Raw genomic sequence first — 115,343 nt, 5'->3', positions numbered from 1 at the left:
GTGCAGAAGCATTAGTCCGATACATAGATGATGATGGTGTAGTCCAGTCCCCGGATAAATTTATTACTATTCTGGAACGTTCCTACCAAATAAGTAAAATAGACTTTTATGTCTTTGAAATGGTTTGTGCCCAGCTAAAGGAGTGGCAAAAACAGGAAAAAGCAATTTTTCCAATCTCCAGCAATTTTTCCCGCAGTACGTTTATGGATGATGCCTTCTTAAAAAGACTGGAATCCATTGTCAGTAACTATGGTATTGCCAAGGAATATCTGGAAATTGAAATTACGGAAAGCACTTGTTCTACCGATTTTAGAAGTTTAAGAAACAAAATCAGCCAGATTCGAAATGCAGGATTCCGGATATCCGTTGATGATTTTGGCGCCGAAAGTTCCAACCTGGCACTTTTGGCAACGGCGAAATTTGATATACTCAAAATTGACCGGGGTTTTGTAAAAGATATTATATCCAACGAAAACACACAGACGATAGTAGAAGCTATCGTAAGCGTTTGTAAAAAACTGAATATCCAATTAGTCGCAGAAGGGGTTGAAAACGAATCCCAGCTGGAAGTACTTGAAAATTGCGGTGTGAAAACGGTGCAGGGCTTTTTGTTCAGCAAGCCAATGCCGATGACGGAATATGAATGGAAGAATTCCTATAAATAATCTTTTATCACCGTGAATTTATAACAGAAAACTAATTGAAAGACTGTTTCATAAAGAGACCGGGGATACTGAAAAAGCAGATGAAAGTCAAGTAATTTACTTTCATCTGCTTTTTTATGAACTTTTCTATATATCTGATCTAATTATTAATTTCTTTATTCTGTATTTCTCTTCTTTTCCTAAAATCAATCATAGATATCCCATTTACTCTTTTAACAGATCTCAGCTCCGGAAGGCATTTTCTTTTCCGGGATCATCAGAGCCAGTTCACCGTTTTCATCCTCTGCACACAGAATCATTCCTTCAGACATAACACCTGCAAGTTTTGCCGGCTTTAAGTTTACAAGCACCATAACTTTTTTGCCAACCATTTCTTCTGCGCTGTAATTGGCTTTGATTCCGGAAACAATCTGTTTTACCTGGCTTCCGATACGAACCTGTGAGCAAAGCAGCTTTCTGGATTTCTTAACCTCTTCACAAGCGATAATTTCACCGACCTGGAACTGCATTTTCATAAAGTCATCATAAGAGATTTCTTCTTTTGCTTCTATATCAATCACCGGCTCTGCGGGCACCTCTGCTTCTTTCTCTGAAGCATGAAGCTCTTCTACCTTTGCCAATACTTCTTTCATGTCCAGACGTGCAAATAAGATTTCCGGCTTCTCTGTTACTTTGCTGCCGGATTTATAGATGCCGTACTGCTCCATTTCAGCCAGACTTCTTTTCTCAGCATTTAACTGTGTCAGAATTTTCCCGGAGGTTTCAGGCATAAAGGAATCCAATAAGGAAGCGCCGATGCTGATACTTTCTACCAGATTGTAAAGTACGGTTGCCAGACGGTCCTGTTTTGTCTCATCCTTTGCAAGCGCCCATGGCATCGTTTCATCTATATATTTATTGCAGCGTTTAAACAGAGTAAATATTTCTGAAATAGCGTCAGCAACACGAAGTTCTTCCATTTTTTCTGCTGCTTTTTTCGGAACTTCCAGTGCAATAGCTTTTAATTCTTCGTCTACCGGCTCTGCTGCCCCTTTATCTGCCACAACACCGTCAAAATATTTATTTGACATGGAAATGGTTCTGTTTACCAGATTTCCAAGGGTATTTGCCAGATCAGAGTTCATTCTTTCCACCATCAGCTCCCAGGAAATAACGCCATCGTTTTCAAATGGCATTTCGTGTAATACAAAATATCGTACTGCATCCACGCCAAAGAAATCAACCAGTTCATCTGCATAGAGAACATTTCCTTTGGACTTACTCATTTTTCCATCTCCCTGCAACAGCCACGGATGTCCGAATATCTGCTTAGGAAGGGGAAGATCCAGTGCCATAAGGAATATGGGCCAGTAAATTGTATGGAAACGGATAATGTCTTTCCCAATTAAATGCAGGTCTGCCGGCCAGTCCTTTTTAAACTGATCCGTACTTTCTCCATCACAGTTATAACCAATACCGGTGATATAGTTTGTCAGGGCATCCAGCCAAACATAAACAACATGTTTTGGATCAAAATCAACCGGGATTCCCCATTTAAAAGAAGTTCTGGATACACAGAGATCCTGAAGTCCCGGAAGCAGGAAATTGTTCATCATTTCATTCTTTCTGGATACCGGCTGTATGAATTCCGGATGGGTATTGATGTGTTCAATCAAACGATCTGCATATTTACTCATTTTGAAGAAATATGCCTCTTCCTTTGCAGGCTGCACTTCTCTTCCGCAATCGGGACATTTTCCATCTGCCAACTGGGATTCCGTAAAAAATGACTCACAGGGAGTACAGTACATTCCTTCATAATGTCCTTTATAAATGTCACCTTTATCGTACAGTTTCTTAAATATTTTCTGTACTTGTTTTTCATGGTCTTCATCTGTAGTACGGATAAACTTGTCATATGAAGTATTCATCATATCCCAGATCTGCCTGATTTCTCCGGCAGTCTGATCTACAAATTCTTTGCAGGTGATACCTGCTTCTTCCGCTTTTAACTCAATTTTCTGTCCATGCTCATCTGTTCCCGTCTGAAAGAACACATCATATCCCTGTGCTCTTTTAAACCTTGCAATACTGTCTGCCAGTACTACCTCGTAGGTGTTGCCAATATGCGGTTTACCAGAAGTATAGGCAATCGCCGTAGTCATATAATATTTTTCTTTTCCCATGATAAATCCCTTTCTTATTCTTTCCGAATGCCTGAAGTGTGTCCGAAATTACTGTCTTGCCCGAAATGCAATATCTGCATTGGCCGGCAAAATGCGCAAAAAACCCGCCTTCCCATTTGAGAAGACGGGTGTTATCATCCCGTGTTACCACTTCACTTCATTCATTTCTCGCGAAACAAATCTCTGCAAGTGCACATCCCTGGAGCTGATATTAAAATACCATTTTCCAATCGTACACTACACCGCTGTAACAGGCGGTTCCCGTTGCAACCTTGCACAAAACCGGCAGATTGGGCCATGTCCACAGCCACTTGCCTTTTCCATGTTCGGTGCACCACTCAGAAGCCATCTTCCATCTATACTCACACTTCCCTCTCAGCATCCGGGAATTCTCTGTAATGCCTGCATCCGATGTACTCTCTTCGTCATTGCGTTTGTCTATATGTAGTTAGGCTATCACAATGAATGTTGGATGTCAAGTATGAAAGGAAAATATTCTGGGCAGGTATATGAAGTATTTTTCCCCTTCTAATATACTTCCAGCTTCAAAGTAACTCTATACGGGTCTGCATTTGCTTCAAATACCGGTTTGGGCCAGTTCTGGGTTTTCCAGGCATCGTAGATTCTGCCCATGCCGCTTCCTGCCCGGTCTCCTACTCCAATCATGTTGAAAAGCTTGAATATTGTTGGATTCCTGGGGTCGCTGATTCCGCCTGCAAGTATTTCTTCTTTTGGAATCAGAAGCCTGCCCGGATTTGATATGGTAAGGAGATTTTCTTTTTTTCTGATAACAATGCCTTGCCGCCCATAATAATCAGCATGAATCACGGCATTGCTTACCGCTTCTTTCAATGCACTTACCACCAGATCTTTTCCAACCTCATTTTTCATTTTGTTTACTGCAAATTCATGATCTCCATGAGCAACCAGTCTGCCCATTACGTTATTGTAATATTCGAAAATATTTCCATTAAAAGATCCGTCATCCGAGGTCATACGATAATTCCAGCCCAGCTTTACACCTTGCAGCTCCTCTCTGTAATCCAGAAAGTAATTTGGAAACTCTTCCCTTATGCAGGATTCTTTCCCAAACATCAGAAGACCGGCTATAGTGGGAACAAGCTTATCTTTTCTTCCTCTTTTTAAAACAGACAGCTTAATCAGAAATTCCGGCATCAAAAGCTTCAGGACAGGCGCCTCCGGCGTTTTCCCCTTCATAAAGCTTCGATATCTTTCAATTGTTTCCATACAAAGCGCTGAAATATCCATTTTTTCCATTACTACATCATCATATGGCATTTTTCTACCTTCCATCATTTCATACCCATCCTTTATTTTTCTTTATTCCAATTTCCGGATAAATAATCAGACTTTTATTACCAACCGTGGTAAAATTTTTCTGGGCATGGAATTTTCTTTCTTCGGGCCCAAAAGTAGTCTAAAATGCAATTACCGCTAAATTTACTATCTATGTATATTTCAGAATGAACTGGATAAAAAAGTCTACATTATTCGCCAAATTTATGATTGTACCGAGTTAATCCACTTAAAGAACGTGTTATGTGAGACTGCAAGCTGACGTGCCGCTTCCCTGCCACTGATCTCTCCTACTTCCCATCTGGACCGGATGAGATGAAACTCCGGGGGAATATCCTTACAGGGACGCCCAAACTGTACACCGCGGATTTTTGCAGCCTCAATTCCCTCTGCCTGTCTCTGCCTGATATTTTCCCGCTCTGTCTGGGCGACGTATGATAAAAGCTGCAGCACCATATCTGCGATAAAGGTTCCCATCAGATCTTTGCCTTTCCGCGTATCCAGCAGAGGCATGTCCAGAACGAGCACATCTGCCCCTTTATTTTTTGTAATCACACGCCACTGGTCAATAATCTCCTGATAATTCCTTCCCAGCCGGTCTATGGACTTAATTACAATCAGATCTCCCGGCTTAATCCTTTTTAATAATTTTCTGTACTGGGGGCGGTTGAAGTCCTTGCCGCTCAGCTTATCCATATAGATATCAGCATCCCGGACTCCCCATCTGGACAGCGCAATCATCTGTCTGTCCTCATTTTGTTCTTTTGTAGATACTCTTACGTAACCATATTTTTTCATAAATACCTCCTTATTGCGTACGAACAGTCTTTCTTCGGCTTACCCAGTTATATACGTATATCCTTTATCATCTCCTTCTTTTTTCGTGTCCCTAATGGTAATTTTTGCATGTCTTCCTGCATATCTTTACACTAAAGACCCTATTGTCAGGTGAACCCTATGCGTAAAATCAACCCCGCGTCTCTTCTTCGCTTCCTGCTGATTCCGGCTTCCCTGTTACTGCTGATTTCTATCGGCATTTACATCAACAGCTCTTTCCATCATCAGGAAAACCGCAAATTCACAGATTTTACCCACAACATGTTTGTGGATGAAGTCACCTCCAACACGTTGAATCTTCATTATACCCTGTCGGACCCAAAGTCTTTCGGGATTGATGATTACATGGTAACACTTGGAGCCGCTGATGAAGAATCTCTCGCTGCATCTACCGCTGTCCTGGAAAATTATCAGGAAGCACTGAATCAGATTTCTTATAAGAAACTGTCTAAAAATAATCAGCTTACTTATGACATTCTTGCATACTACCTGAAGAACCAAAATAATGGAAAGGATTTTTCTCTGTATGCAGAGCCTCTGGGACCCACAATCGGCACTCAGGCACAGCTTCCGGTTCTGCTTGCGGAATACACTTTTAACAAAAAAGCAGACGTTGATGAATATTTGTCTCTGCTTTCACAGCTGGATACATACTATGCATCCCTTCTGGAATTTGAAAAAGCCAAATCCTCCGCAGGTTTGTTTATGAGTGATGCAAATACAGATGCAATTATAGCTCAATGCCAATCCTTTATTGCTGACCCGGATAATAACTTTTTAATTGAAATATTTAATGATAAGGTGGATTCCTTTCCAGAGCTCACCCCTGAAGAATGTGCCAACTTCAAAGTCCGTCATAAGGACATTATTTTAAAGAAAGTAATTCCGGCATATGAAAACCTGATTACAGGACTGACCGCATTAAAAGGAACCGGAAAAAACAATGCCGGTTTATGTAATTTCCCTGATGGAAAGAAATATTATGAGTACCTGGTAAAAGATACAACCGGTTCCAATGCTTCCATTGATCAGATTCAGAAACGTCTGATGGACCAGGTGCAGACTGACTTTACTGAGCTACAGACTTTGCTGGCGAAAAACCCCACACTCCTGTCTTCTGTATCCGGCATGGCTGCTTCCTCACCGGAATCAATCTTAAATGATCTTCAGAAGAAAATGGCAGATGATTTTCCCACCTCTCCACAGGTGAACGTAAATGTGAAATACGTCCACAGCTCCCTGGAAAAATACTTAAGTCCTGCTTTTTACCTGTCACCGCCTATAGATAATCTCATTGACAATGTGATCTATATCAACCAGGCATCTGACTACTCGGGGCTTGAGCTCTATACCACACTGGCGCATGAGGGATATCCGGGACATTTATACCAGACTATTTATTCCGGCAGTACCAACGCTGATCCGGTCAGAAGCCTGTTAAACTTTGGGGGTTACAGTGAAGGCTGGGCAACTTATGTAGAATTCCAGTCATACCAATACGCAGATGTAGATCAAGACGTGGCTGCCCTTTACCGCCTGAACCGTTCCATAATGCTTGGTATATCTTCTCTGCTGGATATCGCCATCAACTACCATGGCTACGACCGAAACGCAACTGCTGCCTACTTAAATCAGATTGGATTTTCAGACCCGGAGATCGCCAACAACATGTATGACATTATCATTGAAGCACCTGCCAACTATCTGAAATATTATGTGGGCTGCCTTAGCTTTATGGATATTCGGGATAAATTCAAAAAAGAATTGGGTGATAAATTCAACCTCAAAGAATTCCATGAACAGATTCTGACAATTGGGCCTGCCCCATTTCCAGTCCTGGAAAAATACCTGGAAAATTATTATCAGCTTGGATAAAGATCACAAACACCCAAAACCCGCTATCTTTCCTATGTTTTCGACGGGTTTACTCCCGAAAAGATAAATTTTTCATAAAAAACGAAAATTTCTTATATTTGCTACGGGTTTCGACTGACTTCGACAATCGGACTGTGTTATACTGTGTCTAACAGAGTCACTAACACACTAATAGAGCGAATAAAGGAGAAAACATATGAGAAGAATGTTATGTAATATTCAAAAGAACTGGTACAAATGTGCATTAGCTGCAGAAGGGAAAAAATTAGACCGATTGGTTGAAGAAGGAAAACCGTTAACAGGAAAAGAGTTGCTGGCGGTCAGCAGAAAAATTGATGGACATATGATAAGTCTTGTGAAAACAACAGAGTATTTAAAAAGAACAACATCCTGATTAAATTTTAATAAATTGAAAACGTAAAAAGACTGTGTACAGCGCTATGAAGTTGAATGTATTCAACTCCATAAACACTGTACACAGTCTTTATGTTTATCCGTAACATTATACCTGTGATTCTATCAAGAATCCATAATTTTAAGTTTCATTTTCATAATCAGTATCCTCTGGCAAAACATATGGAGCCATGGGTTCTTTCTCGTCTCCATCACTATTTACTTCCAATGCCTTATTGATACCATTTACCGGCGGATTCTTAATTTACATTGACTTTTTAATTATTTTTACTTTACTGCTGAGTTTTGCTTTTGACAGCATCTTTTTATAGGATAAATATTTTTTCTTCGGAACATAGATCTTTGCTTTTGTTGAAATATTCTTGAACGCATACTTTCCAATACTTGTAATTGATTTAGATTTCAGCGTAACAGATTTCAGTTTCTTACATCCTGCAAAGCTCTCTTTTCCAATTTTCGTCACATTGCTTCCAATTGTAATCTTCGACAGTCTTGTGTTTTTCCGGAATGCATTGTCGTCAATTCTGGTTACCTTGTAGGTATATCCTTTAATTTTTACAGTGGACGGAATCGTTATGGATCTGTATGTTTTCTTCGCAGGTTTTACCAGCATTACTGTCTTTGTTCTGCTCGTAGAAGCCGTTACTTTGTAACGCAGTCCCCTTGTCTGATAGGTGCTTCCTTTTTTCGGAAGTGCAGGAATTTTTGAAAGCCCGCTCTTTGCCTTGTTCAGAGCATTGTACGCCTGGTCTGTCATTTCTTTTGTTGCATTTGGATTATTGATAACAGCTGCTGCATTTTTCATAGCTGCTTCTAATACCGACCAGGTGGATGCCGTGTAATCCGCTTTTTTAAGGGATGCACATGATTGATACAGATTCTTCAATGCCGTCTTGTCAACGGGCACCGGTTTTGCCTGGGCGGGCTTTAATCCTCTTATTGCAGACTCCAGTGCAGATATTGCCTTTGATACATCCGCCTGAACCGCATTGTCATTTGCGTTTACGCCTTTTGCTGCATTTAGCGCCTGGATAAATACTTTCCAGCTCTCCGGCGTATATAATTTTTCATTATACTTGCCATTAACACTATTTATGAGTGCTGACAGCTTTGATTTATCCACAGGTTCTTTCTCAATGCGGGATGCTTTGAAGTCTGATATCGCCTTTGTTAATTTTACAATTGCATTATCTATATCTTCCGATACGGATTTGTCAATTGTCCCGGTCTGGGTCATGACAGAATTTCCATTATCTTGCGAATCTGTTCTATTTACCGTTCCGGTCTGAGTCATAACGGCATTTCCATTTATTCTTATTTCTGCTTTTCTTGCTGTCCCGGTCTGGGTCATAACCGTATTATCTGTTTCTGCCTGTTCTTCACCATTATTGGCTTCTGATTCTGATTCAAGCCCTGACTGCATCTTGGGTTCCTGAACATCCTCAGAGATACTTCCGGTCTGCGGCTGTTCCTCTCCAGGATTCAATACCATAAATGCATCTGCATTATTATAAACTCCGGGGGTACCAGCCGTAATGGTAATGCTGTGGTTTCCAGGCTCCAGTCCTGTCACTCCATATACTTTATACTGGTTAAAGTCCCATCCTCCGCCTTGAGCTGCACGGATTTCCACGGATTCTGCGCTGCCGTCATCTATTTTTACGGCTGCACTGCGCAGTGTCTGATCATAACCGGACAGCCAGACGATGCCGGTACCATTAAACTGAAGTTTCACTTCTCCATCTTTAAAATAAGTAATCGTATTGTTATATGGTTTATTTCCTGCTAAATATGATGCGTCTGCAGTATCTTGAATGCTTCCTTCCGGATACTGTACTGATTCATCCGTATCATCAATCATCAGCGCTTTTGCCAATATGGCATTGGCACTTCTAACCGGTGTACTGGCATCAGCACTCCACACATCACAGCGCAGCAGTTTCCCTGCATCCGTGTCTGACGGCATATAATTCTGACTAACAGCTCCTTCAATTGCTACATAAGTTTCTTTATCGTATCCCTGTGCACTATATGCATCTGCTGCATACCACTGATACTCTAAATCTTCTGGAGCCCCGTTTGTGATGGTACAACCCGCCGTGAGGCTTCCATCTTCATTTTCATTTACTGCCACATCACTGATTCTGACATTTTCACTTACATCATTGATGATAATAAATGCGTCCAGGCTGACATTTGCGCCTAAGGATAACGGATTCTTTCTTCCTGTGCGGTTGATTGTAATCTCGTGTTCTCCCGGTTCATCCCATACCTGCTCAAAAAGCACTTCATTTACCTGATTGCCCGTGCTGGAGTTCGCATCAAACAAGTCAATTTCTACGGGACTTCCTCCGTCTACCGTTACCTCTGCTATACCCTGATTGTTTTCTTTTGCGCCTACCCAGCGGATTCCGCTTCCCGCAAACTTGAAGGAAACACCTGCTTCATTTTTTGTATCCATAAGGTAGGTGACAGATTTACCATAAGCATTTGCAGTCCAGGACTTATCTTTATCAGTCTTATAATCTGTACCTTTGGTTCCTGAAAATACAAATTCATCCGAGTCATCTAATATATCATAGTAGCGATAAGAATCCTGTCCTATTTCAATTCCATTACTCTTTACGGTCTGTCTCTCTTTTCCGTCAATCAACAGCGTAGCCTTACAGTAAACCTTGTTTGCTTCCAGTCCCTTTATGTTCAGTATGTCATTTTCAGCACCTTCAATTACCTGTGCCTTACTGTCCGGATCGCCTGCTGCTACCCGGTACCATTGCAGTTTCACTTCTGTAGCTTCACTTTCATTCTGTACATGATAGGAAACCTTCAATTCTTCTTCATTTACTGCTGATATCTTTAAATTAACCAGTGATGTAATCGTCTCTTCCGTCAGATTATTTTCATTTGTCAGACGGATTGTTCCTGATCCTGTAGAACCATTTGCCAGTTTTCCCTGAATACCGGTGTAGTTGCCCCATCCCAGGTTTGGATAATACCATTGGTTATTAATGATGAGCTGTGCTTTTTCAGTAGCGCTGCTTCCTTCCGGCTTCAAAACTTCGAAAGCATCTACTACGATGCAATTAGCTTTTCCGCCTGCCGTTTCCAGTTTAATGGTATGTTCACCATTCTCCAGTCCCTCTATGCTGTAAATCACCGTCTGCTTCAGATCATTTCCCAGATTACTGTAGGTATCAATTTCTTCTTTGAATTCACCATCTACATACACTTTTACAAGGCCCGTATTCTTTTGCTTCGATCCGATATAGCGTATGCCGGTTCCTGTAAATTTAAATTCGCAGGAATCACCTAATTTTGAACTAAATGTTTCTGTTCCCGCATAATCAGAATTTGAATCATAGGTCGCCCATCCGCCCGTATACTTAATGGCTGCGTCCCTGTCATCCACATAGCCCAGATCAAAGGTAATTGCAACGCGGGCTGCCACGTTGGCATCCGGAGCTTCTACACTGATGCGGGGTGCGTCTGCTTCCAGTCCATAGTTTACATCATAGGACCACACATGCTCACGCATGGTTTTGAAGTCATTGGTTACCAGTCCATTATTGGGGTCATCCGTAGAATATACGAAGTAATTCTTCATATCATCTTTCCAGGACCACTGCGGTTCCACCCCATACTGATCCGGTGTCACATCCGATCCTTCTCTTACCTTGAGAGCCACTCCTTTATTACGTCCGATGTGGTCTTCCGGATAAGCTGTGTATAAACCATCTCTTAACCAGCTTACACTGTCTGTATCTTTGTCGATATCATAACTGATACCCACCTCTTTTAGTCCGCTCGTCACTTTCGGTGCAGTTGTCAGCGTATAGTCTGTGGTTATTATGCCATTTCCTGATATCTTTATATCAAAACGCACACCCTGGCCATTTGCATAAGAACCATTTACGGTTACTACAGCATACTGCTCCTGTGTCTCAGCTGTAATACCATCTATTTCCGCCAGGTTCCACTCTCCAAGGCTCATTCCTGTTACATGAAGGTATGGACCGCCTGTCACAAGAACCTGATCCTGAAACTGACCGCTTAAGATCATACCGCTTTCCTTGCTGAAAGAAACTGAAAAGTCTTTGCCTTTTACAACAATATCCTGTTCATTTTCTTCAATAGCCGGTGCCTGATCCCCAGCCGGTGTGAAGTTGTACTGTTTCGATGAAATCGCAACATTATACTCATCCACCATAATTCCATCCGGTGTATAAAATTTCAGATTTACAGCTTGTGCATCTTGGGATACCCCGTTTATGGTAATCACGCCATCACTGTGAGGTGCAATACTTTCCCCAACCATAATTTCATTCTGCTCACCGTCAACGGTATATTCAAGCTTCAATTCATTTGTATCTGTATGGTCGAACCAGTTCTTCACCGGAATATACATCGTACCGTCAGATATGTAACATGCCTCTTCCTCCACACGTACAGGCGAATAGGCTTTCTTAGTAAGATATGCCTCCGGCTTCTCTCTCAGGTAGGCATCCAATACGCTTCCCCATTCTCCATATCCGGCTGTCTGGCCATCTGAATGTGACTGCCAGCGCTCTGTGGTACCTTCCGGAATGTAGAATACATCATCGATTCCGCCCCATAAAGCTCCGCCAAGGGCTCCGTCACTGGTGAAAATATTTTCCCAACCTTTTTTTACACTTTCGCCCCAGAAATTACGTACATTTACATCCCGCTGAAGTTCATCCAGGTTATAGCAGGAAATATGTGCATATTCATCATGTATAACGGGTTTGTCAGCTCTCCCCATGCCGCCTGTTACATTTGCATAGTGGGCACTGTAGATATCGGCAAAGCCTGCAGGTTCTCCGGTATCCGGGAAGCTGAATACGCATGGACGGGTTGTGTCCACATCTCTTAAGTATTCTCTTTCATCCTGGAATGCATTTCCTCCGGACTGTGACGCTACTTTACTGTAATTTGATTCATTTCCCAGAGACCAGATGAGAATGGACGGCCTGTTGCGGTCACGTTCAATCATCTCCGTAAACTGAGGAAGAAAATCTTCGTACTTACTGCTGACATCTGCCCATGGCCCCTGGAAGCAGACAGCTGTCTCCTGTTCCACATAAATTCCCATTTCATCACAGGCATCCAGCAGATCTTCAGAAGCCGGATAATGTGATGTACGTATATGGTTTATATTTGCATTCTTGTACGCTGCAATCTCGGCGTAACTTTCTTCTCTGGTCATGGAACGTCCCAGATCATCGGATACATCATGTCGGCAGGTACCGCGCAGTTTTACTTCTTTTCCATTCACATAAACTTTATTGGTATCTGTGCCGTCTGCGCCTCCGTAATGTATTTCACGGAATCCTACATTCTCCTCATTTATCTGTACCGCTTCCCCGTTCACCAGTAATGTGGTACGCAGCGTATACAGATTTGGGTGTTCGGCATCCCACTGCTTCGGCTCTGTAACCGGCAGGGTAAGTTTCTTTGCAGCTGAGAGTTCTCCCGTTCCCGCCAGGACTTTTAAAGCATTGTCCCTTTCTTTGCGCATATTTTCAAATGCTGCTTTGGAGTACTGTCCTGTTTTACCGGAATTTCCTTCATAGAGATTCGTTTCATTTTCTTTTAATAAAGTACTTGCTTCCTCAACAAGTTCCGGTAAATTCTTTAAAGCCTCTGTATCCCGATCAAAATCTATTGTACCGGAGGTAACTACTGATTCCCCGTCAAGCAATTCCACAAGCAGTGCGCCTTCGCCTGAAACCATGTTCAGCTGGGCAGTTACTTCCAGATCTGCATTCGTAAATGTCTCATCAAAGTCGGTATTTACATAGGTCCGTGCAATACTGTCATATGGAACTGCAACAAGGCTTACATCCCTGTTAATCCCGCCCATGTTGTGATGGGCATACTCTGTAGCATTTGCCGGATTGTTGACTGATTTTCCTTCCGGGTTCCAGATTCCCTTTGTGGTACTGTATATTTCTGCAACTCCCACTGTCATGGTGACTGTCTCACCCGGTGCTGCAAATTCTGTGATATCACAATCCCAGGTGGTAAATCCACCTACATGAGTGCGGATATATTTTCCATTAATCCACACACGGGAATTGCTGTACACACCGTCAAACCTTACCAATACCCTGTTTCCCGCAAAGTCTTCCGGTACCGTAATCTCACGCTGGTAATAATACTCGTTGTTTGTCAGGATGTCGAAGCCCTGCATAAGCGGCTCTCCAGGCACTTTTATGTTTTTCCAGTCTCTTTCTTCCCATTTACTGAAATCAAAATCCTGGTTCTCTTCATTGGGTGCCGCAATTCCCCCTGCCTGTGTATAATCAGGAATATCAAACAGATATCTCCAAGTTCCGTCTCCCGTCTTCTCATTCAGGCTGACCTCGGTCTGTTCTATCCCTTTTATATACCTGGCTGCATCCGGAATCACCGGTGTATCCCAAACATCACTGCCTATCTCTGTTTCTGCCACTTCCTGCACATCAGCCGTCTGAACGTCTGAAGATGCAGCTTCCGCAAAAACGAGGATTCCATTCATCTGAAATATCATGACCCCCGCCAAAGCCATACTTATCCATCTTTTTCTATTTTTCATTATATAATCTCCCTTCCCCGGAGCGTATTTGAAAGGTTGGAGTTTTTCATCCCCGCCGCCAGCTTAATTCCCGCCTTTTTTTCTATAAGTTCTGCACGCCTCCACATAAGCCAGAATATTTTCCAGTGGAACCTCTGGTTCCAGCATATGGGTCGGTGCCACAAAGAGTCCGCCTTTTTCCCCTGCAATATCCAGATTGTTCCAGACTGCTTCCTTCACTTCCCGAGGGGTGCCGGAAGGCATAACAGTCTGTGTGCCGATTGTACCGTGAAATGAAATCTGCTGACCATACTTTTTATGGATTTCTTCAAAATCCATGCATTCACTCTGAATAGGGTTCAGAACTTCTACCCCTGCTTCTATTAAATGGGGTATCAGGGGCTCGATAAATCCACATGAGTGATAAAAAATTACGATTTCAGGGTTAATTTCTTTTACTGTACGAATCAGTGCCGCCAGTCTTGGCTTAATCCATCTGCAGTAAAGCTCTTCACTCATCATAAGCGTATACTGCATACCGATATCATCACCAATAAACAATACATCCACCCCGGCTTTTGCATAGGCAGCAGCCCTTATTGTGGACTGCTCTGCCGCCTTATCAAATAGAAATTCAGCTATTTCATTTTCCTCCATCATATCACAGAACAGCTCTTCCATACTTCTCATATACCAGGCGCATTCCCATATTGTCATCTGCATGTCACCTATCGCAATGAGATCTCTTGCTTTTATTTTTTCAACCTGCTCCGCCTGGTGGGATCCATCTGCCTTCGCAAAATCCGGATATGGATAATTCTCTATCTCCTCCAGGGTTTCCATGTTTTCCAGTGGATTACGCATATAGGTCATATGCATACTGTTTGGCGATTTCTCATGCCCAACACCCCAGATGTCGATATCCGCACCCTCTGCAAGCGGTGTCTGATAATATACACGATATTTTTCTGTGTCATGGTTGCGCAGGCGCAGATCTTCTACCCTGCGCCATGGAAATTTGAAATATTCCTCATAATCATCTGCACCAAGCTGTTCTTTGCAAACCTGCTGCTGATGCGGAGAAAGTACAAATTCTACCGGAATCCATTCATATCCCTGCCGCCTTATCAGCGACAGGAAGTTCTCTCTGTTTGTCATCTTCTGCCTGCTCCTTCATCTTGCCCTTTATTTGGCTGCTTCGCCCATTACCTCTTCATAAGTATCTGCAGTCACTACTACAGCATCTACTGCTGTTTCCTGCGGAACTTCTTTTCCTTCGATCAATCCCAGGAGAACATCTACGGAACCTGCACCTACAGAATCTGCTGAAAAATATGCGGAAGCAACTACACAGGAACCGCCTTCTTTCTTAAACTCGTCTTTTGCCATATAAGCACCCAGACCTACTGCACAGGCATCCTTGTCCAGTCCTGCACTCTCTAATGCTCTTGCTGCACCGATAACGCCCTCTTCATTTGCTCCTGTTACCAGCCATTTCTTAATTTCAGGATGTGCTGTAATTACCGCTGCTGCCGCTGTATTTCCTTTATCTGTTGTTCCGTCATAATCCGCACGGTAGATCTTAGCTGTATCAAATTCCGGAACCAGTTCTGTAAATTTGTCATATTCACCTTCTGCACGAGGCACACAGCTGGATACGGTATCCATTGTCATCAGCAGCATTCCCACTTCTTCATCTGCCGCAAGGTTATTTTCTTTTACGTAATTAGCCATCCACTCACCATTAGCTTCACCTATAACATATGCGTTGATGCCTACCCATGGTGCCAGCTTTTCGCCGTTTGCATCCTGCAGTGCGTCATCAGCCGCTACAACCGGAATATTTGCTTCTGTACATTTATCAATAACTGCCTGTGACATCGTCTGATCGGGAATACAGGTCACGATACCGTCTGCCTGGTTTGCAATCGCATTATCAATTGCCTTTAAATATTCTTCCGGGTTCATTTTCGCATCAACGTATACAAATTCACCACCGGCAGCCTCAACCGCTTTTTTCGCTGCTTCGCCTTCATCAATAAACCAAGTCTGATCGCCTGCTTTATAGATACCATAAACTAATAAATCTTTATCCTGCCCTTCTCCCGCAGTATTCTCTGCGCTTTTAGTTTCTTCCAGTGACGTTTCCTTTGTTGTCTCCCCCGCTTCTTTTGTTGTTTCTTTTGTCGTTTCTTTTGTTGTCTCTTTCGTTGTTTCTTTTGCTGTCTCCGCTGTTTCACTGCTGCATCCTGTTAATGCTGCTGCCCCCAATACGACTGTCATTAATAATGCTGATAATTTTTTTGCTTTCATGATTATCCTCCTTTTTGATATGAAAAGCTCCCGAACCACTCCATGGAATTAATGCACCCGGTCCTTAAAACTTTTTACATATGTATCCAAAACACACTTTTGTGTGATTTGTTCCCGTTATTCTGCATTTCTCATACTTGCTGCAAGAAGTTCTTTGTTTCTCTTTTCTTTCCTGATATAATCGGATGCAAGTGCAAACAGAAGCAATGATCCGCGGGCAACATACTGCCAGAATGTAGGCACATTGACCATTATAAGACCTGTGTTAAAAGCCTGGATTAAAATAACACCCAGTACGGTACCGCCCATGCTTCCCACTCCGCCGGTGAATGATACCCCGCCTAATACAACTGCGGTAATTGCGTCAAACTCCAGGTTTACATTTGCGGAAGGCTGTCCGGCATTCATTCTTGCCGAGAACAGGATACCTCCCATAGCACAGAGCACGCCCATCATGATAAAGCAGCATGTAACAATTTTTTCAGGATTCAGTCCCGCAAGTCTTGCAGCTTCTTTATTTCCGCCTATTGCATAGATACTTCGTCCAAACTTTGTCTTCTGAAGAATAAAGCCAAATACAATAATACAGATAATCATCACCCAAACTGCCAGCGGGATATCTAAGAAACGAATTTTTCCCAGCTTTAAAAATCCTACATCTGCAATACCTACCGGTTTTCCATTACAGATAATAAATGCAAATCCACGTACAATGGACTGTGTTACTAAAGTAGCGATAAATGCTTCCAGTTTAATTTTATTTACCATCCATGCATTGAACAATCCAACAACTACCGATGCTCCCAGGGTCAGAAGAATTGCAAGTACTATGGGTGTTCCATTTGCCACTAAAAGTGCAACCATAACACCGGAAAATGCTGCCAGGGATCCCGGGGATAAATCGTTTTGTCCCGCAATAATTAAGTAGGTGTGTCCCACAGCTACCATCCCAACCAGTGATGCTGCCACCAAAAGGTTAATCATGTTCTGAATTGAAAGAAAATTTTTATTAATTGAAGTAAACAATGCAAATACCACAATAATTGCTCCAATCAATACCAGCTTGTCGCCTCCTATATATCCTGCTATTGCTTTAACTTTACTGCTGCTATTCTGATTCATTCCCTTATTCTCTGTATTTTTCATTCTGTTTCCTCTCCTATCATACCCAAGCTTAAGAGCCTGTCCTCTGTCGCTTCTTCTCTCATAATCTCACCTGATATATGCAGCCCACGCATTACAATAATGCGGTCTGAAAGTCCGATAACCTCCGGAAGTTCAGATGAAATCAGGATAACTCCCAGCCCCTGCTTTGCAAATTCACAGATCATCTGATAAAATTCTGACTTTGCCCCTACGTCAATTCCTTTTGTAGGCTCGTCCAGAATAAGAACCTTGGGGTTCGTGGTAATCCATCTTGCTACAATACATTTTTGCTGATTTCCGCCGGACAGTTCAACGATCTTTTTGTCTGGGGAAGGTGTTTTAATTTTAAAGGACTCGATACCTTTTTTAGCCTCTGCCTCTTCTTTCCGCTTGTCGATAATTCCAAATTTATTAGAATTTTTATCCATAAGGGATACGTTGATATTACCCGACACGCTCAGATTTGACAGAATTCCCTGCATCTTTCTGTCTTCCGGCACCAGCACAATTCCGTTTTTCATAGCCTCTTTCGGAGACCGGTTCGTAATTTTCTTTCCCTCCAGGATCACTTCTCCACTCTGGAGCTTGTCGGCTCCGATAATGGCACGCATCACCTCAGTCCGCCCGGCTCCTACCAGACCCGAGAATCCCAGCACTTCTCCTTCTCTAAGTACAAAAGATACCGGCTTCACATAATCCGAAGAAACATTCTTCACTTCCAGAAGTACCTTACCAATCTTTTTATTGCGGTCAAGGCTTTCATAAATATTTCCCAAATCCCTGCCTACCATCATCCGTATCATCTCTTTTTCTGATACTTTTCCGGTTACAACCGTATCAACATACCGCCCGTCCTTAAAAATAGCTACTTTGTCGGTAATTTGCTGTATTTCATTCATTCTGTGTGATACATAGATTACTATTTTCTGTTCCTTTTTCAGCTTTTCAATAATACTGAATAAGCTGTCGATTTCTGAATCACTCAAACTGGCAGTTGGTTCATCAAAGCAGATTACTTTTAGATTTTTTCGGCTGTAAGCCTTCATAATCTCAACCATTTGCTGATAAGCAATACTTAAATCCTTCACCTTTTCATTTGCCCTGATCGGAAGCCCGAATTCATTAATGATTTTCTGTGCCATCTCATTTGCCTGCTTCACATTGATAACGCCCAATTTATTTACCGGCATTCTTCCCAGATAGATGTTTTCTGCCACAGAGAGCTCCATTAATATCTGCCGTTCCTGATAGATAACACTGATCCCTTCTTCAATTGCCTCGTGAGGGGATCGAAAGTGCTTTTCCTCTCCATCCAGAAGGTACTTCCCCGCATTCGGCTGGTAATCACCGTTGAGAACCTTCAATAATGTAGATTTACCGGCACCATTTTCTCCCAGGAAGGCCAGCACCTCACCCCCATATGCCCGAAAGCAAATATCATCCAGAGCTTTTACACCCGGAAAATATTTGGATATGTGTGCAAATTCCAATTCACTTCCCATAATTCTTCCTCCTTCTATGCTTCTATAGTGCAAAGCTCTTCCGCTTTACTTCCCTGCCATAAATTCCGGTACTCTAACGGCGACATCTCCATATATTGCTGAAATACCCGGCAAAAATACTGTGCACTGTTAAAACCCGCTTTCAATGCAATCTCTGTCACCGTATTGGATGTAAACCACAAAAGCTCCTTTGCCTTTTCAACCCGCAGAGTATTAATATAGTGCTGACAGCTGATTCCCGTCTCCTCTGCAAAACACTTGCGGATATACCGGGAACTGATTCCAAACTGCTCCGCAAGCTTTTCTTTGTTAATATCCATCTCATAATTTTCATTAATATAACGGATGATATCTGCCATCTTTCCAGCCTTACTATGACTTTCCTGCTGCTGTATTTTCTCTGTAATTTTATCGGATAACTCTATGAACAGCTGAAAAATAGACAACTTCAGCTGAATATTTTTTTGTTCTTCCTCTTTCTTCGCCCGGTAAATCTTACACAAGCTCTCCAGAAGGCAGCATGCCATTTCACAATTGGACAGTTTGTGGTATCTGGGTTCCTGGCATAAAAAGCTCAATATCCCTTCCAAAGTCTTCGGCGCCTGTACACAAAACTCCAATTGAGCAATACTGCACTTTTCCCTAGTATCTACAATAAAGCAATGAGGCACCCCCGGATAAACCACCATGCAGTCACCTTCTTTCAGCGGAAAATACTGTCCCTCCACTCCCATGATGCAATGGCCCGATTTAATACAATTAATTTCAATTTCTTTATGATTATGGTCCTTAAATCGGTACGCCGACGGGAAACGAAAAATTCCTGAATTTCGAATCTGTATCTGACAGGATCCCTTTGCCAAAATCTCCATTATACTTTGTTCCAAATTGTCCATGTTCCCTCTCTTTCTACCATTCATTCCACAATAAGGAACTTTCACCTGTAAGTATGGTTTTTTGTATTTGCAATTCTTCCCATTTTATTTTGTATATAATGTGTTCTTTTATATCGTTTTCGCCTCTTATGAAGTATATTTTAACCATATTTACCTCCTATGTCTTTTACTTATCGGTATGTTGTACATATTTCATTGTACATTTCGGAATTATTATTCTGTTTTTCCTTTTTTTCACAATTACAGGTGTTTAATGTCTGCTTTTTATTTTTTTACAAAATTACCTGATAATATTTTCACACAAAAAAAGGACAAGGAAAAATATCCTGCCTATTCTTCCTTGCCCTTTTCCAATCACATCATAGAACTAATACCACTCTTCCTGCATGTGATCCCCGGTAAACATATACAGCTTTCCTAAATTATTATGTTCATCCTGAGCTGTGGTTACAAATAATAAATTCTTATTCCCACCTCCTATTATGCAGCAGGATACATTTTGATCCGGCACCTGCACTTCTTTGATTTTGGCCCCTGTACCGGGGTCATAACATTGAACCTTTCCTCCGCCCCACATTGCAACCCATAGTTGACCGCGGCCATCCATGCACATTCCATCGGGAGCCCCTTCCTTTTCATCAATGGAAACTGCTGTTTTTTTATTGCTTAAGACACCTTCTTCCACCACATCATATACGTCAATCTTTTGGGTTGGGGTATCGATGTGATAGAATTTATCTCCTGATGGATTCCAGACTAATCCATTAGAAATAGTGAATCCATCGTATTTAGAAATAACCCTGCCTTCCTTTATACAATACAAGGATCCCGCCCCTTGCGCTTTTGGATGGTTCTGATCAATAGCCATAGTCCCGACCCACAGATTTCCATATGGATCCAGTTTTCCATCATTAAAGCGAATATGTGCAGGCAGGCTGATCTGCATAACAGGCTCTTGCATCCCGGTGCTCAGATTCAATCGTATGATTTTGTTCCTAACCGCTGCAATCAAATCGCCTTGATCATTTAACGCAATACAGCCAACATAATCTCCCATATTAAATGCTTCCAGGGTTTTGTCATGCAAGGAATAAGAGTAAATAGTAAACCCTTCGATATCCACAAAATGTACCTTATTTCGTGCCTGATCCCATATACACCCTTCCCCTAATTGGAGACCGGTGGCGATGACATCTCTTCTATGTTTCATTCGCAGTTCCTCCTCTCCACATTTCTCTGTTTTCCGAAGTCATGAATCTGCATATTTTTCATGATTCTCTGCATACGACACCCCATTTACTTCCATTGTGCAATACATCCCAAATGCAGCAGTGCAATGTTCGGTATCATAATATCATATCTGCCCGGGCATGGAAATCCCGGTTATTTACATAATCCCATATTTGTCAAATGATTCTTTCGCTCCCATTCCGCCTTTTATTGCTTCCGCCACCATCTTTTCTCCCATAGCTTTTTCATATGCCCTCCGGATGACTTCCGCTTCTACTGCTTTGGGAATTACCAGAACCCCCTCTAAATCGCCGAAAATAATATCTCCTGGATTAATACGCACTCCCTCGATCTCAACAGGCACTCTAAAGTCAATAACTTTTCCCCTGGGAGCCTGGTCCTGTGCGTATCTGCCATAGGAGAAACAGGGGAATTTTAATTCCTCTATTCCATTTGTATCTCTGTGAAAACCATTGGCCACCGCCCCTGCCGCGCCTAATATCTGCATTCTGGTACACATCAGTTCTCCTACCAGAGCGTAGGAAGGAGAAGCACCGGTACAAATATATACCTCATTCTTTTTCAGATCATCCAAAGCTTCCAGCATCAATCCAAAGGGTTTCTTCATAATCGGGTTCTGCCCATTGGAAAGTTCTTCGAACGCATCTGCCTCTAACACCGTCATTGCACGTCCCGCCACTACCATTTTGGAATTGACCGGCTGTATTTTCTGGGGCAGAAACTGATGAAAATACCCCATTTTATCTAAAATATCACCGATTACGGCTGAATACATTTCACTCCTCATTAATTCAAATAATTCATCATCATTTTTCCATTCAATCATACGATTCTCCTATTCCACCACTGCGCCTTGTGCCGCTGACTGGCTGATTTTTTTGTAAGTATTCAGATATCCGTCTAAAACTTCTTTTTCCGGACGGATCCAATGTTTTTTTCTTTCGTTTAATACGGTATCTTCTATTAATAAGGAAAGCTCTCTTTTATCCACATCAATCCGGATCATATCCCCGTCCTCCACCAGTGCAAGAATTCCTCCTTCGTAGGCTTCCGGTGAAATATGTCCAACAAAACATCCCCGGTTGGATCCGGAAAATCTTCCGTCTGTAATCAATGCACAGCTGTCTGATAAATTCATGCCTTCCAGGCATTTCATAGGACGATACATTTCCGGCATACCGGGCCCGCCTTTGGGTCCTTCATAGCGAAGAATGATAATGGTATTTTCCTCCACCATCCCATTTAATATAGCTTGGCAGGCCTCCTGTTCACTCTGGAATACCTGACTCTTCCCCTCTATTCTCATTAAGTGAGCCGGAATGGCTGCCGGTTTTACAACGGCTCCAAGGGGTGCTAAATTTCCTCTCAGGACTGCTACCCCGCCTGTTAAGTGAAACGGTTCTTTGATGGATTTGATTACCTCCCTGCGTCCGCTAAAGCCAAACTGTTTTAATGACTCCTCCATGGTACTTCCGGAAACATTGAGGCATTCCATATGGAGCAGAGACTCCAGCTCTTTCATGACCGCAGGTACTCCTCCGGCCTCATAAAAATCCACCATATCGTAAGGAGATGCCGGATAGACAGATGCTATTTGAGGTATTTTTCTGCTTAATTCATCAAATAGTGTAAGAGGCAATTCCCCTAATCCGGCTTCTTTGTGTATCGCCTGCAAATGCATAATAGCATTGGTTGATCCGCCGATTCCCATTAAAACGGCCATTGCATTATAAATGGAATCTTTTGTAATGATCTGACGGGCTGTTAATTTTTTTGCAACCAGATCAACAATTACCTCTCCCGTGGAGTATGCAATCTGCATGCGTTTGGAATAAATTGCAGGGACCGTTCCACTCCCCGGTAAACTCATCCCCATCGCTTCCGCCAGACAACCCATAGTATTTGCAGTACCTAACATGGCACAGGAACCAACACAAGGCTCCGCAAGATTTTCGATTTCCCGGAATTCTTCCTGTGAGATTTCTCCCCGCTGTTTCCAGCCGACTGCCTCTGTTACAATATTTCCATCATAATGTTTATTCTTATACATGGCAGGCATCATGGGGCCGCTATTGCAGAAAACGGATGGGATATCCAGCCTTGCAGCCGCCATCAAAAGGCCCGGCACAATTTTGTCGCAGGAACCCAGCAATACCAGTCCATCAAATTTATGAGCCCTGACCATACATTCAACTGAAGAGGTTATCAAATCCCGGGAAGGTAGTATGTACCTCATTCCATCATGCCCTTCCGCTATGCCGTCACATGGTGCAATGCTGCCAAATACCATGGCTGTACCGCCTCTGGATTCGATACCTTTTTTCACCTGCTCACACATTTCATTTATGTTATAATGACCCGGTGTTGCATTGGTATATGTATTGACTATGGCAATCAATGGTTTTTCCAGCGCGGAATCTGTAAATCCCATGGACTTATACAACGCCCTTTTCAGAGCACCTCCATCACCTTTTAAAAGCTGATTATAGTATTGATACTCTTCCATTCTACTTTACCTCCACAAAATCATTGGCGGCTACCACAGGAAGACTTGCGCCTCCTTCTATCAGCAACGAGGTCCCTGTAATATATGCCGCTTTATCCGATGCCAGATAGACAACTGCCTGGGCAATCTCCCTGGTAGTTGCAAATCGTTTGAAAGGAAGCCGTTCTGCCGCCTCCAGCCGGATATCACCAGAATCCCACCCTACATCCGTATAGCCCGGAGCCACGGCAACCATGCGGATTCCCTTTAATGCCAACTCCATAGCCGCATTTTTGGTAAACTTTGTAACCGCCGCTTTAGTCGGTCCATATATAGTTGCTCTTGGCCAGCACCCTTCCACCTGATTAGATGAAATATTAATGATTACTCCGCTCACACCCTTTACCACCATTCTTTTAGCGGCAATCTGGCTGCTGAAGAACAGGCCTTTCCAGTCAATTGCAGTCATATCATCAAACATTTTTTCTGTTGCATCAAGAAAATACACTTCAGGGCTGATACCTGCATTGTTCACAACTATATCTATGACATCAAATTTCTCAAAGGCAATTTGATACATTTTCTCAATATCTCTGACACTTCCCATATCCGCATAGACAGCCAGACTATCTACACCAATCTCTTTTGCTTTTTCACATATCTCACAGGCTGCTTCCTTATCACTGCGGTAATTCACTACAATATTGTATCCTTCTTCAGCTAAATCCAAAGAAATCTGTTTCCCAATCCCTCTTGCTCCACCTGTAATCAGCGCTGTCTTTCGATGCATTCCTAATCCTCCTCTTCATTAATATAAATCTATGGTACTTTTCATAATCAACTGTACTTTGTTCCAAATTGTCCATATTCCCTCTCTTTCTACCATTCATTCCACAATAAGGAACTTTTTTCTGTAATCATAACTTTTTTTATTTTCTATTTTTTTCATTTGCCTTTGTCTATAATGTGCTCTTTTATATTGTTTTTTTCTCTTATAAAGTATATTTTAGCCATATCTATCACCTATGTCTTTTAATTATTGGTATATTGTACACATTTTTTTGTATATTTCGGAATTATAATTATATTTTTCCTTTTTTCACAATCGTATGAGTTTCCATTAGCTGATCAATCCCAAAGAAAATGCGCCGTGTCAGCAAACTAATTACCAGCATAATCAGACCTGCCCCATAAAACGGAACATAGGTGACGCTCCCTATATGTTCAAAAACAATACCATACATAAACTGACCGAGAGGATTTGTGCACATACATATGCACAGCACGCATGACAGTACTTTTCCTGTTAACTCTATGGGTGTTAAAATCTGCAGACAAGTCAGTACCTGGATGGAAAATAAGGTGGTCATTGCTAATAGCAGACTGCAGCCGGTTATCAGGACAATATAGACTGCCATAGATTCTGTGAACAATTGCAGTGCGAACCCTCCCAGAAGAATACACATCGCGCATCCCGCTAAGATAAATGGACTTGACTTTAACTTTAATTTCTTTGAAAATACTCCCGCCAGCAGACTTCCTAATATACTGCCTGCGGCGATGGCTCCCTGGGCGTATCCGTATAGGCGGTTTGCCGTATCCGCTGCAAACCCCAAATGCAGCGTAATAATGACTGGTATTCCCACCATTATTAAAGAAGTTAATAACAAATTAATCGAAGCAAATGCTAAAGATACCTTCCATAACACAGGCTGCTTCTTAAACATAAATCCAAAACTATCTTTCAGATCATGAAATCCCATAGCAATGATATTTCCGGTGGTTTTCTTTTTTTCAAATGGAATATGAATAAACATCTCCATTACAGCCGATGCCAGAAAGCAGCCAAAGCTTACATACAGAATAGGGGTTAAGCCAAAAACAGAAAACAAAATGCCTCCGATTACCGGCCCGGTCATATTTGCCAGGGAACTGATTAAATCTATTACTGAATTTCCCTGCATGATATGTTCCGTATCTACCAGAGAAGGCACACTTGCCTGAACCGCCGGTTGGTAAGCTCCCTGTATGCCATATAAAATCATCATAGTAACAGTCATAAGCGGCACAATGTCCATTTGCCCTGACAGCAGATAAAACAGGAAAATTAAAATAGCTGTACTAAGATCCAGAATGACCATAATATTTCTTTTATTAACCCGGTCCGCCAAAATCCCTCCTATTGGGAAAAGTAAGAGCGTTGGGATAAAAGAACAGGCTAATATTGTCCCGAACAAAGCAGACGAGCCCGTTTGATTTAATAAGTAAAGCGGCAGTGCATACCGTAATATCTGATTTCCAAATAAAGAAATAATCTGACCGGCAGCAACAAGCATAAAATCCTTTTTAAATATAGTTTCATTACGCATCGTAATTGGTTCTCCTTTTTGATCATTGTATATAGTTCCATAGTTTAATTGTGTTTTCCAAAGCGTGACAGCTATAACATAAGCTTCCGGATTGCCCGCTAAAACTGTATCGTTTTTTCTTCCTAGGAAACAATTTTATACTACCATGATATTGTTTCCTTGTCAACAAAACAGAAATTAAAAAAAGCAGCCCGATCCAGTTAGAATGGGACTGCTTCCGTTACCTATTCATTTTTCAAAGTTTATCATAGTCTTCCGACTTCATGTCTACACCCAGTTTCTTTATTTCGGCATCTAAATGCGCACCATACTTTTCTGCAAATCGAAGCATGATATCAAATTCTTCCTCTGTTACCTGCTCAAAGACTGCTCTATCCCGTTCCTGAAACTCTTTGTGTAATTCTTCATGAACCCGGTAAACCGCTTCCCCCTGGGCAGTAAGCTTAAAATAAATTTCCTTCTTGTTATCCGGCTTTTGGTAACTTTCAATAAGGCCTTTTTGTATAAGCTTTTTCGATAATTTACTAATGGCACCGCTGGTCATGTAAAAGGACTCTGCAAGTTTTGTCACGTTGGAATCCGCATTGCTGCCAATATATTCGATACAATGAACCTCCGAAGGTTTATAATCCTTAAGACTGCTTTTCATACGATACTTATCAAGCCACATCATCTTGTTTAATACGTCCCAGAATGCACCTACAACCTGTCCTCCCTTATTCATGACCTGTCCTCCTGTCCAATTTATTCCGGAGCGTGTTTAGAAATACATTCCACCAATTTCCAACCACGCTCTGGAAAACTATATACAATAATTATACTAAATTATTGTTTCTATTTCAACAATAATAAAAAACGTACGCGCTCATCCTTTGACGGAACCAATCATAACACCCTTTACAAAATATTTCTGTATAAAAGGATAGATACATAATACAGGTACCGTAGAAACTATAATCGCACTATACTTTAATGTCTGGGAAAGCTGCATTTTTGCTTCTGCTGCAGCTGCATCCAGACCCTGCAGATTTGTGAGACTCATCTTATTCGTCATTAATAAATCACGCAGGAAGGACTGTAAAGGCATTAGATTTTTATCATTAATGTAGATTAATGCGGAGAAGAAATCATTCCAGTGACCAACCGCATAATACAGTCCAATAACAGCCAGAATAGGCTTGGACAGCGGAAGTACTATTTTTATCAGGAACTGGTATGTATTGGCACCATCCAACTCTGCTGCCTCCTGCAAACTGGATGGTATACTATTTATAAAATAGGTTCTTGTGATAATAACATTATAGATGGAAATTGCACCTGGAATCATCATTGCCCATGGTGTATTGGTCAAATGCAGTTTATTCACAATCAGATAGGTAGGAACCAGACCACCACTAAAATACATAGTCAGCATGAAAAGAAACATAAGTACATTTCTTGGCACAAAATCTTTTCTTGCCAATGGATAAGCCGCACATACGGTCAAAACCAGATTAATCAGAGTGCCCGCCACCGTATAAAAAATAGAATTAACATACCCGGTCCAAATGGCCTTATATTCGATGACTGCTTCATATGCAGCCATTGTAAACCCCTTTGGCAGAAGAACCACATTGCCATTCCATACCTCTGAGGGATTGCTGAAGGACGCTATTACCACAAACCATAGCGGCCATATAAATATTATTAAGAGGACTGCCATAAGTATGATATTTACAATGTCAAATACTTTATCTGCATGAGAATGCTTTATTCTTCCTGTTTTCGCTATTTTGCTCATCTTTCTACCCTACTCCTTTCCAAACACGCTCTAGAACAGACTCTCATCTGCAAACTTTTTACAAATCTGATTAGCCACTACGATTAAAGTCAGATTAATCACGGAATTAAACAGTCCGATTGCCGTAGAATACCCATAGTCACTATTAATCAAACCAACCTCATATACATACGTAGAAATAACAGACGCCGCTCCTTTATTCAAGGTATTCTGCAGCAAAAATACTTTTTCAAAGCCTACGCTCATCAGTGATCCCATCTGAAGAATCAGCAGCATGACAATGGTGGGTTTAATAGATGGCAGATCCACATGGAAAATGCGCTGCAGTTTTGTAGCTCCATCCACAATTGCTGCTTCATGAAGCTGATAATCTACGCCGGATAATGCCGATATATAGATAATAGAGCTCCATCCCAGTCCCTGCCATACCCCGGTCCATACATAAATAGATTTAAACAGTTCCGGTTTTCCCAGGAAATCAATAGATTCCAGTCCGAGCCCCCCTCTGATAGTATTAAAAATACCTGTATCCGGATTTAGAAAAATGACAATCATACCACACATAACTACCGTGGATATAAAATAAGGGGCATAAGATGCCATTTGAATTGTTTTCTTGAGATGTTTGTTTTTTAAATAATTTAACAATAAAGCAAACATAATCGGAATAGGAAATCCCACTAAAATACTGTAAAGACTGATTCCAATCGTGTTCTTTAATAATAATTCAAAATTGTAGCTGCTGAAAAACCTGGTAAAATGCTCAAATCCAACCCAGGGACTTCCCCATATTCCATCTTTGATGATGTAGTCCTTAAACGCTAACTGTATGCCGTAGAGCGGGCCATATGCAAATACAACATAATAGATAACGACCGGCAGGATCATTACATAAAGTATCCAGTTCTTCTTCATGTCCTTTCCTAATCTGCTATGGAGTTTCTCTTTTGTTGTAAATGCCACAGCTGTGTTTTTCTGTATTGATGCATTCCTTTTTGTTAATTTTTTTATCACCGGAAATCCTCCTTTTCCTTTTTTCTATGGTCTAAGAAAGAGAGTACCGCTGTATGCCATACAGCGGCTTCTCTTTTTAAATCATATTCAGCAGCTTATTTAGCCATGGCCTCTGTATATGCTCTCTGATAAATTTCACTCAACTGGGCTCCACCCATATTGTTTATCGTAGTAACATATTCTTCCCAACTGCTTTCCAGATCAAGTTCTCCGGTTGCAACCTGTGCCAAATACTGATCAATATAAGCATCCAGGTCAGCCTTTAAGGTGGATATTTCCTTTGCATCATCGTCGCTGTATCTCATTACCGGAAGGGGTATCGCACCTTTTTCTGTTACCTTGGCACGTTCTTTATTTAAGTAAACCTCATCCGGGTCAACTTCTTCTGACATACCGCTAAACCAATACTCCGGCTGAATAGACGGATGATACGCTGCACCCTGAATCGTACCATTGCTGCGTACCGCTGCAATGTCATCTCCATATCCATTTCCAATGATCCACTCCCAATTGCCTTCAGCATCTTTTTTCCACGTCTCACCTTCTACACCCAGCCATGCCAGTATTCCGCCCTCTTCTGTGTAAAATTGATCTGCCCAGGCTATAATAACTTCCGGATTTTCACAGGTATCTGTTATGGCTAAAGTTCCTGCGGTGATACCGGAAGAAATCGGATAGATTCCATCTTCAAACGGCGTCAGGATAGCATAATCATCATCATTATCACGTCCAACCGTCAGGAATGCACCTGCATCAAAGAAAGAACCAAAAACATCTCCGGACTGTCCAATTGCTCCCTGCTGCTCATGTTTCTGCGTAAATACGTTTTTATCCATCAGCCCTTCCTGATATAGCTTTGTTATATATGCAACAAACTCTTTGTATACATCGGAGGTTGGAATATAGGTTAATTTTCCATCTAAAACAGCAGCCTTTGTTACCGCATCATAAGGAACTCCAAAGTAAGGCAGCAGCAGCTCCGGCTTTACAACATCCGTACCCGTGATTGGAATCTCATCGTTTACGTCCCCATTTCCATTTGCATCTTTTTCCTTGAATTCCTTTAATACTGTATACAACTCATCCAGATTAGCCGGCTCTTTCAGCCCCAGATTCTCCAGCCACCTATGATTCAGCCAATAAGGGGATAATAGCGGCGTTTCTTTATCAATTTCCGGCAGTGAATAGATATGCCCGTCCGAAGCAGTAATATAATCCCATCCGTCAACCTTATCTAAAAGTGCGCATAAATTAGGTGCATACTGCCTGATCATATCCTCTAATGGAATGAGAATCTTTTGTTTTCCATATTTATCTAATTCTGTTGCTGTAAAACTTGCTTTGTAGAAAATATCCGGATACTCGCCGGAAGCTAATACCAGGTTTTTCTTTTCTGACAAATCCGCGCCCATAACAGACTGGTAGTTAAAGGAGATATTTGCATCACTTAAAGCCTTCTGCATTGCAACATTATCCTTTAGATCATATTCCCCATCCAGAATTGCAAATACGCTGTATTCCTTTGTATCTTTCAGCGGAAACGTAATCTCTCCCCCGTCGGCCTCTGCCCCGGTTTCCGTTTTATCCGCAGGTTCCACATTTGCAGTATCTTTGCTGCCACCACATCCCGTTACAGATACCAACATAACTGCTGCACACAACAGCGACATAAATCTTCTAAACTTCATAAATAAATACCTCCTGTTTTTGATATTCGTTCTCTTTGAGGCGCCTCTCTCGATAAACTCTGTATTCATTATAGGTGCTCTCTTTCCAGTGAACAAGAGACAAGATTTTTGATATAACGCTTAATTATTGCATCCACTAATTGGCAGATTACAGAATAATATTCTTTTATTCTAATAAAAAAAGCACAATATTCAACCAATAATGATTGAATATTGTGCCCTGACTGCGTCTGTAGAATGAAGAAACGAACCAAACCAATGTCCTGGTCCGTCCCCTTCTCTTTCCGTACACTACCTTCATCTACAAAGCGTCATTATTCAGCTAAACCCAAATTTAAGATGAAATTGTTCGCTCTAGAGCGTGTTTGACTGTGACGCACAACTGCCAGAAAGCAATTTTAAAAAACGCTCTAGAGTTCTCTTGCAGCAATTACATCTCTATACCAGTGAGCACTATCCTTTAAAATGCGCTTCTGTGTAGCAAAATCAGTATGCACCAAACCAAACCGGTAGGTGTAGCCTGCGCTCCATTCCCAGTTATCCAGCAGACTCCATGCATAATAACCTCTTACATCAGCACCTTCTTCAATTGCTTTATGAATCCACTTCAGGAATCCTTCGATATAGCGGATACGCTGTGTATCATGAATTCTTCCATCCGGCTGTATCTCCTCCCCGCAGTTAAAAGTTCCATTTTCTGTGATATAAATCGGTATTCCTATTTTATAATCATCCTCTAAAATATGTATTGCATCATAGACCGCCTTGGGATAGTACTCACTTCCATTGTCCATATAGTTGCCGCCCTTGTTTTTCTCTTTCCTGTCATCCTGAAGCAATGTGGGATCTGCGCAATCCAGTACCCGGTTATAACAGTTCAGTCCAAAATAATCCAGGGGTTGTTGGATCAGCATCATATCTTCATCCTTCATATTCGGAGTGCTGTTGGTTTCCTTCATATATTGAAGCAGTTCCCTGGTATAGCACCCCCGAAAGATGGGGTTCAAATAGGAACGATATGATTTTTCATTTTCTAATTCCGCGATTTTACAATCCTCAGGATTCTCCCTGCGAAACGGATGATGGTTCCACATATCTATTACAATGCCTATTTTGCTGTCTTTTGCCTGCTCTGAACGGAACCGTTTTACCCCCTCCCCATGTGCCATAAGAACATGATGGTTAGCCTGGCGCCCCAAATCTTCACCCTGATGGCCTGGCGCAAAGCCCCCCAAACCGTATCCCACATAAGTGGCTATCGGCTCATTGATTGTTGCCCACATAGGTATCACATCCCTAAATTCACGAAACAGCAAGGATGCATACTCACCAAACCAGTTTACAATATCCCTGTTTAACCAGCCTCCCTCTTTTTCCAGCTCATAGGGCAAATCCCAATGGTATAGTGTGGCATTGGGCATCAATCCATTTTTGAACATTTCATCTACCATACGTTTGTAAAAATCAAGTCCTTTTTGATTTACGCTTCCCTTCCCCTCCGGGAAAATCCGGGACCAGGAAAAAGAAAACCGGTAAGACTGCATGTTTAGTTCTTTCGCAAGCTTAAGATCTTCTTTGTACGAATTATACATGTTACAAGCTGTCTCAGGACTGGACCCATCCACAATTTTACCGGGGATTCCGGCAAATACATCCCAGATTGACTTCCCCCTTCCATCTTTTAACGCAGCTCCTTCCACCTGTGCCGCACTGGTGGCTGTTCCAAATATAAAGTCTTTTGAAAATTTCATTATAATCTCCTTATTTTCTTTGTAAGTTTCGCTGTGTGAGAACTGTTTGAAGATCTCTTTATCAATCTAAGCTAAACCTCTTGATCAGTGAAAGTTTCAAACATGCTCTGATTTATTATAGATAGCTCTCTTATCAAATAACAAGAAACAAGATTTTTAGCAAACTGCTTAAATATTGTACTTATCAGCGCTGTCTCCATACAAAAGCGCGCCAACCGCCGGAGAGTCACCAATACACCTATTAAGTGCACCCTTTTTTAGTTAAAACATATCAAAATCTTTTTGAAAAATCGCTTGACATATCACCAGAATACTTAAACAGGTATTTGTTTCTATGCTTCATTTATACTTTTTTTTGACTTTAAATACCATACTATTTTCAAACTGGAATCTCTCGAAAACGAACTACTTTTTTATTATCTCCCTGCAGCAGCTTCCTGCATTTTTCCAGGGATTCCCCGCTCAGCAGGAATCATATCCCCCCTGTGCCTGGGATCCAAGGAAGCACTTCCCAAAATCAAAACAAGGGGTTTCTGCGCCCTAAAATAAATAGGTCCCAAAAAAGAGATAACCCTGTAGCGGTTCAAGGCTTTGAAAAAGCCTGAATTCTACAAAGTTATCTCTTTCTTATAAATCAGAGGCTAAAAATTGGTATTAACCGACAGCCCCTTACTTTTGATGGCATGGTGTGTGCATCTGGCAGGAATGAATTTTCAAACACTTTTCGTCTATATATTCCATGTATACGCACTATATATCATGCCGGAAATGACAAAAAAGTAGACTTTTTTTGACAGTCTGTAAACTGGTAATTTCGTGCCTTTTTCCTATATTTTGATTATATATCATACGTAAAAAAAAGTCTACTTTTATTGAAATGTGCGGTTGCGTAAATTTACCTTCGGAAATAATGGTGTAGAGTTCACCCATGATGCGCTGATAACGTATCAGGCAATGGCTTATGTATTTAATATACCTCTTTTGGGTATGCAAAGCAAGCCCAGTTTTCTGAGCTGTTTCCGGTTTATCCCTCTTTCTCTTTTTTTGTTCCCTTTTTACAATCCCCAGATATGCTCATTGAAATACATGATTTTTTTACTCTGCAATGACAGACTATGGCTTATGCTTTCTGTGTATTTTCCCAGTTCTCCATGTCTGCTTCTTTCTGACTGTAATATCTGTGTACTGCTCAATACTTCATACTCCTCCCCCACTGCCTTTGGCACATCCTTTTTTTGGTATCTTACCAATTCCAGCATTTCTCCTCTGTTTTCACTATAGGCTCTTAACTGTGCCATTTTTGCTGCTCCTGTCATACTCCATCCCATCGGCCTTGAACTCATTCTGCTGGATAATACATGGCTCACATGGCCTTCTGTACTGCTTCCTTTTACTCCGTCTTTATGTTTTAACCGCAGCCTCGCTGCTGTCCAGTTCGACAGGATATAGGCTTTTGCTTCCGACATTCGCTTTGTTTCTCTTTCGTTTTCCAGATAGCCTTCCAGTCTTTCTACGGTTCTTTCAAACTCTTTTTTCGTCTTACTCCTGATTGCAGTCCGCAGTTCATCTGCCGCATCCTCCCGGCTGTCTTTCATGTGGCTCGTCAGCCTGGTCAGATACTTTTCCAGATGAAATTCATCCAGCACATACGTTATTCCTGCCATCCGCTTCATTCCTGATTTAATCCAGCCCCCTCCATCTGCATTCAGATAGATTTTCTTAACCTTATCGAGATCGTAATGATTATTCATATATTCATAGATTTCGTCCCAAAATTGATTGTTTTCTTCTCCATGGCTGACACCGCAGAAGTAGTACGGGTTTATCAGTTTATGACGTTTACTCTTTGGTGCCTCTTTCTCGATTCCCTCATGAACATAAACCAGTTTGGTGATCAGACAGTTATTCTTCTGGTGATTCTCATTTTCTCTAAGATCCCCTTTCTTCTCCCGAAACTGGAGAGAAGCATGGTCTTCATCTGCTTCAATATACAGATAATCAACTTCTTTTTTCTTCTTTGGTTTTTCTTCATTTTTGGGGAATTTCAATCCATGAATTTTATTTTTTACAGTCTGTTTCTTCACGTTCCCTGTCAGGCTGCTTTCTTCTCCTCCCCGTCTATAGGATGTCTGCACAGCTTCCTTTAGCATTCTTGCCAATGCGTCCTCCGTAATACGCTCGTTTCTTTCCAGTCCAAGAATACGGTCCAGCAGATATTCACTTTTGCCGGTCTCTTTATTCGTGAACAGGGTCTTTTTAAATGTAACTGTCCCCAGCGATGTGAGCAATTGTTTAGTCTCATGGGATTCTACTGACCAGTGCTGCAGCCTTTTCTGGCTCTTTCTCAGCATTTCATTCATACTTTCCAATGATTCCTGGATCATTCTTAAGCCCAGATTGTGCAGCTCATCTGTCAGACTATGGACATACTCAGCCAGCTTTAATGGCTCTTTCATAAATTCATTTTCCAGTTTTTCAAATTTGTTGATGCATTTTTCTTCAAAATACTTTATACTGTTAATCATAGAGGTCACCTTTCTTTGTATGTATTTTGGTCGTGCTTAATACTTTATCACAAAATGGTGGCCTCTTTCTATTTATTTTTCATTATCCGAGTAAAATTTTACGCTAGCTGAAATGTGCTAATCAATCCTAAAAAAGGCGAAGATAAGCTATTTAGATACCTGGCTCAAAAGTCCCACATTATAGTACCATAAGTTTTTGCCCCGGTATCGTGGATATATTAACTTTATTCGTAACGGATACTTGTCCTAAGGAGTCTATATGAAATATCTTAAAAAACTTACATCGGGCAGAAAAAACACTACCCTGATTAAATATTTTTTATCTTACTTTATCATTTTAAGTCTTTTATTCTTTGGCTTTTTCTTTGCTGTTCGCTCTCAGCTGAAAAATATTTATTCAAAAGACTTAAGTGAACAGACAGTTAAACGCCTTGCCCATGTTCAGGAACAATTTGAAAATGGACTGTCTGATATCAATCAAATACAGTCTATGCTTACGAAAGACATCAATCTAATTCTTTCCCGTTACAAAAATGAGAACTGGTATCGCTATCAGGCTGCCAAACAACTAAATAACTATGTAATCAGCAACAGCTTTATCAATACGATCGTATATACGGATCTGCAAAGTGATTCCATCCTCTCCTCCGGCAAATATGTTCGCAAGCAGGATGGAAAATACCAGATTTATACCGGTTCCCGTTATCTTTCATTTGATTTGAATGCCTATCTGGATGCAGTAACGGGACAGTTGATATACCTTTTTGATGATACCTCTGAGCTGCTGATTTATCTTCCCGCCAACCATGGGTCTGAGAAATATGCAATCTTTTATATCATCAACGGCCGCGAGCTGGAAAATATCATGACAACTGATATTTCCACCGGAATTACCTCCATCTGTCTGACCACTCCTGAACATCAGATTGTCTCCGGAAGCAACACAAGTGCGATGATTCCCTATTTATCAGATCCTGAAAAGCTGTCCAATGGTTCTCACTTAAACCGGGAGGAATCCCTTTATATATCAAAAAAGCTAAACAGCAACTTTTCGTTTCTGGCACTTTTTTCTAATGCAGCAATTCTTAATCAGGTAAATATTGCATTTCGCAATACTTATATAGTGCTTCTGCTGCTTGCTTTACTGGGAATGATATTAATTCTATGGGCAATGCGTGTTACTTATTGGCCTCTTCATAAACTTACTACGAAGATGGTACATACGCTTGTGCCAAATCAAAGTTATGTAGAGCAGCTAGACAGTGCTTTTACTACCGCCCTTTCTGAAAATGAAGAATTGCAAAACCGAATTGATAAATACCGCCTTTCCATGCAGAAATCCATTCTGGATTCCATTGTTACAAATATTGACCACCCTAATTTGGATCATTTTCCTGATATTGATCAATTTTTCAGCATGGAGCCGGATAACCACATTTTTGTAATCAAAGTATCCAGCCCCATTCCCAGAAAATCAATTTTGTGGAATGAATATCTGGCATTTCTGGATGATGCACTGCCGGGGCACAATTCCTGTGCTATGCTTGAGGCCGATAAGGACTATGCGGCATTTATGGTAAATTACACCGGGATAGAAAAAAACAAGGACGAGGTTCTCCTGCTGCTTCTGTCCGATCTTTATGATGAAACGGGATGTATGGCTGCCCTCAGCAACAGCACCACATCGCCGCTTGAAATTCCCTCCTTATATGAAAATGCTGTTCGTGCAAGCAGCTACTGGTCCCAGGCCCCCATTATTTCATATCCGGAAATCGAGTCCACACTCCCTCCGGGTACCAGCTTTTCCTACCCTTATAAACAGCTGGACAATCTGAGCGGATATCTAAAAATTCAGGATTTCCCCAATGCACGAACGCAGATAACCGAACTCTTATCTCTGATTGACAAGGCTGCAAAACACGGAAATGCTTTTCCAGACTTCTTCGTCCGATGTGTTTTGATTGATATTCTCACGATCATCATCAATAGCATGAACCGTATGAGCATCAAGTTCAGGACATTTAGTGACCTGTATTTTGAAACCCTATATTTGTGCCGCAGCTGTCCTTATCAGGAAAAAAGCCTGGAGATTGCCGAAAGCATAGAAAAACTACTGAAAACCTTTGAAACAGAGCACGAAAATGCTGCGATACATACTACGCAGATCAGGCAAATCATCCATGATAATTATGCTTCACCCGACTTCTCCATTTCCACCCTGGCTGATACTTTTCATGTAAGTATTGCATATATAAGTTATCTGTTCAAAAAAAAGTTCGATCAAAACTTTTCTGATTATTTATGGACGATCCGCCTGGAAAAAGCAAAAGAACTTCTGATGAATTCTGATCTGTCCATTGACCAAATCAGTATATCGGTAGGATATGTAAACACTTCCAGCTTTCGTCGTAAATTCAAACAGGAAACAGGATTTACACCTTCCAGTTTTCGTAAACAGGTGATTCATTAGGCAAATCACTAATCTTCTGATAAGGTTACTATTTCTCTGCTAAACTGTATAGCTATAAAAATGGCAGCATCAGCAGTTGTTTATACGCTGTATGCTGCCATCCTGTAATTCTATAGTTGTCTAGCTTTGTATGACTGGTTTCTTTAAAATCCCTTGCTCATAAAGCACATATTCGTCCTGCCACTCTTTTCCTTCTGTCAGGAAATTAGCTGGTCCGTAAGCATATGCCACTTTAGGAATCTGATGGAATGGTCCAAAGGTGTTTCGTCTGGTCAGCACAACCTGAATAGCGCGCAAATTTTCAATTACTGCCCTATGAGGCTGGAAGGCGAGAATCACTTCTTCTTTTCCAATTAACTTGACCAGTGCCCCTCCGAATTCTTCCACACTTACACATACCTTTTTATCTTCACACCCATCCACATGATAAATCACACTGCCCGAATAAAAAGGGAGTCCCTGGTTTGATATATCTCCAATAGATAGTTTCTCTGGTAACCTTGCCAGCACCGGTTTTCCGTCATGGAAGTCCACTCCAAAGCCGCCTGTTAAGTAAACAGACTCCAGTCCGCAGGTCTTATAATAGTCCATAACCAGGGTCACTGTATTATGCCCTTCCTTCCAGACATCATCCGGAATAGAAATTCTGTCAAAACAGATATCAATCCACTTTCCGGCACTGACTGCCGGCACTTCCCTTCCATTTATGATTACCCCGCAAATATGCGCTAAATCCTCTGCCACAAGATGAACGCCTGACGGAAGTACAGAAATCTCTACGCTATACTCTGCAGTAAGCTGCGTCAGCAGTTCTTTATCTCCACCGCCGAATTTGACCTCATACCATGGCTGGAGCATTTCACCTCCACGGTAGGGAATCTTATAGAAATCACGCAATGCACGATCTGCCTTTAATACCTCTTGCCTTGGTAATTTCAAACCGGTTTTATTCTGTACGGTTACCATATCCAGCACACAGATATTTTCCTCACTCAGAGCGTAGGAGAAGGTTTCCGGAAGTGTGACCTCCTTTGTACCTTCCCAAATCTCCCCGGCAGGTAAGTCCCGCACTGTATCGGAAATCATATAGAGCCGTTCTCCCCCAGCCTCCAGATTAATCGTGATTTCTATACGGTCGTCCTGTATGTTATATAACGGTTTTGTAATTTTACCATCACGGGCATTCCACAACTCCGGGTATGTTCCTTTTCCAAGGTTAACTTTTACATTGTCATATCCATTCTTTCTGTCTGTATTTAAAAGCATAACGACTCTTCCACCCTCAACCACCATACTTTTGGCATAAATCATATGACTTCCTTCGGATGTAACTTCTATCTCTTGTCCATTTCTGCAGGCACCCGCAATCGCACCCTCTTCATACGGAACGATAACAGCTTCTTTTGCCAGCAGTTTTATTTCCTCTGATGCCTCTGCATCCATATAGGCAGGAATATCGCCCGCAAAAATGACCCTGCCCCCTTGTCTTACCAGCTTCTGCAAAAGTTCTACCGTACTGCCCCGCAGAGTATCTGCACCGGCTACCAAAACTTTGGTATAGGCACAGGCTCCCACATACAGGGTTCCATTTTCCACACGGCCATGACGTGCCATGATATCTTCTTCACCGTAATCAAAGTCAATCCGGTTGTCCGTTAAGGCATGAAATACTTCCGCATACTGTCTTTCTAACCGTTCTATCTGTGTATCTGCTGCACTTAGTCCATTAAAAGCTCCGCTGTATGCGCGCGCCCAGACACTTTCGATCGGGTTGATTACCAGCAGCCCGCATTCCGCCTTACCATCATGCAAAATCGCATGAATTCTGGAATAATAATCTTCCACATAATGATAATCGGTATACCAGGATGATTGATGTAAAATACTTGCCGGATAATCCCGCTTTGCTTCTCCCTTCATGGTATACCAGGAAAGATGCGGACATCTTAAATTGATTCCGAAAAGTGCCTGCCAGTCACCAATATTCTTATAGGACTCAAAATTAGTCTGCCACCCTGTACATCCGTACAACTCAGACAGTACCCACTCCTTTTTAAGCTGCCGTGCAACCGAATCAATCTGTTTTGCAGCCCAATAACACTGTGTATGTTCTGCCAGTAGATCAATTCCCGGATATTCCATATATTCATAAAAGCGCATCAGGGACCCCTGCATAACCGATTGGGCACAAAGAGAATCCTCATGCAAAACATGACCCGTGAAAATTAATTTATGTTCCTTACACCAATTGTAGATCGGTATTGCAAAATTTTCTAAAAAAAGCTGCTGGCACAATTCAAAATAATCCCGCTTTACCTTAGATATCTCTCCTGCTTTTTTTCGTAAAAATAGTTCTGGCAGATTTTCAAGCAGACTATACCCGAATCGCTTTTCAAACTCCGCAAACATACCCGGTGTATATGGCGCCGCATTGACTTCCCCCTCTGCAAAGTCGGTAAAACAGCCTCCCCGATGGGGTTCATCTGTAAAGATACCCTGGATTTCCACCCCGAATTTATCACCGCTATTTTCTTTATATTTTTCGTGTGTTACTTCAATATAGCGCTGTACCGCTTCTTTGTTCATCGTATCCAGATAGCAGTAACCATTGTAATTATCGTTACACTGAGAATGGCGCAGACGGAATACCACAGCCTTTTCGCCGCCAGGCAGACAATCTCCCTCTTTTAACAAACGCTTACTACTAAAAATACCATCTCTTACCCTGCATGCAAACACAGCCGCAATGTTTTCGTTCCATTGGAGTTCTGCCAGTTCCTCCTCATTTTTATAGATCATCTCCACATACATCGCACGGTATTTCTCTTCTTTTGTGACCATGCCCCCGGCACTGCCTGATGGCCACCTGTCCTCATCATACAACCAGGACTCCATTCCTTCCTTTTCGCCATACTCCGCACATTTATTGATCAGTTCAAACCACTCTTCACCCAGATACTCTGTCTCCAGTCCTGTACGGGAATGCATAAAATAACCACCAAACCCCATTTCCTTAATAATATCAATCTGGCGCAAAAGCTCTTGCTCCTCCAGTTTTCCATTCCATGACCAAAATGGCTTGCCCCGGTATTTCCTTGTTGGATGCTGAAACAACTCCTGACGTTTTTCTAAATTCATTATGTCCTTTCCTCCTGTTTCTCTGATTGATTAATAATCCCCACACCTTTGTGCCGTTACTAAGTGTCTTTATTAAGAATCTTTACTCATTTCCTTTGCTCAATTCCTTTACTCAGTTCCTTTACTCAGTTCCTTTACTCAGTTCCTTTACTCAGTTCCTTTGCTGCTATTGCCTTGGGGATAGTAACTGCTGAATCGTAATGTTTTATTTTATAATAACATAGTAAGTTTTTGCGGAATATACGGTATCTTCATGCAAAAGTGTGCTTATTCTACTTTATTGCGGAATTTCACGTTCTTGCCAGATCCAGTTGACAATTTACTGTTTGTTTATATAATGATTATAAAGGTATCAAATAAACGTGACTATTGCCTCCCGGCGTAAATACGTCGATATATAGTGCCTGATATCTGTGTCAGGTGTGCGTCTGTGAATCGACGGCGTAGCGGGCTACGACTAGATTCACAGACGTGCAGCTGGCGCGGATAGCGGGTGCTATATAGTGGCGTATTTACGCCGGGAGGCACTAGCCAGCCATACAGAAAGGATTTTCCATGGATATTCCAAATCTAACCCCGGACCATATATTTCCCAAAAAAGAACTTTCTTTTTATATAGAAAAATATTACCATACCGAATTCTCAGATTTGAAGGTACATACCCACGATTTTATAGAAATTGCTTACGTATGCGACGGAAAGGGCTTTCATTTGTATAACGATATTACCTATCCGGTAAGCAAGGGTGAACTCTATATTATAAATTCCCAGACTGCACACTGCTTCTATCCTACTGACAGGACAAATTCTGAGCATTTAGTTGTATATAACCTGGCATTTCTGCCCCAGTTTATTTCGGATATAAATATAAGCCTTCCGCTTCTGACAGAACTGACGGACATCATGCTCTACAAATCGCTCTATGCAGAAGAAATCATTTATACCCCTGATCTCCGTCTCCAGGGCTCCATGCGCACGGATATTGAACAGCTTTATGAAAAATTATATTTGGAATTTACTACAGAGGGTATCAATTACATCCAGATACTGAAGCTTACTCTCTGCGAGCTTTTATTGAAAATCCATCGCTTCTATAAAATGAAAACTACTCCGGCAAGCACTCAGGATAACCGTTATCTCCACCAGTTAATCCCAGACTGCATCGAATACTTAAAGAATAATTATTCTCAAAAAATTACCATTGGAGAACTTTCCGGTAATTTCTTCTTAAGTAAAAGTTACTTGTCGAGCTTGTTTAAGCAGGCAACCGGATCCGGCATTGTAGAATATCTGCAGCACATCCGAATAGAGAAGGCATGTGAGCTGCTTTTAGATCCCAGCCTTTCCATTACGGAAATCAGCAATCAGGTAGGGTATTCCGACTATCGGTTTTTTAACAAATCCTTTAAAAAAATTACCGGGAAAACTGCCAACGAATATCGAAAGAGTTTACCATGATTTATTATTTAGACTGTGACATAACCAGATTATAATAAAGTCCCTTCCGGCACATGAGTTCATCATGGCTTCCACTCTCAGCAATTCCCTTATCGGAAATATAGAGGATTCTGGTACAGTTCTTAATGGTGGACAGTCTGTGTGCTACAACAAAAGATGTTCTTCCCTCCATAAGTTTCTGAAGCCCCTCCTGCAGGAGCCTTTCTGTCTTCGTATCCACGGATGAGGTAGCCTCATCCAAAATCAGTATTTTAGGATTACGCAGCAGTGTCCTTGCAAATGCAAGCAGCTGCTTTTGTCCCTGTGAAAGTGTTCCTCCGTTCTCTCCCACATTTGTCTGAAAACCATGCTCCATCTCCCTGATAAATTCTGCCGCGCATACTGTTTCACACGCTTTTTCGATTTCCTCATCACTGGCTTCCAGTCTGCCATAGCGCACATTATCTGACACCGTCCCCGAAAATATAAAGCTGTCCTGCTGCATGACTCCCATCTGTTCCCGCAGAGAATGAAGCGTTACCTCTGAGATGTCATGCCCATCCACAAGAATCCTTCCGGCATTAACATCATAAAACCTGGATAAAAGATTTACAACTGTAGACTTTCCTGCACCTGTAGGCCCAACCAACGCAATATGCTCTCCCGGCTTTATATGCAGGTCCATATGCTCCAGTATATTCTGGGCCCCCTCATAAGCAAAAGTTACATCCTCAAAATCAACCTGTCCCGTGATGGGCGGAAGCTTGACTGCTTCTGGTTTGTCTTCAATGTCCACCGGCTCATCCATAATTTCAAAAATACGTTCCAGGTAAGACATTGTATTTAACAGGTTATTGTAAAGATTGGCAATGTTAATGATAGGCTGCCACATTCTCCATGCATAATCCCCCATCACAAGGATAACACCAAAGCTTACCACAGGCTTTAGCCATGCCACACCTGCCAGATACATGGCCCCCACCGCAGCCACTGCCACCATATCGACAATAGGAGAAATCAGATATGCCAGTCTGAGGGCTCGCATGCATGCATTGTAATTCTCAGTATTTAACTCTTTAAAAATCGCTTCATTCTCCTGCTGACGCACAAAATTCTGTGTAATGGTAACCCCATTAATACTCTCCTGAAAATATGCATTCATATTGGATCCTTTATTATTGACCGACTGCCATGCTTTACGCTGCTTTGGCTTCAGATACAGAAGACCTGCAACCAAAACCGGAATTCCTGCCAAAACAATGAGTGTCAGCTTAACACTGGTCGTCAGCATAAAAAATAAAATAAATATAATATTGAATGTTTCCAGAATAAAGTTAATAATACCATTGGACAGCATATCTGAAACGTTGTTTACATAATTGATTACCCTGACCAGAATTTTTCCATGAGGACGTTCGTCATAATATTTAAACGGCAGCTTTTGCAGCTTTTCGAACAAATCATTTCGAATGTCAAAAATAATATCCTGACCTACATATGCCATGATTTTAGCCCGCACCACGGCAAGCGCCACGCTGATCCCAATTAATACTACCATAGCTGCCGTAAGCGTAATAAGCTGCTGCATATCTTTTTTCGGAATAGTATTATCCACTGCATAACCGATAATTTTTGCCGGAATCAGGGAGCAGATAACGGATGCTGCCGACAGCAGAAGTGAGATAATCATCTTCTTACGATGGCGGTTCACGTATACAATTGATCTTTTCATATGAGAAAAGTCAAATTCTTTTTCAAGGCTTTCGTCTTGATCAAATCTGTTTTTAGCCATCCTGCTCCCCTCCTTTCTCAAGCTCCAAATCTATTTCATCCATAGTGGACAGCCCCTTTTGGAGCATATAAATATCAGCATAATATCCTTTTGCTTTCAAAAGCTCTTTGTGGGTTCCGCATTCCACGATTTTCCCCTTTTCCAAAATAATAATCTTATCGGATTTTCGTGCAGTAAAAAACCTCTGTGCAATAATAAGTTTTGTGCATTGAGCATCCAGATGCTCCAGATTTTCCTGGATAGAGGTTTCCGTTTCCATATCAACTGCAGAAGTGGTATCATCCAGAATCAAAATAGGTGGTTTCACTGCCAACGCTCTTGCAAGCGCCAGTCTCTGCTTTTGCCCGCCAGAAAGACCGGTTCCACGCTCTCCGACTATCGTTTCAAATCCCTGTCCCATGTTCCAGATAAAATCGGCCTTTGCAAGTTTTGCCGACCGCTCTATTTCATGGCGGTGCAAATTCGTATTTCCAAAAGCAATATTTTGATCAACCGTATCTGAAAACAGAAAAACGTCCTGATTCGCTACTCCAATGTTTCTTCTAAGTGTATCAAGATCATAATCCCTTACGTCAATACCATCCAGGAGGACACGGCCTCCTGTCACATCAATAAACCGGGAGATACAGTTAATAATGGTAGTCTTTCCAGAACCGGTTGCGCCCATAATGGTTACCGTCTCACCCGGATTGATTTTAAGATTTACGTGCTCTAATATGTCACTATGCTCTAATTGAACACTTACATCCTGGAATTCAATGGCTCCCTTTAGACGGTCCACCTTTAACTGACTGCCGTCTTCTTTATTTTTAATAGACGGCTCTGCTTCATAGAGGTCGATGACCTTATCCATGCTCGCAAAGAATCTTTGGGTATCATTAATCAGCATACCCAGGGTACGCATTGGCGCCGCTAACGTCCAGCAGAGACTGTTGAAAGCAAGGAAAGTACCTCCGCTAATCCTTCCTGTCATCAGGAAATATCCTCCCAGTATCAATACCACTACAGGCAGTGCCTGGGAAAATCCTTCAATGGCAGGATAATAGCGCAGCCATACCAACGATGCTTTCAGATTTGCGTTCCTGAACTCCCAGTTTTTATTCTTGAATTTTTCCTTTTCATATTTCTCACGGGTAAATGCCTTTACAATGCGGTTTCCCTCGATATTCTCCTGCGCATTGCTGTTTAAAACAGATAACTTCTCACGCAGTGCAACATAGTATGGATGAGCCGTGACTGCAAACCGATATGTAACAATAAAAATAAGAGGCGTAAATACCATCAGGGAAAACGTGAGTACCACATCCTTTGTAAACATATAAATCGCACTTGCCCCATAAAGAACGGCACACTCCAAAAATCCTCTCAGAAGATGAACCAGACCATGCTTACCCATTTCCACATCACCGGTCACTCTGGTCATCAGATCTCCAGTCTTATGGCATTTATAAAAAGCCCGATCCTGGCGCTGCAGCTTACCATAAATCTTATCCTTTACTGAAACCAGAAACAACTGCCCGCAATCCTCTATACCGACTATGGAAATATAGCGAATCAGTGTCCGTATACCAGTAAACACAATCATTAAAATAATTAGCATAATTAAGTGTCTGATAAGGGGATCCATATTTCCCTGAAAGTCCGCAATCTGATAAAGAACCTCATCCACAATACGCTGTGTAATCATTGGGTTTATCAACATCATAACCTGGGGAATCATAGAAAGCATCAGATAAATTATATATATTCTCTGAAACCCTTTTATCTGCCCCCATACCCATTTTGTCTGCCGCATTACTATTCTCCTCTTCATTTCAGTTTTCTAAAAGCTTTATGGACTAGTGCCGGGCGGCACTAGATACACTGCTATTAATCTACCTCTTTTTTTCAACCGTTCCTATGCACTTTCGTCTAATAGTTGTGGGCAATGCTACTATTATTTGTACAAAAAGAAGCCGAAAACTAATTTTATAGTTTTCGGCTTCTCCTGCATTTGATCTTTTTAAAACTAGTGCATCCCGGCGTAAATACGTCGGTATATAGTGGCATATTTATGCCTGGATGCACTAGTAGTTCCGAAAGAACTCTTTTAAATTGGACAGCGCCTGTCCCAAAACTTTCATCTCATCCCTGGAAAGTCCCTTTATGGTCGCTTTAACCATCTGTTCATGGAATTGTTTGTGATGGCTAAATGCCCGCTTTCCTTTTTCAGAAAGAGAAATCAGCACAACACGCCTGTCCTTTTCACTGCGGATTCTATCCACATATCCTTTTTTTACAAGACTGTTAATGGCAATCGTCAGTGTACCCATTGTTACTGAAAGGGATTTTGCAACAGTAGACATATTTTTTGCGTCGTTTTCACCGATTGCCTCGATAATGTGCATATCGTTGTTGGATATATCTTTAAATTCACCTGTAATAATCGCTTTTTCTTCTATTGCCATAATGTCATTAAACAAATTAACCAACACATCATTTATCGTATCATGCGTATTCACATTATCACCTCTTTCTTTGGATCCTCACCTGGCTGTTAGCCATTAATTTACTTTGATATACAAAGTATTATACACTACTTCCGTGGGTTATACAATATTTTCTTACAGGAATTGTTCCCCATATCCATAATGTTCAACCACATAATCAATATCCTTATCGCCTCTTCCACTCAGGCATACCAGGATAGATCCCTGTTTCATTTCCTGTGCTTTCTTCATGGCATAAGCTACTGCATGTGAACTTTCAATTGCAGGAATAATTCCCTCATAGCGTGAAAGCTTAAAGAATGCTTCCATAGCATCTTCGTCACTGGCAGTTGTATACTGTACTCTTTCCAAATCTCTTAAAAATGCATGTTCCGGACCTACAGACGGATAATCCAGCCCGCTGGCAATGGAGTAAACCGGTGCCGGTTCTCCTTTGTCATCCTTCAGCATAATACTCTCGAAACCGTGCATAACCCCTTTTTCTCCATAAGTCATGGATGCCGCATGATCCCCAAGTCCTGATCCACGCCCCAGGGGTTCGATTCCCACAATATCCACTGCCTCTTCCAGGAATGGTATAAACATACCGATGGAATTACTTCCTCCGCCTACACATGCACAGACAACATCCGGAAGCAGTCCTGTCATTTCCTTAAACTGGTCTTTCGCTTCATATCCCACAACCGATTGAAAATCTCTTACCATCAAAGGGAATGGATGTGGTCCAAGTGCTGATCCGATACAATAGATAGAATCTTTATAATTTTTGGCATAGGATTCAAATGCAGAATCTACCGCTTCTTTTAAAGTTTTAAGACCATGGGAAACGGGAACTACCTTTGCACCCAGGATCTTCATTCTTGTCACATTTGGAGCCTGCTTCGCAATATCAACTTCTCCCATATGAATTTCACACTCTAAACCAAAAAATGCAGCTGCCGTAGCCAGTGCCACTCCATGCTGTCCTGCCCCTGTTTCTGCAATCAGACGCTTCTTGCCCATGAATTTTGCAAGTAACCCCTCACCCATGCAATGGTTCAGCTTATGTGCTCCTGTATGATTTAAGTCTTCTCTTTTTAAATAAATCTGGCAGTTTCCTAAAAGTCCTGATAAACGCTCGCAATGATAAACCGGTGTCGGCCTTCCCTGAAATTCCTTGCGGATTCTTCGTAATTCATTGATAAACTGGGATGAATGACAGATTGTCTGATATGCATCTGCAATTTCTTCAAAGGCCGGTTTTAATTCCTCGGTCAGATAAGCACCCCCATAAGGTCCGAATCGACCATCTTTATCAGGATAATTTCTCAAATATGTTCTATAGTCCATGATACCCCTCCGTAAAATTTAATATTATGTTTATCTTAGCATGAAAGTACCATATTTTCAACTAAATTGAAGTGCACAGATACTTGTTGATTCCTATTAGGAAAAAGGCGGGTTCTCAGAACATGCGCAGCCATTGCTTACACTACCAAAAGCAAATAGACAAAAAACTCCTCCTGATCCACCTGATATTTAATGGTGAATCATACATACACTTAATAAATGAGGCTGACACTATTGACATCTATTTGGGTAGCGATGCTGACGAAAAAGTCTATTCTGTTTCTTACACAATTAAGAATAATACTCCTTTAGATAATATAAAATTAAGAAAAGAAATCTTGGAAACGCTGAAAACTATATTAGAGAGCCTAAAAGAATATTATAAAGAACAAGTCTTAATAGATTATATAAATAGTGCTAAAATAGGAACTGTCACTCCAAACTTAGAATACTCTGATCAGTTAATAATATATTGCGCTCAAGAGAAAGATTACTTCAGTATAGAAATTAAAGCAAATTCTTAGAAGTGTAAGCAAGATCGTATTTAAAACTATCTATATGCCCCACTTTACGTCATATTTTCCCCAAATTTATTTCCTATTGTGAGCTATTGATAAATCGTTTGCTGAGGTACTAATTCTACATAATCGGCTATACTTCAAAAAATTAAGCATATTACAGAATATTTTTAATTATAAATATAATCTTCTAGATAGACATAATAAAACCTATAAAAACGGGGCACGATTACTGAAAAAGTAAACGTGCCCCGCTTCATTATACAAAGTATTTATTTAATCAATATATTAGCCAGCAACACAATAATCGGCAAACTTATAATTGTTCTTTCCAAAAAGATAATAATCAACTCTTTTAATCCCATAGGAACCTTACTTTTAATAATTACCGCCCCTACTTCCGTAAGGTATATAATCTGGACAAGAGACAGTACCCCGATGATAAATTTTGTTTTCACAGAGGTGATGGAACTGATTAACAATGCCGGGATAAACATGTCTACAAACCCGACCAGGGTTGCCGGTGCTGCCTGGAATGCATGTTCCACACCCAGTAACTGCAGGTACCACCCCATTGGATAAGAGATCCATTGAAAAATAGGTGTATATTCTACCAATATGAGGCTGACCGTTCCCCAGGTTATTACAATTGGGATCAGGTCAAAAAACATTCCGGTCAGCACTTTCATCCCAGAGCTTATTACCGTATGTACACCAAATTCTCCGGCACGTTTGCAGCTCTGTTCCATTGCCCAGCCCAGGGTGGAAATGTGCGATGGTACTTCTTCCTGAATGCGTTTTCCGGTCTTCGGATTATACTCATCCGGTATTTTTGAAAGCGGACGAATTCTTGTGAGTACGAAAGCCAGGAAGATTCCTACAATACAGATTACAAAGTAAAAGCTTGGAAATACCTGGGTGATCTCCAGGGTCTCTGCAACTAACAGACAGAACGGAACGGAAACAAGGGAGAAATTTGTCATGATGACAGATGCTTCCCTTCCGGTATAATATCCTCCGTTGTACTGCTCACGGGTTAGAATTACAGCAGCATTAGATGCCCCGAACCAGGATGCAATTAAATCCACAGATGCTCTTCCCGGAACACGAAATAGCGGCCTTACCACTGGTTTTGCTATGACTCCCAAAAATTCCATAATTCCGCAATCGGTCAGAAAAGGCATAATAAAACTAAATGCCAGTACAATGCATACGAGGGAACCCGCCAGACTCACCATATTTGCCCCGGTATCCGCAGAAATAATTAACTCCGGCCCCACCTTGAATATAACCATAGCCGTAATAACCAGACTTAAAATTTTTGTTATGAGATAAAATGGCGACACCTTAAATATTCTTGTTAATGCCTTATGATCCCTGATCCACTTTGGTTTCCAGATAAAGTCAACTGCAGATACAATTGTTGTTACCAGCATCAGGATCAATACAAAATATGGAAGAATCGCTGACATCCAGGATTTAACAGCACTTTGCAGTTCAGAAATTCCTGTAGTAAAGGAATTATCCTTTGGTATGGGAATCAAAAACATTCCAATGCCAAAAACAGAGAACAGGACAAATTTTATTATATTTTTTACATTTACATCTGATGTGTTCATTAATTTTTCTTTCCTCCTATAGCGTGTTTCAAAATTACTTTTATCAGAATTTTCAAGCACGCTCTAATATGCATACCATAGGCTTTCACATATTCTCTATACTCAATTTCTCTACTTGCTGCATCCCCTCAAATATCATATCTTCTGACACGTGATAAGGCATATGCTTAAGATCCGGTCCCTGTACAATTTCCTTTAAAACTTCAGCCATTCCCCCACGGTCGTTTTTTATTCCCATATCTTCCAGTTTTACCGGCATAGAAAGTTCCTTCAGAAAGCAATACAGGCGTTCCATCTCTTCTATCTGTCCATCCACTGCTAACTGAACCAGAACACCATAAGCAACCACATCTCCATGAAGATTCTTTTCCTCGAATCCTGGCAGGATTGCCAGTCCATAGAAAACGGAATGGGCAATTGCTCCATTATAATCATCGTGAACCAGAAGAGATACCATTCCCGTACTTATCACATTTGCCAGGATAACCTGCGTTAAGGAATAGGTAACCTGATGCTTCCTGCAGTCCTCTAATGCCTGGTGCCCATATTTTAATACCGGTTCATAACATAGATTGCTGATTTCTCTTCCCATTGCGGAACTGTGATCCAGCTCGTCTCCTCTTGCAGAAAGATGACATTCGAAGTGTTTGGCAATGGTGTCTCCCATTCCAGCTCTCAGATAGCAATCGGGCGCTTCTGCAATAATCTGTGTATCAATAAATGTATGTACCGCCGGTTTTTCAAAATAATAAAAACTCTCAAAAGATCCGTCCTCACGGTAAACTACGGATAAAGCTGTGGAAGCCGCACAAGTAGCTGCTATCGTGGGCAGTGTCACTACCGGAATCTGCAGGTCACAGGCAACACCTTTTGCCGTATCCAGCGCCTTACCGCCTCCCATGCCTGCGATAAAGTCTGCTCCCAGTTTTTTTATCTGTCCTGCCAGCTCATGTATCCTGCTATATGTACAGTCTTTTCCGGAGGCGATATACTCCACCATCCGAAGTTCTGATCCCTCTATGGATGCTGACAGCTTTTCTCTTCCCTTGCTTAAAGCTGTCTCTCCTCCGATTAATACAAAACGTTTGCCAAGTTTTGCGCAGACCGTTCCAAAAGACTGATATGCATCTGCACCAATTGTATAATTTGTAAATGAAACCGTATATTCTGACATTTTATTTTCTCCTGAACTTTATATGCAATTAGATGTAAGTTCCATGTTTTCTATAAATCCCCTGTTTTACCGTCATTTTTATCTGTTAAAAGCTGTTCCATTTTCTTCAGTCTGCGCAGTGCTTCTTCTAGGGTTGATTTTTCCCTTGCAAAATGCAGCCGAATCAAATGATTTACGTTTTCTTTGAAAAAGCTGGAGCCGGGAACCGCTGCAACTCCAATATTTTTAATCATCCATTCACAGAACTCCATATCTGAATATCCTGCAAACATCTCATTCTCCAGATACCTGGAGATATCTACCAGTACAAAGTAAGATCCCTGGGGTACAGTGTGGGCAATTCCGATATCATCCAGTCCTTTTAAGAAATACTCCCTTTTTTCCGTATACATCTGCTGCATATTTTCATAATAATCCGAACCGAAATTCAGCCCTGCCGTTGCTGCTTCCTGTAATGGGGATGCCGCTCCTACCGTAAGGAAATCATGCACTTTTTTTGCATTTTCAATTACCTCTTCCGGTCCGATCAGATATCCCAGTCTCCATCCGGTAATGGAATACGTCTTGGACAGGGAACTGCAGGTAATGGTTCTTTCATACATTCCCGGAAGCCCCGCCATTGGTACATGCACATAAGGCTTATAAATAATATGTTCATACACTTCATCGGTGATGATAAATGCATCGTATTTCTCGGCAAGCCTTCCAATGGTCAGAAGCTCTTCCCTGGTAAATACCTTTCCGCATGGATTTGAGGGATTACACACGATAATTGCTTTTACGTTCTGCTTAAATGCATCTTCCAAAACCTTTTCATCAAAATTAAATTCCGGCGGAACCAGCGGCACATAGATTGGCTCTGCTCCAGACAAAATGGCATCTGCACCGTAATTTTCATAAAACGGTGAGAATACAACTACCTTATCTCCCGGATTACAGACGGTCATCATGGCTGCCATCATGGCTTCGGTGCCTCCGCAGGTTACGACGATTTCCGTTTCCGGATTAATGGTTCTTCCAATTCCCTTTCCGTGTTTTCTGGCAAGCGCTTCTCTGAAATTTTCAGCACCAAAGGTAATCGAGTACTGATGAGGTCCTTCTTTTGCAGCTTTTGCCAGGGCATCGGTGATTTCCTTTGGCGGATCAAAATCCGGAAATCCCTGTGAAAGGTTAATGGCATCATATTCATCACTGATTCTTGTCATTCTGCGTATTACAGAGTCTGTAAATGTACCTACGCGGTCGCTTAATTTTGGCATAATTGTTCTCCTTTTCGATAGCAACAGTTCTCTTATTTCTATATAATGTATCCTGTAGTTGACCTAATTCATTAGCAGCTTTATAATAAGGTATACCGTTACGGTATAGTCAAGAGGAGATTGTATAATTATGCAAAAAAATTCAAATCCATGTATAAATACCGGAGCTTTTGCCAAATTATGCGGCACCAATAAAAGAACACTGATTCACTATGAGGAAATCGGTCTGTTTTCTCCTGTGAAAACAGATGCCCGGGGGTACCGGTATTATTCCGAACAGCAATGCGATGTCTTTGCTGTCATAACGGCATTAAAGGAAATCGGTATGCCGCTCAAAGAGATTAAGTCCTATCTGGACTCCCGCAATCCGCCAAGACTGATGGCGCTTCTCACGGAACAGCAAAAGAAAGTTTCCCAGGAAATCCGGCATCTGGAGCGAATTAACCGGCTCATACAGACAAAAATGGAACTGGTAACCTCCAGCCGGCAGATAGATCCCGGAAAGGTTATATTGGTAGAATGCCCGGCAGAATATTTGATTTTAAGCCGCCCCATCCACAGCAGCAATCATGACCTTGTCATACAAACCCTCTATGAACATTTATCTTTTTGTTTTCAAAATCAGTTAAATGTCGGGCACCCCTTCGGCGCCATGATCGACAAGGAAAGTCTCTTAGGCGGAGCCTTTGATACCTATGCATATTTTTTCACCAAAGTACTTACTCAGCTGTCTCTCCCGCAATTATTTCTTAAACCCGCCGGATTTTATGCGGTTACTTATCTTAAAGGAAATTACTATAATGCAGACAGTGCATATCAGCAGCTGTTGGACTTTATTGAAGAAAACCATTATGAAATCTGTGATTATTCCTATAAAGAGGGAATCATAGATGAAATTGCAGAAAAAGATGATTCACAATATATTACCAAGATTTCCATACAGGTACATAAAAGTAACAATAACCATGTCCGATAAAAATAAGACTGAAAGAAGGATTCCCCATTATGGAAAAGATTTTAATCGTTGAGGATGATAATGATATTAACCGTCTCTTGTCAAAAATTCTCCAAAAGCAGGGCTATGAAACCACCTCTGCCTATTCCGGTACAGAAGCCAGACTTTGCCTCTCTTTGGACCATTATGATCTGATTATTATGGATCTGATGCTTCCGGGAATTTCCGGCGAAGAACTGCTTGGGCATATCAGAAATAAATCCAATGTACCCGTTATTGTCCTGACGGCAAAGACTGCTCTGGACGACAAAGTCTACCTCTTAAAATCAGGTGCTGATGATTACATGACGAAGCCTTTTGCCAGAGACGAAATTCTTGCAAGAGTGGAAGCCCAGCTGCGAAGATACAAGAGCTACTCAGCAATTCCTGTTCATGAAGCGGTCTTTACATACAAAAGTCTCTCGATTGATGCAGATGCCAGAAGCGCTGCCATTGATGAGATTCCATTGAATCTTACAATTTATGAATATGACATCCTCCTGCTGCTTGTAAAAAGTCCATCCCGGGTATTTTCCAAAAATGCCATTTATCAGGAAGTATGGCATGGAAATTACCTTGGAGAAGACAATACCATCAATGTGCATATCAGCAATATTCGTTCTAAAATAGCAAAGATATGCGGGGATGAAGAATATATTAAGACCATATGGGGAATTGGCTTTAAGATGGCATAATCTTAAAATGCATGACTTTCATCGAATCATCTTTATGATTTCTTTAAGTTTGCTTAAGAGCTTATTTGTTTTTCATCCCTTATAATACAGATATCACTTTTGGAAAGGACTTAAAGAAATGAATGCCAACATATTTACCGCCAGTGGGATCTGTAAAAAATATGGGGATTTTACAGCACTTGCCCCAACAGATATAACGATTCAGTCCGGTGATATCTACGGACTGGTAGGCAACAACGGTGCGGGCAAAACAACTCTGTTAAAATTAATTGCCGGACAGACAGCTCCTACTTCAGGCAATCTAAGCCTGTTTGGCGAAGATTCTGCAAGAGGTCTGAACATCTCCCGGCACAAAATCGGCTGCATTATTGAGACACCGGGATTTTTTCCTGATTTCACAGCAGTGCAAAATTTAGAATATTACCGTATACAACGTGGAATTACCGGCAGGCAATATATGAAAGATGCTCTGGCACAGGTACATCTTGACGACTGCGGCAAGAAAAAGTTTAAAGACTTCTCCCTTGGTATGAAGCAGCGGCTGGGACTTGCGCTTGCACTGATGAGCCACCCTTCTTTTTTAATCCTGGATGAACCCATTAATGGGTTGGACCCGGAAGGTATTGTAGAGCTTCGTAACCTTTTATTAAATTTAAACCATCAGCAGAAAATCACCATCTTGATTTCCAGCCATATCCTCTCTGAGCTGGAAAATCTGGTTACCCGCTATGGATTTATTGAAAGAGGCGTTATGATAGAACAGATTTCAGCAAAGGATCTTGAAAAAAAATGCCGTGTTTATTTAGAAATTTGTGTGGATAAGCCGGATAAAGCATCTGCTTTGATTGAGCAGCACCTGCATTGTACGGATTATGATGTACTTCCGGACGGTGTAATTCATCTGTTTGGCTGCATCGATCAGGGACCTGCTCTTTCTTCCCTGCTCATAGGAAACCAGATTCAGCTTTTTTCAATGCAGACCCAGGGTATTGACCTGGAAGCATACTATCTGTCGCTTATGGGAGGAAATAGAACGTGTTTTTAAACTGCTTTCTGACAGCTGTGCGTCATAGTTTGCGGGAGATTTGACCGGAATTCAGGTCACGTAGCGGGCTACATAACCTGAATTCGGGGCAAATATGCCGCACGTAGGGCATGCAGATGGCGGGAATGAATTTTCAAACACGCTCTAAGGTTGAAAGAAAATTATGATATAGAAAGGAAGCCACAGTGTGATTCTTTCAACCTGTTTATTGTGGCAGTATTGCAGGCAAGACTGCAATATGCAATGGGTATAAAAATGATTAATTATATCAGGAGTGAACTGTACCGGGGATTCCGGGAACGATTTTTATATATTTTTTCAGCGGTACTTGCTGCTACCTTTATCGGACTTTGTTTGTTTACACTATCAATTAAAAACATGGCGGGTGCCGGATTTCCCTATTCCAATACCGGGTTTATTTTTATGAATGTAACAAGTGCTATGTTTCTCCCCATGATCTTCACCTTTTTTATATCAAATTTGATCATAGGAGAGGAATCTAAGAACCACACCATGAAAAACTCCGTATCCTTTGGAACCGGCAGGCTCTCCATTTATTTTGGAAAGTTTATCACAGAGATCGTTCTGTGCATGGCCATTACACTGTTTTTATTTGTGGTTATCATTGCTTCGTCCTATCTGACACTGGAAAACAGCGGAAACGAAAACCTCTATGCTCTGCTTCGCGCTATTTTGGGTTCCCTTCCGCTCTGGATAGCCGGACTGGTTACCTTTCACTGTCTGTTCTTCCTGTTTGATAACAGCAGTACAATCATCGCAGTCTTTTCCTTAATCCATTTCGGACCTTATTATTTACTGAAAATTTTTGGAAATGTATACGAATGGCCAAGGGTAGTTGTTTCTGTGTTACCTCTGGGAATCTTCAATGAATATGGGAAACAACCGGGTTCCTACTTCTTAAATATGGTCTGGGATACTCCCTTGGGAATGCTTCGGTGCTGGATAGTTGGTATTGTCTTTTCTCTGATATTCGGTTATATTGGTTATAAATGCTTCCTGAATAAAGAAGTAAAATAGTGACACAAACATACTCTGATAAGGAATGGAGGGGGGAATATGGCTATATTTTGCGTCATATCCGGGCTAACAGCCTTGGTTTTTGCCATTCTTTACTTCTCCCTGCGCCATGGTATCCGAGATGCCAGGAGGCAGTTTAAAGATCTCAAAGATCTGCCGGTTACGAATCTTCGCATCCACCAGGCTGTCCCGGATAAAGATCTGGAGAAGTTTCTTATTGACCTTAACATGGAATTAGATGAAAAACAAAAGCTTCGAATTGAATATGAGTCGAAAGAACATAAGCTCCGCCAGGAGATCGCCAATATTTCCCATGATCTTCGTACTCCCCTTACGTCAATTATCGGATATCTGGAACTGATGGATGATCCGGATACCACCGCCGGCGAACAGAAGCATTATGTGGAGATTGTCCGTAAAAGGGCAAAAGTACTTCAGTCTCTGATCACAAGCTTCTATGATTTATCATTGATTGATTCTAAAGACTACAGGCTTAACCCCCAGCCATTGAATGTATATGAAATTTTATGCGAAGTAGTCCTGGCATTTTATGAAGATTTCGAGAAAAAAGAGATCCGGGTACATATGGACTTGCAGGAAAATCTTCCTCTTGTGAATCTGGATCGCAATGCCCTTGTCCGCATATTTACAAATCTTACACAAAATGCTCTGAAATACTCGAAATCCTGTGTGATTGTAAATCTAAAACTGACGGACAACAAGGTTTGTTTTACCTTCTCCAACGATACGGACCTGATCTCCATTGATGAAGCTCCCCTGGTATTTGACCGCACTTACGTATCCGACCGGGCGAGATCTCACAACAATACCGGGCTTGGGTTAAATATTGCCAAAGCTCTTGCGCAAAAATCCGGCGGCACTATGTCTTCCTCATACCGGGAAGGACGCTTTGAGATTGTAACTGAATTTCCGTTACTGAGTCAGACAGGCGGACATACGATATTATAAAGGTGATGTGATGAAAAAAAGAGTAACCCGAATATGTATCCTTACAATCTGTATCATACCGTTAGCCTGCGGGCAGCAAAATCTTGCTGCCTCTGTTTTGGCGTCCACTCCTGCTCAGTCATTGCAGTCACACGCGCACCTGCCGGTTTTACCTTCCATCCTTTCGGGCACTGACTCAGCCATCCTTTCACTCCCCAGCATTAAAAACAGCTCACCCTGGTCGGAACTGCCAGGCATCATTACTCCTGATACGAACACATTAGATACATCTGATACGAAAGAGACCGAACAGGAGAATGGTACTCCCCTCAATGAAAGCGGCAGCCTTTCAGACCTGGATTATCCTTTCCAGAAAGAATACACGGATCAGATACTGTTGTCATTTCAGGGACAATTACTGGTAATCCAGCAGGATCATAATGCACTTTCCCTCTATCTCTATGACCCGCTTAAAAATAAAATCCTGCACACAGCTGCCATTACGGGTGCCATTCATCTGGATAAGCAGAATATTGCGGTTTCCAAAAAAGAACTCCGCTTATTTGACAGCGTTTCTCAGGAATTCATTTATCTCAACAGCCGTTTAAAAGAAACCGGACGTATTTCATTGTTAGAACCCTGTATCCGCACACCTCTGATTACGGAGGATAAAAAATGGATTTATTATTTTGCCTCCGATGGATCCGGGCTGAAGGAGCTGTCCACTGCAGACCAATCTCTTCGTCCAATAAAAAGCGGATTGGTGGAAAATAACTTCTGTACAACTTTACAGCTGCTTTCTGACGGTAAGATACTGGCGGTTAACGGTACGGGAAGTGAGCAGAATTCTTATGTCACGAATTTTATAGATATCTCCGCCAATGAAATACTTCGTACCATTCCCGGCAGCATACAGCTAACCTCCCAGGATGATTCCTTTGGTGCACTATACCAGGATGGGTTAATGGAAGCGCTTTATCAGATTCCAGACAGTAAGCCGGAGATCCGGGAACTGGTACTGGATGATCCCCTGGGCTATGGGAATCTCATGTTTGATTTAGATAACAGACTGGCACTGACTTCCATTCAAAAACTCCAGGAAAGCACGTCCGATTACGGCAGTTGTGATCTCTACTACTACGATCTGGCCACTGGAAAAAATACATATAAAACCTCATTTTCCCTGCAGTCCGGCAGTGAACAGTTTGTTGGATCTCCCCAGGATCTGGTATATCTGCCTTCTATCCATATGGCAGTATTCCAGTTTAAACATAACTACTCACATATTGTACTCTGGGATCTGAATCAGAAGACAGAACTCACACAGGATTCTACGGATTATACTACTAAATATTACTTCTCCGATCAGCCCGACATGGAAGGGATTCAGGCACTGAAAGATCGTGCCGAAATACTAGGCAAACGGTATGGTGTAAATATTTTCCTGGCCGATGATTGTAAAAGAGAATTTCCGGGTTATCATGTAGAACCCGTTTACCAGACCCGTTTGCTAAAAGAAAGTCTTTCACTATTAGAAAAAGCTCTTTCCTCCTATCCTGATGACTTCTTTCAACAGCTCAACACAACGGAAACCGGAAAGCTGGGTATCTATATTGCCGGTAATTTTAGTACTGTGGGAAACAATAATCCGGATCATGCCAATGGTGTCTACTTTTATGAGGATGGCAGTCAGTATCTTGTTCTCAATGCATCCAATTTCAGCAGTTTGGAAAGTACGATTTATCACGAAATAAGCCATGCCATTGACCGGTATGCTAAAATCGCCGGACCCGGGAAAGGTCTTAATGATTATGAGGATGATGTATTCAATCAATTGAATCCATCGGGCTTCTCCTATGATTACAGTTACCGGACAAATGAAGACAAGAAAGATCTTGATTTTACTGCAGCTTCCCAGAGCGGCAACATATATTTTATTGATTATTATTCCAAAAGTTTTCCATCCGAAGACCGGGCGCGGATTATGGAAAATGCCATGCATCCACAGGGTATTGACTATTTCCAATATCCTGGACTTCGTAAAAAGCTGGAATATATGAGTCATTTTTTAAGGCAAATATTTGATACCGGTAAATGGGAATTGCAAACGGCATGGGAAAAGACGCCATAAAATAACAGCATCCGTTATCTTATGGCGTCTCTAAATTTTTTTATATGATCCACAGCGAATATTATTATTTTATCCGTATACTTTTTACTATACTGTATTTACCATATACTTTTGCATTCTTTGAGTCCTTTTTATAAGCCCGCACTTTAACATAATAAATACCTTTTTTGAGCTTGCTAATTGTTTTGGATGTGCGGGTAACATCTATTTTTTTGGATTTTTTAAACTTCTTGTTTGCTGCATATACAATCTGATATCCGGAAGCTTTTGATACTTTTTGGAACCTGACTTTCAATTTTCCTTTCTTTTTCCCTGCTAATTCCAGGTTATTTACTTTTTCTGTTTTTACCCTGGACCATTTTGCATACACAGTTTGATTTCCCTTTGTTCCCCTAGAAATCCTGGTTATTTTCTTCTTAAATTTACGGTCTTTATACCAGCCTGAGAAATAATATCCTTTTCTGGATGGCTTTTTCAATTTAATCAATTGATCACTGATGTAAATAGAAGGGTTTGCCGGGGCATTTGTCCCCTTGTTTAGTTTATATGTGATGCGATCCCCCACTTTTACCCTGCATTGGTCTTTTACCATGCTGCCATCTTTTGCTGTTGCAGTAATAATTGCTTCTCCTGCCCCCTTTGCCGATACTTTTCCTGTGCTGTCTACCACTGCCACTTTGCTGTTGGAGGAAGTCCATTCCACTGCTTTATTCTGAGCATTTGCCGGCAGGACAATGGCTGAAATTTTTACGCTGTCTTTTACCGCCAGGTTTACAGATTTTTTATTAAGTGTAATTTTATTTACTTTAACCGGTGACGGAATAACATCTTTTTTCCATTTTGCATAAATTGTGGTGTCTGCCGAAATCTGGTTAGCTTCGAAGTTCCAGCTAACTGTCAGTGAAGAATCCTGATACCACCCGCCAAATGTATAACCGTTTCGGACCGGATCAGCCGGACGCGTTACCCTTTCATGTTCCTGCACTAATTGATTTTCTACTTTGCTTCCACCATTGGAATCAAAAATTACGGTATACTTCGGTGCAGGTATTTTCTCGAATTCTGCTGTTACCGTAATATCTCTTTCAACACTTTCTATGGTGTAAATACCATTTTCCGGGTTAATTAAGGCTTCATTTATGGCGGCACTCTTCAAGCGATAACCTTCTTCCGGAGCAAAGGTATAGGTTACTGTACTTCCCTGCGTTAATTTAGTTCCTTCCACACTGGATGTAATCGTTCCATGCTCCGGCTGTTGAATAGTCTGGGTAAACTCATTGATTGCCTGTTCCTGAAACTCTGACAACAATTTCATATCTGCCCAGTCAGCATGGTCATTCCAGTTGTTTTCTCCCGCTAATGCTTTTAAGGTAATTCTGGAAGCACCTTTAATTTTCAGGTCCACTTTTTTCATAGACGTTTTCTGGAGCATTACCCCACTGTCGAATTTCTTTTCTCCATCTACAAATATCTGGAACTGTACACTTCCATACTCTGCATTGTATTGGGCATAGTCAACACCTGCATAACCTTCCAGTTTCTCATACTCTTTCCCCGTTATGTTATATTCTATAACGGATTCCGCATGGGTTCCGATTCCCTTTTTGAAGGTGACAGGTTCTCCCAAATCATCCGCAAGTCTGAGTGCCTTACCGGAAGATGATTTGTCTTTTTGTATTTCCCCATATCCAACGGTAGCTCCCGGCTCATAGGTGAGATCAGACAGATATACTGCCTTTTTCAGATTGATAACTTTCTCATCTGTTGTTTTCCCATCCCGTGCCGTTACTTTAACTTTTATCTGGGGATTTTCCCTGTGTATGAAAAATTCACCCTCTGCCGATTGGATTCCTTCCGCTTTCTGTGTTCCGCAGACAAGTTCCACCTTAGCTCCATTATCCTGGGCTGCTGCCTTAACCTGAACCGTGTCCCCTGAAATGTACTCTGTTATGGAATTTTCTTCGCCAAATTCTGCCGCAACGTTCTTCTCATTTAACAAAATATCCTGTAGGTTTACGTTTTCCTTATAGGGAAGTATTGCATTTATATTGTAAATTACTTTGTTGATGCCATCTGGTGCCGTAACAATAATTTTTATCAGATTTCTGCCTTTTTGCAGATTGGACGATACGGCTTCATTTCCTTCGGTAATAACATCATTAATAACAATTTTTATTTCTGCACCTGCATTTGGAACAGCAGCCAGTTCTAGTGTTGCGGCCCCCTCATCCAGCGTAGTCAGATATTTCAGTTTATCTGCTTCAAAATTTTCTATATCTTTTCCATTAATTTGTATGCCTGTTAAGAAAGCTGAAGTATCTGCTTCATAGTTTACATGGACCATATGCTGTTTCACGGTCATGCCGTCTTTTGCAGTTACCCGGATATAATAGGAATTCAATCCATTTATAAATGATACCGGTACGGACCAGGTGTTTCCATTCTTTGTCAAAGACAGCTCTTTCCGATATTCCCCTTCCAGTACATCCACTTTACCAATTCTGTCATTTGCCGTTATCACAAGGTTTCCACTTGTTTTGCCTGCCTCTGCATTCAGAAAATAGCTCTTTTCCTGTGGCCGCTGTTCTGAAAATCCTAATTCATCTAAGGCAATCTGATCAATCTGAGTGTTACTGTCTTGTATCATTTTGATATGAATCACGTAAATATCCGTGTCACTTCGTTTGATTGTATAAGTATCACCATTGTCTATTGGAATTACAATATCGTCGGAATTTTTAAGTTCTCCTTCCAATTGCATCCCATTTCTGCTTATTTCTATCAATCCAACTTCGTTATTAACGGATTCATACGATAGCTCTGCTTTCTCCAGTTCAACCGGGATATTGAATGTAAATTCTTTTTGGTCCCCGCCTTTATTATAAAGCTGCTGCCCATTTAGCTTTAAAGATTTTAATTCCGCTGTTGCTTCACCTTCTCCAATTACTGTTTCTGCTACTGCAGGTATCCCTGGTGTTCCGTATTGGTCAACAGGATAGATCTGGCAGGTCAATACCCCTGTCTCTTCTGCTTCTATGGATGGTTCTGCCGTGACAACCGTTTTACCGCTCTGGGCAAAATTCCACCGATAAAGCGTCTCTCCCTCACTGTCCCCGTCCGGGTCTTCAAAGTCATAAAGGATGCTTACCTTGTCGCCTGCCTGGTAATTTTGTTCCTGAAATGCCAGGTTGGCTGCACTGGGCTTTTGATTTTCAAATCCGGTAAATGAAACCGGCTCTAATGCCTCCACTTCCTCATACGCCAGGGATGCATCACCCATTTTGAGTCCGGTAAAACTAATTGTTTTCCCTCTGTCGTTGGTTTCCCATCCTGCAAATCCAATTTTATAATTATCTCCCAGCGGTGATTCCTGGATATCTGTAACATGCTGCCATTCACCATCTTCCAGCCTGTAGTCCAGAGAAATTCCCTCATCTGTTTTCGTAAATCCCAAATATGCAGCAGAAACCCCATTTTCGGAAGCATTTCCTCCATTCTCAACTGCCGTGCCATTTATCTCCACTACAGAAGCAATTCCATCATAATGTGATTTTTTTCCTATGGTAACATAATTATCGTCATCCCGATACAGGATAAAGGAACCGGTATCCCACTGCCCGCCTTCTTTCACGGGAAGGTTATCTGCTTTAATGACCGTGCGAAGATTATCCTTATTCATCCCTTCCGGTATTTCGTATAAAAACAAATTCTTCACATTATTGCTGCCTGTGATCTGATAGAGGTCGCCGGGCTGAAGATCGATGGTAACTCCATCCGGAGTCAGGGTATAGCTATCTTTATCTTCTCTTACTACCGAAAATTGTTTACTCAGTGTCTCCGTCTGTGGCAGTACTATAATGACTGCTTTTCTTGCAGTATTATTTCCTGCAAAAGCATTTACCCAGACAATGCCGCTTTTTTTGGCTGTTAGTAACCCATTCTCATCAATTGACGCCGTATCCGATAAGTCTCCTGTTTTTAAATCTGTTACGGACCAGGTAATTTCTGCTTCCGGTTCCGTTGCTGCAGTAAATTGATAGGACATGTTTTCACTATCCAGATTCTCCGTATCCAACAGGAGGTTGTCTTCTTTTTCAATAGTGACGGATACATCTTCTGATGGGGTTCCGCTTCCTGCTGTTAACTCTAATGAATTGGATTTAATTATAGTCCCATTCCATTCATAATAGGCAAATATCTGTGATCTCCCATTGCTTTTTCCCGTCATATTTCCATTGTCATCCACGGAAATAACCTCCGGATTCGTACTTGCATAGTGGATCCTGCGAACAGGGTCTGCTGCGGGCTGATTCCTGTCTTCCACCATTTTAATCTCTTTATCACGGATTACCAGATTATGATCCGACATTCCCGGATGCTTTACTGCATAAAGCTTTAATCCGTCATCATATGTATTCCCTTCAATCAATACATTTTTACATTTGGTAAACTCATAAACATTATCCTGAGGTCTTTCGTGCTTGTCCCCGGAATATGTCATATTTATTTTTTTGGATTCACCCACTATGATCTGATTTTGAACGGACTCAATCTGAATCTGGATATCCGGGCTGGTGCGCAGGATTTTATTATTCCGTATGGTTAAATTCTCTACACTCTCTGCCTTTACCACCGTATCCGTATCCATATGGAAGGTATTCCCTTCGATCAGAATGTTTTTATGGATGGGATTATCTTCAGAAGGCAGACCGCCTCCTTTCGTAACCGGATGAATATAAACTGCCGGGGCATATTCCCATGAGGTTCTTCCTATGTTTTTAATGTAAAAGGTGTTATTACGGATTGTCATATCCCGGATAGGACCTGATTCATACCACTCATCCGAATCATTAGACAAGTAAATGGAAGCCATAGACATATTTAAAAAAGTGTTGTCTTCAATCAATACCGGATTTCTGGTTGTACACAGAATTCCTCTGGTAGGCACGTTCTTAAACGTACATCCCTTTACCGTCACTTGCGGTGCATAGGTAACATTTTCCGCTACAAACCTGGGTTGTCCTCCAATTTGTTCGGACAGATCAGACGGCAATTCCTCCTGGAATTTAATTATCATTGTTCTCAAATCATTTTCATCTTCCCCTGGATTGGAAACCACTTCCGATACAGTATAAAGACTTTCATGATCCGTAGACTCTAGCGTATCTCTGGTAAAAAATGCAACCTGGTCACCCACATGATACTGGGGAAAACCTCCCTGCTGTGTATGGATATATTTTAACTGAAGCGTGTGGTTATCTCTTCTCTGCTCCACTCTGGTAAATGTACCATGTAAGTTAATCGGGTCATCATGGGAGTTTGAGAAATTACAATTTTCAATATTAATCTCCCCTGCTGCCCCGGATGCATGAATAATATCTGCATAACTTACCGTATAATGACCTGAATTTTCTCTTGGCATAAAGTTACAGTTTCTATAAGTAACATCAGTGGTCATCTGCAAAAGCCAACCAAAGCCATGCATAAAATGTACATTCATATTTTGAACCAGCACATTCCTGCTTTCCCAGGTAAAAGCACCTGCAGTTTCACGGTAAGCACTGCTTGCCAGTTCTAGCAGCATCCCTACTTTCTGCATAGAAGGTCTTGCTGACTGATAGGTAATTCTTATTTGGGTATCACTTAATTTTGTTATGCCTGATACATTGCTAAATGGAGAATCAGAAGTAAAATATGCTCTGGTCATTTCTTCTTCCGGGTGATGTGCCACGATAGAATAGGCATTATGAATTCCGGTTTCAGTCCAATAAAGATCTCCTGTATATGGACTTGGTTCGCTCTGCCATTCAATTGTATTTCCCTTGATCGCAAACGGGAAGCATGAGGGAATAAAAAAATCGGTATACTGTTTCCCCTCTTTCGTCCCCATCCCGGTTATGGTCATCTCGGATACCGTAGGCACTGCAAAATCCCATGAAAAATTCTGCAGCGTAACGTTTTCAGAGTTTACGACAGCAATTGCCATCATATTACCGTGCATCATAAATAAGGAGTCATTTCCCTCGACTGTTAAATTCTCATGACCATCTATCAAAATGCCAATCGTCTTCTGAGGGCTTTGAATACTGTTTGTATTAGAAGTGTGATATTCTCTTATCTGAGCCTTATCTTTATAGATGTGATATTCACCCTTTGGAAAATTCAGCGTTACGGGCTCTCCGTTCTTCTCCAGTTCTTTTGCTGCCTGAAGGGCATCCCAGACCGCCTCTGTGCTGTCCTTTACTCCGGTTGGGTCCGCCCCATAATCGGTTACTTCAATTACAGTTGCTTTTTGGGTTTGCACAGTTTCCTTTTCTTTTGCAGCTGCACTTAACGAAGGCAGTATTATGCTGATTACTAATAAAACTGCAATAAAAATGTTTACATGTTCTTTTCTTCTCTTCATAGACACCCTCCTTGAATTTACTGTTACAAATTAATTATATATAGTGCATATATTAATTTACATACAATATTCATGGGAGATTATTAGAATTTATTAACTATAATATGCCGCCTGATAATGGTACTTTTCCAGAACATGTTTACAATAATCAGCTGATAGAAATTGATTATTCAAAGAAAAATTAATTATCAATTGGAAATCAACTGGCAGAACAGCCAGGGTATAGAATGTTTTTCATACAGTTATCGTATCTCAATGCAACAATCATTGCAACACTTTTCTATTATTTGTTACATATTAATATTTTTACATAAAAAACGAATTAAAGAAAAAAGAATGCCTTGTATATAGAGGTCTGCTGAAATTCCAGTTTCTTCAAATATTTTGTCCGAATAACATACCCAAATACCATTCTTCTGCATATATATAATGGTAAGGGATTTTATTATGAGGTTCATTATGTATATTCTTCTCTATCTGCTGTATACACTGGCGGCTGTCTGCATTATACTGATCTATTACAGACGGAAGCAAATGATAAAAAAGGTATCTGCTCTTACTGACTATGAAAAAACAGTGCTGTTGAACCGTTCTGTCAACCCCTTTGGCCTGGCCTGGCATCCAGAAAAACATATTTTCACTACAGCTTTAAACGACTGGAATCAAAACAGCGGATATACCGGAGTATATGATGAAAAAGCTGCTCATTTCCATATTATATACGATTGTGAACCTGTCTACTTTGATTACGAAGGGAGAACCTGGCTGATTGAACTCTGGAAAGGACAATATGGAATTCATGCGGGCGCTGAAATCGGCATCTATGCAGCAGACCACCTTGTATCATCTGTCTTCCTGAATGAAATACATTTTGAAAATGTCACCCAAAACAAAGTGCTGAAATATTCCTTCCGGCTTATACAGGGATCGGAAACACTGTTTACCGTTTCCGCTATGCATCAAAAACTATCCGGTTTTCTTACCGGTAATCTTTCAAAACCGGATTCTCTTAGAATGCAGGTATCTATTACATTTCCCAACACCGGCATGATGGATGCCTTTGTTGACAGCCTGTTAATTCTGGGTTATGCACTCAGCGACCTGTCTCTCTATCAGCTGACCGTAGCCTTTTGTTTTACAACCCCCAAGACTGTACCTGGAAAAGTCCTGTCTTCCCGGAGAATTTCCTATCTGAATTTTACCAATCGGATATACATGAAAACCTACCTGATGCTTACCCGCCCCTTCCAGAATACCCAGGACCGGCTTACTTATCTGCTGTTTTATCTGCCGCCCCTCTATCATAAAGTCGTCTGCATGGGAATCTCAGGCAAACGCTTCCAAAAGCCATGAGCTACTATACACGTCTTAGTAAGGCGTTTGAAAATGCTTTGCATCTGCCGCTAACACCTGATTCAAAATATATTCTGATGAGTGACTGCCATCGGGGCAACGGCACCTCTACCGATAATTTTTTAAAGAACCAGAATCTTTTTTTTGCAGCACTTCAATACTACTATATGAATAATTTTACTTATATTGAGCTGGGCGATGGGGATGAACTGTGGGAAAACCGGTCCATGACCCAGATTATAAATATACACAGCAACACCTTTTGGCTAATGTCTAAATTTTATGAGGAAAACCGTCTTTATCTGATCTATGGCAACCATGACATTATGAAGAGTTTCCCCGGATATGCCAAGCGTAACTGTACGGTATATTACTGTCCTGAGTCCAGAAACTATACCCCTTTGCTGCCCGGCATACAATTTTATGAGGGACTGATCCTGGATGTTATACCGGGTATTCGTGACGTTTACCTTGCCCATGGCCACCAGGCAGATTTTTTCAATACAAAGCTCTGGCATCTTTCCCGTTTCCTGGTACGCTATCTTTGGCGGCCGTTGGAATACATCGGAATTCTGGACCCTACCAGCGCCGCAAAAAATAATATACGGAAACGTAAAATAGAACAGAATTTAAGCACCTGGGCAAAAAACGAAGGACACATACTGATTACCGGTCATACCCACCGCCCAATGCTGGCAGACGTATCAGCAACACCATTTTTTAACACGGGCAGCTGCGTTCATCCCAGATGCATAACCGGCATTGAGATTGAGAAACACTGCTTTACCCTGGTTAAGTGGACCTACTGTACCAGAAAAGATTTTACGGTTGCTATCTGCAGAGAGATTTTGGCGGGACCTATTTGCATTAATGAGTATTAATGTAGAAATACCGCTGTATGAAAAAAAAGGAACCGGCACAGCGGACGGACGCTGTGTCAATTCCTGCATTGATCATCTATTGTAATATTTGCACCTATATCACATCCTTTATTGCTTTTTTTCCCTAAAGAATATATAATATTACATAATTAGAGCCTGTTTGAAAATACATTTCTGCCATCAGCACACCCCACTTTGTGTAACGCACATATTTCAAAAAGCTATTTTCAAACTCTCTCTAGCGCGGAAAGGGGTTCACCATGAAAAGCGATTCAAGCATCTTTAAATCATTGTTCTTTTTATGCCTGTTTTTATGCTGTTTTTCCCTTCTTTCCCAATCTGTACATGCTTCCGAAAAAGTACGTATCGGTTATTACGAAGACGGGGATTATATGAGTCGGAACGATGAAGGTAACTATGTTGGATTTAACTTCGAATATCTTCAGCAAATAGCTAAATATACAGGTTGGGACTATGAAATTGTGGATGCAAATAGCTTTACTTCTGCATATGATATGTTAATTTCAGGTGAAATTGATATGCTGCCTGCCTTATACTATACAAAAGACAGGGCAGAAGATCTCCTGTTTCCTGACAGTGCCATGTGCAATATTTACAGTACGCTGAATTTACGCTGTGATGATACCCGCTATGATTATGAAGACTTTTCCTCTTTTAACGGAATGAAGGTCGGTGTTATCCGGGACAGTGTGGATGCAGCAAACTTTAAGGCCTACTGTAAGTCCAATAATATTAAGGTAGATACGATTCCCTATGATGAAACGCAGGCTCTTTTAAAAGCGCTGGATGACCGGACTTTAGACGCCATCGCTATTACACACCTTGGAAAAAGCAGTACTTACCGCAGTATTGCCCAGTTTTCCCCGGAACCAATCTATATGGCTGTTTCAAAGAATCGACCCGATCTGCTGGGCGAGTTAAATTCTACTTTAAACAGAATTAAATTAAGAGATCCCTATTATGATATCAAACTTTATCAAAAATATTTTTCAGTCAGCACCACCCAGGAACCTGTCTTTACCCCATCGGAGAAGGAGTTCATCCAGGATACGGCACCTATTAATGTGGTTTACAGCTCCAATCAGTCTCCCTTAAGCTATCTGGACACTGCAGCGGGGAAATTTTCCGGAGTAGTGGCAGACTTGTTCACAATGATCAGTAATACCACGGGACTTCGCTTTACCTATATTCCGGAAGAAAACTATAAAGATGCGCTTGATGCCGTGAAGGATGGTTCTGCTGAAATTATTGCCAGCGTAGCCAATGACTATTTGTGGGCAGCACAGAATCAGCTGTCTACCACTTCCTATTTTCTCCGGGCGCCGGTAGCAATGATCAGCGCCAACCGGAAAACTTCTTCGCCCGTACTGGCATTGTCTGACGGATTTTTTCTCTCTGAAAGTATTTCAGCAGATAATCAGGATAAAGAAATTCTGTATTATGACTCAGCAGAAGAATGCTTTCAGGCATTAGCCCGGGGTGATGCAGATATTACTTATTCCAATACCTATATTGCGGAACACCTATTATCTGATCCAAGATATGAGCCATTTTCTATTGTTACGATGACAAATTACTCCGATGAAATCAGCCTTGGTATCTCCAGTTCATCGGATCCCAGACTGTTCTCTATCCTGGACAAGGTATTGCAATATACCTCTAATGACATGATTAATGAACTGGTTCTGAAAAACAGTTTAAACTCACACTCTGTAAACTGGCGCGACCTGCTCTATCAATATCCGGTGCAGACTATGAGTATTATATTTCTGGTTTTTATCCTGGTAATCAGTGTATTCAGTTACATTCTGATTACGAAATCCAGGAATCACCGGCAGATTGAAAAAATTATGTATTTAGATGATCTTACAAACATCTGGAACTTAAATAAATTCCGGCTGGAAGCAGAAAAAATACTGAGCATTCCCGGTAACAGGACTTATGCATTTATCTATGCTGATATTAATCAATTCAAAACGATTAATGATACCTTTGGTTTTGCAGAAGGCGATCAGCTGCTACGTAATTTTGCCAATATCCTGCGTGAAAATATACGGGAAGGTGAATGCTGTGCCCGGGTATCCGCTGACCAGTTTGTGCTGATGCTGCGTTATGAAAACTGGACCCAGATGACGGAACGGACAAAGTCCATTGATCACCAAATGAATGACCTTCTGATAGCAGAAAATAAAACCTACCGGCTGATTATTATCTTTGGCGTTTATCTCTTACAGGATACCGATCCCCTGGATGTATCCCTGATGCTGGATCTGGCGAATTACGCCAGAAGAAGCGCAAAGATCACCCATAAGAGCCTGACAATCAAGTATGATGAAAATATGCGCCAGGAAGAACTGCAGGAGCGAAAACTGGCAAACGTAATGCATGCCGCATTAGAAAACAATGAGTTTATCCCCTATTTTCAGCCCAAATACAATATGGCAGATCATTCCATTATTGGAAGTGAAGCATTGGTTAGATGGATTGACACACAAAAGGAAATACAGTATCCCGGTTCTTTCATTCCATTTTTTGAAAAAAATGGTTTTATTGTAGAAATTGATTTGTGTATTTATACTAACGTGTGCCGGATTATCCGTTCCTGGATCGACCAGGGTCTGGAAGTAAAACCGGTATCCTGTAATTTTTCCAGACTTCATTTTAGAAACGAAGACTTCCCCCAGACCCTTTGCCGGATAGCAGATCAATTCCAGGTTCCCCATGAATATCTGGAACTGGAAATAACGGAAAGTGTAGTTATGGAAAACAAAGAAAGAGTTCTGGATTATCTGGGTCGATTGAAGAAACTTAACTTTCTCATATCCATTGATGATTTTGGCTCCGGATATTCCTCTCTTGGAATGCTCCAGTACCTTACAGTGGATGTAATCAAGCTGGATCGCAGCTTTCTCCAGGAAGGTATTGCGAAAAAGCGCATGCGTACCATTATACAAGGAATTATTAATGTAATCCATGGTTTGAATATTTCCATTATTTGTGAAGGTGTGGAAAATGAAGAACAGGCTGAAATGCTGATGGAGATGGGCTGCCACCGGGCGCAGGGTTTCTATTACGCCAGGCCAATGCCGCTGGAAGAGTTTGAACATCTGATCAAAGAGAATCATTAAAGCTTAAAAACATACAGCAAAAAGGAGGCCGTTTGGAAAACGCCTCCTTTTTATTATCCCTTAACCGCTCCGGCTGTCATACCTTCGATTACGGTTTTATTTAAAATCATATATAAAATCAGCATAGGCAGAACACTCATGGATACGGAAGCAAATATGGCTCCCCAGTTTTTTGCCCCGAATTCATTCTGGAAATACAAAAGTCCGGTCTGAATGGTTTTCAGTTTGGTATCACTGATAAATGTCATGGAGAAAATCAAATCATTCCATTTGTAGAAGAACTGCAGTACCAATACGGTTACAGCCGCATTTTTCATAAGGGGTACTACAATGTGCCACATCATACTGAAGATACCGCACCCATCAATAACGGAAGCTTCCATTATATCATTGGATAAAGATTTCATATATCCGGTCACCAGGAATACAGACAGTGACAGTCCAAATGCTATGTAAGTCAGAATCAGGCAAAGCCGGGTATTCACCAGTCCCATCTTATTGTAAATCTGAAACAATGGAATCAGCGCTGTAGCCACCGGAACCATGATCCCCATTAAGAAGAATTTCTCGAAAAATCCTCTCAGCTTCCATTCCATCTTTGTTACGGCAAAACCGATTGTCATACTGAAGACTACGATAAATACCAGGGAGACCAACGTGTTAATCAAACTATTCTTAAAGAAAAGTCCCATGTTTCCTCGTGTCCACGCATCAATAAAGTTCTGGAAATAAAGACCATCGGGAAGAGCGTAAGCTGCTTTTGTTACAAATTCTGCCGGTTTCTTCAGCGCCGCAGTCAGCATCCAGAAGATTGGATATACTTCGATAATCACCAGGATAAAAATAAAGATTTTAATTAATACAGATTTTGTTATTTTTTTTGCTTTATATCCGTTCATATCCGCTCCTCCTATCCCTGTCTGTCGAATTTCTTAATAATTGTAGTTCCAATAATACAGATAATAAAAATGACAATTGCTATGGTACTGCCGTATCCGACCTTTCCAAATCCAAAAGAAGCATTGTACATATACATGGAAAGTGAAGTCGTTGCATTTCCGGGACCGCCTCCGGTCAGAGCCATTGCAGATTCAAACATCTTCACCGTACCGGAGAAGCTGAATACCAGACAGGTGATAGTTACCGGGCGAAGGAGCGGCATGAGGATGCCTTTAAACAAATTCCATGCGTTGCATCCGTCAATCTTCGCAGCTTCCATTACGTCATCCGGAATATCCAGAAGCGCACCATAGAAAATAACTGCGTAGAATCCCATTGAAACCCATACATCCATGACGCTTAAAGCTTTCAGCGCTGTACTTGCCTGTCCAATCCAGGGCTGCACCCAGTCCTGCAGACCGATATTTGCCAGAATACTGTTTAATAAACCGTAGTTTGGCTGAATCTCATAAATTTTTGCAAACAACTGGCCTACCGCTACTGTTGGCAGTACTACCGGAAAGAAGATCAGGGTACGGATTACATTTTTGAATCGCTTTAACCAGAATTTAAATACCAGCGCCATACACAGTCCAAGTGCAACCTGTCCTAGCATAACCATGCCGATATACTTTAAGTTCACTACCAGGGCATCTTTAAAACGTGCATCAATAAATAACTTTTCATAATTTTTTAAACCGGAAAAACTCCAGTTCAGCCCAGGTGTGCCATCGTAGAATGAATATACGAATGACCAGATAACCGGAACGAATACCAGCCCTACATATAAGATCAGGCCAGGTATTACAAATAAAGCAATTGCTTTTTTATTTCCTAATACTTTATTCATACTTGCCTCCATTTGCATATCGTAAGCCTGCTTACAATACTGCCTTAAGTACGTGTTTTGTCTGCATTTTGGGTATAAAAAGAGCGACAGGCCGAGATCCAGTCTGATACACGTTTCCATGCTGCTGTCTTTCCCATAATCTATCGCTCTGTTCATTTATTTCCTTGGGCAGCATGTGCTGCCCATGTGTCCATTCAACTGCTGCCGCAAATGTTATTTGCTCAAATCATAAGCATCCTGTATGGACTGCATATATTCTTCCGGTGTCATTTCTCCGTTGGCAAGGGTCTGCACGTTATCCTGTGCTGCTGTCTTGGTTTCATTGTTCATCATCGCTTCGAACCAGGTTGCTGCATTTGTTACGGAATCAATAGTATCTACAACCACCTGGTTGATCGGGCTTAATTCACCTTCAACCGTATATTTGTAGCCTTTTACAGAACCCATTTCCTTCATTGCATAATCGCCTGCATGTTCTACGAAATATTTTAACCAGTCTGCTGTTGCATCATCGTATTTATCTTTGGAAAGTGCCAGTATATTACCACAGTTCATCGGAACTTCGGTGATCGGGCTGACGGATTCATCTACTACAGGAATACTGAAATATCCGATTCCCTCTTCTCCTGCCGGGTTATTCTCGCTTGTGATGTCTTCTGTAAACCAGCTTCCGTTGTAGCACATTGCTGACTCACCAGCCAGCATCATGTTTCCTGCAGTCGTCTGGTCAACGGTTGTAACACCTTCGCCAAAGTATCCCTTTGAAGCCATATCTGATACCTGTTTCGCTGCTTCTGCAAATTTAGGATCCGTAAAGGAAATCTCTCCTGATGTAGCTTTTGTCAGTGCATCCACACCCATGGTACGGATTACATATGCATTCACCAGACGGCTTAAAGGCCATTTTTCAGATCCGCCGATTGACATTGGCTGAACACCTTTTTCTTTTAACGTGTCACATACTTTGATTAAATCATCCCAGGTCTTGGGAACTTCCACACCTGCATCTTCAAATACTTTCTTGTTATACCAGAAGCCTTCAATATTCAATCCCAGTGGAAGATCATAGATGCTGTCAGTATTAGAAAGTCCTTTTAACAGGGTAACTGCGCCTTCTTCAATCTGATCCGATACACCCAGTTTTTCTAATTGCTCTGAAATATTTACAACTTTATCTGCATTAATCAGTTCCGTAAGCGGTTGACCGGCCACATAAGCAAACGCATCCGGAAGATCATTGGAAGCGACTAAAGTAGCAACCTTTGTGGTCAGGTCATTTGCTGAAACCAGCTCAAATTCAAATTCAAAGTTTGGATTTACTTCTTCCTGGTACTGTTTTGTCAGGTTATATAATAATTTTCCTTCTTTTGTATCCTCTGCCCAGATAGACAAAATTTTAAATTTCTTAGCCGGTTTGTCAGAGTCTGCAGATGCCGTATCATTTCCGTCCTCATTATTTCCTGTTGCTGCTGCTTCTGTATCTGTCTTTGAATCTGCTGCTGAGTCTGCTGTTGTTCCAGCATTCTGTGTCTCTTTTGAGGTTTCTCCCGAAGAAGAACCACATCCTGCTAAAGCCCCCATAACCATTGCCGCAGAAAGAATCGCTGCAAGTATACGTTTTTTCATTCTATTTTCCTCCATAAATCCTTCATTTTATAATTTAAGTGCTGTCAGTTTTTCGAAAAACTTGTTATATATACATCATATCAGCTTTTAAAAATAATTATAGTCATTAATTTTTTATAAAATGTTAGGATTTTTTAGGAAATCTAAAATTTTCTGTCCGCGATCTCTTTATTTACAATTTCCCGGAGTTTCTGAAAAAACTGACTGCTGTACGGATAAGAAACCAGGGTTATGGGTTCTTCTGCTGCCATTCTGATCAAATCCATTACATATTCCCTGGATGTGAGTTCTTCCAGCATCTGAAATGCCCGGATATCCTGCATCGCCTGAGATAATGCCATAAGGCGGAGAGATTCTTCCGGGCAGCCATCTTCTCCCGGATATACCAAAAATGCATCGCCGGATGGGAATGCTGCCCCGGCATCCGTGACCTGGAAAGGGTTAATATGGGACAGGGAATACTGGGAATTGTAGAAATTAAACCCCCAGTGTAAAAATCCCTCCAGTCCGTACTGGTACATCTGTACCCCCAGAATCCGGGTTCTGCCGGAAGGCATGGCAAAAAAGCGGTTTGTCACATCTTTTCCCTGGGCTGTGCAATAGTAGGTCCAAAGTCCCGGCACCTGATGTTTTAAAAAAGGCTCCAGATGGTCAACTGCCGGGACCGGCTTATCCACCACCCCGCTCTCATAAAAGGCATATCTGGACACTGCATCCATAATGGGGTAACCCTTTAAATGGGCGGATACGGATTCCCGGACTTTCCGGTACATTTCCAGGTCCTTTTCTTCCGGCTCATCTGATAAATGAAAAAATACCCTTCCTCTTAAATTCCACTCATCCAGCCTGAGCACCAGGGCGTCCAGAAATTGTCCCAGAAATTCCTGATATGCAAAGCTTTGGCTGTCGGTCTCCCAGCCGAATATCCGCACCAGGGTATCGTCCTTCTCTGCCATCACTTTCGGTGCACTTTTCGCTCCCCACTGGGTAAACAGATGGGCGATCTCAAAATATTTCACCCCGCATTCCATGCACATCTGGAAAAAGGCGTACAGTTTCTCAAAGGAAAAGATATATTTTCCGCCCATAACCTTTACGTCCACCAGCTGCACTGTAGTACGCTCTTCTCCTATGGCGGTATCCAGCGGCGGAGTGAATGCCGGGGCTAATATCATATTCATGCCACGTTTGCCATACAAGGTGATAAAATTTCTCATGATCTCCCAGTGCGGCACTGACCAGGGTTCTACCTGATAATAGTCTGCAAGGCAGTCGCAGTGAAACCATTCTGTATGAAAACAGGTCTGGGGCTTCAAATGTATGGGATATATACAGATCTCTGTCCGAACCTCACCCACCAATATCTGTTCTTCATTATAAAACTGCAATATGAGATCCTGCTTTCCCTCCATTCCCTCTTCTGCTTCCAGATCAATCCACAAAGCGTGCCATTGACGTGGGATATATGTTATCCGCTCCGGAGAAATACTGCTTATCAAATCAGGGTAAAGACCGGGTTCTTTGGAGAGATAATGTCCATCACATTCCCCGTTGCAGGGCAGAACGGAAGGCATGAGCTTTACCTCACGTATCCGCACCGCATCTTTTAAGCTTCCGTTTACTACTAACCTTCCATATCCGGTATACAAAGAATCCGCCCGGTATGCACATTGGAGGGAAATGGTTTCTCCCCAAAAGCCCGATAACGTTATGCCTTCCAAATCCTCCCCGGGCTCCACTCCCGGAAAGACTTTATTCAGAGAACTTATTAATTTAAATTTATAATCCATTATTTTTATCCTTTCACTAAACAGACTCATACCGATAAGCAGAAACTTTATAATCATAGGTGCCTGTATAAAGAATCAACGAGGAGAGGGCATATATGCCCCCTCCCAGTTAATACATGTGCTTCACTTCCCTGTTGGAATCATTTTTTACAATCCCATTCTGCTATTTTATTTCTACACTGCTCTTTTGTCCTTTGTTTTTAAATAGTTTTTTATAATCGTTGACTTTCGATCTTGGAACCCGGATCACTGCCTTAGAAGATATTTTCTTCAGACAATTGCTGTAGGCTTTGTTCAATACCTTAGACTTAACTGTGATTCTGGTAAGACTGCTGTCTCCGTAAAATGCCTGTTTTCCAATCGCCGTTACCTTTGCACCAATGGTAATCCGTTGCAGCCTCTTGTAATTCTTAAATGATTTCGGTCCAATCTTTGTAACTTTGCATTTTACACCTCTTAAAGTTACCGCAGATGGAACATTCACCTTCTTAACTGACCTGCTGGCAGCTCCAACTACCATTACAGCTGCTTTTCCCGCTACAGGATTGGTTACTTTGTATTTCAGTCCCTTGTACGTCAGAATCTGGCCTTTTTTCAGTGCCGGTACCACAGGCTGTGGAGCCTCATTCGGTTTTAATTCCAGTCCCACTGCTGCTGACATCAGTCCTGCTGCCGCCTGGTCAATCTGATCCTGGGCTGCATTTGGATTATTTAAAACAGCCGATGCCGCTGCCACTGCATCCTTCAGGACTTTTGCACTAAAGTCCGTATATTTCCCGGTATCAAGTGCGGAGTATACCTGATAGAGTACTTTCAGCGTTGTGGTGTCTGTTGTGACAACCGGTGCTTCTGTTAAATCTGCCTCTGCTTTCACCAAGGCTGCCACTGCCTGGTCAACTACTGCCTGGTCAACTACTGCCTGATCTGCTTCTTTACTATTTAGTACCTCCTCTGCCGCTCTCAGTGCTGCAAGGAATGCATCGGCACTGTCTTTTGTGTACTTTGTGGTGTCAACTCCTTTATATGCATCGAAGAGTACTTTCAGCAGCGAGAAGTCTACCGTTACTTCCGGCTTTTCGGGATCTTCCGTCGATACTGTCAGTGCAGTTGCTGCTGACAGAAGCCCTGCTATGGCATTGTCAACCTCTTCCTGTGTGGTATTTTCATTATCAATCACGCCGGACAGACGATCCAGGGCTTCCGTAAATACGGTTGCACTATCCTGGGTATATCCGGACAGATCCAGATCTTTGTAAGCATTTTGAAGTGCCTTAGCCAATGATTTATCGGTCTCGGGTTCTGTCTCTTTCTTCTCCAGTCCGGCAAGCGCTACCAGCAGACCTGACTCTGCTTCTGCCGCTTCCACTTTTGTAGCATTTTCTTTTTCAACGACAGCCGCTGCATGATCCAGTGCATTTTTCAGGGTTGCTGCGCTGTCTTTTGTGTAAATACTCATATCCATCTGTGAAACAGCATTGTATAAGGACTTCAGCTGTGTCAGGTCGGCAAGAATGCTTTCCAGCTGGGCAATGGCTTCCGAAAGCTTGTTAATCTGCTCCTCTATTGCATCCTGCTCTGCTTTTTCATCTTCCAAAACAGCCTTTGCCTCTTCTATTGCTGCTTTTAATACGGCATAACTCCCTTCTGTATATCCATCGGGAATATAAGCTTCTGCCGCCTCCAGTGCGGTCTGAAGTGCCGTCTTATCTGCAATACGGCGAAATGTCACCGTTACGGTATGATCCTTCTGAACATCGGGAAGCAGTATCGTATTTCCTTCTACGGAATAGTTACCCGTTGATTCTATCTGATCCAGCATATAGCCTTCATCCGGTATCGCACGCAGCAGAGCGTCATCATGAAGCTTCACTTCCTGGATCTTCGGCTCAACTTTTCCGTTCTCTCCTGCAATCGCTGTAACAGTTGCCGTAGTTACTTCAGCCGGTTCTTTCTCTGCAATGCTTCCCACTACGGCATAGTCAATCCGGCTGACACCGCTTTTAACGGTAATCCGCAGCTTATGGTCTGCATTTTCGTCACTGGCATGGACTTTCAAAACAGGAAGTCCGAAGTTCACATTGCCATTTTCATTATCTACATCATATCCGGCATCTACTGGTTCTCCGTCCAGTGTAATTTCTGCTTCTCCCCAGGGAATCGTTTCGTTTCCTCCGAATATATGGCGAAGCTTCTTGGGGGCATAAACCGTCACATCCGTACCATAGAATGCAATTTCATAGTAAGCCCCTTCTTTACTGCTGGAGGTCCAGCCGGTGTTGGTGGAATCTGTCTGCGTAAACTGTGCCCATCCTGCTGCCCTTTTATCCGGCTCTTCGTTTGCTGTAGTGGACACTGCCTGCGGGTTATAAGTAATCTGATCAGACTTGTCATTGACATAAGTCTGAACCTTCCGTCCGGTGTTGTCAGGAAGCTGTCCTTTATAGGTAACCTTTGCACCATCAATGGCTATCTGAGCTTCCGATGTCTTACGAATTACGGCAGTGTGTTCTTTCAGTTCCAGATCTGCAAAGACGGTAGAAGCAAACTTTTCGCCACCGGCTGACGTGTCAATTGTCACCGGTTCACCGCCATCGATAGATACACTGATATTGGCATTGCTGTTGTACTTTCTGTAAAACAGCTCCAGCTTTGTGCCATAAAAATGCAGGGTAGATTCTGCTCCCGTTACATTGGTAAAATGAACGTCATTCCCGATTGTGGTTGGGAAATTGCCATCTTCTGTTTCACGGTAGGTGAAATTGTCATCAAATGAGAACTGGTTGATACCTTCTCCCATATCATTGTCATTAATGGTAACGGTCTTTTCAGCGGTATCATCTGCCGCTTCATCATACTTAAAGTAGCGGATTTCCCGGATGGCCGGAACCTTGTCTGCTGCCCGGATCACAAGCCGTATTCCTGTTGCCTTCACAGGAGCAAACTGCACGGTTTTACTCACCCCTATACTTCCGGTGCCGGCATCGTCTAACAGAATTTTTTCCCAGTTCCCCTCACTTGTGCGGTATTCCAGATCAAACCCGGTGATATTACTTCCTGATTCATTTATGGTAACTTTATTGATCATGTAGGAACCGGAAAATTTCTTATCCAGTGTGATGGGATAAACAGCGTCGCTTGCTGCTGCCCAAGCGGTGGAAATATTCTGGTCGAAGGCTGCTTCTGCCTGTTCCGGATTGGAAGAAGCATTTGCAGACACATCAGACCAAAAGTAAAGTTCTGCCGCTCCACCGCCCATGGTAATTTCCAGGGTATTGTCTGCGCCAATCTCCACTGCCTCTATCTTGCCTGTTTCTCGGTTAACCTTCTTCAGCTGCGGATGGTCCTTTGCAAAAGTCAAAGTGATATGCTGCATTGTTTCTTCTTCACTTCCATCATCCACCTGAATCCAGTTCTTTCCATTGTTTCCTGACTGTGCAGCCTTTTTCATTCCATCAAAGAGACCATTTACTACCATAAATCCCTTCGGATAACTGCATCCGAAATAATCAGTCAGTTCTTTGGAGGTCAGCCCCGGAAGGGGGTTAAAGTAACCCAGAACCACATCTCCCGGATTTCCTCCATTTACGGTACCCAGATTCTCAGCTTCCACACCGGATATATAATATTCCGTGTTTTTCTCTGTATTGTCTTCAAAGCTTCCCATTCCCCCAACTACATCCGTAGCCGGCCGGCTGGCTGCCGTATTAGGATTCCCGCTGGAGTTAAGCCCGGTCTTCGTTACAAGGGTATCGCTGTTTAACCGTATCAATGCATCCCCCATATTTTTTGTCTGGCGGATAATATCAGCCCATTCATAGTAAGAACGTTTTGGTGTTCCGTCATAGTCAAATAAGAAGCATTCATCAAAAGCAAATTCTGTCCGCCATAAATCCAGCCACTTCATTCCCATTGCCAGGGAAACATTATTGATCATATATTTCTGGGATTCTGTCAGGTCACGGTCAAAAGCAGACACATATTGTCCAAAAAGAATGGGCATGGTTCCGTCTCCGGTGAGTCCGGCAAGTGCGGCTTCTCTCTGCCAGCTGCTGGACATAATTACGTTTCTTGTAGACCCGGTTTCATTGTCCCATCCGGTACCGTTATAATAATAGTTGTCATGGGTCAGCAGATCCGGCTGTGCGATTTCCGTAAATACATGCATTGGCTGTGCATTATTATTCTCCCATCCTCTGCCGAGAGCCTGGTTTGAATGCAGAATGACGCCAGGATAGTTTTCTTTGCTCCAGTCAAACCACTTTTTAAATAAATTTACTTCTGTGAGGCTGTATAGTCCTTCATCCCCAAAACAGGAGCTGACAAAGTTGGCAACATACGGGCGCATCTCTTCCGGGAGGTAATCCCTTGGCTCTCCGGCTCCACTCATGGCATTGCCTCCCCATGGTGCTTTTGCAATTCCCCATTGTGCATTCGGCGTATACTTAAAAAATTCTGTATTTTCCAGCGGCGGATCGTAAAAAATTAATCCGGTCAGTTCGCTGCCCTTATATTCTTTTGCATCATAAGTTCCCCTTCCGTAATCACCGCTGGCAACCCAGGAAGTATACTGGAATCCTTTATCCATCAGAATTTCCTGTCCACGTGAAATGTTGGGGTTGGAGGGTACGACACACTCCTGATTGATCTCTTCACTGGATGGCTCAGGAATACTGGGATCACCTGGCTCATAGCCGTAGATCATCATTTCTTTTATCTCCGGAATCAGACTCATTTCATATTGTGTATAGGAAAATCGGATGTATCTTCCTGTGTAGTTATCTCCGAACTCATAACGGTGAAACTGTCTGGATGGATCGGTAACCTGTCTTGGAGTCCGGTTTCGCAGATTTCCTTTTTCAAATACTGTTGTCCACTCCTCACTTCCGTCTTCCCGAACCTGCACGCCCACCATGTTCTTCCATATGCTGTTCTGTCCCCAGTCTTCCGGGGTATTAAGCAGTGCCGTCATTCTGCTCACCACATAATTTTGTCCTAAATCAAAATCAATGTACTGTCCAACCACCTCTTTTGCGTTGGCAGCAATTGGTTTCCAGCCCACCAACTCATTCTTGTCAATGGCCTTTGCGGCTTCAAATCCCTCCTGCTCACTTTTGGCTGAAACACTCTTCACTTCAATTAAGGATCTGCCGCGGTAGTCCGTATCCTCCTTCTGTATCAGCACATGATATGTTTTTGCACTGTCTCCATTGGTTACCTGTATTGTAATGTCCGCCTGCTGTTTCTGGTCAAATTCCACTGCCTGTCTGCCGTAATTATTAGCTTTTGAGACATTTGCAGAATCCACTTTCTTACCGTTGATATTTACTTCCGCTTCAGGATCGGACGGAACCGCCCATACATTCAGCTTTTTAACGCTCATATATGCGGTGCCCTTGTACTCCGTCTGCTCCGGATTAAATTCCTGCTGAATCATCGGCACCTCATTTACAACCAGTTTCAACAGATCCGCACTTCCCGGTTCTGCCGCTTTTGCAAGAAGCCCCATTTCCGGAATACCTGCCAAAAGCAGGATAAGTGCCAAAAACATACTGATTAGTCTCTTTCCCATACCCTTTTCCTCCTATTTCCATTTGAAAACCCCACCCCTAAACGTTCTATAACTGGCTGCGGGGCATAAAATCAGTTCCGTTACTCCTTGTTTTGATATTTTTCAGATTTTGCATAAGTGCTGCTTCCCCGGGAATACCACCCCGGTCTGCACAACTGGCCAAAACCGGTCACTCCTTCCCGGGACGCATCCATTTTAGGATCTGCATACCGGATAAACCACCGGGTCAGCCTGTCCAGAAGCTCTTTCTCCACGGTTTCATATTCCGCCCTGCCAATGAGGTTATACGTCTCCCGGGGATCGCAGCTTAAATGATACAGTTCATCCGGTCCGTAGGGATAACGGTGGATCAGCTTCCATTCCCTGGTGCGGATCATCCGGTTGGGACCATACTCATCATAGACCACAACCTCTCCGTCATCCTTTTGATCACCGGTAAGCAATACCTCTTTAAAGCTCTTGCCCGGAAGATTCCCGGGCAGTTCTACCGGGATCTGGACCAGATCCAGCAGCGTATGCATAAAATCATACTGGCTGTGCATACTTTCCGCTGTAATGCCCTCCGGTATTTTTCCGCGCCAGGATGCAATAAACGGTACTTTCACTGCCGTATCATATAGATTGAACGGGAATGTTCCGTTTCCTTTGCCCCAGATTCCGTGGTGACCCATATTCATACCATTGTCAGCCATAAACATAACGATGGTATTCTGTCTGATCCCAAGTTCATCCAGTCTGTCAAGTATCTTCCCAACCCCTGCATCCATAGCGGATACTGCCGCATAATAGCCTCTCAACAGCGACTTGCGGACCTCTCCGGTACCGGAGGGAGCGCTTTTAATCTGGTTTGGATGTACCGGAAGATCCGGGACGGAACGGAAGCTGCAATCCCGATACAGCTCCACAAATTCTCCTGGATGCTGGTCTTCATCCCAGGGGTCGTGGGGAGCCGTGTAATGGATGCTCAGATAAAACGGGGGCTCTTCCCCGCTCATTGCATCCAGGTAAGAAACTGCCTTTTCCGTGATTAGATCCGTTACATACCGGTTGTCAAAGTGTAGTTCACCATCTTCAATTATATCCGGTTTATAATACTGACACCCCCCTCTGGCAATGGTATACCAGCGTGTAAATCCATGCTGGGGGTTCCTGCTGTCACCCAGATGCCACTTCCCGGCAAGGGCGCAGCTGTAGTGGTTCGCCGCCAGTACATCCGTGTAAGTAAGCATTCCCTCCAGGTAGGGAATCGCTTTTTCTTCACTTGCATAATAAGGGTCCTCTTTTTTTCCGCCAAGGCTCTCAAGGTCCAGATTCCCCGAACGGATCCAGTCATGCACGCCGTGCTGGGACGGAATCCTTCCGGTGAGAATGGATGCCCTTGCGGGTGAGCACACCGGGGAAGTGCAAAAGAAGTTTTCAAACCTCATTCCTTCTTTTGCAAGGCGGTCCAGATTCGGAGTACTGATTTCTTCATTTCCAGCACAGTGCATTGCCCATGCCCCCTGGTCATCCGTCAGGATAAATACGATATTTGGTTTTTCCTTCCCTTCTTTCATTTTATTTGTGGTCCTTAATCTGGCTGCTGATCTCACTTAACAGTTCATCCACACCGTTTTCCTCCAGTTGTTTCAGGAATTCCGGAATCTTTTCCTCGGGATCTACCATACCGGATTCCAGCGCCGGTCCATACTGTGCCACCACGTTTGTCACAGAAGCAATTACCGTTTCTACCGTAGTAGTGTCAATCATAAATCCATTGTGTTTTGCTGTAATGCTCTTACCGTTGTATTCCTGGAACAAATCTACAATATTTTCAGGATATGAGATATCCCATTTTTGATTGAAGGGAGTTCCAAACTGCCATCCAAAAGTGTAATCATACCCGTTCTTTTCCGGTGAAAGTGTACCGCCCATAGTCCGGTCAATCTGGTTGTCACCCACTGCTGTATAATGTTCGCCTTCAATACCATGGCGGATTAAAGTTCCCACATACTGGTCTGTATTCAGCAGGTTAATGAATTCCAGGGCTTTTTCCGGATGTTCGCTTCCGGATGAGATTGCAAGCAGTCCGCCAAGAGCGCTTCTCGTTTCAAAAATCGGCATAGTCAGGTCGATGGATGTAATTCCGTGTCCCGCCGTTGTCTCCAGCATCTGTGCCGCACCGGGGGCATTCGCTGTCACATAGGAAAACAGATTTCCGTTGTTAAAATCGTTATCTCTGTTTGCAATGTCAGAATCATACTGTACCGGGTCCTTGGAGATGTAGCCATTCTGATACCATCCGTGAACCATCTTGCAATATTCCATATATTCCGGTGTGGCATACTGGTTGAACACTTCCTCCTGGTCTGCGAAGAGGTTCGTTTCCGGAATTGCAGATGCACCCGGTAAAGTAGGCGTACCTGTCAGGGATTCAAAGGGAACGCCCAGCTGGAATCCACTGTTAAGTCCTGATAACCCAATCACATTTTTTCCTTCTGCCTGAGATTTTTCTTTGACGGTTTTTAGAACTTCTGTATAGTCATTTAATGTCTTAACCTTACTCAAATCAATACCATATTCTTTTGCCATATCACTGTTAGCATAGATCGAACCCTGCCATCCCATCTCTTTATAAGAGGGCACTCCGTATATCTTGCCGTCTACTTTTACCGCATCCCATTCCTCCTTGGGAATAAAGTCATAGGTTTCTTTCGCATACTGGGGAAGCAGCTCTGTGATATCCATAAATGCATCTCTTGTGGCAAACTGGGCATAATTTGTCGTCCAGTTTGCAGTAAAACAGATATCAAAGTATTCACCGGAATTGATATACGTAGGCATCTTCTCCTTATAATCCGGATTGGCAATTACCTGATAATCAATTTCAACCCCAATTTTATCTCTGGTATATTCATTTAATTTCTCAATGACCTTATCGGTGTCCGGTGCTACAGGGTTGATGGACATATACCATTTTAATTTTACAATGTCATCCGAACCAGCCGTCTTTGTCTCCTTAGACTCTTCTGAGCCGTTTGACTCCGCTGCCCCTTGTTCCGTGCCTTTGGCATTTGTCTCAGAAGCCGTAGAACCTGTCTCTCCAGTGCCCGAGCACCCTCCCAATAGCGCAGCTGCCATAGAAATAGCCAATACCGCTGCAATTGTCTTTCTTTTCATACCTGTTCCTCCTTAAACTAATTTTTTATTTACTATCTGTCAGCCCTTCACTCCTCCAACCGTCAACCCTTTTACAAAGTATTTCTGGAAGAATGGATATGCCAGCAGAATAGGTATCACAACTAAAACGGTCAGCGCCATACGCCCGCTGTCAGTAGGTGCGGATTTTGCAACCTCCGCATACTCAAGTGCGTTGGATGCCGACTGCTTTACCGATTCCAGACTGTTTTGTACACTCCACAGCAATGTCTGGATCGGGTATTTTTTCTGATCCATAATATAAAGCATTCCCAGGAACCAGTCGTTCCAGTAGGCGATCATGGTAAACAGGGAAATCGTTGCTATTCCCGGTTTTGACAACGGAAAAACCACCTTCAGAAAAGTATTGAATTCTCCGGATCCATCGATCCTTGCCGCTTCGATAATCTCCATTGGAATACTCTTATAGAACGTTCGCAGCACCACCACATAAAAAGCATTAAAGCTCATGGGGAGTATCAGTGACCATATGGAATTCCCCAGGTGCAGAAACTGGGTATTCACAATATAACTCGGTACCATCCCCCCATTAAATAGCATCGTAAACAGCATCATATACGTCAATATTTTATTATAACGGTAATCTGACCTGGATAATACATAGGCAAACAGACAGGTGATAAATACGCTGAACAATGTGCCAAATACCGTTACAAATATAGTCACGCCATAAGACCGGACAATCTGGTCTCCCAGCCGGAAAAAATACCGGTATGCTTCCAGGCTCAGTTCGGATGGAAAAAAGCTGTAACCGTTCTGATAGATACTGTTTTCGCTGCTAAAAGATACAATTACCACCAGAAGCAGCGGCAGCACACAGGACAATGCCATAACCGTCAGCAGAATATTCCAGATGACATTGGACTTTCCCGATATCCGGTTAAAATCCGGATTGGATTCCAAAATCTCCTCTTTCTTTTTTTTCTTTCCAGCACTCATGCCGATTCCCTCCCTTAAAACAAAGCACTTTCTTTATCTATTTTTCTCACAACCATATTTGATACCACCACCAATACGCAGCCCACCACAGACTGATACAGGTTTGCAGCCGAAGCCATTCCGATATTTCCGGTTTCCTTCAGCGCCCGGTATAAATAAGTATCAATAACATTTGTCACCGGGAATAATGGACCGTTGTTTCTTGGCATCTGATAGAACAGCCCGAAATCAGCGAAAAAGATTTTTCCGATTGCCAAAATGGACAGGATAATCATCATAGACCGCATACATGGAATTGTAATATAACGGATCTGCTGCCACTTGGTAGCGCCATCCATAACAGCGGCTTCATAATAATCATTTGGTATCCCCGTAAGGCATCCAAGATACATTACCGTAGAATATCCAACAGTTTTCCAGATCTGTACAATAACAAGGATCACCGGCCAGTACTTCGGGTCGCTGTACCAGTTGACCCCTTCCTTTCCAAACATCTCCAATAACCGGTTAAACAATCCGTTATCTACGCTTAACAATGCAAACCCTACAAAAGAAACTACTACCCAGGATAAAAAATAGGGTGCCATAAATATCGTCTGGTAGACCTTTGATCTCCTTTTATTCCATAGTTCATTCAGCACAATAGCAATTGCAACCGCAATCACCAGGTCAATGACCAGAAATAAGATATTATAAAGCAGCGTATTTCTTGTAATAATAAATGCATCTGAGCTTTTAAATAAAAACTTAAAGTTATCTAATCCTATGTATTCGCTGCCAAAGATTCCTTTTCGAACATTAAATTTCTTAAATGCAAGAAGAATCCCGCTTAAAGGCAGATATCTGAACAAAATCATAATCACAACCGCCGGAAGTGCCATCAAGGTCAAAGGCAGGTTTTTCTTAAAATAAACCATTCTCTTTCTGGCAGTACCGGAAATTCCGGTTCTGTTCCCCTTTGTTTTCATATGCATTATCTCCTCCTTTCCATTCCCTGACCATCTCAGGGTTCCTTTCAATTCTGTACATGTCCCCGGTTCTATTACCTTTTCCATTATACAAGTATTAACCCTGCCAGAACAACTTGACTTTTTTTTGATAAGGTGCACTATTTTTCTGCATTCATCCCGTTTACTTGTCTCTTCCTATAAAATCCGCTATAATCTAAAAATGGAGCGAAAGTGCAAACAAAAGGCCAAAATACCTGTATGAATGAAGGGAGAATTATGAATATATTATTAATTGATGATGAAAAGTACGCTGTGGAAGGCCTGATATCCATGCTGGACTGGAAGCGATTTGAAGGAACCCTGACCGGAACTGCTTCCAATGGCAAAGACGCTCTGGAACTGATAAAGCTATCTCCTCCGGATGTTATTATTTCGGATATCAAGATGCCTGTGATGGATGGACTGGAACTGGCGAAAGAGATTTTTTCGCGGAACTGGGAAATAAAACTGATTCTGTTAAGTGCCCACGGGGAGTTTACATATGCCCAGAAAGCAATCCAATACGGAGTGACGGATTACATTCTAAAGCCCGTAACAAGACAGAAGCTCCAGGATCTGGAAGGATTGCTGCTGCGTATCAATCAGGAAAAAAAATTCAGCAAGGACACATATCTGAAATCATGGAGTCCTTCTTTAAAAGATGAGATACTAACAGCGCTAAGACAATGTGATTTGAAATTTTTTGATTCTTATTTTTCTTCTGAAGAATACTTTGCTCCTATGAAAAGTCAGGAAGGCAATGCATTGGGAACCCAGCTTCTGAATTATCTGTATTCCTATTTTGAACAGCTGAATATCTCTCAGTCTGTATTAGACACATCGAAATCCAAAACGCTGAGTCAGTTTTATGATCTTCCAAGCCCTGAGGAAAAGATAAATTTTATTATAACCCGCTACAGCGACGTAATGACTGCCAGCAGCAGACAACGTCATGCAAGTACCGACACGTTAATTGAGACGGCACGGGAATATATGAAGAAACATTTTGATTCCCCGTCATTTAATATCTCGTATCTGGCGGATTCCATGAATGTATCAATCTCTTATCTAAGTACCATTTTCAAGCAATCTACCTGTGAAAATCTGAGTACTTATCTGACGAATCTGCGTATGGAAAAGGCAAAGGAACTCTTAAGCGACGTACAGTATTCCATTTCTGATGTAGCTCTGAAATCCGGATACGAGGATTCCAGATATTTTGCAAAATATTTCAAAAAACAAATGAATATGAAGCCAAGCGAGTACCGCAACTTATGTATTCAAAAGTCGCTGAATCTGAAAAAAACATCTGAGTAGACGGAGGAAACATGGGAATTAAAAAGAAAATATTTTTAGCCTTTTCCTGCGGAATATTAGTAATCACGCTCTTGTCATATGCCTTTATCTTCATACTCTTCCGCCAGGGATATGAAACTGAAATTATGCGTTATCAGAAATCAGCTGTTACTATGAATTCAAATATGGTAGAGAGTTTCCTGGATTCCATCCGTCAGACCTCCCTGAGAATCATTGGGGACGAAGCAATCGGCATTTACCTAAGCACCGGAACCGTGAAAGACTCCCTGGAGAAAATTAAGATCCGGCAATCCATTACAAACCAGTTTTCCCATTATTCCACCGGTCAGATTCTGGGCAGCAGCCTGTATCTGAAAAATACGCTGTTTCTGAACGACAGCCTTCCGATTGCAGAATTCTTCGACAGTCAGACCCTGAATACCAATCCTTTTGTCTCTTCCAGCAACATTTTTTCGGATACCGAGGTAAAGAAAGAGAGCTGGTATCTGCAATTGATCGAATCGGGAAAAAGAAGCCGTATTTTTCTGGATCCGGAAACAAAGAATTTCTGTTTTGCACAGATTATTCATAATAACTACTATACAGGCCCCTATTCCAAAGAAGGACAGGGGGTGATGGTAATCAGCATTGCAGCCAAAGACCTGGCACGTACTTTTTCTCTTGATCCGATCAGTGATAACAGCGGATATGCAATTTTCACCAGCCAGCAGGAACTTTTATTCCTAAGCAATGCCCAAAAATCCCTGTACCTGGAAGCCTGTGACCGGTTTATGGCAAGACATGCATTTGGCGGCGAAATTGTCACTCTGGATAACCAGCGGTATGTAATGAGTCTGAATTCCCTGCAGCGGTATGATCTTAAAATATTGTTTCTGACACCTTACAGGGATATCCAGACTCAGCTCAGCCATCTGATGCGCTTTTATCTGTTGTTTGTATTCCTGATCTTTCTCGTGCTGATGGCGGGCATTTATTTGATATCCAATCGTTTTACACGCCCTATCATCCGTATGGCGCAGACGATCAGCACAATACACGATACACGAAATTTTTCAGTAGATATCCTGCATTTTTCCAGAGATAAGGAAATTGTCATGCTCTGTGACAGCTTTTCACAGCTGATTTCCCACAATAACCAGTTAATTCAGGATATTCAGGAGCAGACCGAACAGCAGAAACGTTCCGAACTGCGTGCACTACAGGCCCAGATCAATCCACATTTCATATTTAATGCCATGGATATCGTGAACTGGATGGCTCTTTCAAAAAACGAAGATGAAATTGCAGAAATTGTCTCATCCATTGCAAACCTTATGAGGTACAGCATTACAGAACCGGATAAGCTTGTTCCTGTCTCAAGTGAACTGCAAAACATTCAGGAATATATCAACATCCAGCAGTTGCGCCACTCCCAGAACCTGGTATTGGATGTTGATGCCACGGAGGATCTGAACACCGTATACATCCCCAAATTTACCCTCCAGCCGCTGATTGAAAACTCTATTTCCCACGGTCTGGTGGAAAGTAAAAAAGATCTTCACATCCTGGTACATATTTACCGCTCATCCCGTACTGTCATTATTGACATCACAGATGACGGTGTAGGCTGTGATGCAGGAGAACTCAACAAATTCTTAGACCACTCGGAAGACACCGCACTAAAAGTATCCAACGGATTTGGCATCCGCAACATCAATGAGCGGATCCGTTTAAATTTCAAGGGAGCAAGCGGACTGACTTACCGGAAAGAGCGGGGCATTCTCACTGCCCGCATTACATTTGAAACACCTTAACCTAAAAATGGAGGAATAACGATGAAAGAACAAGTTGTAACTAATGGAATTCATACCTATACCGATGCCGAAAAATATGTTCCTGCGGACAGTCCTGCTGTACAGGAACACATCAACTGGTTTATGGGATTAAAACTGGGGCTTATGATGCACTGGGCGCCCGGGTGCCAGCTGGGAACTTATGAATCCTGGCCTCTCTCTGACGGAGACGGGTCCTGGTCACAGGAGGACGTGGACTGGACCGACATCCCCACCTTCAAGGAGCAGTATATAAATGCAAATAAGACTTTCAATCCAGTGAAATTCCGTCCCGACCGCTGGGCAAGCCTGGCTAAGGAATGCGGCTTCCGGTATCTCCTGTTCACTACCAAACACCACGATGGATTCTGCATGTTTGATTCAGAAACTACCGATTACAAAATTACGCATGAATCCTGTCCTTTTCACACCAGTCCCTATGCTGATATTGCAGGCTCCCTGTATGATGCTTTCCGAAAAGAAGGACTTGCCATCTCTGCTTACTTCTCCAAACCGGACTGGCACAGCGATTATTACTGGCACAGCGAATTTGGGACGGCACCAACCAGGAATATGAATTATAACGTCAAGGAACACCCTGATCTGTGGAAAAAATTTGAAGAATTCACCCACCGGCAAATTCTGGAACTGGGAAGAAACTACGGAAAAATAGATGTGCTTTGGCTGGATGGCGGATGGGTCAGCAAGGATAATCTGGACCAGGACATCCATCTGGAAAAGGTAGTGGAGACCCTGCGCAGCACCACACAGCCCCATCTGATCGTCTGTGACCGCTGTGTGGGAGGGCCTTACGAAAATATTATCACTCCGGAAAAACAGATTCCTGACCAGCCACTGTTCATTCCATGGGAGACCTGTGCCACCGTTGGAGAAAGATTTTCCTTTCATTATACCGATCATTTTAAAACAGGCAGGGAACTGGTCCACATGCTGCTGAATGTGGTAAGTAAGGGCGGAAACCTTGCGCTCAATATTGCCCCTCAGCCCGACGGCGAACTTCCGAAACCGGCCGTAGAGTCCATTAAAAATATGGGAAAATGGCTGGCTCTGTTCGGTGATGGAATCTATGAGACATCAATTATTCCACCCTATTTCCAGGAGCGGATAAAATATACACAAAAATCGGGGAATATCTATGCTTACTTTCTGTATGATGAAATCCCTGACCTTCCCAATATGCTATCCCTGACCATTGATGCTGATATCCGGGAAATCCGCTCCATGCGTACAGGGCAGTCCCTCCCCTTTGAATGCAAGGGCGGGCAGACTCTGATTCACACTGAAAAGCTTTTATTAGATGAGGCTTTTTATGCGGAAGGATTTGTCCTGGGTTTAGCTGAGTAAGGGGACGCTACCTCATCCCCCTCATTACTCACTTTTCCTCCGCACCGTACCCTTATACTCATTCGGCGTCTGCCCCACATTTTTTTTAAAAATATCGCAAAAATAACGATAATTGCTGTACCCTACCTTCTCGCTGACCTCTATGACCTTATAGCCCTGGTTCAGAAGTTCTTTTGCATGTTCCATCCGGGTCTTCGTCAGATATTTAATGTAACTCATACCAACTTCATCTTTGAACAGAATGCTAAGATATGCCGGATTCATAGCTACCATATCCGCCAGTTCCGCAAGTCCGATATCCCGATGGTAATTCTCATTAATATAGGTCAGCAGCTTTTCTACAGTACGGTGCATCCCTCCGATCTTTGTAACCTCCATTCTTTGAAGCATGGATCGGAATATTTCTTCTACAAATGTATTGACCTCTTCATAAGATTCCATATTTTCCACATTTTGATAGGATGGAAAATGTTGTTCTTCCTTTCTTTCTCTGCGCTTTTCAAAATAAATGCCCAGAGCAAGACAGACCATTTTGTAGCTTTCTTTCTTATATTCTTCCAGTGTGTCCGTATAATTTTGAAGCGCTTCTAACGTAGCGGAAAGTATTTCTTCATATGATCTAATATCAGCTTCTTCTATGGAATGCATTAATTCCTGACTGATATCCTGAAATTCTTTCTTCCTGGTCTGGGTTTCCTCTTTACGGGATTGATCCGCCCTGTCCGCCAGCAGGCTTTCGGTCATCTGCATGGTGTCACGTATCTTGTCCATTGTTATGGGCTTATCGATATAACCCCTGACACCAAGCAGAAGGGCCTTTCTGGCATACTCAAATTCCTGATATCCGCTGATCACTACAAAAACTGTATCCGGCGTGTATTCTCTTGCTTCTTCAATTAAAGAAAGTCCGTCCATACCGGGCATACGGATATCCGTAATAACCAGATCCGGCTTTTCTTCCAGGATCACACGCAGCCCCTCAATCCCGTCATAGGCAAATCCAACTACCTCGAAATCCATTTTTTCTCTGGCGATCATGGCTTTTATTCCATTTACTACAATATATTCATCATCAACGATCACTACTCTTTTCATTTGCAATTACTCCTTCCTGATAAGACAAGCCTACCGTGACCGTAACCTTTGTCCCCACTCCCGGCTCACTGTCAAATCTGACTCCATATCCTTCTCCGTAATACAGCGCAATTCGCTCTCTTACATTTCGTACTCCATATCCTTTTTCCAATACAGACAAATCAGCAATTCCCACGCCGTCATCCACAATGGTAAAAATAATTTTTTCATCTTCCCTGACAGCACCTACCTGAATGCTCCCTTTTCCTATCTGTGGTTCCAGCCCATGATACATCGCGTTTTCCACAAACGGCTGGAGGATAAATTTCAAAATATAGACATCGTCCAACTCTACCGGGATATCAAGCCCCAGTTCAAAGCGATTATTATAACGGAAGTTCTGTACTTCCATATAAGACTTAATATGGGCCACTTCATCTGCGACTTTGATCAGTTTATTCCCCTTGTTCAGGCTCAGCCTAAAAGTACGGGACAGCGCATCTACCATTTGTGCCATATCATCTGCCTCGTGGATTACCGCCATACAATAAAGGGAATCCATAGTATTATATAAAAAGTGAGGATTAATCTGAGACTGCAAAAGCAGTAGTTCCGATTCTCTTTCCTTTAACTCACTGGAAAGCAGACGTTCACAAAGTTCCAGGTTATTGTTGACCATCTGCTTGAATTTATTGCCAATCTGCCCAACTTCACTGGAATCAAATTCTTCGGTGATATTTCTGTTACCCTCACCCACTTCCTCTATGGTATTCTCCAGTTTTCGGAGAGGTTCATAGATTTTACCGGATATAAACCGGGAAATATAAAATCCTAAAATTACCAGCATCAGAATGATTCCCATTATGATAGCCCCGATTACATTACTGTCCCTGGTAAGTTCACTTTTTCGTATAATACTCACCATTTTCCAGCCGGTGGGGTCATTTTCCACGCTGGCAAATACAAACTGATTCCCAAATCCGGAGCCCCGGAAATACTCCTGTTCAATCTGTTCCTGATCTTCTTCGTTTCCTCTGAAATACATAATGGAGTTATGTTTTTTATCATCTACCACCATAAAAGATACGCTTTGGTTGGCCCGGTGAGTAGATCCAAAGGCCTTTTCAAATATCTTCTGCCGAATATTTACCACCATATATCCGATTCCCTCATAGTTCCCCGGATCTACCAGTAATTTCCCCATGGATACCATTCCCCGGTTCTTATCCGGATTCAGAATATTCTGCCCGTAAAATACTTCTTTCCCGTTAGCTTCGTTCATCTCCTTCACCCAACTGGTTTCCAGCACATTTTGGATATGATAGGAAACACTCTCACCGGAATTAGCGGAATATGTATAGAGTTTTCCTGTGTTATCCAATACAATAATCTCACCAATCAGGGTTTCCTGGGTCGCAATTCTGCCCAGATAGGATTCCAGCGTATGCCTCTGGGTACTGGAAAAATCCTTGTTTTTATTTGTACCGGATTCCTTAAAAACAGACATAAAACTGGGATTCACCAGAAGATTTCTGGTTAGCTCTATTATATTATTTAACTGAATATCGGTAATCTCATCCGAGATCTCCAGGTTATAGGAAAAGTCCTCCTGGTAATTCCGCTCAATAATATGTTTGGAAAGAAAGTAACTGAGAACTCCCAGCAATACCGTCGAAAAAACAGCCAGGGCAATAATCGCTGTTCTGATCTGATCCTTGATCTTACACCTTCCAAACCATCTTGCAATCTTTTTCATTCGTTTTCTCCATTTCAGTTCCACTTTTCCTGAAAATCTCAAAAAGCGGAAAAATCACTGCATTTTTCATCTGCACTCTACTTTAAAATACACTAATCTTTACAGTCTTACAATGCCAATTTCTTCTTTCACAAAAGATCTTGTACAATACTTACAAAATAACCTTTTTATTTTATGCACAATTCCTATCTTTACAAATCTTGTATTATGTGAGAATATAGGGTTATATTTCAACATCCTACGTTGAACGTTGGATAAGAAGTTATGAATCCAAAACTGCGTAACAGGAAAATGGCTGAAAGAAAATTATGAATATAGAAAGGATGCCACACAGAGATTCTTTCAACCCGTTTAATAAGTGGCAGTATTGCAGCAAGCCTGCAATATATTATAGGTAAAATCATGAAAATAGGATTAGTGTATACAAGCACCACACCAGAATTAATTGAATTAGTAGAACGTGAAGTAAAATGCCAGCTCCCAGAGGAAGTAACACTGATGAGTTACGAAGACCCTACCATCCTTTCTGAAACAAGAGATCATGGATATGTGACTGCAAATGCTGCTGCCAGACTGATTACCATGTTCTTGAAAGCAGTTCAGGATGGCGCAGATGCCGTTTTGAATATCTGCTCTTCTGTCGGAGAAGCGGCTGACTGTGTACAGGACATGGGCAGATACCTCGGTGTGCCTATTGTAAGGGTAGATGAAGAAATGTGCCGGGATGCTGCAAGGCAGGGTTCCCGTATCGGAGTACTGGCTACACTTCCCACCACTTTAGAACCAACTAAAAATACCATCCTGCGTGTTGCCAGGGAAATCGGAAAACCAGTAACACTGACAGACGGCTTAATTGATGGTGCATTCGGACTGAATCAGGAACAGTTCAGGGAACTTCTTCTGAAAAAAGCCGGGGAAATCTGTCAGGATGTAGATGTAATTCTTTTATGTCAGGGCTCCATGGCTTACTGCGAAGAGTTAATCGCAGAAACTTATGGTAAGCCGGTAGTTTCCAGCCCACGTTACGGGGCGGCAGCTTTAAAAGAAGCATTGCGTATGAAAGGTCTGATTTAATTTCTGAACCAGACTCCCCGCCGCAGGCCTGCCGTCCGGTTCCCTGCCTGCAGGAATACATATTATGGAAGCTTCCAGTTTATGGACTACCAGATACTATTAATAATTAATCAAAGATGGAAAGCGAGGTTTTATCATGCTAACTAATACTACAAAATCCCCTTTTTCAAAAGTATCCCCTCTCCCCTGGAATGCCGTTAACTGGACCAGGGGATTCTGGGCAGATGCATTTACCGCATGCGCCGGTGATACAGTTCCTCATTTACAAAGTATGTTTGAAGCTAAGGATATCAGCCATGTTGTGGAAAACTTCCGGATTTGTGCCGGAGAGGCAGAAGGTACCTTTGACGGAACCAATTTTGGCGACGGGGACTTTTACAAATGGATGGAATCTGCAATGTACAGCGCCGCTAAAAACGGAAATCAGGAACTTTTAGATCAGCTGGATGATTATATTGACCTCATCGGACGTGCCCAGTTGGAAGATGGATATATTTCCACCAAGCAGATTCTGGGCGAACGCCAGAATAACGGTATTGCACGTTTAGGTGATATCAATGATTTTGAGGTTTACAACTTTGGCCATTTATTTACTGCGGCCTGCCTTTACAAACGGATCACCGGGAAAGAGAACTTTCTGGAGATTGCTAAAAAAGCTGCCGTTTACCTTGACCAGATGTATCAGGATAACGCTAAAAACGGGGAAGTACAGACCGCCGTATGCCCATCCCACTACATGGGTCTCATTGAAATGTACCGGACAACAGGTGACAAAAAATATCTGGAGCTTGCAAAGCTTGCTATTGAGTTACGTGACTCTGTAAAAGATGGTACCGATGATAACCAGGACCGTATCCCCCTAAAACAACACGATAAGATTTTAGGACATGCAGTGCGTTCCAACTATCTGTATGCAGGTGTTGCGGATCTGTATGCTGAAACAGGCGAGTCAGAATATAAGGAAATGCTGGATAAAGTTTGGCGCAACCTGGTTGATAAGAAGCTCTACATAACCGGAGGCTGCGGAGCCCTTTATAACGGAACCTCACCCTATGGCAACTTCTTCATTGACCAGAAGATCCACCAGGCTTACGGATATGAATACCAGCTTCCCAATATCACCGCTTATAACGAGACCTGCGCTTCTATCGGAAGTGTATTCTGGGCTTACCGTATGTTCCAGGCTGATCCGAAGGCTGAGTATTTTGATATTATCGAACGTACTATGCTGAATGTAAACCTCGCTGCTGTCAGCATGGATGGCAAGAAATATTTCTATGAAAACATGCTGCGCAGAGCAAAGAAACTGGATTACGAATTGATCTGGCCACTGGAAAGAAGCGAGTATATATTAAGCTACTGCTGCCCTCCAAACCTTGCCAGAACCATTGCCCAGTCCAGTGAATATGCCTATACCGTATCGGATGACACCCTCTGGATGGGTATGTACGGTGCAAGCCGCTCCCAGATTGAGCTTCCCTGCGGCGCATCCTTTACACTAATCCAGGATACGAACTATCCTTATGACGGAAATATATCCTTTCACATTGAAGACCTGAAATATGCGTCCCCGGATCATAAGACACCAATCTATCTAAATGTCCGCATTCCGGGCTGGGTAGAAAACGGAACTATTACCATTGGGGGAGAGACGAACATCTGTCTTACCCAAAATGACAGCCAGACCTATAAGAAGATTTGTATCAACCCGGACACTGTATCCGATGTAACAGTTTCATTTGATATGCCTGCCCGTTTATCTACTGCGCATGCTCTGGTGGAAGAAACGAATAATCAGGCTGCACTTGAGCGCGGACCTCTGGTATACTGTATAGAAAGCCCGGATGCAGATGTAGAAACTTTAGATGACCTTTTATGGAAACTGGACGCCGAATTCACTCCGGTTGCCTATACTATAGGCGGCAGGGACCTTGCCGCACTGGAAGGTGATGTATACCGCATTAACAGAGAAGAATACAACCGTGATTCCCTCTACCAGACCCTGCGTTATCACGGAATGTCCACGACCCATATCCGCCTGATCCCATACTTTGCATGGGACAACAGGGGATTTGGTGAAATGAAGATCTGGATGCCTGTGGCTTATAAATAGGCGTATCCTAAAAGATACGCTGCTTCCACTACCCCAGAAAAGGAGGTGCCTATATGGCCCAATCAAAAACTGACACACCTATCCTTTCGAGATCTTTGCAAAACAAATCAATTGTCAGCCGGATCGTAAACCAAATTACCGATGCCATTATAAACGGAGAATTAAAGCCCGGAGATAAGCTGCCTACGGAAACCAGCCTCTGCGCCACCTTCGAGGTGGGGCGCAACTCCATCCGGGAAGCAATCAAAATCCTGGAAGCCTACGGTGTAGTCTATATCAAACGCCCCGACGGTACATTCGTAAATGACCGGTACAGCCAGAAGATGCTGGACCCTATGCTCTATGGTATTCTTCTTGAGAAGAATTCATCGGATGAAATTATCCAGCTTCGAAAAGTACTGGATATCGGTATTATGCAGCAAATTATGCACACCATTACACCGGAGCAGATTGCCCATATAGAAGGCTGCCTGGAAAACCTGATAAATGCCGTTTCCAAAAAAGATAAGGATATTGAGACCGTCTTAAATGCAGACATTGATTTTCATATGGCTCTGACAAATGCCTCCCAAAATCAGCTGCTGCTCAGCATGTATACCTATGTGGACCGTATTACCATACCTTCCCGGAAAAATGCTGTGAAAATGGTCTTAGCGGAAGATGATACCGACGATTTTATCCGTCTTCATACTGAAATGCTAACCATGATTTCCAGGAAAGATTTTACCGGAATCGAACAAACCATTAACGATCATTATAAATTTTGGAAACAGGTAATTTAAACTCGCTCTAAATCCCAAAGGAGATGTTATCTATGAAACAGAATGCGCAAACTACAGAGGCCTTAACATTAGATGTCCTGGACAAATACCCTTCTGTAGATACTGAACATATCGACCTTATGCTGCGGTCGGAATACCAGGATTTTCATAAAAAAATAGTGGTTCTGGATGATGATCCTACCGGCATCCAGACTGTTCATGACGTATATGTCTATACGGACTGGGAAGAGTCAGCCATAAATCAGGCTTTTACATCCAAAGAAGATATGTTTTTCCTGTTAACAAACTCCCGTAGTTTTTTCAGGGAACAAACCATCCGGGTACACACACAGATTGCCCGTCGTATCGGTAAAACAGCTGTAGAAAACGGTCAGGGATTTTTTCTGATTTCCCGGGGCGATTCTACCCTGCGTGGGCACTATCCGCTGGAAACAGAAGTTTTAAAAGACACCCTGGAGACAGACTGCCACATTCCTACAGACGGAGAAATTATCTGTCCCTTTTTCAAAGAGGGCGGACGATACACCATCAACAATATCCACTATGTAAAAGAAGGCGGCTTCCTGATTCCAGCCGGAAATACAGAATTTTCCAAAGATAAGACCTTCGGTTATACCTCTTCCGATCTGACGGAATACGTGGAAGAAAAAAGTGAAGGAAGATTCCGCAAAGAAGACTGCATCACCATCTCACTGGAAGAATTAAGATCACTGGAGCTGGACAACATTACAGATAAACTGATGTCTGCCTCCGGCTTTGCCAAAATTATCGTAAATGCCATTGATTACATAGACATCAAGATATTCTGTATCTGCCTGATACGTGCCCTCAGGCAGGGCAAAAATTTCATAGCAAGAAGTGCCGCCGCTCTGCCAAAGGTACTGGGACAGATAACTGATGTGCCACTGCTTTCAAAGAAAGACCTCATAGCCGGCAAGGAAGATAAAGGCGGAATTGTAATTATTGGATCTCACGTCCAAAAGACCACAGACCAGTTAAACGCCCTGCTGGAATCAGAAAAAGACCTGACTTTTCTGGAGTTTAATGTAAATTCTTATTTTCAGGATGGCGGATTAAAGGCAGAAGTACAGCGTATCCTGGATCAGGCAGAAGCACTGATCCGATCCAACAAAACAGTAATCATCTACACCAGCCGCAGGCTTCTGGTACCTGATACCGCAGACAAAGATGAAATTCTTATGGCATCTGTTCACATCTCCGATGCCCTGACAAGTATCATCCGTTTTCTCACCGTAAAGCCTCGTTTTATCATTGCCAAAGGCGGTATTACATCCAGCGATGTGGGCACAAAAGGACTTCAGGTTAAAAAAGCACTGGTAATGGGCCAGATCAAAAAAGGAATCCCTGTATGGCTGACCGGCGAAGAAAGTAAATTTCCAAATACGCCATATATTATCTTCCCCGGAAATGTAGGGGAAGTAAATACATTGCGGGACATTGTAGAAGAGATTTGTTAAATGGGATTAGCTGAGGAAGGACGCTTTGTGGATGATAGGTAGTGTACGGAAGGTTAGAAAATACCAGTTCTGCGTTAAGCATTCCAAACCAATGTCCTGGTCTGCCCCCTTCTCTTTTTGTACACTACCTATCATCTACAAAGCGTCCTTCCTCTGCGAAACCCAAATATAATGCATTTAATAGAACATTACAAAACGTTCACTGTAGTACTAGCAAATAGAAATGACTAAAGGTTGAAAGAAAATTATAATATAGAAAGGATGCCACGCTCTGATTCTTTCAACCAGTTTTATTGTGGCAGTATTGCAGGCAAGCCTGTAATATGCAATAGGTATAAATATGAATAAAGTTATTATTTCTCTGGCACCGGTAGCTGCCTCTACTCCCATTGATGCAGATGCTCTGGCGCTGGATGTTAAAAAATCAGTAGAAGCCGGTGCTGCAATGTGTCATCTGCACTGCCGCCGTCCGGATGGTTCCCTTACCCCAGATACCGGATTTATGGTGGAATGCTTTGAAAAAATACTAGCTGAAACAGATGTACTTGTACAGGCATCTACCGGAGGTGTTTCCGATCTGACCATTGAAGAACGCTGCACTCCACTGGATTATGTAAAAGTAGAATCTGCATCCCTGAATGGCGGCTCCACAAATCTTGGTGAAGCCGTATACAAGAATTCTTTTGAGGATATCCGCTACTGTGCAAAAACCGTATATGATAAGAAAACCATACCGGAAATTGAAGTTTTTGATATCGGTATGATTCATAATATAGAAATGACTGCAAAAGAATATCCCTTCCGGGACCCGATTATTTATAACCTGGTATTCGGACACAAAGGAGGTATGCAGCCTACGGTCGAAAGCCTTGCAGCTTTCCGTTCCTTTGTTCCCGCAAATGCCAAATGGGGTGTGACTCATTTTGGACGTGACAACTGGAACTTCCTAGCCGCAGCAATTGCAATGGGTGCCAGTATCGTCCGGATTGGATTTGAAGACAGCGCCTATCTGGCACCCGGCAAATCTGCATCCATGAACTTTGAGCTGGTGGAACGTTTGGCACATCTGATCCGGGCTATTGGTTTTGAAACTGCCACACCGGACGAGGCACGTGAAATAATGAATACTTTGAAATAGTGGTATTTTGATCTTGCTTTGTGGAGGGGTAGAGCGAACAATTTTATCTTTAGTTTGGGTTTAGCTGAGAAGAGGACGCTTTGTAGCTGGAGATGGTGTACGGAAAGAGAAGGGGGCATGCTGGACGCTATTGGCAGAAAGCAGATTAATTATCACTGTAGATGGTTTCATCATTCTACTAATGGCTATAGTACCTATATCCAGTTAAGTCTGTGATCAGGAAAGCAAGCAAAACTTAATCGTATTTCGCACATTTCACACTGAACTGCCGAAACACACTCTGCTACATCCAGAAAAGAACAACTCCAGGTCTACACCCTGCTGAGAAAACCGCGTAGAGCAGAGCTGAGTATTTGCTTACCTTTCCGTTGCACCATCTCCATCTACAAAGCGTCCCTTAATCAGCTAAACCCGTTTTTTTTAGCTGTTTTTATATCTACGCATAGCCTGAAATAGGGGTAGTTGTGATTCGAACGAATCATGACTTCCCCTATTTCTGGCTATCCATTACCAGGCAAACTCATTTTGTGCGTATATCATCAGAACACGATGTGCTGCCGTTAATCACTTATTAAGAGGATCTTTATTTTTATTTCATAATAAGTAACTTTAATTAAAAATGTGTTGCACAAAATAATATTTTATGATAATATGTTGTTATATAAAATTTCTTAACACTGGCTATTCTGCCAGGTAATTTCCAATCGACAAGTAAAATTTCATATAAGGCGTTGCCATGCAAGCTGTGAGTCGTTATAATATATCTAACAACCTCTTACGCTGCAAAGGATAACTGCCTTTCTGTAAGAGGAGGACTAACTATGAACAATTCGCCCAAAATAAGTAACAGCCATACTGAACCCGAGAAAAAAGAACCGTTTATCATGCTGCCTACCGTTGACTTCTGTTTTAAAGAGCTGATGTACAGTGAGAAAGCCAGAAAAGGTTTAATCGCAGCATTTTTAAATCTGGATCCGAAGGAGATTCAGGAAACAGTATTACTAAACACTATCCTGCGAAAAGAAAGTGATTCACAAAAGCTTGGCATTCTGGATGTAAGAGTAATGATGTATGACAACACTCAGATAGACCTGGAAATGCAGGTCCTGCCTTTTCAGTGCTGGGAAGAGCGTACCCTGTTCTACACTTGTAAGATGTATACAGATCAGATCATAAGCGGAGATAATTATGATGTTCTTGTGAAATGTATCCAAATCAGTATACTGGACTTTGATTTCTTAAAGGATACGGATGAATGGTATTCCTGTTTTCATCTACGGGAAGACACGCGGGGGAGCTTATATTCTGATAAACTGGAGTTCCATGTACTGGAACTGCCCAAATTGGGGAATCGGGAAGAACCGGAAAACGAATTATTACAATGGGCGAAATTTCTGAACGGAAAGCGGGAGGAGGATTTCAAGGATATGGCAGAGAAGAACGAGTACATAAATGAAGCGTATCAGATCTTAAAAAATATAAGTGCAGATGACGCAAAAAGAATAGAATACGAATCCAGGGAAAAAGCAATCCGTGACTATAACCATCTTATATATATGGCAAAAAAGGAAGGATTGGAGCTTGGGCAGGAAAATGGAATTGCATTAGGCATAGAACGCGGACGCAAGATAGGAATAGAACAGGAACGAGAATTATGCATCGAATTCCTAATAAGGGATAACCTTGAAGAGGGAATCTGCCGTGAACGAATTATTGAAAAACTTCTTAGATGCTTTAAACTGGATTATGCTTCAGCTGAAAAATATTATGAGAAATATAAGTAACCTGTCGTCATTTGGGGCGGTTAACTGATATTGCATATAAAGCACAAGAAACCAGTGCATGTTTGAAAATTGCTTTCTGACAACCGTCCGCCACACTTTGTTGGGATAATTGTTCGGAAAATATGAGGCATAGCAGGCTGCGCTGACTATTTTCCGGGCAAATTCCATGCGCAATGGGGCGCGCAGATGACAGGAATGAATTTTCAAACAGGCTCTGCTGTCTAGTGTCGCCCGACGTATTTACGCCGGGATGCACTAGTCAGATTACTCTGTTACAAATAATGAACACCTTTCTTTCCACTCAATCCCGCCAACAGAGAAGTTATCGGCACTGCAAGTATCACAGCTATGCTCCCTGTAAGCCCTTGTGCCAGTTCTATGGCAATATAATCAGAGCTTAACAGCTGATCCATATGAATTCCATAGGCTTTTAACAGCAGCAGCGTAGTGATTGCCGTACCGGTAAATGCCAAAACCAATGTCTCGCACATAGTACCTATCATATCTTTCCCAATCTTTAATCCGGTTCTATAGATCTCCCTGGAACTCATCTTATTATTAGCTTCTCGCATCTCATACAACGGCGCAGCCACCGACATGGTCATATCCATAATGGCTCCCAGTGACGAAACAAGTGTACCTGCAAACAGAATATCCCCAACCTTCATACCGGAACTGTTGGAAACCAGAATCAATTCTTCTACCTCATCCAGCTTATATCCGTCTACGGATAATATCCAGGCAAATATGGCAAAAACAAATGCTGCTATCAAGATTCCAGCGACAGTAGATAAAATAGCTGTCCAGGTTTTTGCCGAAAATCCGTTCAGAAGAATCATGGATACCGCAGATGCAGTTACTGCCATGAGTACCGTCGCCAGTACAGGAGGCCAGCCGCTGTAAATCGCAGGTATGAGAAATCCTATGATTAATAGGAATACATAGAGCAGCCCGATAACACTTTTGATTCCCTTACTTCTGCCAACCAGCGCCATCAGAAGAATAAAAATTACTGCAATTGCTGCAATTCCCCCGGTTCTGTCATAGTTAAAAATAGAGTAGTAAGGTGCAGCCCCCTCTGGCATATCAGCCTTGATTAAAACAGCCTGTCCCGGTTTTACATAAATATTGTGGGTCGTGGATAGTACGTTGTCAAATTCCAGTTCTTTTCCCTTTTGTTCCCCTTCTTTTATATATACCCTTACCTTCTGGGTCCCCAGTATACGTGGATCATTTCCATCTGCTTTCTCTAATTCCTCAGACAAAACCTCTGTTACTTTTCCCTTAACGTAGCGAATGGTGCTGGAGTCCGCAAACTCATAGGACATATCCGTTTTTTGATAGAAAATGAACGTTGCTGCAATTGTTAGTATAAATACAGCTAAAAATGCAAGCCATTTTTTATCCATCCAGTATTTTTTTAACATCTGTAATCTCCTGTTCCGCAAAAACAGAGCAGTGGCAGTAAACAGCAGGAAGAAGGCGCCTGACTCAGCCTTTTGGACTCCGGTTTAACTGCAGCAGCTCTGTTTCAAATATTTCTTATTCAAATCATATTCGTATTTATATTATTGGATTTCTACCCTAACTAAATGGTGATTTACTTTTTCTTAGATACAACAGTAATACTGCATACCGCTTTCTTACCGCTTCCATCCTTTGCCGTACATGTAATTTTAACCGTACCGGTCTTTTTCGCTTTTACAACTCCTTTAGGGCTAACTGTGGCAATTTTACTATTTGATGTTGACCAGGATACTTTCTTCTTGGAAGCATTTACCGGTTTTACTGCTGCATCCAGTTCCAATTTTGTCCCTCTATACATCCTTGCTTTTTTATCCATTGAAATCTTAGAGACTTTAATTTTCCTGTCTACAACATTTACTTTTACGGTATCTTTCTTGCCATTTGCTGTCTTTACTTTAATATTAGCCGTTCCCTCTTTTTTAGCAGTAACCACACCTTTTGCATTTATAGCGGCTACCTTTTTATTCGAGGAACTCCAGGTAAGCTTTTTATTGGTTGTGTTTTTGGGAGTAACAGCTGCTTTTAACCAAGTATACTTCTTACCCTTTTGAATGGTAATGCTGCTGTGGTTTAATTTTACACCCGAGGCTTTTACAACCGCAGGCTTATCTGTTCCCTGCTGTGCTGCCTTTACAATTACTGTTCTTTGCTGGGTTACGGTATTGCCTGCCTTGTCACTTACACGGTAAGTCAGTGTATAAGTTCCCGGTTTTGAAGAATCTACCTCACCGGTACAGGTTACCTTCGCAGTGATATCACCGTCCCTGTCATCTTTCGCACTGACTCCCTGCATTTTATCAAATTTACTTCCTACTGTAATTACCGTACTTGCAGGAATGTTCAATACCGGTGCTGACTTATCCGGTACCACCGGCTGTTCCTTTTCCATAACCGTTATTTTTCTTACGGCTTCACCTTTGTTTCCTGCCTTATCCGTAACTGTGTATACCAGTTCCGTGGTACCCGGTCTGGATACATCAACCTTACCCTGTACCTGAATATCTGCTGTTACATCTCCGTCTGCATTATCTGATGCGCTTACGCCTGCCATAGGATCAAATACATCCCCTACATAAATCTCTGTTTTTTCCGGGAAGCTGATCACAGGTGCTATCGTATCCGCAATTTCTTTTTCAGTCGTAACCGTAAGATCCAGGAAATCAAAATATACATCAGAGCTGTCGATACGTCCATTGTGGATTTCCACTGCAATTGTGTTTACACCATCTTTTAACATACTCCAGTCTTCCAGCTGGAAGGTTCCATTCAACGGACTACTCTTGTTGGAACCGCCGTAAGACATATTGCTTTCAAAACCGCCTTCCGGCTCGTAATAGGAAGCTGCTTTTACACCGTTGATATAAACGATAGCCGCATCATCATACATCAGGCTTCCGGTCATACCCACAACTTTTTCTGCATCCTCCAGATCAAATGTTGTTCGGAAAAAATAAGTTGGGATATCATCTTTTGTGCCTTCAATATACTGTGTCAAAAGGGTATTTGGAGTGCATCCGCCGCCCAGATCAGCGATCTGTCCTTTTTTTGCTCCAAAGCTTCCCTTTGCGGTACTCCATACAGAATCATCAAAGCTTTCTTCTGTCCATGCGGTTCTGCTTTCCAGGTTTTCTGCCGGATCGGTGTTGTTGTCCAGATACCTCCAGATAGTATCCTGGGTTGTTATGAGCGTTGTCTCTTCTGTGGTGGACTCTTTTACCGTAACGATTCTCTTTTTGACCGTTTCATTTCCAGCAGCATCAGAAACACGGTATGTTAATTCATAAGTCCCTGGTGTCTGGGTGTCTGCACTGCCTTCTACCGTAACAGACTTCGTGATATCTCCATCACGTTCATCCGTTGCGGTAATACCATCCATTGGATCAAATTCATCGCCTGTATACAGCTCTGTAGCCGCAGGCACATTTAATTCAGGTGCCGTCTTATCCTCATCCAATACTGTTATTGTACGTACAATTTTTGTTTCATTTCCGGCAGTATCTGATACGGTATAAGTTAACGTATACTGTCCCACCTTATTAATATCTACCGTGCCTTCTACTTTAATCTTACCTGTAATATCTCCATCCTTGTTATCAATTGCCGTTACACCTTCTAATGGATCAAATGCTTTTCCCAGAATAACGGTATCATTATCCGGGGTAGTAATTACCGGTGCCATATAATCACCATTTGCATCCACCCCTTTATATATAGTGAAATCATCTACCAGGCTCATGTCACTTGTACGGTATGTAGTAAACTGCATAGAAGTATCCGTGACTTTCACATTTGTAATATTAGGTACGCTCTCCTGGTTTTTTACGGCTGCAAATGGATAATCATAATTCATAATACTGTAAAATTTACTTCCGCTGGCTGAGTTTGCAGTTAAATAGAGCACTTCGCCCTCTGCAGGGTTTACAACCTGTGATTCTACATTATCTGTTTTAACCGGATTTGTTCCATTCATCATATAAGTTCTGGTGTAAACATGGTCGTGTCCCATAAGGACCGCATCTATGCCTAAATCAGAAAATACAGGAGGCAGCTCATTTCTTCTCTGGATAATATCCGAGTCCTGCGTATGGGATGCAGTACTGTAAACGGAATGGTGGAAGGTTACGACTTTCCATTTTGCATCTGATCCCTGTGCAGCTACGGTATCTTCCAGAAACTGTTTATGTTTTGCAGTACTCTTATCGTTGGAATTAATGGACATAAATAATACGTCATCATATTTATACCAGTAATCTCCACTGAATTCTCCTGCAGTAACTGTTGTCTGGTCTACATTCGGAATATTGAAATGCTCGCTGTAAGCATTGCTTTTTGTATCATGATTTCCAACATTCGTTGCAATCGGAAGGCTTTTCAACTCTTCCGGTGCCAGATAAGAGGTATACTGGCTTTCATTATTATTTGTATTTACCTGATCCCCTGCAGATATCAGAAAACTGCTTTCCGGAAATTGGGTCATTGCTTTATTCAGCGTATCTTCCCAGCCCTTTTGATCCGATGCCTGGGAGCCTGCCCCTATCTGAGGGTCCCCAGCAAGAAGAAAGCTGAATCCGCCGTCAAAATTTTCTGTGTCATAGTCATATATCTCCGACCAGCTTCCATCATTTCCTACACGATATACATACCGGGTATTTGCTTCCAGCCCAGTTAAAGCAACCTTATTGCTGTAATAGCCGCTTTTATTCTCAGCTGCCGCTGTAACGGCTGCTGCTTCCATATGTTTCTGCGGGAAATCCTCGCCTGTCATATCTGCTTTTTTCGCCCATTGAACGGTTCCGGCATTAGCAGACTTACTGTACCAGTTTACATAGATCTCTGTCTCATCAGCACCAACCCCAAGTGAGAGTGAATCCACTGCAGCATTCTGGTCAGCCGCTAGAACAGGCATTGTAAATGTCGTAAGCATTAACCCCATTGTTGCCATTACTAGTAATTTTTTCATATTGTCCTCCTGTTTTCCAGATATTCTCCATAACAATTTAATCATTGATATGTCAGCAATCCGGTTATCATTTCTGTTATATTCTAGGAGGACATTGTTAATATCTTATACTATTTTTGTAAATTGTAAGTAAAAATTAGGAGGGGTAGCTGAAAACAAGAAGGTTTTGTGTAATCAGGTATGTGTACGGAAGAGGTGAGGCGGGACAATTGCGGTGGCCTGTCGCAACACCTCTTCCGAGATTCAGGCTTTCGCTGCAAAGCGTCACTTACTCACCGGACAACTGCCGGAATTCCACACGTTCGAATTCCTGGATGGAAATACTTTTCTTGTTTGGATTGGCAAAAACAAAGGTCTTATCTACATTTTCCAGATAATTCTGCATCTTATCATTGGTGGCGCTGATGATTACCTGGAATCCCAGATCCCTGATCAGTTTGATGCAGCTCGCTACTTTTTCTCCGTCCATTTTGGAAAATGCCTCGTCCAAAATGACCAGGCGTATGGTGGGATTGCACTGGAGCTTGGGCGGCAGGTTAAAACGGTAAGCCTGGGCAAAACTTGCAAGAAGGGCTACATAGAGGGGATTTTGTCCCTCTCCGCCGGAATTTTTCTTTAACATCCTGCTCAGATGTATCTTGATTGTTTCATTTTCACTCTGGATAGTCTGCTGCATATCAAAAGAGAGATAGGTACGGTAATCCGCGTACTTATCCATATTGCGCTTCGCCTCCTCCATTTCCTCCGGTGTTGCATTTTCAGGAGGGATAAAGATAGAGATCAGCTCTGATATCAGCTCTCCATAGTGGCTTTCATGGGCAATGGTAAATAAATTCATCTGGTTTTCCATAGACAAGGACAGATCCGAAGGATTAATTTCCAGGGAATCATCCATGAACATATCGTAAAATCTTCCATCAGGCCCTTTATTTTTAGCAAAAATAAACTGATATTTATCCTTACCGAAGTCCAGCCTGCTGATAATCCGGTTCAGTTCGTCTTTGCGCTGCATTGCCTCTACAATGGCACTGCGGATTTTCAGCATAAAATCATTTTTAAATTCCCTGGTAGCCAGTCGTGCCCGCTCCCCGGCAATCTCCATGTATTTTGGCAGGTTATCACATTTTAATCTTTCCAGTAACTCATCATATTCCCGGTTATCTGCCTTGTCATGGGCAAATCCTCTGGCTGGATAGTGAAGCAGGTATTGGTGACGCAGGGCACATAGATCCCGGAAAAATTCATCCTGCCCACGAAGGGCTGCATTTACCTGCCCGGTAAAATAGTCCCGCAGTTTCTCGAAGTTTGGATTTGTCTTTTTCTTCAAATATTCCTGCACTTCCTCATCCATCGCCGGATCAGAAGGAAATTTCTTTTCTTTCTGCGTCAGTTCTTCTCCCAGATTCAAATGCAGGCGTTTTCCTTCGATAATCTCCTCCTGCTTTTTCCACATTGCTTTCTGGATACTTTCACGCCACCTTCTCTTTTCCTTTTGAAGCTTCAGCAATTCATTTCTGTTCTTTTCCAGAGAAGCAATATCTTTATCCCGCAGTTTTTGAATTCTCAGTTCCAGATCCTTTTTACTTTTCTCCTTCGCCTTGCAGTCCCTGATATCTGCCAGCCAATCCAGATAGTCAGCCGCATCGTTAGACAGGCTTTCCATCCCAAGCATTTTGTCGTAAGACTTTCTGGTTTCCAGACGTGGATCTAACTCTTTTACCAGCTCCTGGCTTCTTTTATTTAACTGTTTCATCCGTCTGCGCAGACTGTCCGCACCAATATATGCCCACCTGGTATAGTTATCCGGATTAATATGCTGCAGCTTAAAGCCCTGATACAGGATACATTCCGGTGTAATTCCAATAGAGGACTCACGGAGTTCCTCCACACTGCTGCATTTCATAACATTTCCAAGGAGAAAATTAATATAAGCCCTGACATGGCCTTCTTTTGCACTGACCTCTTCTGCCAGAGAACCCTTTTTTACCCGGAACTCTTTTTGCATAATTTTTTCCGTATCCAGTACGGCTACCTGATAATATTTCTTTTTATCCATGCTCCGGTAAATCTCCATGGCATCTTTAGAAAATGAAGGCTCTACAATAATGGCCAGTTTGTGGTTTCCCATGTAACCCTCAACGGCATTTCGCCATTTCTCATCCCTGATGTCCAGAAGATCCGCCAATATATCCACCTTTACCGGTTTTCCAGCTTTTTCACATAGCTGATATGCCAGCTGCTGTCTTGCGTCCTGCAGCTCTTTGGGATACGATTTTCTTCCATGGTGCAGATCTTTTAATTCCTCCAGAATCTTTTTCTGCTCTGTCTTTAGGGCGCGGATATCTATATCCAGATCCTGCTTTTGTTCAGTTACCTCAGTCTGCAGGTCCCGGATGGATGCCTGTAAATGATGCAGCTCCACCTCTGAAATTTCATATTTAATGAATTTTTCTATATCCCATATTACAGAATTAGATGTCATATCGTGATCAATCCACTCTTTGAGCCTTAACCCGGTCTGATCCCAGCGTGCCTTACTCTTTCCCATACGTTCCAACAGCTCATTGATACTGATCAACTGCTGCTTTAGCTCTTCATAACCGGTGGCTGAAATGTGCTTTAATACCTCATCCCCGGTTTTTCCCAGCTCTTCTATTTCCCGGTCCAGAACTCCGATCTGCTCCTTCTGTCCGGTTATATCCTGGGTATAGAGGATCACCTTATTCTGAAGAGTGACCACCCGCTCTTTAAGCTGAAGAATATCCAGTTTATCTGTAAAATAACTGTATTTTTTACGCTCCTGCTCTTTTTCACAGACCTTTTGATATAATGCCTGTATTTCTTTTAATTCTTCAATTTCTTTGCAGGTATCCTCTATTTTTTTACGCATCCTGCCATACTGCATAACGCTTTCCTGCATATCTTCTATATGGATATCCTGCTCCATACAGATGTATTCTTTTACAAAATCCTCCAGTTTGATGTTCATTTTAAATGGAATCGCACGTTTGAACAGCAATGGGAATTTTTCCATGTCCAGTCCGCCCAGATAGACATCGTAAAGCTGTCTTCTGAAACGCTCGTTATGTGAAGTATAAAAACACTCTTCCTTTGTAAACCGCTGCTGCAGTTCCGTTTTTATTTCAGACACAGACATACTTCTATGCTTGATCCGGTAGTCATGTTCCAGGAGAGGACCATCGTGCCAGAAAAATACCCTGCTGATTTCATTTGTGGAAGTATCCACATCAAATGCCACTCCCACACACTGGCATTCCAAAGTATCCGTACGTGTTAACTCCAGAACAATAGTACTGGAAAAGTTTTCATTTCTCAGATAAGAAAATTCATTATCATCCCCTATATTGATCATCCCCCGAAGGTATTCGATCAGGCTTCGGTCAGAGTCATCTGCCGCAGCTTTATTAAAAAATCCTCTGCCATCTGTATTTGCATACAGCACAATCTGCATAGCATCAATAATTGTTGATTTTCCACTTCCCGAATGTCCGGTAAAAAAATTAATTTCCTGGTTAAAGGAGAGAATTTTACGGTCTATGTAATGCCAGTTGTTCAGACACATTCTGGACAATGCCTCAAATTTATGCTTCATTTTCGTCATCGGTTCCCTCATCTTCGTCTCCTTCTGTTTCATCAGCATCTGCTATTTCTTCTATTTCTTCAGTTCCTTCTATTTCTTCAGTTCCTGCTGCTTCTCCTATTCCGTATGCTTCTTCTGTTCCTGCTGCTTCTCCTGTTCCGTATGCTTCTTCTGTTCCTGCTGCTTCTCCTGTTCCGTATGCTTCTTCTATTCCTGCTGCTTCTCCTGTTCCGTCATCGTCTCCAGCTTCCTCTGTTTCCATAAACTTTTCTGACGGTTCTGCCTTAAGCGCTTCTAACATGGCTCGGATATCATCTGTCATCAGAACTACATTTACGCAGGGATATATAATCAGGCGTGCATTTTGATCCAGTTCTTCCATGGCATCCAGGGGCTCTACAATCTGATACTTTTTAAGCAGCGCAACAGCCCTCCGCACTTCTGTATTTGACGGCCTGTCCTTCAGCAAATGAAAACTCCCTACCCGTTCATTCAGATCTCCCAGAGTCGTATAGACATTTACGCTGGTAGATGCGGCTGACATCTGTTCATCATAGATTAATTTCAGGAGGAGAATATAAAGTGTTGCCAGCCTTGACAGCTTTTCCCCCACAATATTTTCACCCTGTATATATATAATCCCGCCCTGGCTGTTATCCAGAAGCGCAATACCGCTGACTGCCAGATATTCCCTGACAAACTCCAGGTGTTTATTACAGATTCGGTAATCTTTATTAAACTGGAATCTGCCCGTTCTCTTATCAAATTTCCGCTCTAAAAGAAACGTCTGTTTATATAAAGTCTGGATTACTGCAGTTACTTCCTGCCTTTCTTCCAGTGATAATTCATCGTAATACGTAATCATTTTTATACCTGTCTTCTTTCCTGTCTTCTTTCCTGTGTACTTTACTTTTTCACAAACGTCAGATTAGGGTAGCGGTACTTCCCATTTTCAATAAATTCCACTTCCTGGCTTTCCACCGCAAAGCCGCTGCCCTTTCGGATGGCATAGTCATATGCAAGGATGAGCTGTTCAAACTCCTCAATAGTCTCTATCATGGAATCTGATACCTTCATCCTGCCATTTTCCATCCTGTTTTCAATAAATTCTTCAATCTGCTTTTTGCTATACCGGTTATGCAGCCGGTTGAGTTTTAAAATTTCTTCCCTGCTTAACTCTTCTCTGACTTCCTCAGACCTGTTCTCTGCATGAAAGCTGCTTTTCGCCCGCCTCTTTTTATAGAGGGATTTATCAGAGAGAATTTCAAAAGAAGACAAATTCATCCTGGCGGATACCTCTTTGATTTTATCTTCCTGCCCCTGACCAGCTGACAGTTCATTTAACAGCTGAATAACCAGCCCCCGCCTGTCTGCCTCCCCGTTCAGGAGATAATTCAGCCTGGTTACGGTAGCCCGCACGTATTTCATATGCTCTCTGTCCATAAAGGAAATCCGGTGTTCAATATCATCAAATCCCCGCTCGATATCATCCAGTATGCGCAGCATATCCCCTTCGTTGATTTCTTTTTGCTCCCGCCGGCTCATCAGTGAAATCCACTCCATATCCGACTGCATCTCCCGTATCCATCCTTTAATATCGGTTTTATACAGATAAAAGTTGTCAGATGTTTTCAGGATATGGTATTTCTTGTTGATGATCTCTTCTACATACCCCTCCAGATGCTCCTTTAACAGATCTGCATAATTTTTCTGTTCCAGAAGGCTGGTGAAAAACTTATCCATATTGTGGAGCATATCCTGCAGGGATTTATTCAGCTTTCGTACATTCACTAGTGCTGTTTTTAATAGACTGGTATTTGCCCGGGGATCATTTTTAAAAGAAAAGAGAATTGCATAGATATTCTGGATATAGATTTGCGTGTCATCTTCTTCATCACTGTTCAGTCGTTCAAATGCATCAATAAAAATGGCGGCGTAATCCGGAATTATAATGTTGGTTACCTGCATATAGTAATCATCCAGCTTCTTCAGCCACTGGGCTTTCAGCAGCCAGTTCAGTATCCTGGTGGCCGGCGGTTCCAGTATATCCAGTTCAGACTCCAGTTCCTCCTTCTGCATCATTACCCGCCGCTGTGCAAAATAGTCCCCAAGTATCTGAATACAGACCTCCCTGCTTAAGAAATAACTGTTATATTGGTATTCTTCATTTATCTTCAGCAAAGCTTCCATGTATGTATTCCGATTGGGAGAACGGAACAGACTCCAGAAGCTTTCTGGTATTTCATTTAGTAACTGCATACTTTACCTTCTTGTATTTATTATATTAAGACTGTACCACCGTAGCGTGTTTATAACCGAAGTCCTTTAATATCCTTTATCCTTGATAATATAATGTTGCAACTCAGGTCAGTCACACCCGGAAGCTTGTATATAACTTCTTTTAAAAACAATTCCATTTCCTCATGCCCCGCTGCAACTGCATGGACATGAAGCTTACATTTTCCGGAAACCTGGTAGATCTGGGTTACCGTATCATTCTCTTTTAGAATCCGGATAATCTCCGGTCGTTTACCGGGTTTCATTTCTATCTCAAAATAGCAGGATATGGCACCGGTTATCTTCTGGGGGTTGATTACCGTTGTGTACTCCTCAATCACACCCCTTTCCTCCAGTGCCTGAATTCTGGACTTTACCGCTACCCGGGAAAGCCCCACTGCTTCACCGATATCCGAATAAGACATTCTTGCATTATGTAACAGTAATGCTGTAATTTTTTGATCTATTTCATCCAGACCGCTTAAGAACATTCTGCCTGCCCCTTCTTTCCTGGTAATAACTATCTTTGTATGTTCCAGTGTACTGCTTTTTATAGTACCATTAATCATATCATTTTCTGCGTTATATCACAAGATTTTTTAAGCCCTGTACCACTTTTCACTTTTCGTTTGACATCCCTGTTGCAAAATGTTACCCTACTTACATAATGAATATTTTATATTACGTTTCGTAAGTTACGTAGAACCAGGAGGATATTATGCAAAAAGATCTTACAACCGGAAAGGTTACTTCTGTCATGCTCCGCTTTGCAGTGCCCATGATTCTTGGTAACCTGCTCCAGCAGCTCTATAATGTAGCCGATACTTTGATTGTGGGAAAATACCTGGGTGCAGGCCCTCTGGCAGCTGTCGGCTCTTCTTTTACACTTATGGTATTTTTGACATCCATTATTCTAGGATTATGTATGGGAAGCGGAATTGTTTTTTCTATGCTGTTCGGCGGTCAGGACATGGAACGCTTAAAAAACAGTATTTTTATATCATTTGTTCTAATTGGATCGGTCAGTCTCATTATAAATATCGCTGTTTTATGCCTGCTTTCCCCTTTGCTTTCTCTGCTGCAGATACCAGCAGATATTTTGACAGAGACAGAAGACTATCTGCGCATTATATTTTTTGGCATCATGTTTACCTTTCTCTATAATTATTTTGCGGCTCTGCTGCGAAGCATGGGCAACTCCATGGCTCCGCTGATTTTTCTGGCTGTTTCAGCAATGATAAACATCCTGCTGGATTTACTGTTTGTTCTTACATTTCATATGGGAGTCGGCGGTGCCGCTCTGGCAACTGTAATCGCACAGGGCATCTCTGCTGCCGGTATTTCTGTTTACTGCCTGAAACGCCTGCCGAATATAAGGCTAAAAAGGCGGCACCTGCAATTTAACCGGGAATTAACAAGAGATATTATACAATACTCATCCCTTACCTGTATCCAGCAATCCATCATGAACTTTGGAATCCTAATGATTCAGGGATTGGTTAACAGCTTCGGTGTTCAGGTTATGGCCGCCTTCGCCGCCGCAGTAAAAATAGATTCGTTTGCCTACATGCCGGTACAGGACTTTGGTAATGCTTTTTCTACCTTTATTGCCCAGAACTTTGGGGCTAAAAAAACGGAAAGAATCCGCCAGGGCATCCGGTCTGCGATTGGCACCGCAGTAATATTCTGCCTTTTTATTTCAGCAACTGTATTTATCTTTGCTGATAAACTGATGCTGATTTTTATCCAGCCGCAGGAGCAGGAAATTATTTCCATCGGCACTCAATATCTTCGCATTGAAGGCATGTGCTACTGCGGTATCGGATGTCTCTTCCTTCTCTACGGTCTGTACCGGGGTATTGGAAAACCGGGAATTTCCGTGGTTCTCACCGTAATATCGCTGGGAACCCGTGTTTTGCTGGCATATATTTTGGCTCCGGTTCCTTCCATTGGGCTTTTAGGTATCTGGTGGGCAATCCCCATCGGTTGGTTTCTGGCAGATGCCGCCGGACTATTTTACTACAAATATAACAGCTTTTTCACTCGACACCATTCTTAAAATCAGCTATAATGTCATTTATGACGTACTCTTTGTATAATTTATTCCATTTAATGTACATTTTGGACAAAGACCTACTTACATAATTTTACATAACCTCTAACATACAAACGAGAAGGACGACAAAATGGCCAGTTTAGCAAAAGAATTAAAATATCACAAAATACATAAGAAAATTAAAGACATCTCGCTTCATCTCTTTTTGGAAAATGGCTTTGATGATACTAGTATCAATGACATCGTGAAAGACGCCGGATGCTCACTTGGAACCTTTTATAAACATTTTAAAGGCAAAGAGATTCTGTTTATTGAGATCTGGGATGAGTATGTTTCCGGACATACCAGACAAATGATAACTTTCGCACCCAAAGACCCCTCCGGCGAAGAAATGGTTG

At 42.1% G+C, this 115,343-nt stretch carries 77 protein-coding genes and 1 pseudogene (2 of these 78 running past the window's edge); 29 read left to right on the top strand and 49 right to left on the bottom strand.

Translation table 11 applies throughout. The annotated features are described in order from the left end of the window. Positions 1 to 665, top strand: the 3' portion of a protein-coding gene (locus CD03_RS0122615) for a sensor domain-containing phosphodiesterase (RefSeq protein WP_242849140.1). Its footprint begins 2,059 nt before the window's first position; 665 of the gene's 2,724 nt are visible here — the last part of the coding sequence; its start codon lies beyond the left edge, outside the window; the stop codon is at positions 663 to 665. A gap of 212 nt (positions 666 to 877) precedes the next feature. On the opposite strand, the gene metG is transcribed toward CD03_RS0122615, so the two are convergent. The 4 genes from metG to CD03_RS0122600 all read right to left on the bottom strand — a co-directional run bounded on the left by metG (position 878) and on the right by CD03_RS0122600 (position 4,945). Next, on the bottom strand, positions 878 to 2,830 hold the full coding sequence (gene metG, locus CD03_RS0122610; RefSeq protein ID WP_027295574.1) for a methionine--tRNA ligase: 1,953 nt from the start codon (positions 2,828 to 2,830) through the stop codon (positions 878 to 880). Between the two features lie 211 nt (positions 2,831 to 3,041). Further along, positions 3,042 to 3,212: a hypothetical protein gene (locus CD03_RS40090; protein WP_442969725.1), complete on the bottom strand. Its 171-nt coding sequence runs from the start codon at positions 3,210 to 3,212 to the stop codon at positions 3,042 to 3,044. A gap of 146 nt (positions 3,213 to 3,358) precedes the next feature. Continuing rightward, entirely contained in the window at positions 3,359 to 4,147 is a 789-nt protein-coding gene (locus tag CD03_RS34455) for an ATP-binding protein (RefSeq protein ID WP_052377929.1), read from the bottom strand. Positions 4,148 to 4,351: 204 nt separating this feature from the next. Further along, positions 4,352 to 4,945 (bottom strand): recombinase family protein, encoded by a 594-nt coding sequence (locus CD03_RS0122600; RefSeq protein ID WP_027295573.1) that lies wholly within the window; start codon positions 4,943 to 4,945, stop codon positions 4,352 to 4,354. 159 nt (positions 4,946 to 5,104) lie between these two features. On the opposite strand from CD03_RS0122600, the gene CD03_RS0122595 reads away from it, so the two are divergent. Next, entirely contained in the window at positions 5,105 to 6,859 is a 1,755-nt protein-coding gene (locus CD03_RS0122595; protein ID WP_044289602.1) for a DUF885 domain-containing protein, read from the top strand. A 196-nt stretch (positions 6,860 to 7,055) separates the two neighbouring features. Then, a complete protein-coding gene (locus tag CD03_RS0122590) occupies positions 7,056 to 7,253 on the top strand; it encodes a hypothetical protein (RefSeq protein WP_027295571.1) in 198 nt (65 codons plus the stop codon). A gap of 264 nt (positions 7,254 to 7,517) precedes the next feature. On the opposite strand, the gene CD03_RS0122585 is transcribed toward CD03_RS0122590, so the two are convergent. The 18 genes from CD03_RS0122585 to CD03_RS0122495 form a co-directional block, all read right to left on the bottom strand. Beyond that, complete coding sequence (locus tag CD03_RS0122585; protein ID WP_027295570.1) at positions 7,518 to 13,868, bottom strand: glycoside hydrolase family 2; 6,351 nt, start codon at positions 13,866 to 13,868, stop codon at positions 7,518 to 7,520. A gap of 63 nt (positions 13,869 to 13,931) precedes the next feature. Beyond that, positions 13,932 to 15,005 (bottom strand): uroporphyrinogen decarboxylase family protein, encoded by a 1,074-nt coding sequence (locus CD03_RS0122580; RefSeq protein WP_027295569.1) that lies wholly within the window; start codon positions 15,003 to 15,005, stop codon positions 13,932 to 13,934. A 27-nt stretch (positions 15,006 to 15,032) separates the two neighbouring features. Further along, positions 15,033 to 16,160, bottom strand: a complete 1,128-nt coding sequence (locus tag CD03_RS0122575; protein ID WP_052377928.1) for a substrate-binding domain-containing protein — start codon at positions 16,158 to 16,160, stop codon at positions 15,033 to 15,035. A gap of 117 nt (positions 16,161 to 16,277) precedes the next feature. Then, positions 16,278 to 17,306 (bottom strand): ABC transporter permease, encoded by a 1,029-nt coding sequence (locus CD03_RS0122570; protein WP_242849139.1) that lies wholly within the window; start codon positions 17,304 to 17,306, stop codon positions 16,278 to 16,280. Beyond that, on the bottom strand, positions 17,303 to 18,808 hold the full coding sequence (locus tag CD03_RS0122565; protein WP_027295566.1) for a sugar ABC transporter ATP-binding protein: 1,506 nt from the start codon (positions 18,806 to 18,808) through the stop codon (positions 17,303 to 17,305). Before CD03_RS0122565 ends, CD03_RS0122570 begins: the two co-directional genes overlap by 4 nt. Before the next feature lie 14 nt (positions 18,809 to 18,822). Next, positions 18,823 to 19,704: an AraC family transcriptional regulator gene (locus CD03_RS36380; protein WP_027295565.1), complete on the bottom strand. Its 882-nt coding sequence runs from the start codon at positions 19,702 to 19,704 to the stop codon at positions 18,823 to 18,825. Between the two features lie 13 nt (positions 19,705 to 19,717). Next, positions 19,718 to 19,852, bottom strand: coding sequence for a hypothetical protein (locus CD03_RS39015; protein WP_255348109.1), 135 nt, complete (start codon positions 19,850 to 19,852; stop codon positions 19,718 to 19,720). Positions 19,853 to 20,071: 219 nt separating this feature from the next. After that, positions 20,072 to 20,914, bottom strand: coding sequence for an SMP-30/gluconolactonase/LRE family protein (locus CD03_RS34445; RefSeq protein WP_052377927.1), 843 nt, complete (start codon positions 20,912 to 20,914; stop codon positions 20,072 to 20,074). Between the two features lie 177 nt (positions 20,915 to 21,091). Continuing rightward, positions 21,092 to 21,781 (bottom strand): RraA family protein, encoded by a 690-nt coding sequence (locus CD03_RS0122545; protein ID WP_027295564.1) that lies wholly within the window; start codon positions 21,779 to 21,781, stop codon positions 21,092 to 21,094. A 9-nt stretch (positions 21,782 to 21,790) separates the two neighbouring features. Then, positions 21,791 to 23,461 (bottom strand): dihydroxy-acid dehydratase, encoded by a 1,671-nt coding sequence (gene ilvD, locus CD03_RS0122540; RefSeq protein ID WP_027295563.1) that lies wholly within the window; start codon positions 23,459 to 23,461, stop codon positions 21,791 to 21,793. Between the two features lies 1 nt (position 23,462). After that, positions 23,463 to 24,230, bottom strand: coding sequence for an SDR family NAD(P)-dependent oxidoreductase (locus CD03_RS0122535; protein ID WP_027295562.1), 768 nt, complete (start codon positions 24,228 to 24,230; stop codon positions 23,463 to 23,465). A gap of 292 nt (positions 24,231 to 24,522) precedes the next feature. After that, positions 24,523 to 25,809 carry an MFS transporter gene (locus tag CD03_RS0122530; RefSeq protein ID WP_027295561.1) on the bottom strand — a complete coding sequence of 429 codons (1,287 nt, stop codon included), beginning with the start codon at positions 25,807 to 25,809 and terminating at the stop codon, positions 24,523 to 24,525. Between the two features lie 235 nt (positions 25,810 to 26,044). Further along, a complete protein-coding gene (locus CD03_RS0122525; protein WP_027295560.1) occupies positions 26,045 to 26,533 on the bottom strand; it encodes a MarR family transcriptional regulator in 489 nt (162 codons plus the stop codon). A 141-nt stretch (positions 26,534 to 26,674) separates the two neighbouring features. Next, positions 26,675 to 27,589 carry a carbohydrate ABC transporter permease gene (locus tag CD03_RS0122520; RefSeq protein WP_027295559.1) on the bottom strand — a complete coding sequence of 305 codons (915 nt, stop codon included), beginning with the start codon at positions 27,587 to 27,589 and terminating at the stop codon, positions 26,675 to 26,677. Positions 27,590 to 27,619: 30 nt separating this feature from the next. Further along, the gene (locus CD03_RS0122515) at positions 27,620 to 28,603 is read right to left on the bottom strand and encodes an ABC transporter permease (protein WP_242849138.1); all 984 of its coding nucleotides are present in this window, start codon (positions 28,601 to 28,603) and stop codon (positions 27,620 to 27,622) included. A 95-nt stretch (positions 28,604 to 28,698) separates the two neighbouring features. Further along, complete coding sequence (locus CD03_RS0122510) at positions 28,699 to 30,291, bottom strand: extracellular solute-binding protein (protein ID WP_027295557.1); 1,593 nt, start codon at positions 30,289 to 30,291, stop codon at positions 28,699 to 28,701. 410 nt (positions 30,292 to 30,701) lie between these two features. After that, positions 30,702 to 32,042: a GH1 family beta-glucosidase gene (locus CD03_RS0122505; protein ID WP_052377926.1), complete on the bottom strand. Its 1,341-nt coding sequence runs from the start codon at positions 32,040 to 32,042 to the stop codon at positions 30,702 to 30,704. Between the two features lie 1,055 nt (positions 32,043 to 33,097). Next, complete coding sequence (locus CD03_RS0122495; RefSeq protein WP_027295463.1) at positions 33,098 to 34,567, bottom strand: ISLre2 family transposase; 1,470 nt, start codon at positions 34,565 to 34,567, stop codon at positions 33,098 to 33,100. Between the two features lie 259 nt (positions 34,568 to 34,826). On the opposite strand from CD03_RS0122495, the gene CD03_RS0122490 reads away from it, so the two are divergent. After that, a complete protein-coding gene (locus CD03_RS0122490; RefSeq protein ID WP_027295555.1) occupies positions 34,827 to 37,037 on the top strand; it encodes a helix-turn-helix domain-containing protein in 2,211 nt (736 codons plus the stop codon). A gap of 120 nt (positions 37,038 to 37,157) precedes the next feature. On the opposite strand, the gene CD03_RS34440 is transcribed toward CD03_RS0122490, so the two are convergent. Then, complete coding sequence (locus tag CD03_RS34440) at positions 37,158 to 40,175, bottom strand: hypothetical protein (protein WP_044289601.1); 3,018 nt, start codon at positions 40,173 to 40,175, stop codon at positions 37,158 to 37,160. A 555-nt stretch (positions 40,176 to 40,730) separates the two neighbouring features. Between CD03_RS34440 and CD03_RS34435 the strand changes: the two genes are divergently transcribed. Continuing rightward, positions 40,731 to 41,633 carry an AraC family transcriptional regulator gene (locus tag CD03_RS34435; protein WP_052377925.1) on the top strand — a complete coding sequence of 301 codons (903 nt, stop codon included), beginning with the start codon at positions 40,731 to 40,733 and terminating at the stop codon, positions 41,631 to 41,633. 4 nt (positions 41,634 to 41,637) lie between these two features. Here CD03_RS34435 and CD03_RS0122475 read toward each other — a convergent pair whose 3' ends face one another. The 4 genes from CD03_RS0122475 to trpB form a co-directional block, all read right to left on the bottom strand. Then, the gene (locus CD03_RS0122475) at positions 41,638 to 43,404 is read right to left on the bottom strand and encodes an ABC transporter ATP-binding protein (RefSeq protein WP_027295554.1); all 1,767 of its coding nucleotides are present in this window, start codon (positions 43,402 to 43,404) and stop codon (positions 41,638 to 41,640) included. Further along, positions 43,397 to 45,217, bottom strand: a complete 1,821-nt coding sequence (locus CD03_RS0122470) for an ABC transporter ATP-binding protein (protein ID WP_197041689.1) — start codon at positions 45,215 to 45,217, stop codon at positions 43,397 to 43,399. Before CD03_RS0122470 ends, CD03_RS0122475 begins: the two co-directional genes overlap by 8 nt. Positions 45,218 to 45,470: 253 nt before the next feature. Then, a complete protein-coding gene (locus CD03_RS0122465; RefSeq protein ID WP_027295552.1) occupies positions 45,471 to 45,905 on the bottom strand; it encodes a MarR family winged helix-turn-helix transcriptional regulator in 435 nt (144 codons plus the stop codon). A 102-nt stretch (positions 45,906 to 46,007) separates the two neighbouring features. After that, positions 46,008 to 47,222 (bottom strand): tryptophan synthase subunit beta, encoded by a 1,215-nt coding sequence (gene trpB / locus CD03_RS0122460; RefSeq protein WP_027295551.1) that lies wholly within the window; start codon positions 47,220 to 47,222, stop codon positions 46,008 to 46,010. 245 nt (positions 47,223 to 47,467) lie between these two features. Between trpB and CD03_RS0122455 the strand changes: the two genes are divergently transcribed. After that, positions 47,468 to 47,746, top strand: a complete 279-nt coding sequence (locus CD03_RS0122455) for a hypothetical protein (RefSeq protein WP_156042996.1) — start codon at positions 47,468 to 47,470, stop codon at positions 47,744 to 47,746. A 266-nt stretch (positions 47,747 to 48,012) separates the two neighbouring features. Here CD03_RS0122455 and CD03_RS0122450 read toward each other — a convergent pair whose 3' ends face one another. The 3 genes from CD03_RS0122450 to CD03_RS0122440 form a co-directional block, all read right to left on the bottom strand. Further along, entirely contained in the window at positions 48,013 to 49,359 is a 1,347-nt protein-coding gene (locus CD03_RS0122450) for a YjiH family protein (protein ID WP_027295549.1), read from the bottom strand. An 85-nt stretch (positions 49,360 to 49,444) separates the two neighbouring features. Further along, on the bottom strand, positions 49,445 to 50,533 hold the full coding sequence (locus CD03_RS0122445) for an iron-containing alcohol dehydrogenase family protein (RefSeq protein ID WP_027295548.1): 1,089 nt from the start codon (positions 50,531 to 50,533) through the stop codon (positions 49,445 to 49,447). Between the two features lie 50 nt (positions 50,534 to 50,583). Then, the gene (locus CD03_RS0122440; protein WP_027295547.1) at positions 50,584 to 51,792 is read right to left on the bottom strand and encodes a pyridoxal phosphate-dependent aminotransferase; all 1,209 of its coding nucleotides are present in this window, start codon (positions 51,790 to 51,792) and stop codon (positions 50,584 to 50,586) included. 130 nt (positions 51,793 to 51,922) lie between these two features. Here CD03_RS0122440 and CD03_RS0122435 point away from each other — a divergent pair, with 130 nt between their 5' ends. The 8 genes and pseudogenes from CD03_RS0122435 to CD03_RS0122410 all read left to right on the top strand — a co-directional run bounded on the left by CD03_RS0122435 (position 51,923) and on the right by CD03_RS0122410 (position 58,643). Further along, the gene (locus CD03_RS0122435) at positions 51,923 to 52,768 is read left to right on the top strand and encodes a MerR family transcriptional regulator (RefSeq protein ID WP_027295546.1); all 846 of its coding nucleotides are present in this window, start codon (positions 51,923 to 51,925) and stop codon (positions 52,766 to 52,768) included. 29 nt (positions 52,769 to 52,797) lie between these two features. Then, positions 52,798 to 53,481 (top strand): response regulator transcription factor, encoded by a 684-nt coding sequence (locus CD03_RS0122430; RefSeq protein ID WP_027295545.1) that lies wholly within the window; start codon positions 52,798 to 52,800, stop codon positions 53,479 to 53,481. A 118-nt stretch (positions 53,482 to 53,599) separates the two neighbouring features. After that, positions 53,600 to 54,526, top strand: coding sequence for an ABC transporter ATP-binding protein (locus tag CD03_RS0122425; protein ID WP_027295544.1), 927 nt, complete (start codon positions 53,600 to 53,602; stop codon positions 54,524 to 54,526). A gap of 15 nt (positions 54,527 to 54,541) precedes the next feature. Then, a complete protein-coding gene (locus CD03_RS40085; protein WP_377146913.1) occupies positions 54,542 to 54,607 on the top strand; it encodes a DUF6783 domain-containing protein in 66 nt (21 codons plus the stop codon). A 26-nt stretch (positions 54,608 to 54,633) separates the two neighbouring features. Beyond that, a pseudogene (locus tag CD03_RS40080) lies at positions 54,634 to 54,693 on the top strand (DUF6783 domain-containing protein); the annotation flags it as partial. Between the two features lie 43 nt (positions 54,694 to 54,736). Then, positions 54,737 to 55,564: an ABC transporter permease gene (locus tag CD03_RS0122420; RefSeq protein WP_156042994.1), complete on the top strand. Its 828-nt coding sequence runs from the start codon at positions 54,737 to 54,739 to the stop codon at positions 55,562 to 55,564. Positions 55,565 to 55,603: 39 nt separating this feature from the next. Continuing rightward, positions 55,604 to 56,533 (top strand): sensor histidine kinase, encoded by a 930-nt coding sequence (locus CD03_RS34430; RefSeq protein WP_052377924.1) that lies wholly within the window; start codon positions 55,604 to 55,606, stop codon positions 56,531 to 56,533. A gap of 10 nt (positions 56,534 to 56,543) precedes the next feature. After that, positions 56,544 to 58,643, top strand: coding sequence for a hypothetical protein (locus tag CD03_RS0122410; protein ID WP_027295542.1), 2,100 nt, complete (start codon positions 56,544 to 56,546; stop codon positions 58,641 to 58,643). 64 nt (positions 58,644 to 58,707) lie between these two features. On the opposite strand, the gene CD03_RS0122405 is transcribed toward CD03_RS0122410, so the two are convergent. Continuing rightward, positions 58,708 to 65,049: an InlB B-repeat-containing protein gene (locus tag CD03_RS0122405; protein ID WP_027295541.1), complete on the bottom strand. Its 6,342-nt coding sequence runs from the start codon at positions 65,047 to 65,049 to the stop codon at positions 58,708 to 58,710. Between the two features lie 447 nt (positions 65,050 to 65,496). Between CD03_RS0122405 and CD03_RS36375 the strand changes: the two genes are divergently transcribed. Further along, entirely contained in the window at positions 65,497 to 66,402 is a 906-nt protein-coding gene (locus CD03_RS36375) for a DUF4474 domain-containing protein (protein ID WP_160295827.1), read from the top strand. Then, entirely contained in the window at positions 66,399 to 67,283 is an 885-nt protein-coding gene (locus CD03_RS0122390; RefSeq protein WP_027295540.1) for a metallophosphoesterase, read from the top strand. The genes CD03_RS36375 and CD03_RS0122390 overlap by 4 nt, the downstream gene beginning before the upstream one ends. Positions 67,284 to 67,407: 124 nt before the next feature. Here the strand turns inward: CD03_RS0122390 and CD03_RS40075 are convergent, their stop codons facing one another. Continuing rightward, entirely contained in the window at positions 67,408 to 67,491 is an 84-nt protein-coding gene (locus tag CD03_RS40075) for a DUF6783 domain-containing protein (protein ID WP_377146911.1), read from the bottom strand. 52 nt (positions 67,492 to 67,543) lie between these two features. On the opposite strand from CD03_RS40075, the gene CD03_RS0122380 reads away from it, so the two are divergent. Beyond that, the gene (locus tag CD03_RS0122380) at positions 67,544 to 70,432 is read left to right on the top strand and encodes an EAL domain-containing protein (RefSeq protein ID WP_027295539.1); all 2,889 of its coding nucleotides are present in this window, start codon (positions 67,544 to 67,546) and stop codon (positions 70,430 to 70,432) included. Positions 70,433 to 70,485: 53 nt separating this feature from the next. On the opposite strand, the gene CD03_RS0122375 is transcribed toward CD03_RS0122380, so the two are convergent. The 9 genes from CD03_RS0122375 to CD03_RS0122335 all read right to left on the bottom strand — a co-directional run bounded on the left by CD03_RS0122375 (position 70,486) and on the right by CD03_RS0122335 (position 86,311). Further along, positions 70,486 to 71,331 (bottom strand): carbohydrate ABC transporter permease, encoded by an 846-nt coding sequence (locus tag CD03_RS0122375; protein ID WP_027295538.1) that lies wholly within the window; start codon positions 71,329 to 71,331, stop codon positions 70,486 to 70,488. Between the two features lie 11 nt (positions 71,332 to 71,342). Further along, a complete protein-coding gene (locus tag CD03_RS0122370) occupies positions 71,343 to 72,221 on the bottom strand; it encodes a carbohydrate ABC transporter permease (RefSeq protein WP_027295537.1) in 879 nt (292 codons plus the stop codon). A gap of 213 nt (positions 72,222 to 72,434) precedes the next feature. Further along, positions 72,435 to 73,847: an ABC transporter substrate-binding protein gene (locus CD03_RS0122365; protein ID WP_027295536.1), complete on the bottom strand. Its 1,413-nt coding sequence runs from the start codon at positions 73,845 to 73,847 to the stop codon at positions 72,435 to 72,437. A 143-nt stretch (positions 73,848 to 73,990) separates the two neighbouring features. Then, entirely contained in the window at positions 73,991 to 75,637 is a 1,647-nt protein-coding gene (locus CD03_RS0122360) for a DUF4091 domain-containing protein (RefSeq protein ID WP_027295535.1), read from the bottom strand. A gap of 163 nt (positions 75,638 to 75,800) precedes the next feature. Continuing rightward, the gene (locus CD03_RS0122355; RefSeq protein WP_027295534.1) at positions 75,801 to 81,206 is read right to left on the bottom strand and encodes a discoidin domain-containing protein; all 5,406 of its coding nucleotides are present in this window, start codon (positions 81,204 to 81,206) and stop codon (positions 75,801 to 75,803) included. Between the two features lie 80 nt (positions 81,207 to 81,286). Next, on the bottom strand, positions 81,287 to 82,762 hold the full coding sequence (locus tag CD03_RS34420) for a sulfatase-like hydrolase/transferase (protein ID WP_044290244.1): 1,476 nt from the start codon (positions 82,760 to 82,762) through the stop codon (positions 81,287 to 81,289). A gap of 1 nt (position 82,763) precedes the next feature. Beyond that, a complete protein-coding gene (locus CD03_RS0122345) occupies positions 82,764 to 84,365 on the bottom strand; it encodes an extracellular solute-binding protein (RefSeq protein WP_027295533.1) in 1,602 nt (533 codons plus the stop codon). A gap of 39 nt (positions 84,366 to 84,404) precedes the next feature. Further along, positions 84,405 to 85,343, bottom strand: a complete 939-nt coding sequence (locus tag CD03_RS0122340) for a carbohydrate ABC transporter permease (protein WP_044289600.1) — start codon at positions 85,341 to 85,343, stop codon at positions 84,405 to 84,407. A 14-nt stretch (positions 85,344 to 85,357) separates the two neighbouring features. Next, complete coding sequence (locus tag CD03_RS0122335; protein WP_081820493.1) at positions 85,358 to 86,311, bottom strand: ABC transporter permease; 954 nt, start codon at positions 86,309 to 86,311, stop codon at positions 85,358 to 85,360. A 258-nt stretch (positions 86,312 to 86,569) separates the two neighbouring features. Here CD03_RS0122335 and CD03_RS0122330 point away from each other — a divergent pair, with 258 nt between their 5' ends. Genes CD03_RS0122330 through CD03_RS0122320 form a run of 3 tightly spaced genes read left to right on the top strand, consistent with a single transcriptional unit; the run spans position 86,570 to position 90,825 of the window. Continuing rightward, the gene (locus CD03_RS0122330; RefSeq protein ID WP_027295530.1) at positions 86,570 to 87,649 is read left to right on the top strand and encodes a response regulator transcription factor; all 1,080 of its coding nucleotides are present in this window, start codon (positions 86,570 to 86,572) and stop codon (positions 87,647 to 87,649) included. Between the two features lie 11 nt (positions 87,650 to 87,660). After that, complete coding sequence (locus CD03_RS0122325; protein ID WP_027295529.1) at positions 87,661 to 89,442, top strand: sensor histidine kinase; 1,782 nt, start codon at positions 87,661 to 87,663, stop codon at positions 89,440 to 89,442. Positions 89,443 to 89,463: 21 nt separating this feature from the next. After that, on the top strand, positions 89,464 to 90,825 hold the full coding sequence (locus CD03_RS0122320) for an alpha-L-fucosidase (RefSeq protein WP_027295528.1): 1,362 nt from the start codon (positions 89,464 to 89,466) through the stop codon (positions 90,823 to 90,825). A 24-nt stretch (positions 90,826 to 90,849) separates the two neighbouring features. On the opposite strand, the gene CD03_RS0122315 is transcribed toward CD03_RS0122320, so the two are convergent. Both CD03_RS0122315 and CD03_RS0122310 read right to left on the bottom strand, forming a co-directional pair. After that, positions 90,850 to 91,920, bottom strand: coding sequence for a response regulator transcription factor (locus CD03_RS0122315; RefSeq protein ID WP_027295527.1), 1,071 nt, complete (start codon positions 91,918 to 91,920; stop codon positions 90,850 to 90,852). Further along, positions 91,898 to 93,655, bottom strand: a complete 1,758-nt coding sequence (locus CD03_RS0122310) for a sensor histidine kinase (protein WP_027295526.1) — start codon at positions 93,653 to 93,655, stop codon at positions 91,898 to 91,900. The genes CD03_RS0122315 and CD03_RS0122310 overlap by 23 nt, the downstream gene beginning before the upstream one ends. 402 nt (positions 93,656 to 94,057) lie before the next feature. Here CD03_RS0122310 and CD03_RS0122305 point away from each other — a divergent pair, with 402 nt between their 5' ends. From CD03_RS0122305 to CD03_RS40070, 7 genes are all read left to right on the top strand, one after another. Continuing rightward, positions 94,058 to 94,729: an aspartate/glutamate racemase family protein gene (locus CD03_RS0122305; RefSeq protein WP_027295525.1), complete on the top strand. Its 672-nt coding sequence runs from the start codon at positions 94,058 to 94,060 to the stop codon at positions 94,727 to 94,729. A 136-nt stretch (positions 94,730 to 94,865) separates the two neighbouring features. Next, the gene (locus CD03_RS0122300) at positions 94,866 to 96,842 is read left to right on the top strand and encodes a glycoside hydrolase family 127 protein (protein ID WP_027295524.1); all 1,977 of its coding nucleotides are present in this window, start codon (positions 94,866 to 94,868) and stop codon (positions 96,840 to 96,842) included. 53 nt (positions 96,843 to 96,895) lie between these two features. Next, the gene (locus CD03_RS0122295) at positions 96,896 to 97,624 is read left to right on the top strand and encodes a FadR/GntR family transcriptional regulator (RefSeq protein ID WP_044289599.1); all 729 of its coding nucleotides are present in this window, start codon (positions 96,896 to 96,898) and stop codon (positions 97,622 to 97,624) included. A gap of 32 nt (positions 97,625 to 97,656) precedes the next feature. Further along, positions 97,657 to 99,102, top strand: coding sequence for a four-carbon acid sugar kinase family protein (locus CD03_RS0122290; protein WP_044289598.1), 1,446 nt, complete (start codon positions 97,657 to 97,659; stop codon positions 99,100 to 99,102). A 340-nt stretch (positions 99,103 to 99,442) separates the two neighbouring features. Beyond that, complete coding sequence (locus CD03_RS0122285) at positions 99,443 to 100,240, top strand: 3-keto-5-aminohexanoate cleavage protein (RefSeq protein WP_027295521.1); 798 nt, start codon at positions 99,443 to 99,445, stop codon at positions 100,238 to 100,240. Between the two features lie 821 nt (positions 100,241 to 101,061). Further along, positions 101,062 to 102,024 carry an Rpn family recombination-promoting nuclease/putative transposase gene (locus CD03_RS0122280; protein WP_044289597.1) on the top strand — a complete coding sequence of 321 codons (963 nt, stop codon included), beginning with the start codon at positions 101,062 to 101,064 and terminating at the stop codon, positions 102,022 to 102,024. Between the two features lie 129 nt (positions 102,025 to 102,153). Then, positions 102,154 to 102,249, top strand: a complete 96-nt coding sequence (locus CD03_RS40070; RefSeq protein ID WP_377142213.1) for a DUF6783 domain-containing protein — start codon at positions 102,154 to 102,156, stop codon at positions 102,247 to 102,249. A gap of 47 nt (positions 102,250 to 102,296) precedes the next feature. Here CD03_RS40070 and CD03_RS0122275 read toward each other — a convergent pair whose 3' ends face one another. From CD03_RS0122275 to CD03_RS0122250, 6 genes are all read right to left on the bottom strand, one after another. Beyond that, positions 102,297 to 103,451 (bottom strand): YibE/F family protein, encoded by a 1,155-nt coding sequence (locus tag CD03_RS0122275; RefSeq protein WP_044289596.1) that lies wholly within the window; start codon positions 103,449 to 103,451, stop codon positions 102,297 to 102,299. A gap of 173 nt (positions 103,452 to 103,624) precedes the next feature. Further along, positions 103,625 to 107,011 (bottom strand): immunoglobulin-like domain-containing protein, encoded by a 3,387-nt coding sequence (locus tag CD03_RS36370; RefSeq protein WP_052377921.1) that lies wholly within the window; start codon positions 107,009 to 107,011, stop codon positions 103,625 to 103,627. Between the two features lie 268 nt (positions 107,012 to 107,279). After that, a complete protein-coding gene (locus CD03_RS0122265) occupies positions 107,280 to 110,624 on the bottom strand; it encodes an ATP-binding protein (protein WP_330377329.1) in 3,345 nt (1,114 codons plus the stop codon). Next, positions 110,614 to 111,477 (bottom strand): DUF4194 domain-containing protein, encoded by an 864-nt coding sequence (locus CD03_RS34410; RefSeq protein WP_063837256.1) that lies wholly within the window; start codon positions 111,475 to 111,477, stop codon positions 110,614 to 110,616. Before CD03_RS34410 ends, CD03_RS0122265 begins: the two co-directional genes overlap by 11 nt. Before the next feature lie 41 nt (positions 111,478 to 111,518). Beyond that, a complete protein-coding gene (locus tag CD03_RS0122255) occupies positions 111,519 to 112,871 on the bottom strand; it encodes a Wadjet anti-phage system protein JetA family protein (RefSeq protein WP_027295517.1) in 1,353 nt (450 codons plus the stop codon). A gap of 50 nt (positions 112,872 to 112,921) precedes the next feature. Continuing rightward, entirely contained in the window at positions 112,922 to 113,380 is a 459-nt protein-coding gene (locus CD03_RS0122250; RefSeq protein WP_027295516.1) for an Lrp/AsnC family transcriptional regulator, read from the bottom strand. Between the two features lie 227 nt (positions 113,381 to 113,607). Here CD03_RS0122250 and CD03_RS0122245 point away from each other — a divergent pair, with 227 nt between their 5' ends. Together CD03_RS0122245 and CD03_RS0122240 are read left to right on the top strand one after the other, a co-directional pair. After that, positions 113,608 to 114,948, top strand: a complete 1,341-nt coding sequence (locus CD03_RS0122245) for an MATE family efflux transporter (RefSeq protein ID WP_027295515.1) — start codon at positions 113,608 to 113,610, stop codon at positions 114,946 to 114,948. A 127-nt stretch (positions 114,949 to 115,075) separates the two neighbouring features. Further along, positions 115,076 to 115,343, top strand: the beginning of a protein-coding gene (locus tag CD03_RS0122240; RefSeq protein ID WP_027295514.1) for a TetR/AcrR family transcriptional regulator. The gene runs 317 nt beyond the window's last position; 268 of the gene's 585 nt are visible here — the first part of the coding sequence; the start codon lies at positions 115,076 to 115,078; the stop codon falls past the right edge of the window.

This window comes from Robinsoniella sp. KNHs210 (genome assembly GCF_000686105.1).
Classification (GTDB): domain Bacteria; phylum Bacillota; class Clostridia; order Lachnospirales; family Lachnospiraceae; genus Robinsoniella; species Robinsoniella peoriensis.
Note: the sequence above shows the minus strand (reverse complement) of the source record. Positions and strands in the feature narration are given on the sequence as shown.

Excerpts from the sequence above, each read along its gene's own strand:
- CD03_RS34410 (WP_063837256.1), bottom strand. The coding sequence starts at position 111,477 with ATGATTACGTATTACGATGAATTATCACTGGAAGAAAGGCAGGAAGTA.
- CD03_RS34445 (WP_052377927.1), bottom strand. The coding sequence starts at position 20,914 with ATGAAACATAGAAGAGATGTCATCGCCACCGGTCTCCAATTAGGGGAA.
- CD03_RS0122310 (WP_027295526.1), bottom strand. The coding sequence starts at position 93,655 with ATGAAAAAGATTGCAAGATGGTTTGGAAGGTGTAAGATCAAGGATCAG.
- CD03_RS0122325 (WP_027295529.1), top strand. The coding sequence starts at position 87,661 with ATGGGAATTAAAAAGAAAATATTTTTAGCCTTTTCCTGCGGAATATTA.
- CD03_RS0122355 (WP_027295534.1), bottom strand. The coding sequence starts at position 81,206 with ATGGGAAAGAGACTAATCAGTATGTTTTTGGCACTTATCCTGCTTTTG.
- CD03_RS0122245 (WP_027295515.1), top strand. The coding sequence starts at position 113,608 with ATGCAAAAAGATCTTACAACCGGAAAGGTTACTTCTGTCATGCTCCGC.
- CD03_RS0122530 (WP_027295561.1), bottom strand. The coding sequence starts at position 25,809 with ATGCGTAATGAAACTATATTTAAAAAGGATTTTATGCTTGTTGCTGCC.
- CD03_RS36380 (WP_027295565.1), bottom strand. The coding sequence starts at position 19,704 with ATGGACAATTTGGAACAAAGTATAATGGAGATTTTGGCAAAGGGATCC.
- trpB (WP_027295551.1), bottom strand. The coding sequence starts at position 47,222 with ATGGACTATAGAACATATTTGAGAAATTATCCTGATAAAGATGGTCGA.
- CD03_RS0122570 (WP_242849139.1), bottom strand. The coding sequence starts at position 17,306 with ATGAAAAATACAGAGAATAAGGGAATGAATCAGAATAGCAGCAGTAAA.
- CD03_RS0122450 (WP_027295549.1), bottom strand. The coding sequence starts at position 49,359 with ATGAACACATCAGATGTAAATGTAAAAAATATAATAAAATTTGTCCTG.
- CD03_RS0122330 (WP_027295530.1), top strand. The coding sequence starts at position 86,570 with ATGAATATATTATTAATTGATGATGAAAAGTACGCTGTGGAAGGCCTG.
- CD03_RS0122525 (WP_027295560.1), bottom strand. The coding sequence starts at position 26,533 with ATGAATAAGGGAGGACAGGTTGTAGGTGCATTCTGGGACGTATTAAAC.
- CD03_RS0122340 (WP_044289600.1), bottom strand. The coding sequence starts at position 85,343 with ATGAGTGCTGGAAAGAAAAAAAAGAAAGAGGAGATTTTGGAATCCAAT.
- CD03_RS0122295 (WP_044289599.1), top strand. The coding sequence starts at position 96,896 with ATGGCCCAATCAAAAACTGACACACCTATCCTTTCGAGATCTTTGCAA.
- CD03_RS0122600 (WP_027295573.1), bottom strand. The coding sequence starts at position 4,945 with ATGAAAAAATATGGTTACGTAAGAGTATCTACAAAAGAACAAAATGAG.
- CD03_RS34455 (WP_052377929.1), bottom strand. The coding sequence starts at position 4,147 with ATGATGGAAGGTAGAAAAATGCCATATGATGATGTAGTAATGGAAAAA.
- CD03_RS0122595 (WP_044289602.1), top strand. The coding sequence starts at position 5,105 with ATGCGTAAAATCAACCCCGCGTCTCTTCTTCGCTTCCTGCTGATTCCG.
- CD03_RS0122495 (WP_027295463.1), bottom strand. The coding sequence starts at position 34,567 with ATGATTAACAGTATAAAGTATTTTGAAGAAAAATGCATCAACAAATTT.
- CD03_RS0122470 (WP_197041689.1), bottom strand. The coding sequence starts at position 45,217 with ATGAAGAGGAGAATAGTAATGCGGCAGACAAAATGGGTATGGGGGCAG.
- CD03_RS0122590 (WP_027295571.1), top strand. The coding sequence starts at position 7,056 with ATGAGAAGAATGTTATGTAATATTCAAAAGAACTGGTACAAATGTGCA.
- CD03_RS0122285 (WP_027295521.1), top strand. The coding sequence starts at position 99,443 with ATGAATAAAGTTATTATTTCTCTGGCACCGGTAGCTGCCTCTACTCCC.
- CD03_RS0122290 (WP_044289598.1), top strand. The coding sequence starts at position 97,657 with ATGAAACAGAATGCGCAAACTACAGAGGCCTTAACATTAGATGTCCTG.
- CD03_RS0122520 (WP_027295559.1), bottom strand. The coding sequence starts at position 27,589 with ATGAGCAAAATAGCGAAAACAGGAAGAATAAAGCATTCTCATGCAGAT.
- CD03_RS0122545 (WP_027295564.1), bottom strand. The coding sequence starts at position 21,781 with ATGATTGAATGGAAAAATGATGATGAATTATTTGAATTAATGAGGAGT.
- CD03_RS0122475 (WP_027295554.1), bottom strand. The coding sequence starts at position 43,404 with ATGGCTAAAAACAGATTTGATCAAGACGAAAGCCTTGAAAAAGAATTT.
- CD03_RS0122565 (WP_027295566.1), bottom strand. The coding sequence starts at position 18,808 with ATGGGAAGTGAATTGGAATTTGCACACATATCCAAATATTTTCCGGGT.
- CD03_RS0122490 (WP_027295555.1), top strand. The coding sequence starts at position 34,827 with ATGAAATATCTTAAAAAACTTACATCGGGCAGAAAAAACACTACCCTG.
- ilvD (WP_027295563.1), bottom strand. The coding sequence starts at position 23,461 with ATGGAAGAGTATCAATACTATAATCAGCTTTTAAAAGGTGATGGAGGT.
- CD03_RS0122430 (WP_027295545.1), top strand. The coding sequence starts at position 52,798 with ATGGAAAAGATTTTAATCGTTGAGGATGATAATGATATTAACCGTCTC.
- CD03_RS0122370 (WP_027295537.1), bottom strand. The coding sequence starts at position 72,221 with ATGAATAAAGTATTAGGAAATAAAAAAGCAATTGCTTTATTTGTAATA.
- CD03_RS0122445 (WP_027295548.1), bottom strand. The coding sequence starts at position 50,533 with ATGTCAGAATATACGGTTTCATTTACAAATTATACAATTGGTGCAGAT.
- CD03_RS34430 (WP_052377924.1), top strand. The coding sequence starts at position 55,604 with ATGGCTATATTTTGCGTCATATCCGGGCTAACAGCCTTGGTTTTTGCC.
- CD03_RS36375 (WP_160295827.1), top strand. The coding sequence starts at position 65,497 with ATGAGGTTCATTATGTATATTCTTCTCTATCTGCTGTATACACTGGCG.
- CD03_RS0122505 (WP_052377926.1), bottom strand. The coding sequence starts at position 32,042 with ATGAAATTTTCAAAAGACTTTATATTTGGAACAGCCACCAGTGCGGCA.
- CD03_RS0122265 (WP_330377329.1), bottom strand. The coding sequence starts at position 110,624 with ATGAAGCATAAATTTGAGGCATTGTCCAGAATGTGTCTGAACAACTGG.
- CD03_RS0122425 (WP_027295544.1), top strand. The coding sequence starts at position 53,600 with ATGAATGCCAACATATTTACCGCCAGTGGGATCTGTAAAAAATATGGG.
- CD03_RS0122510 (WP_027295557.1), bottom strand. The coding sequence starts at position 30,291 with ATGAAGTTTAGAAGATTTATGTCGCTGTTGTGTGCAGCAGTTATGTTG.
- CD03_RS40090 (WP_442969725.1), bottom strand. The coding sequence starts at position 3,212 with ATGCTGAGAGGGAAGTGTGAGTATAGATGGAAGATGGCTTCTGAGTGG.
- CD03_RS0122410 (WP_027295542.1), top strand. The coding sequence starts at position 56,544 with ATGAAAAAAAGAGTAACCCGAATATGTATCCTTACAATCTGTATCATA.
- CD03_RS0122305 (WP_027295525.1), top strand. The coding sequence starts at position 94,058 with ATGAAAATAGGATTAGTGTATACAAGCACCACACCAGAATTAATTGAA.
- CD03_RS0122320 (WP_027295528.1), top strand. The coding sequence starts at position 89,464 with ATGAAAGAACAAGTTGTAACTAATGGAATTCATACCTATACCGATGCC.
- CD03_RS0122575 (WP_052377928.1), bottom strand. The coding sequence starts at position 16,160 with ATGAAAGCAAAAAAATTATCAGCATTATTAATGACAGTCGTATTGGGG.
- CD03_RS0122440 (WP_027295547.1), bottom strand. The coding sequence starts at position 51,792 with ATGCCAAAATTAAGCGACCGCGTAGGTACATTTACAGACTCTGTAATA.
- CD03_RS0122435 (WP_027295546.1), top strand. The coding sequence starts at position 51,923 with ATGCAAAAAAATTCAAATCCATGTATAAATACCGGAGCTTTTGCCAAA.
- CD03_RS34435 (WP_052377925.1), top strand. The coding sequence starts at position 40,731 with ATGGATATTCCAAATCTAACCCCGGACCATATATTTCCCAAAAAAGAA.
- CD03_RS0122375 (WP_027295538.1), bottom strand. The coding sequence starts at position 71,331 with ATGAACGGATATAAAGCAAAAAAAATAACAAAATCTGTATTAATTAAA.
- CD03_RS34420 (WP_044290244.1), bottom strand. The coding sequence starts at position 82,762 with ATGAAAGAAGGGAAGGAAAAACCAAATATCGTATTTATCCTGACGGAT.
- CD03_RS0122315 (WP_027295527.1), bottom strand. The coding sequence starts at position 91,920 with ATGAAAAGAGTAGTGATCGTTGATGATGAATATATTGTAGTAAATGGA.
- CD03_RS0122250 (WP_027295516.1), bottom strand. The coding sequence starts at position 113,380 with ATGTTCTTAAGCGGTCTGGATGAAATAGATCAAAAAATTACAGCATTA.
- CD03_RS0122535 (WP_027295562.1), bottom strand. The coding sequence starts at position 24,230 with ATGCATCGAAAGACAGCGCTGATTACAGGTGGAGCAAGAGGGATTGGG.
- CD03_RS34440 (WP_044289601.1), bottom strand. The coding sequence starts at position 40,175 with ATGAATTTAGAAAAACGTCAGGAGTTGTTTCAGCATCCAACAAGGAAA.
- CD03_RS0122255 (WP_027295517.1), bottom strand. The coding sequence starts at position 112,871 with ATGCAGTTACTAAATGAAATACCAGAAAGCTTCTGGAGTCTGTTCCGT.
- CD03_RS0122280 (WP_044289597.1), top strand. The coding sequence starts at position 101,062 with ATGAACAATTCGCCCAAAATAAGTAACAGCCATACTGAACCCGAGAAA.
- CD03_RS0122300 (WP_027295524.1), top strand. The coding sequence starts at position 94,866 with ATGCTAACTAATACTACAAAATCCCCTTTTTCAAAAGTATCCCCTCTC.
- CD03_RS39015 (WP_255348109.1), bottom strand. The coding sequence starts at position 19,852 with ATGGTTAAAATATACTTCATAAGAGGCGAAAACGATATAAAAGAACAC.
- CD03_RS0122345 (WP_027295533.1), bottom strand. The coding sequence starts at position 84,365 with ATGAAAAGAAAGACAATTGCAGCGGTATTGGCTATTTCTATGGCAGCT.
- CD03_RS0122580 (WP_027295569.1), bottom strand. The coding sequence starts at position 15,005 with ATGACAAACAGAGAGAACTTCCTGTCGCTGATAAGGCGGCAGGGATAT.
- CD03_RS36370 (WP_052377921.1), bottom strand. The coding sequence starts at position 107,011 with ATGAAAAAATTACTAGTAATGGCAACAATGGGGTTAATGCTTACGACA.
- CD03_RS0122335 (WP_081820493.1), bottom strand. The coding sequence starts at position 86,311 with ATGAAAACAAAGGGGAACAGAACCGGAATTTCCGGTACTGCCAGAAAG.
- CD03_RS0122405 (WP_027295541.1), bottom strand. The coding sequence starts at position 65,049 with ATGAAGAGAAGAAAAGAACATGTAAACATTTTTATTGCAGTTTTATTA.
- CD03_RS0122365 (WP_027295536.1), bottom strand. The coding sequence starts at position 73,847 with ATGAAAAAACGTATACTTGCAGCGATTCTTTCTGCGGCAATGGTTATG.
- CD03_RS0122585 (WP_027295570.1), bottom strand. The coding sequence starts at position 13,868 with ATGAAAAATAGAAAAAGATGGATAAGTATGGCTTTGGCGGGGGTCATG.
- CD03_RS0122275 (WP_044289596.1), bottom strand. The coding sequence starts at position 103,451 with ATGTTAAAAAAATACTGGATGGATAAAAAATGGCTTGCATTTTTAGCT.
- CD03_RS0122360 (WP_027295535.1), bottom strand. The coding sequence starts at position 75,637 with ATGGATTATAAATTTAAATTAATAAGTTCTCTGAATAAAGTCTTTCCG.
- CD03_RS0122380 (WP_027295539.1), top strand. The coding sequence starts at position 67,544 with ATGAAAAGCGATTCAAGCATCTTTAAATCATTGTTCTTTTTATGCCTG.
- CD03_RS0122390 (WP_027295540.1), top strand. The coding sequence starts at position 66,399 with ATGAGCTACTATACACGTCTTAGTAAGGCGTTTGAAAATGCTTTGCAT.
- metG (WP_027295574.1), bottom strand. The coding sequence starts at position 2,830 with ATGGGAAAAGAAAAATATTATATGACTACGGCGATTGCCTATACTTCT.